Raw genomic sequence first — 112,658 nt, forward strand, 5'->3', positions numbered from 1 at the left:
CCCCCCCCCCCCCCCCCCCCCCCCCCCCCCCCCCCCCCCCCCCCCCCCCCCCCCCCCCCCCCCCCCCCCCCCCCCCCCCCCCCCCCCCCCCCCCCCCCCCCCCCCCCCCCCCCCCCCCCCCCCCAACAAAAAACCCCCCCCCATGTGTATAAGAGACAGCTACAACTCCTCCCTGGGGTTATCGGCCCTGGCCTTCGCCAGGGCGACAGTCACTCCATGTTCTCGCTGAACGTCGCGCGGAACGGATGTCCCGGGTACACGCCGACGATGCGGAATTCCCGCGAGAAGAACTTCAATTCCTCCAGCGCGAAGGCGAGCCCCTTGTCGTTGGGGTGGCCATCGACATCGGCATAAAACTGCGTGGCGAAGAAATTGCCGTCGACCATGTAGCTTTCGAGCTTGGTCATGTTGACGCCGTTGGTGGCAAAGCCGCCCAGCGCCTTGTAGAGCGCGGCGGGCAGGTTGCGCACCCGGAATACAAAAGAGGTGACGAGCGGGCCCGAACCCTGCTCGGCCCATTTCGCCTCGCGGGCGAGCACGACGAAACGCGTGGTGTTATGGGCCTCGTCCTCGATGTCCTCGGCCAGAATGTCGAGGCCGTAGATCTTTGCGGCAAGCCGCGAGGCGATCGCGGCGACGCTCTTGTCCTTGCGCTCGGAAATGTCGCGCGCGCTGCCCGCGGTGTCGGCGGCCACGATCGGTTTGACGCCGAGCTTGCGGATCACGCGCCGGCACTGGCCGAGCGCATGCACGTGGCTCTCCACGCTCTTGATGTCTTCGAGCCTGGTGCCCTTCACCGCCATCAATTGATGCCGGACCGGCAGAAACCACTCGCCGATGATGAAGAGGCCGGAGGCCGGCAGCAAATGATGGATGTCGGCGACGCGCCCTGCGACCGAGTTCTCGATCGGGATCATGCCGAGATCGGCCTCGCCCGAGGAGATCGCGGACAGCGCGTCCTCGAAGGTCGCGCACGGCAACGGCTCGGCGTCGGGAAATGCCTCGTCGATGGCGATGTGGGAATTGGCCCCAGGCTCGCCCTGGAATGCGATTTTCATCTTGCTCATGTCGGGCCTTGTAACAGCGGCTCAGGATTTGGAAAGGATGCTGCGGGCGGTTTCTAGATCGGGCGGCGTATCGACGCCGCGGGGCACGCTGTCGACGATGATGATGTCAATGCGCATGCCGGCTTCCACGGCTCGGAGCTGCTCCAGATTTTCCTGAACTTCCAGGGGGGAGCGTGGCAGCGAGACGTAGCGCTCCAGCGCCGCGCGGCGGTACGCGTAGAGGCCGATATGGTGGTAACGCGGTCCGTCACCGTAGGGGGCGGTGGCGCGAGTGAAATAAAGTGCCCGCATCCGTCGCGGGCCGATCGGCGAGCCGATGGCCTTCACGACGCTCGGGGCGAGGTCCTCTTCCTCGGTGTGGATCTGTGAGGCCAGCGTCACGATGTCGACGCCCGGATCGTCGAAGGGCGGTAGCACCTCGCGGATGGTCTGCGGCGTGATGGTCGGGAAGTCGCCCTGGAGGTTGATCACGATCTCGGCCTTGCCATCCGGGTCGAGCTTCTGCATGGCCTCGTGGATACGGTCCGACCCGGACGGATGCTCGGAGCGGGTCATCACGGCGACGCCGCCATGCGCGGTGACGACGTCGGCGATCTCCTGCGTGTCGGTTGCCACCGCAACCCGCCCGATGGCGGCAGCTTCGGCCCGCCGCAGCACATGCACGATCATCGGCTGCCCGGCGATATCGGCAAGCGGCTTGCCGGGCAGGCGGGTGGCCGCCATGCGGGCAGGGATCAGCACTAGAATGCGGGGATCGGTCATCGGGTCAAGGGCCTGGAAACGGGGCGTTTTCCGCACCGGGAAATCGGGTGGGGACGGGAGAAAAGCGGGGCCGTTTATACGGGTTGCCAGACCACGGGCAAACCGATATCTCAATGTCAAAACTCGGGGGAACGATAAGGAACATTTGATTCTCCCGAGGCACGTCCTGGCGGCCGCTTGGGCCGCTTTATCCTTCTTGCGGTGTGGGGCCTGGCCGGAAATGGACTCTTTCGAACTCAACAAGATCCTCGGTGCCATCCTCGGCACCTGCCTCATTGTCCTGGTGACGAGCTTCACCGCCCAGGCGCTGTTCGCTGCGAAGCCGCCGGAGAAGCCGGGCTTTGAGATCGCCGTGAAGGAAGAGGCTGGCGGCAAGGAAGGCGGCGCGGCTGCGGCTGCGCCCTCCGAGCCGATCGAGAAGCTCCTGCAAACCGCCTCCGTCGAGAAGGGCGCGGCTGCCGCCAAGAAGTGCCAGGCTTGCCATACCTTCGAGAAGGGCGGCCCGAATCGCGTCGGTCCGAACCTCTTCGGTATCGTCGGCGATCACCGGGGCGAAGGGCGCGGCGGATTCAATTTCTCGGCTGCGATGAAGGCCAAGGGCGGCACCTGGACGTTCGACGAGCTGAACAAGTTCATTGCCAATCCCAAGGCCGATATTCCCGGCACGGCGATGGGCTTTGCAGGTATCCCCAAGGACTCAGAGCGCGCCGACGTGATCGCTTATCTGAACAGCCTGTCGGATAGCCCGCAGCCGCTGCCCACGGCATCGAAGTAGCATTCGCGGACGTCAATACCGACGATGCGGCCAGGCTGAGCCTGGCCGTTTTCTTATTTGGATGCTCGCAGCGTTGTTATCGGGGCGTTTCGCCGCAGCGAACCGTCCTCTCCGGCTTCCAAGATGAGGAAAAAGCAACACAATCGGTCGAAACCTTGCCGTATATTGGGGCCTTAAAGGGGTAACCTCCTTCAAGACAGGGACGTTCATTTGGCCATTACCCGACGCGATCTTCTGCTAGCCGGCGCTGCGACTGCTGCGCTCCCCGCCCTTGGTTCCGCCGCAGGTGTTCCGATCATCGCTGCCGCGCAGGCGCAATCGGCCGGCGAGCTCCCCTGGCGCCATGGCTTGTCCCTGTTCGGCGACATCAAGTACCCCGCCGATTTCAAGCGCTTCGACTACGTCAATCCGGACGCGCCGAAGGGCGGCGTCGCGCGCATGATTTCGATCGGAACCTTCGACAATTTCAACATTGCGGTCGCCGGCATCAAAGGCGTGATCGCGCCGGCTGCCGGCCTGATCCACGAAACATTGATGACGCGCGCGCAGGATGAGGTGGCGACCCAGTACGGCGAGCTTGCCGAATCTGCCCAGCATCCGGACGATTTTTCCTGGGTGATCTATCGCCTTCGCAAGGAAGCCCGTTGGCATGACGGCAAGCCGGTGACGCCGGATGACGTCATCTTCTCGCTGGAGACGCTGAAGAAGCAGAGCCCGATGTACGGGTCTTACTACAGGCACGTGGTGAAGGCCGAGAAGGTCGGCGATCGCGACGTCAAGTTCACCTTCGACGGTCCCGGCAACCGGGAGCTGCCGACCATTGTCGGCGAGCTCACTGTGCTGCCAAAGCACTGGTGGGAAGGCACTGACGCGCAGGGGCGCAAGCGCGACATTGGCGCGACGACGCTTGAGATTCCGCTCGGCTCAGGTCCATACCGGATCAAGGAATTTGTCGCGGGACGTTCGGTCAAGCTCGAACGGGTGAAGGATCATTGGGGCGCCAATCTCCCGAGCCAGATCGGGCAGAATAATTTCGACGAGCTGCGCTTCGAGTTCTTCCGCGACAACATCGTTGCGCTTGAAGCGTTCAAGGCTGACCAGGCCGACTGGATCGCAGAGAATTCCGCCAAGCAATGGGCGACGGCTTACGACTTCCCAGCGGTGGCCGAGAAGAGGGTGATCAAGGAAGAATTTCCGATCAACGATTCCGGCCGCATGCAGGCCTTTGTGGTCAACAACAGGCGCGATCAGTTCAAAGACGCGCGGGTGCGGCGGGCCTTCAACTACGCCTTCGACTTCGAGGAGATGAACAAGCAACTCTTCTTCGGTCAGTACAAGCGGATCAACAGCTATTTCGAAGGCACGGAGCTCGCCGCGACCGGCCTGCCGCAGGGCGACGAATTGCAGATCCTCGAGACCGTGAAGGACAAGGTGCCGCCGGAAGTCTTCACCACGCCTTATCAAAATCCCGTCGGCGGCAATCCGGAAGCGGTGCGCGCCAATTTACGTGAAGCGGCAAAGCTCCTGAAGGAGGCGGGCTTCGAAGTGCGCGATCACAAGCTGGTCGACGCCGCGGGCAAGGTTCTGACCGTCGAGATCCTCGTGCAGGATCCCTCGTCCGAGCGCATCGCGCTGTTCTACAAGCCGTCGCTGGAGCGGATCGGGGTCAACACGTCGGTCCGCACGGTCGACGATGCTCAATATCAGAACCGGCTGCGCAGCTTCGACTTCGACATGATCATCGATCAGTGGGGCCAGTCGCTTTCGCCGGGTAACGAGCAGCGCGAGTATTGGGGATCGCAGACGGCCGACGTGCCCGGCGCGCGCAACACCATCGGCATCAAGAATCCGGCCGTGGATGCATTGATCGAGAAGGTGATCTTCGCCAAGGATCGCCCCGGTCTCGTCGCCGCAACGCGTGCGCTCGATCGCGTGTTGCTGTGGAATTTCTACGTCGTGCCCCAGTTTACCTATTCGTTCTCGCGCTACGCCCGGTGGGACCGCTTCAGCCATGCCGAGCCGCTGCCGAAATATGGCAGATCCGGCCTGCCGACGCTGTGGTGGTACGACGCCGAGAAGGCCGCCCGAATCGGAAAACGCTCTTGATGAAGCTTTCGCGCATGGCGCAGCTTTCACGCCGGCGGGTGCTGGCCATGGGCGCTGGCGGCGTTTTGAGCGCATCGCTGAGCCCGGCCTGGCTGTGCGGTGCGGCTGCATCCGAGATGCCGGAAGAGGCGCACGGCATCTCGGCGTTCGGCGATCTCAAATACGCTGCCGACTTCCACCATTTCGACTACGTCAATGTCGATGCACCGAAGGGCGGCACGTTTTCGCTGATCCCGTCGGCGCGCTCCTATAATCAATCCTTCTTCACGTTTAGCTCGCTCAACGCCTTCATCCTCAAGGGCGAGGGCGCGCAGGGCATGGATCTGACTTTCGTCTCGCTGATGGCGCATGCCGGCGATGAGCCCGATGCGATGTACGGCTATGCCGCCAGATCGGTGCGGATCTCCCCGGACAAGCTCGCCTACCGCTTCACGATTCGGCCCGAGGCGAGGTTTCACGACGGCTCGAAGCTGACCGCGCATGATGTCGCCTTCTCCATCAACACGCTCAAGGAGAAGGGCCATCCGCTGGTCCAGTTGCAGATGCGCGACGTCAGGGGCGCCGAAGCGCTCGATGACTCTACCGTGGTGGTGAATTTCGCCGAGAAGCGCGCGCGCGACGTGCCGCTCTATGCCGCAGGCTTGCCGATCTTCTCGAAAGCCTATTACGCGACGAGGCCGTTCGAGGAATCGACGACGGATATCCCGCTCGGTTCAGGCCCGTACAAGGTCGGGAAGTTCGAAATCAATCGCTACATCGAGTTCGAGCGGGTGAAGGACTGGTGGGCCGCCGACCTGCCGGTCTGCCGTGGCAGCAACAATTTCGACGTGATCCGCTACGAGTACTACCGTGATCGCGACGTCGCGTTCGAGGGTTTTACCGGCAAGAACTACCTCTATCGCGAAGAATTCACCTCGCGCATCTGGGCGACGCGCTACGATTTTCCGGCCATCAAGGACGGCCGCGTCAAGCGTGAATCGGTACCGGACCGAACGCCTTCAGGCGGGCAGGGCTGGTTCATCAACACCCGCCGCGACAAGTTCAAGGACGCCAGGGTTCGCGACGCCATGAACTGCGCGTTCGACTTCGAGTGGACCAACAAGACCATCATGTATGGCGCCTATGCGCGCACACTCTCTCCGTTCCAGAATTCGGACCTCGTTGCGCAAGGCCTGCCTTCGCCCGAGGAGTTGAAGCTGCTCGAGCCCTATCGCGGCCAGGTCCCCGACGAGGTGTTCGGCGAGCCCTATGTGCCGCCGGTGACGGACGGTTCGGGCCAGGACCGCACGCTGTTGCGCAAGGCGCAGCAGTTGCTCCAGGAGGCAAAGATTCCGGTCAAGGACGGCAAGCGTCTGCTGCCGAATGGCGACGTCTTCACCGTCGAATTCCTGATCGACGAGCCGTCGTTCCAGCCGCATCACGCCTCTTTCATCAAAAACCTGAACACGCTCGGGATCGAGGCCAGTCTGCGCGTCGTCGATGCCGTCCAGCATCGCGCGCGGGTCGAAGCGTTCGATTTCGACGTCGCGATCGAGCGCATCAGCATGACGCCGACACCCGGTGACAGCCTGCGGACCTATTTCACGTCGCAGGCCGCAGCCACAAAGGGATCCCATAATCTGGCCGGCGTCGCCAGTCCCGCGATCGACATGCTGGTCGAGAAGGCGATGGCGGCCAATACGCGCGATGAACTGACGGTCGCATGCCGTGCGATCGATCGCGTCTTTCGCGCCGGACGCTACTGGGTGCCGCAATGGAATAACACCAGCCACCGGCTGGCCTACTGGGACATGTTCGATCACCCGAAGGAGTTGCCGCGCTACCAGTTGAGCGACTATTCCAGCGACGTGGGAGAGCGGACCTTGTGGTGGTATGATGCCGCAAAGGCCGCCAGGCTCGATCAGGCGAAGTAGCTCATGAGCGCCTATATCGCCCGCCGTATTCTCCTGATGATCCCGACGCTGCTCGGGATCCTCTTCATTTCCTTCGTTGTGGTGCAATTCGCGCCGGGCGGCCCGGTCGAGCGCGTGATCGCGCAGCTCTCCGGCGCCGATACCGGCGGTTCCTCGCGCATCTCGGGCGGCGGTGATTTCGCGCAGCGTGCCCCGGGGCAGGTCGGCGCCGGGGCCGACGCCGTCAACTCGAAATACCGCGGCGCCCAGGGGCTCGATCCCGAGTTCATCAAGAAGCTGGAGCAGCAGTTCGGCTTCGACAAGCCGGCGCCCGAGCGCTTCCTGATGATGGTCTGGAATTTCGCGCGGTTCGATTTCGGCAACAGCTATTTCCGCACCGTCAGCGTCATTCAGCTCATCAAGGAGAAGCTGCCGGTCTCGATCTCGCTCGGCATCTGGCTGACGCTGATGACGTATCTGATCTCCATACCGCTGGGTATTCGCAAGGCGGTCAAGGACGGTGCCCGTTTCGATACCTGGACGTCGGCGGTGATCGTGCTCGGCTATGCGATCCCCGGCTTCCTCTTCGCAATCCTCCTGATCATCCTGTTCGCCGGCGGGTCGTTCTTCAACTGGTTCCCGCTACGCGGGCTGACTTCCGACGGCTGGTCGCAATTCCCCTGGTATTGGAAGATCATCGACTATTTCTGGCACCTGACCTTGCCCCTGATCTCGATGGCGCTCGGTGCATTCGCGACCATGACGTTTCTCACCAAGAACTCGTTCCTGGATGAGATCCGCAAGCAATACGTCATGACCGCGCGGGCCAAGGGCTGTAGCGAGCGTCAGGTGCTCTATGGCCACATCTTCCGCAACGCCATGCTGATCGTGATCGCGGGCTTCCCCGGCGCCTTCATCAGCGCCTTTTTCTCGGGCTCGCTTCTGATCGAGACCATCTTCTCGCTCGATGGGCTCGGGCTGCTCGGTTTCGAGAGCGTTCTCAACCGCGACTATCCCGTCGTGTTCGGCACCCTCTACATCTTTTCGCTGATGGGTCTCGTGGTCAATCTGATCTCCGATCTGACCTATATGTGGATCGATCCCCGGATCGATTTCGAGGCGCGGGAGGTCTGATGTCGGTCACCGCGCCCACCCCGATCGAGACCAAAACCCAGGTGCCGCTAGGCGAGGCGGTGCCGCCGACGCGCAAGGCATTCGCCCCGTCGCCGCTCAACCGGCGGCGCTGGCAGAACTTCAAGGCGAACAGGCGCGGCTACTGGTCGTTCTGGATCTTCATGGTCCTGTTCGTGGTCTCGCTGTTTGCCGAACTGATCGCCAACGACCGTCCTTTCATGATCAAGTTCGACGGCCGTCTCTACTGGCCCGCCTTCGTCACCTATTCGGAGACCACTTTCGGCGGCGATTTCGAGACCGCGGCCGACTATCGCGATCCCTATTTGCAGAAGCTGATCAAGGACAAGGGCGGCGTGATCGTCTGGCCGCTGATCCGCTACTCCTACGACACCCACAATCTCGACCTGCCGACGCCCGCGCCGTCGCCGCCGACCTGGATGCTGACGGAGGCGCAATGCAAGCCGGTGGTGGAGAAGAAGGGCCTGAAGAGCTGCCGCGATCTCGAATACAACTGGCTCGGCACCGACGATCAGGGCCGCGACGTGGTCGCGCGGTTGATCTATGGCTTCCGCATCTCGGTGCTGTTCGGCCTGATCCTGACCATCGTCTCGTCCGTCGTCGGCATCATTGCCGGCGGCGTGCAGGGCTATTTCGGCGGTTGGATCGATCTGTTGTTCCAGCGCTTCATCGAGATATGGAATGCGATTCCCTATCTCTATCTGCTGCTGATCATCTCGGCGGTGCTCCCGCCGGGCTTCTTCATCCTGCTCGGCATCATGGTGCTGTTTCACTGGGTGGCGCTGGTCGGTCTCGTGCGTGCGGAATTCCTGCGCGGGCGCAATTTCGAATACATCCAGGCCGCGCGGGCGCTCGGCGTCTCCAACGCCGTGATCATGTTCCGTCACCTGCTGCCGAACGCCATGGTCGCGACGATGACGTTCCTGCCCTTCATCGTCTCATCGTCGGTGATGACGTTGACGGCGCTCGACTTCCTGGGCTTCGGCCTGCCGCCCGGCTCGCCGTCGCTCGGTGAGATGTTGGCGCAGGCCAAGGCCAACGTGCAGGCGCCGTGGCTCGGATTCTCCGGATTCTTTGCCGTCGCGATCATGCTGTCGCTCCTGATCTTCACCGGCGAAGCGGTCCGCGACGCCTTCGATCCGCGCAAGACGTTCAGGTAAGCGATGGACGCGATCAACCAGCCCCTGCTCAGCGTGCGCGACCTCTCGGTGGCCTTCCACCAGGGCGCAGGCACGACGCTCGCCGTCGACAAGGTGTCGTTCCAGATCAAGCGCGGCGAATGCGTGGCGCTGGTCGGCGAATCCGGCTCCGGAAAGTCGGTCAGCGCGCTCTCGGTCATGAAACTGCTGCCCTATCCGAACGCCTCGCATCCCTCGGGAAGCATCCGCTTCAAGGGGCGTGAGATCCTCAACCTCTCGGAACAGGAGATGCGCGGAATCCGCGGCAGCGACATCTCCATCATCTTCCAGGAGCCGATGACCTCGCTCAATCCGCTGCACACGATCGAGGCGCAGATCGGCGAGATCATCCAGCTCCACAATCCAACCAGCAATGCGCTGGCGCGCAAGCGGACGCTGGAACTGCTCGCCCAGGTCGGCATCCCCGATCCCGAGACCCGGCTCGCGAGCTATCCGCATCAGCTTTCCGGCGGTCAGCGCCAGCGCGTGATGATTGCGATGGCGCTCGCCAACGAGCCCGACCTGTTGATTGCGGACGAGCCGACCACGGCTCTCGACGTCACGGTGCAGGCGCAGATCCTGGCGCTGCTCGCCGAGATCCGCTCGCGCCTCGGCATGAGCATGCTCTTCATCACGCACGACCTCGGCATCGTGCGCCGTATCGCCGACACCGTCTGCGTGATGAACGGCGGCAAGATCGTCGAGCAGGGGCCGGTCGAGCAGGTCTTCAACAGCCCCAGGCATCCCTATACGCGCGACCTGCTCGCGGCCGAGCCGAAGCCGGATCCGGCGCCGCCGCAGCCGAATGCGCCGGTCGTGATGTCGGCGGATGCGCTGAAGGTCTGGTTTCCGATCAAGCGCGGCTTCCTGCGCAAGACCGTCGGCCACATCAAGGCGGTCGATGGCGTCAGCATCGCCGTGCGCAAGGGCGAGACGCTCGGCGTCGTCGGCGAATCCGGCTCCGGCAAGACCACGCTCGGGCTCGCGCTGTTGCGGCTGATCTCTTCGAACGGCCGCATCGTTTTCCTGGGGAAAGACATCCAGGGCCTGCGCTTCAAGGAGATGCGCCCGTTTCGGCGCGACATGCAGGTCGTGTTCCAGGATCCGTTCGGCTCGCTCAGCCCGCGCATGTCGGTCGCCGATATCGTCGGCGAGGGGCTTTCGGTGCACCAACCGAACCTGTCGCGCGAGGACCGCGAGGCGCGCGTCATCAAGGCGCTGGAGGATGTCGGCCTCAATCCTGAGACGCGCTTCCGCTATCCGCATGAATTCTCCGGCGGCCAGCGCCAGCGCATCAGCATCGCGCGCGCGATCGTGCTCGAGCCGGATTTCGTCGTGCTGGACGAGCCGACGAGTGCGCTCGACATGCTGTTCCAGGCGCAGATGGTCGATCTCCTGCGCGAATTGCAGCGCAAGCGCAATCTCACCTACATGTTCATCTCGCACGATTTGCGCGTCGTGGCCTCGCTCGCCAGCCATCTCATCGTGATGCGCGGCGGCAAGGTCGTCGAGGAGGGGCAGGCGGCCGAGCTGTTCAAGAGTCCGAAGACGGACTACACGCGCGCGCTGTTCGCGGCCGCGTTCCGGCTGGAGACGGCGGGCAACGGGGCGGTGGCGACGTGACCGCCGTCAGAACCGCTTGATCGCGACGATCTCGCTTCCGGCCGTCTTGATCCGCGCAACCGCGTCCTTCGTGTTTTCGATCACAGTCGCCATGTGATGCGCATTGGCGTGCACTATCGTGTGGGCATCGCGGACGATGGCGACATGGCCGTTCCAGAAGATGAGGTCGCCGCGCCGTAATTGCTTCGCTTCAGCGGTGCTCAACGCGCGCCCGAGTCCTGCCTGCTGCATGTCACTGTCGCGCGGGCAGCCAGTGCCGGCGGCATCCAACGATACTTGGACGAGCCCGGAGCAGTCGATGCCAAGACTGCTCTTGCCGCCCCACAGATAGGGCGTGCCGACGAAGCGTTCGGCAATCGCAACAAAATCGGACTCATAATCATGCAGGTCAGCAAGGTGTTGCTTAGGCACGTATTGTTTGTCATGCGTGATGGCAAAGGCGCCATCTTCGCGCGTGATTTCGACCCACGAGCCCATCACCAGCGAATCCGAAGGTGGTAGTTTGATTGAGGGGCCGGGGAATGCGAGCGTCCGGATGGCAGTGACCTTGTGGGTCGGTGCGGTCGTTTCCCCCACGAGTGACGCATCGGGGAGCCAGCCCACATAGCCGTCGGTATTGAGTTGACCCCAGGCCCAGCCTTCACCGTTGCGGTCGTAGACGGTGACGCGCTCGCCTTTCAATGCCTGCGTCATCAATTCAGCATCCGCCGCTGGCGCTCGCCGCAGCGGTACGATCGTTTCCGTCACCTCGCAAATTTCGCCCTCGACGAAGCGCTCGGCTTGCACCTTGCCCTCGAGATATTTCGCGGCGATGTCGCCCCGCGCCGGCGTCAGCCGCGGGTCATGCATAGCGTTCGCTCAGCAGTTGGTAGAGTGCGCGTGCGGCCTGGCATTCGCCGCCCTCGGGGCGCGCTGGCTTTGCCGATGGCGTCCAGGCATAGATGTCGACATGCAGCCAGCTCTTCGCCTGCTCGACGAAACGCTGCAGGAACAGCGCGCAGGTGATCGAGCCGGCAAAGGTGCCCGATGGCGCGTTGGTGATATTGGCCGTCCTGGAGTCCAGCCAGGAATCGTAAGCCGGCCATAGCGGCATGCGCCACAACGGGTCGTTCTCCCTGACGGCGCAGCGCGCGACGTCGGCGGCAAGCGTTTCATCATTGGTGTAGAAGGGCGGTAGATCCGGCCCCAGCGCGACGCGTGCCGCGCCAGTCAGCGTGCCCAGATCGATCAAGAGATCGGGCTGCTCCTCGTCCGCCAGCGCCAGCGCGTCAGCGAGCACCAGCCGGCCTTCGGCATCGGTGTTGCCGATCTCGACCGTGATTCCCTTGCGCGAGGGGAAGATGTCGAGCGGCCGGAAGGCGTTGCCGGCGACCGCGTTCTCGACGGCGGGGATCAGCACGCGCAGCCGCACCTTGAGCTTGGCGCCCATCACCATGCGCGCGAGCGCCAGCACGTTGGCTGCTCCCCCCATGTCCTTCTTCATGATCAGCATGCCGCTCGACGGCTTGAGGTCGAGCCCACCGGTGTCGAAGCAGACGCCCTTGCCGACCAGCGTGACCTTGGGATGCGCCGGGTCGCCCCAGGTGATATCGATCAGGCGCGGCGCGCGGGTCGAAGCCATGCCGACGGCGTGGATCAGCGGAAAATTCTGCGCTCTTAGTTCTTCGCCGACGATGCAGCCGAAGTTCGCGCCGAATTCGGCGGCAAGCGCCTGCGCAGCCGCAGCAAGTTCCTCCGGCCCCATGTCGTTGGCAGGCGTGTTGACGAGATCGCGCGCCAGACACGCAGCTTCCGCAATTCGTGCAACTTCGACAATGTCGACGCCATCGGGCGGCACCAGTCTGACCTCGGGCGCATCCGTCTTGCGGTAGCGGGCAAAGCGATAGCTGCCGAGCGCGAAGGCGAGGGCGGCGAGGCGCGTATCGTGCGGGGCGTTGGCGAAGCGATAGGTGCCCGGCGGCAGCAGCCCCGGCAGGCTGCCTGGGCGGAACAGGTCCCGCGACCTTGCGGTCTCGTCCTCGAGGCCAAACAGCACCTGTGCGACCGTGCCATCCGGCGCCGGCAAGGCGAGATAGGCGCCCGGCTTTCCGGCAAAGCCGTTGGCCGTAGCGAATTGGCGTTGCGGCGGGGGCAGCGTCTCTGCGACTCGGTCCCAGTTCGACTTGGTCACGAAGGTGATGGCAATGGCGGCAGGCGACGTCTCGAATACGGAAGGCATTGGCGGATCCGGCCCAAGATGACTCAGATGGATGCCAAGAGACTTCGCAGAGTTTGGCTGCACCTGCAATCGGCTTCGCCGCCACCGGCGCGGGCGGGCCGCTACTCGCTTCCCCGCCACCATGCTAGGTTTCGGCAAAACTCGCCCGCGGCGTCAGAGCCCGCGGGGTCCAGGACTCTGCCGGGAGGGAACGCAATGGAATTTCTGTGGAGCGTGGTCGCGTTTTTCGGCCAGGCCATCGAGGCGGTCTTCACCTATGTCGAACATCATCACTGGATCTTCGCGTTCCTCGCCGGCGGCTACGTTTTCTATCTCCACGACCGCGCCGTCCATGCGCGCTTCGACGCGCTCGACAAGCGTATCGATGAAGTGAGGAAGCGCCTCGCCATGGAGTATTGAGCCGCGCCGCGTAAGCCGGCCGCGCGGCGCTCCGCCGAGGAGCGACGAGCCCGCGTTAACCGGGCGTTAGGGTTAACAGTCTATTGCTGACGCGTTCGGCTCGATCAATCGGCTCGAGAGTCAAAGCGTCATGCGTCAGCGGTTCAGTGTTGCCCGGCTTCTTGCATCCAGCTCGCTGGTGGCGGTCTTGGCTGCTGGCCTCGGCGGCTGTACGGCGATGTCCAAGATCTCCGACATCACAGGTTCGACCGGACCGCGCGCGGAAGGCGCTGCGCCCACCGATCCGGTCCGCGCCGCCGACGTCTATGGCGAGCGGTACCGCGCCAATCCCAAGGATCCCGACGCCGCGCTGGCCTATGGCCAGGCACTGCGAGCCAATGGCCAGCGCGCGCAGGCCGCCGCGGTGCTGGAGCAGGCAACCATCGCCCACCCCGGCAACAAGCCGCTTCTGGCGCTCTATGGCCGCGCGCTCGCCGACAACGGCAATTTCCAGTCGGCCTTCGACGTACTGTCGAAGGCGCACTCGCCGGACAACCCGGACTGGCGCCTGCTCTCCGTGCAGGGCACCTGCCTCGACCAGATGGGCAAGCACGAGGAGGCGCGCCGCTACTATGTCAGCGCCCTGAAGATCGCGCCCGGCGATCCCGGCGTGCTGTCCAATCTCGGCCTTTCCTACATGCTCACCAAGGAGCTGCCGCAGGCCGAAGAGACGCTCCGGCAGGCCTATGCCTCGCCACGCGCCAGCGCGCGGGTGCGGCAGAATCTTGCGCTGGTGGTCGGCCTGCAGGGACGCTTCGCGGAGGCCGAGACCATCGTCAAGGCCGACCTGCCGCCGGACGAAGCCGCGGCCAACGTCGCCTACCTCAAGGAAATGCTGAACCGCAACGACGCGCCGCGCAGCCCGACCAAGCGCATGTCGGTGCCGGTCGCTTCCCTCAGCCAATCCGAATAGCCGCTAGAACAGGACGAGTCTCCGGCTCGCGCTTGATCTCATCGCGCTCAACGCCTGTTCGGCGGCGCGAGCGATCAATGCAGCTCGGAGACCTTGATGCCGGTCGGCCCGAGAATGACGACGAACAGCACCGGCAGGAAGAACAGGATCATCGGCACGGTCAGCTTCGGCGGCAATGCGGCGGCCTTTTTCTCCGCCTCGTTCATGCGCATGTCGCGGTTTTCCTGCGCCATCACGCGCAGGGAGTGTCCGAGCGGCGTGCCGTAGCGCTCGGCCTGCTGGAGCGCGAGGCAGACCGATTTGACGCCCTCGAGGCCGGTACGCCGCGCGAGGTTCTCATAAGCGACCTTGCGGTCCTGCAGGTAGGACAGTTCGGCCGTGGTCAGCGTGAATTCCTCCGACAGCGCGATCGACTGGCCGACGATCTCGGTCGCGACCTTCCGGAACGCCATCTCGACCGACATGCCGGACTCGATGCAGATCAGCAGCAGGTCGAGCGCGTCGGGGAAGGCGCGCTTGATCGAGAGCTGGCGCTTCGAGATCGCGTTCTTCAGGAACAGCATCGGCGCTTGCAGGCCGAGATAGGCGGCGCCGACGCAAATGCCGATCTTGATCGGCAGCGACTGCTGCATATGCGCGATCAGGAACACGTAGAGTATGGCACCGACGAACAGCACGAGCGGCGTCACCATGCGGGCGAACAGGAATGTGATGTAGGGCGCCTGGCCGCGATAGCCCGCCATCACGAGCTTCTCGCGCGCGGCTTCCTGCGCCAGCCATTTGGTGAGATTGAAGTCCTCGACCACCTTGGAGACGAGCTGCTTCGGCGTCTGGCGCAGCGAAACCTTCTCGCTCTTGGCGAGCCGGTCTCGTTCGCGCTGCCGGATGCGCTCGCGCTCGCTTGCCACCGCCTTCATGCGCTTGGCGAGGCCTTCGCCGGCGAATAGCGGCATCACCAGCGTGTAAACGGTGGCGCTGGCGGCGATTGCCGCCAGCAACATCGTCATGAAGTGAACGTCGTGCAGTTTCGTGACGAGGAGATCGACCATACGCGCACCGTCAGAAATCGAAGTTGATCATTTTCTTCATCACCATGATGCCGATCGACATCCAGACGACGCAGCCGACCAGCATGAGCTGACCGGTGGGATGGGTCCACAGCAGCGAGATGTATTGCGGGGTCGTGAGATAGACCAGGAACATCACGATCGGCGGCAGCGAGCCGATGATGCCGGCCGAGGCTTTCGCCTCCATCGACATCGCCTGGATCTTCTCCTTCATCTTCTTGCGATCGCGCAGCACCTTTGAAAGGTTGCCGAGCGCCTCGGAGAGATTGCCGCCGGATTTCTGCTGGATCGAGACCACGATGCCGAAGAAGTTCGCCTCCGGCAACGGCATGCGATCATAGAGACGCGAGCAGGCTTCGCCGAGCGGCATGCCGATGGCCTGGGTCTCGATGATTGCCAGGAATTCGCTGCGCAGCGGCTCGGGCGAATCGGCTGCGACGACCTTGATCGATTCGAACAGCGGCAGGCCGGCCTTGATGCCGCGGACGATGACGTCGACAGCATCGGGCAGTGCGGCCAGAAACTTGTTTTCGCGGCGCTTCTTGAGAAAGCCAAGGGCCCAGCGCGGCAGGCCGAAACCGCCGGCAAAGCCAAGCCCGACCGCGCCGATCACGCCGCCGCCGACGAGCAGCGCGGTGAAAAAGAACACGGCGCCGACTACTGCGGAGACGATCCAGAATTTCTGCGTCGTCCAGTCGAGCCCCGCCTGGGACAGGCGAATGTGAAGCGGAACGCTCTTTTCCTCAAGGCGCCGCGCCTCGAGATCCTTGAGGGTGCTTTCGACCTGCTCGCGGCGCGAACGCTGGGTCTTCTCTGCCTGCCGTGCCGCGACCGGCTCGGCGCGCGCGACGGAGGCGCGGCGGCTCTCCGCCTTTCGCTCGCCTGACAACAGCGGGTAGAGGAAAACCCAGGCGATGCCGCCGACGGCGGCGGTGGCGAGAAAGGCGAGGGCGAGGACCTGCATCTTCATGGTACGCTACCGCTCACGTCGTTGCCGCCACTTCCGCCGCATCGAGCGCGGCGGCCAGGCGCTTCTCCTCGCCGTAGTAGCGGGCGCGTTCCCAGAAGCGAGGGCGGCCGATGCCGGTCGAGCGATGTCGTCCGATGATCTTGCCGTTGGCGTCCTCGCCCACGAGGTCATAGAGGAAGATGTCCTGGGTGATGATGGTGTCGCCTTCCATGCCCATCACCTCGGTGATGTGGGTGATGCGGCGCGAACCGTCGCGCAGGCGGGCGGCCTGGATGATGACGTCGATGGAGGCGCAGATCATCTCGCGGATGGTCCGCGAGGGCAGGGAAAAGCCGCCCATCGTGATCATGGATTCGCAGCGCGACAGTGCCTCGCGCGGGTTGTTGGCGTGCAGCGTGCCCATCGAGCCGTCATGGCCGGTATTCATGGCCTGCAACAGGTCGAAGGCTTCGGGTCCGCGGACCTCGCCGACGATGATGCGTTCGGGGCGCATACGCAGGCAGTTGCGCACCAATTCGCGCATCGTGACCTGGCCTTCGCCTTCGATGTTGGGCGGGCGGGTTTCCAGCCGCACCACGTGAGGCTGCTGGAGCTGGAGCTCGGCCGCATCCTCGCAAGTGATGACACGCTCGTCGTGCTCGATGTAGTTGGTCATGCAATTGAGCAGCGTCGTCTTGCCCGAGCCGGTACCGCCGGAGATCAGCACGTTGCAGCGGACCCGACCGATGATCTGGAGGATTTCGGCGCCCTCCGGCGAGATCGCGCCGAATTTGACGAGCTGATCCAGCGTCAGCTTGTCCTTCTTGAACTTGCGGATGGTGAGTGCGGGGCCGTCGATCGAGAGCGGCGGTACGATGGCGTTGACGCGGGAGCCATCGGCGAGGCGGGCGTCGCAGATCGGCGAGGATTCGTCGACGCGCCGGCCGACCTGGCTGACGATCCGCTGGCAGATGTTGAGAAGCTGCTGGTTGTCGCGGAAGCGGATGCCGGTGCGCTGGATCTTGCCGCCGACTTCGATGAACACGGTGTTGGCGCCGTTGACCATGATGTCGGCGATGTCGTCGCGCGACAGCAACGGCTCGAGCGGGCCGTAGCCGAGCACGTCGTTGCAGATGTCGTCGAGCAGCTCCTCCTGCTCGGCGATCGACATCACGATGTTCTTGATCGCGATGATCTCGTTGACGATGTCGCGGATTTCCTCGCGCGCGGATTCGGAATCGAGCTTGGCGAGCTGGGCGAGGTCGATCGCCTCGATAAGAGCGCCGAAGATCGTCGCCTTTACCTCGTAGTAATTGTCCGAGCGGCGGCTCTCCATCGGGGGAGGCGGCGGAGCCTTGATCGGCGCCAGCGGAGGCGAGGCGACGGCCGGGGGCGGCGGCGCGCGCGAAACACTCGGCGCCGGGGCCTGGGCAGGCTCTGGCGACACGGCACCGGGCTTGGGAGCCCGAAAGTCGGTGTCTGTTCCGCTACGCTTACCGAACACTTAACAACTCCATGCGGCGGCTATTTTCCGCGCAACTTCTCAATCAGGGGTGAAAGGAATGACGACTTTTGCTTCTTGGTCTCGCTGCGGCCGGTCAGGCGCTGGGCGATCTGGAGGAACATGTCGATCGACTTATGGTTGGCCGAGATTTCCGCGATCATCTGGCCGTTATTGGCGGCGGAGCCGAAAGTCTGGGGCTCGAACGGGATCGAGGCGATCGGCTGGCTCTCGATCGCCTTGGCGAACTCGGTGGCGGCGATTTCGGGCCGCTTGGGGACGCCGACCTGGTTCAGGCAGTACAGTGGCGGCCGGTCGTTCGGCCGGGCCGCTTTCAAGAGGTCGAACAGGTTCTTGGTATTGCGCAGGTTCGCAAGGTCGGGTGCGGCCACGATCAGGATGTCGTCCGCCCCGATCAGGGCGCGTTTGGTCCAGCCGGTCCACTGGTGCGGGATGTCGAGCACGATGCAGGGCATGGTCGAGCGCAGCGTGTCGAACACGGCGTCAAAGGCGTCGGTGCCGAAATCATAGACCCGGTCGAGCGTAGCCGGTGCGGCCAACAGGCTCAGATGGTCGGTGCATTTCGACAGCAGACGGTCGACGAAGGCGGTGTCGACGCGGTCCGGCGAGAACACGGCGTCCGCGATACCCTGTGGCGGGTCCTGGTTGTAGTCGAGCCCGGCGGTGCCGAAGGCGAGGTCGAGATCGGCGACCACCGCGTCCATGGCGAGGTCGCGCGCGATCGCCCAGGCGACGTTGTGGCTGATGGTGGAGGCGCCGACGCCGCCCTTGGCGCCGACGACCGCGATGATGCGGCCGACCGCCTTGGCTTCCGGCGCCGAGAACAGATTGCAGATCGATCGCACCACGTCGATCGCGCCGACCGGTGCCAGCACGTAGTCGCTGACGCCGCGGCGCACGAGCTCGCGATAGAGCATGACGTCATTGATGCGGCCGATCACGACGACGCGGGTGCCGGCATCGCACACGGTCGCGAGCTGATCGAGCCCGCCGAGCAGGTCGGTCCGCCCATCGCTCTCCAGGACGATCACGTTCGGTGTGGGGGCAGAGCGATAGGCTTCGGCCGCAGCCGTGATGCCGCCCATCTGGATCTTCAGATGAGCCTTGCCGAGGCGGCGGTCCTCGCCGGCCGACTGCACGGCGGCGGCGGTCTCCACGGTCTCGCAGAACGCCTGGACCGAGACGCGCGGGGCAGGTGCAATATGCTCCTCTGCCGGCGGCGTCGCACCCTGCGGCTGTTCTTCTTGAGTCTGGCGAGCGTAGCTGATCATTTGCCGGTGTCGCTGAGTTTGGCCTTCTCGGCCTCGGGATAAACGGTGGCCGTCGTCTGACCCTTGCCATATTTCTCGAAGGCTTGAGTGCGGCGCGTCGTGTAGGCCGGCGTTTCAGGCCTCGGCTGCTCGAGGTCCGACGGATTGTCGACCATCGCGGCCATATTGCGCTGATAGGCGCAGCCGAAATTGTAGTAGGACTTGTTCTCGAACCATCGCTGGTTCTTCATCGACGGTCCGATATCCTCCGGCCACAGCCCGCAGGGACCCGCGACGGCGGCGATCCTGGAATAGGTCAGGCGGATCGGCGGCAGGAAACGCGGGTCTTCGGGATGATAGCGGCGCACGATGACGCCGCGCGGCGGCACGCCGGCGGCGGCCAGCATTGCCTGGATTTCCCGCAACGATTCCGCAGCCGGCCGCGCATTGGGTGTGTCGCCTGGCACGTCGATATGGATCGCGCCGGTGCCCTCATGGGTCCAGGTCGACGCCAGACCCATGACGTCGGCGCGCTGGGCCGCGGTCAGGCCGCCGCGCGCGTGACCGACGAAGACGACGATGGAGCGGTTCTGCTCCTCGATCGCGATCGGGTGGCGCTGCTTGTAGTCATCGGGAATGGAGGCCGTGACGGCTTCGTCGGTATGGGTGCAGGCGCCGAGCGCGATCGCAATGCCGACGAGCGCGCAGCTGGCGCGAATGGCGCTCTTGCGATTCTGGGGTGATCTGGTGGTCATGCTCGAAGTCCCCGTTCCGCCTCAGTCCGTGATGAAGCCGTAGGTGCCGCGGTAATTCCGCGCGGGATCGATCCGGCCCGGCACGCCATAGATGCGGTTGATGTTGCCGAGCAGCTCGGCCTGCGGATCGGAGGGCGCGGCAAAGCCGTCATCCGGACGCGACAGGTCCTTCTGCGCGACGGCGCGCACGATATAGGGCGTCACCAGAACCATAAGCTCGGTCGTGTTGTTGACGTAGTCGCGGCTGCGGAACAGTGTGCCGAGCACCGGAAGCTGCATCAGCCCGGGCAATCCGCTGACCGCCTGCTTGGTCTGCTCCTGGATCAGGCCCGCCATCGCCATGGCGCCGCCGGAGGGAATTTCCAGCGTGGTCTCCGCCCGGCGAGTCCTGATCGAGGGCACCGTGAGCGAGTTCGTCGTGGTCGAGGAGACCGCCTGCGACAGCGTGATCGAATTGTCGTTGGAGAGTTCGGAAACCTCGGTCATGACGCGCAGGCTGATCTTGCCCTCGGTCAGCACCACAGGGGTGAAGTTGAGCGAGATGCCGAACTTCTTGAAGCTGATCTGGTTGGTACAGACGTGCGTTGTCGGATCGCAGGCATAGCCCGCCGGCACCGGAAATTCGCCGCCGGCGATGAAGGTCGCCGATTCGCCCGAGATCGCCGTCAGGTTCGGTTCGGCGAGCGTGCGGATCACGCCCGCTGTTTCCATCGCGCGGAGCGTCGCCTGCACGGAGGGGGTCGAGCCGAATGACGTGGTCAGGCTGTTGCCGGATACCAGGTTGCGGCCCAGGGCCGTGAACGGGTTGGCGTTGGTGAAGTTCACCACCGCGGTGCCGTACGCGAGATTGGCGGAGAGATCGATGCCGAGCTGCTTGACGATGTTGCGCGCGACTTCGGCGACCGTCACCTTCAGCATGACCTGGTCGCGACCGCGAACCACGATGGAGTTCACGACCTTGTCGGCGCCGCCGGCAAGGCGGGTGGCTAGATCGTTGGCCTGCTGCGCCTCGACCGGATTCGCCGCCGTGCCGGTCAGAATGACGCCGTCGCCGAGGCCGTCGATCTGGATGTCGGAGTTGGGGGCGACCTGCTTCAGCGCGGCGCGGATGCCGTTGAGGTCGCGCTTGACCGCGATGTCATAGGCCGCGATCTGCTGGCCGGCGGCATCGAAGAACACGATGTTGGTCTGGCCGACGGTGGCGCCGATGATGTAGGCGCGCTGCGCCGAGCGAACCACCGCGTTGGCGATCTTGGGATCGGCGACCAGCACATCCTTGATCTCGCGCGGCAGGTCGATCACGATCGACTTGCCGACGCCGAGCGACAGGAAGCGCGCGTTCATCTGGCCGTCGGCGGCGATCGGTGCCGCGTTGCGGTAGTCGGCGGCAATGACCGGGGTGAGCGCCGGATTGAGCGTCAGTGCCAGCGCGGCTGAAAACGACAGGGCGCGGACCATGCTGGTCCGCAACGCCGCCCGATTGCCCCTGCATTTCATATCGAAGGTCCCCATCGTCACTTCTATGCGGTCATCTGGCTCGGAATGCCGAAGCCAATGACCGGGACGCTCTCGCCGCGCCGGCGCGCCGGTCGTCCGCGTTCTCGTCTTCGTTCTTGGTGTTGAGGTCGGCGATGAATACGGCGCTGACCGTCGCGGCCGGCCGGGTCTGCCACTGCATGTCTTCGGATTGGGCGATTTGACCGAGGTCGCTGTCGGACCCGCTCGCAAGGTACGCGGCGATGCCGCCGGCACCGATAGCGACCGTCAGGACGACAATGCGTGCGGTATTCATTACGCTTCACTTTCCACAAGACGCCGCGACGCTGCCGCCGCCGTGATGGCAGTTGACCAGCTAAACGTCAAAGCATGGTTAATGAGGCGTATCTAAATCGCCTTAACGCCGGGTTTATCCGGTGCGTTCAGCGCAGCGCGAGGTGAGCGAGATCAATCGCTTTCACCCATTCCGTCTCCGGATAGACCATCAGCGCGCCGATCGCGAGCGCGATGCCGTAGGGGATGTCGCCTTCCTTGGCGTGCAGCCGCGCGAGCCAGGCCTGTCCGGCAAGTCCGTAAGGCAACGGCCATTGCCGGAACTGGAGCAGCAGCAACGTCAGCGCGCCACCGAACAGCGAGGCGTAGAGCAGGAAGTTCAACAGGTGGGTAAAGCCGAACCAAAGCGCGACGGAGGCTGCGACTTTCGCGTCGCCGCCGCCGATCCAGCCCATGGCGAAGCAGGCGAATGCGACGACCAGCATCAGGACACCGGCGCCGACGTGGGTCAGCAGGTCATAGGGCGCCATGCCGCCGACGAGGGCAAGAACGAAGAACCCGGCGATCAGCGCCAGCGACACCCGGTTCGAGATGGTCATCGTGAGCAGGTCGCTCGCGGCGGCGAAGGCCAGCAGGGCGGGGAAGAGCAGAAGGTGCGCAAGGTCGAGGATCATGATCTGCTTCTCAAGCGAGCGCTGGCCTGCGCGGGATCGGTCTCGCGGGATTCTAGCTGCCAGTGCTAAACAAACCTGAAACGGGATGCGGCGGAAATCACCAGATGCTGGCGATTCGGGCCGCGAGCGTGACCAGTGCGAGCATCAGCGCAAGGCAGACCCAATAGGTCGGCGCCTCGCGGTGCGCGGAGGCTGCCGTTTCGAACACGGCACCGGTTCTGGTCTTACGCAACGCCACTGGAACTCGAGGCTTTCCGGAAAGACAAAGCCCCGGACGTATCCGGGGCTTTTGCTGCAACTGGTCGGACGCTTACTTCAGCGAGCTGCTGATCGAGCCGAACTTGGAGTTCAGCGAGGTGCCGAGGTTGTTGACGACGGTGATGATCGCGAGCGCGATGCCCGCGGCGATCAGGCCGTATTCGATGGCGGTGGCGCCGGATTCATCCTTCACGAAACGCGCAATCAGGTTTTTCATGATCAAAACTCCATGTGGGTGTGGGGTCGCCTCGTTCGGCGCAATTCTCAAGCGTGACGAGGATGAGAGCGCAGCCGTTGCGGTACGGTTAACCCGATCACGGAAACTCGATCGTGGGGCGATGCTTTTCAGCAGAGTCAATTTCTTCTTAAGGCGCGAGCGCACAATTCGCGCCATTGGCGGCGCGCAGGAACAAACACCGCCAATATGCGGAGCGGCTTCACGCTCCCTTAAATTTCGAGGCGTAGGCGTAAGGCCGATAGAGATGAAAAGTGAGACGCTGATGTCGAGCCTGCCCATGGACGTCGCCTTGATGCTCGGCGAGACCATCGCAAAGGTCATTCCGGTTACCGCGGCGCTCGCGGTGGTGTTCACGGTGCTCGAGCATTTCTGGGCCTGCAATCCGGGTGTGCCGTGGTGGCGCAAGCGCGAGATCGTCACCGACATCTGCTATTGGTTCTTCGTGCCCGTGTTCGCCCGCACGATGCGGATCGGGCTCTTGATCGTCGCGGCCGGCGTCATCTTCAACATCCACGGTCCGGACGAGCTGATCGCCTTCTACGACAACGGCCACGGTCCGCTGTCGGAGCTGCCGCTGTGGGCGCAGGGGGCGCTGTTCCTCGTCCTTTCGGATTTCATGCTGTACTGGCTGCACCGGCTGTTTCACGGAGGCGGCTTCTGGAAGTACCACGCGATCCATCATTCCTCGGAAGAGCTGGGCTGGATCTCGGCGGCGCGCTTCCATCCGGTCAATCTGGTGCTCGGCACGATCGGCGTCGATGTCGCGCTGCTCACTGCCGGCATTTCGCCGAACGTGATGATCTGGCTCGGGCCGTTCACGACTTTCCATTCGGCGTTCGTGCACGCCAACCTCAACTGGACGCTCGGGCCGTTCAAATATGTGCTGGCGACGCCGGTATTCCACCGCTGGCACCACACCTCGCTCGAGCAGGGCGGTAATACCAATTTTGCGGGCACCTTCCCGCTCTGGGACATCCTGTTCGGAACCTTCCGGATGCCGGCGAACGAGCTGCCGCAGGACTATGGCAAGGACGAAGCGGAGATGCCGAGCGAGATCGGCGGCCAGCTCGCCTATCCGTTCCGGCACTAGGACGGACAGGCCGGAGTCATTCCCGACGGCCGCAAGACAAGGCTGAAACCGCCGTTCGCCGCGAGTTGGAGCAGGCTCATTAACGCCGTTTTGACGTATAGCTGGCTAACTTTTGGAGCGGCGGCGAGTCCGCTCGGGGTTGTGTGAGAGTAGAGTTATGAAGCCCGCGCGTTTTATTGTCCTGGCGATCGCCCTCATAGCCGGCGCCCTCGCTGCCTACCTCGCAAGCAGCTCGAGCGACACCGCTCCCCCGCCTCAGCCGGTTGCGCAGTTGCCGACCATCGATGTCCTTGTGGCCAAGGTCGACATCGGATTGGGACAGACGGTCGGCCCCAACGAGCTGCAGTGGCAGACGTGGACGCAATCCTCGGCCAGCAGCAGTTTCATTCGCCGCCCTGATCGTCCCGAAGCAATCACGCAGATTACGGGCTGGATTGCCCGTCAGCCATTCATCGCGGGCGAGCCGATCCGAGAGCAGAAGCTGGTCAAGGCCGATGGTTCGGGCTTCATGGCGGCCATCCTGCCTTCGGGCAAGCGCGCCATCTCGACCGAGATATCCGCGGAGACTGGCGCGGGCGGCTTCATATTGCCGAATGACCGCGTCGACGTGATCCTCACCAAACGCGAGAAACCGCCTGCCAACTCCGACGCGCCTCAGGCCGACACCATTTCGTCGCAAGCCATTCTGACGAACATACGTGTTCTGGCGATCGATCAAGCTCCCAAGGAAAAGGAGGGGCAGAATGCGGTCCTGGGCAAGACGGCTACGCTGGAGCTGACACCAAACGAAGTTGAATTGCTCTCTGCATCGCGTCAGAGCGGCACGCTGTCCCTCGCGCTGCGCAGCATCGCCGACAACGAGAAGAAGAATGTCGTTGCCGAGAACGACACCAGCAACCTCATTACGGTCTATCGGGGCGCCACCACTACGGAGGTGCTCAACTGCAAGCTCTCGTGTGGCAAAAAATAGCGTCCATTCGGCAGGCGTGCGCGGAAACTGGTTTGCGCACCGTTGACGCCCGTCGCCGCGATCCGCCGTTCCCGCAAAACATCTAAGCACTATCTGATCCTCTGCGAGGTCAGCTACGCCTACACGCCGACGATCGGCTTCGTGCTCAAGAACGCGATCACGCTGAGCGATGGCGCCTATACGCGCCGGCGCCAATCGACTTGCTCCGGTCTTCGGGCATGAAAAAAGGCCGTGCGCAACGCACGGCCTTTTCGCTTTGCTTCAGTCCGCTTGGAGCGGGCCAGCCTTAGCCGGCGGAGCGGAGGTTGTCGGCTGCCGACTTGCCGGAGCGACGATCGGCCACGATCTCGTAGGAGATCTTCTGGCCTTCGCGCAGCGTGCCGAGGCCGGCACGTTCCACGGCGCTGATGTGCACGAACACGTCCTTGCCGCCGTCGTCGGGCTGGATGAAGCCAAAACCCTTGGTCGCGTTAAACCACTTCACGGTTCCCATGCTCATGGGGGTAGTCCCTTCTCAGATACATAGTGTCGATGCCCGCTTTCGCGGACGGGTTAGATCGAATTTCTGGAAGGGTCGTCAGCGTGTCTGAACCGGCTGTACCGGTGGATGCTAATGTCGTCCGGCCGAAAATCGATTAATTCATTTTATTGGAAAGGGGTTTTCAAAACAATCCTGACGTGCACGATTTTTTGATCCGCCGCCCGGGCGGGCGGCAGATCGCATCAGACCAGAATCTTAATTCCGTATCGCGGCACTGCCGCGAGCCTTAGCGGCGACGGAACTGTCCGCCGCGTTGCGCTCCGCCCCGCGGCGGGCCGCCGGTCGGACCCGGACGCTCGTCCTTGTGGCGGAAAATCAGCCGTCCCTTCTCCAGATCGTAGGGCGACATCTCCACCGTCACGCGGTCGCCCGCGAGCGTCTTGATGCGGTTCTTCTTCATCTTGCCGGCAGTGTAGGCGACGATCTCGTGCCCGGCGTCGAGCTGCACGCGGTAGCGCGCGTCGGGGAGGATTTCGGTGACCAGTCCTTCGAACTGGATCAGCTCTTCCTTAGCCATGAATTTCTCCAGGTCGTGGGACGGCTAGTTACTGCGAAAAGGGTTTGCGGTTGGGCCGACCGTTCGGACGACTCTCGCGGCGTAAAAACGCAACGCCTTGTATCCCATCAGACTGGCCGGCGCCATGCGCAGGACGCTGTTCCGACCGATCGTTTGGTGACGAATTCATCTTACCACCGGAACGGCGGCGGCGAGACCCCTTTGAGGCCTTGTGGCCGTCGCCAAGCCTGCCATCAGGCCTGCCATCCACATGCCGGCCATCGCCATGGCCATGGCGCGCGCCCTGCGGACGCGGACCAGGGCGGCCTGGACGATGCTGCTTCGCGGGAGCAGACGGCGCATGCGCCGCTTCGCGGCCGGCGTCGGTACGATGATCCTCGCGCGGGAGCGCGACGCGGATCAGGCGCTCGATGTCACGGAGATAGCTGAGTTCCTCGCCGCCTGCGACCAGCGAGATCGCGGTGCCGTCGGCGCCGGCCCGCGCGGTGCGGCCGATCCGGTGGACGTAGGTCTCCGGCACGTTCGGCAGGTCGAAATTGATGACGTGGCTGATGCCGTCGACATCGATGCCGCGGGCGGCGATGTCGGTCGCCACCAGCGTGCGGATCTCGCCCGAGCGGAACTGGGCCAGCGTCCGTTCGCGGTGGTTCTGCGACTTGTTGCCGTGGATGGCATTGGAGGCGATGCCGGCCTTGGCCAGCGTCTTCACCACCTTGTCGGCGCCGTGCTTGGTGCGGGTGAAAACCAGCGCCCGATCGATCGGCTCGTCCTTGAGGAGCTTGGTCAGGAACGCGGGCTTGGCGGAGAAATCCACCTGGATGATGCGCTGGCGGATGCGCTCGGCGGTCGAGGACACCGGAGTGACGGCGACGCGCGCGGGGTCGCGCAGCATGGAGTCGGCGAGCTCAGCGATGTCCTTCGGCATGGTGGCCGAGAAGAACAGTGTCTGGCGCTTGATCGGCAGCTTGGCGACGATTTTGCGGATGTCGTTGATGAAGCCCATGTCGAGCATGCGGTCGGCTTCGTCGAGCACGAGGAACTCGACGCTCGAAAGCTTCAGCCCGTTGCTCTGCACGAGGTCGAGCAGGCGGCCAGGGGTCGCCACCAGCACCTCGATACCAGGCATCAGCGCGCGCACCTGGCGGCCCATCGGCACGCCGCCGATGGCGAGCGCCGAGGACAGGCGGATGTGACGGCCATAGGCGTTGAAGCTGTCGAGAATCTGGCCGGACAGTTCGCGGGTGGGCGACAGCACGAGCACGCGGCAGGTCTTGGGCTGCGGCCTGACGCGGTTGTCCAGCAGACGGTGCAGGATCGGCAGGGCGAAGGATGCGGTCTTGCCGGTGCCGGTCTGGGCAATGCCGACGACGTCGCGTCCGGTCAATGCCAGGGGGATGGTCTGAGCCTGAATGGGGGTCGGCGTGACGTAGTTTTCTTCTTTAAGGGCACGCGAAATGGGATCGGCCAAGCCGAAGTCCTGAAATGAAGTCAAAAGAGGGGTTCTTTCCATGTCAAAAGCGGGCGCCCACGCTGTTTCCGCGTGGCGCGCGCAAGGGTGTCGAGAAGACACCTGCGTGTTTGGGGTGTCGGATGGGCTTGATGAGAGGGGCAAGCCAGAGGCCCAAACGGGCTTAAGAACACGCGGCTCGCTACGACCCCTGGTCATTCGGATGATTCGCAGAGGTCTCGACACCCCATATGGAACATCCCGGAGGCGCTTTCAAGGCGGCGCGGCCGCAGCCTGGCGTTGCGGTGCAGGAATGGTTATGCCGGAAATTTAGTCAGCGGGTGCTTTTTGATCAAAAAATAGACTGAGTGCCGCTTAAGCATACATTTTTTCTGCCCAAAATTTGGGCCGGTCAAGTGTGTCAAATTCTTGGTTCAGGCTGAATTCTCGCGACAGACCAATGGCTTATCTGTCTCCAGGTCCATGGCACGGTTCTTGCGATTCCGTTAATCGCAGACGGCCGTGGGGCCGTCTCGCAGCGTTTTCACGTCTGCGTCAGGGAGATGATACCTCATGCTTACTAAATCCACTCACGATATAGCGGCGCCATTTAGCCGCCGCGGCCTGCTCGCCGCGACCGCCGGACTGATGCTCGGTCTGGCATCCTTTGGCGGCGCCAAGGCCGCGGACGACACCATTAAGGTCGGCGTGCTGCACTCGCTCTCGGGCACCATGGCCATCAGCGAGACCACGCTGAAGGACACCATCCTCTTCCTGATCGACGAGCAGAACAAGAAGGGCGGCGTGCTCGGCAAGAAGCTCGAGGCCGTCGTCGTGGACCCCGCCTCGAACTGGCCGCTGTTCGCCGAGAAGGCGCGCGAGCTGATCACCAAGGACAAGGTCGCCGTCGTGTTCGGCTGCTGGACCTCGGTGTCGCGCAAGTCGGTGCTCCCGGTCTTCAAGGAGCTCAACAACATCCTGTTCTACCCCGTGCAGTACGAGGGTGAGGAGAGCGAGCGCAACGTGTTCTACACGGGTGCTGCACCGAACCAGCAGGCGATCCCCGCCGTCGACTATCTGATGAAGGAAGAGAAGGTGAAGCGCTGGGTGCTCGCGGGCACCGACTACGTCTATCCGCGCACCACCAACAAGATCCTGGAGGCCTACCTGAAGTCGAAGGGTGTCGCCCAGGAAGACATCATGATCAACTATACGCCGTTCGGTCACTCCGACTGGCAGACGATCGTGGCCGATATCAAGAAGTTCGGCTCGGCCGGCAAGAAGACCGCAGTGGTCTCAACCATCAACGGCGACGCCAACGTTCCCTTCTACAAGGAGCTCGGCAACCAGGGCATCAAGGCCAAGGACATCCCGGTGGTCGCGTTCTCGGTGGGTGAGGAAGAGCTCGCCGGCATCGACACCAAGCCGCTGGTCGGCCATCTCGCCGCCTGGAACTACTTCGAGTCGATCAAGACTCCGGCGAACGAAAAGTTCATCAAGGAGTGGCAGGCCTATACCAAGAATCCGAAGCGCACCACCAACGACCCGATGGAAGCGCACGTGATCGGCTTCAACATGTGGGTGAAGGCGGTCGAGAAGGTGAAGTCGACCGATCCGGACAAGGTGATCGATGCGCTTCCCGGCATCGAGGCGCCGAACCTGACCGGTGGCACCTCCAAGATGCTGCCGAACCACCACATCACCAAGCCGGTGTTCATCGGCGAGATCAAGGGCAACGGCCAGTTCGACGTGGTCTGGAAGACGCCGAGCCTCGTGCCGGGCGACGCCTGGTCGAAGGAGCTCGATGGCTCCAAGGACCTGATCGGCGACTGGGTCGAGAAGAAGTGCGGCAACTACAACGTCAAGACCAACAAGTGCCTCGGTTCGGGCTCCTGATTCCGGTCTGATCGCACATTGCACGATCGGAGAAGGCGGCGATCCCGCCGCCTTCTCCACCCATTTCTGCCGGGGTAATTCACAGTGCTCGCAAAATTGCCAGCCCGTCTCTGCACGCTTGCGCTTTCGTTTTTCCTGATCGCGTTCGCGCTGCCGGCCTTGGCCGGTCCATTCGAGGATGCGGTCGCCAAGTTCGCCAACGACGATTTTTCCGACACCGAAGAAGCAATCGGCGTGGTCGCGAGCAGCGGCAATCCGCTCGCTTTTCCGATCATCAACGCGTTGCAGGACGGCCGTCTGATGGCCGATCCGGACAGCAAGAAGGTTTACGTCACAGGCACGGACGGCAAGTCGATCGATGCCGCGACCGGTCAGCCGGTCGCGAGCGTTCCCGACAGCGCCAGCGCCGTCCGCCTCAACAATCGCCTGCGGCGCAGCGTCGATGCCGCGCTCGGCAGCCTGACGCTGCAGTCGCCGGATCTGTCGACGCGCATCCAGGCCGCGCAATCCGTCTTCAAGTCGCATGAGGAGACGGCGCTTGAGGCCGTTGAAAGCGCGCTGTCGAAGGAAACCAACAGATCCGCCAGGACCGCGCTCGGTGAAGCGCGCGCAGCGATCCTGCTGTTCAAGTCCGATGCGACCGAAGTCCAGAAGCTCGAGGCCGTTGCGACGATCAAGGCGCGCGGCGACCAGGACGCGCTGGCCATCCTCTCCGACATCGGCAGCGACCAGCCGGCTTCCGTGACCAAGGCCGCGGCCAGCGCGATCGCCTCGATCCAAAGCTCGCTCGCGGTCTGGTCCACGGTGCAGAACGCCTGGTACGGCCTGTCGCTCGGCTCGGTGCTGCTGCTCGCCGCGATCGGGCTTGCCATCACCTTCGGCGTGATGGGCGTCATCAACATGGCCCATGGCGAGATGGTGATGCTGGGCGCCTACACTACCTTCGTGGTGCAGGAGGTGATCCGCACCCGCTATCCCGCCTTGTTCGACTATTCGCTGCTGATCGCCGTGCCGCTCGCCTTCCTGGTGTCGGGTGCGATCGGCGTCCTGATCGAGCGCAGCATCATCCGCTTCCTCTACGGCCGCCCGCTCGAAACGCTGCTTGCGACCTGGGGCCTGTCCCTGGTGCTCCAGCAGGCGGTGCGCACCGCATTCGGTCCGACCAACCGCGAGGTCGGCAACCCTTCCTGGATGAGCGGCGCGTTCGATCTCGGCCAGATTACCATCACCTATAACCGGCTCTGGATCCTCTGCTTCACGCTTGCGGTGTTTGCGATCCTGCTTGCGATGCTGCGCTACACCGCGCTCGGCCTCGAGATGCGCGCGGTGACGCAGAACCGCCGCATGGCGGCCTCGATGGGTATCGCCACCTCCCGCGTCGACGCGCTGACCTTCGGCCTCGGCTCCGGCATTGCCGGCATCGCCGGCGTCGCGCTGTCGCAGATCGACAATGTCAGCCCCAATCTCGGCCAGAGTTACATCATCGACAGTTTCATGGTCGTGGTGTTCGGCGGGGTCGGCAATCTCTGGGGCACGCTGGTCGGCGCCTTCACGCTCGGCATCGCCAACAAGTTCCTGGAGCCGGTCGCCGGCGCCGTGCTCGGCAAGATCGCGATCCTGGTCCTGATCATCCTGTTCATTCAAAAGCGCCCGCGCGGCCTGTTCGCGCTCAAGGGCCGTGCGGTGGAAGCATGACCCCTCACATGCTCACGCGATCGCTGGATCGCGGCGCGACGACGTTTCTCGCCATCGTCGCCGCCTGCGGCATCCTGATTCCGCTCTCCAATCTGCTGTTGCCCGCAGGCTCTTTCTTCCAGGTGCCGACCTATCTGGTCGCGCTTTGGGGCAAGTATGTCTGCTACGCCATCCTGGCGCTGTCGATCGATCTGATCTGGGGCTATTGCGGCATCCTCTCGCTCGGCCACGGCGCGTTCTTCGCGCTCGGCGGCTACGCCATGGGCATGTACCTGATGCGCCAGATCGGCACCCGCGGCGTCTACGGCAATCCGATCCTGCCTGACTTCATGGTGTTCCTGAACTGGCAGAAGCTGCCCTGGTACTGGTACGGCTTCGACATGTTCTGGTTCGCCGCGCTGATGGTGCTGTTCGTGCCGGGCCTGCTCGCCTTCTGCTTCGGCTGGCTCGCCTTCCGCTCACGCGTCACCGGTGTGTACCTGTCGATCATCACGCAGGCGATGACCTATGCGCTCTTGCTCGGCTTCTTCCGCAATGATTTCGGCTTCGGCGGCAACAACGGCCTGACCGACTTCAAGGACATCCTCGGCTTCAACGTGCAGGCGGAGGGCACGCGCGCCACGCTGTTCGCGCTGAGCTGTCTCGCCCTCATCGTCGGTTTCCTGATCTGCCGGGCCATCGTCACCTCCAAGCTCGGCAAGGTGCTGATCGCGATCCGCGACGCGGAATCGCGCACGCGCTTCCTCGGCTACCGCGTCGAGTCCTACAAGCTGTTCGTGTTCACGGTGTCGGCCTGCATGGCCGGCGTCGCCGGTGCGCTCTACGTGCCGCAGGTCGGTATCATCAACCCATCCGAATTCGCGCCGGGCAACTCGATCGAGGCTGTGATCTGGGTCGCTGTCGGTGGCCGCGGTACCCTCGTCGGCGCGGCGCTCGGCGCCGTCGTCGTCAACTATGCCAAGACGCTCTTCACCTCCGGCGTGCTCGCGCCGTACTGGCTGTTCATGCTGGGTGCGCTGTTCATCCTGGTGACGCTGCTCCTGCCCAAGGGCATCGTCGGCACCTTCAATTCCTGGTGGGAGCCGTTCAAGGCGAAGCGCCCGACGAAAGCCGCCGAGAGCGCGGCGCGTGAGGACGGCGTCAGCGAACCCAAGATGGCGGAGTAGGCGGCAATGAACGTCATGGATACCCGCGCGACTTCCGCGATGCTCTATCTGGACGGCGTGCACGTCTCGTTCGACGGCTTCCACGCCATCAACAATTTGTCGTTGACGCTCGCGCCCGGCGAGATGCGTGCCATCATCGGCCCGAACGGCGCCGGCAAGACCACGATGATGGACATCATCACAGGCAAGACCAAGCCGGACGAAGGCACCGTGCTGTTCGACGGCGTCACCGATCTCACGCGTCTCGACGAGACCCGCATCGCCGAGCTCGGCATCGGCCGCAAATTCCAGAAGCCGACGGTGTTCGAGAGCCAGACGGTCGAGGACAATCTCCTTCTCGCGCTCAATGTCGATCACTCGGTCCGCGGTACGCTGTTCTGGAGCGGCAGCAAGACGGAATCCGAGCGCATCGACAAGGTGCTCGAGACCATCCGTCTCACCGATGCGCGGGGCCGCCTTGCCGGCAGCCTCAGCCATGGCCAGAAGCAGTGGCTGGAGATCGGAATGCTGCTGGCGCAGGACCCAAAGCTCCTGCTGGTCGACGAGCCGGTCGCGGGCATGACCGACGTCGAGACGCATCTCACCGCCGAGCTGCTCAAGGAGATCAACAAGACCCACACCGTGATGGTGGTCGAGCACGACATGACCTTCGTTCGCGAATTGGGCGTGAAGGTCACCTGCCTGCACGAAGGCTCGGTGCTTGCCGAAGGCACCATCGACCAGGTCTCGTCCAACGAGCGGGTCATCGAAGTCTACCTGGGACGCTGAGCGATGCTTGAGGTCAAGGACATCAATCTCTTCTACGGCGCGGCCCAGGCGCTGCGCGGAGTCTCGATCGCAGCCGAGCCCGGCAAGGTTACTTGCGTGCTCGGGCGCAACGGCGTCGGCAAGACCTCGCTCTTGCGCGCCATGGTCGGCCAGTATCCGATCTCCTCGGGCGCGATCGTGTTCGACGGCAGCGATATCACTGCGCTCAAGCCCTACGAGCGGGCGCGCAAGGGCATCGGCTTCGTGCCGCAGGGCCGCGAGATCTTTCCGCTGCTGACGGTCGAGGAAAATCTCAAGACCGGCTTCGGCCCGCTCAAGCGCGACGAGCGCTTCATCCCCGATGACGTGTTCTCGCTGTTTCCGGTGCTGCAATCCATGCTGGGCCGGCGCGGTGGTGACCTCTCCGGCGGCCAGCAGCAGCAGCTCGCGATCGGCCGCGCGCTGGTGATGCGCCCGAAACTGCTTCTGCTCGACGAGCCGACCGAGGGCATCCAGCCGTCGATCATCAAGGACATCGGCCGCGCCATCTCCTATTTGCGCAATCTCGGCAATATCGCGATCGTGCTGGTCGAACAATATCTCGACTTTGCCTGCGAACTCGGCGACAGTTTTGCCGTGATGGATCGCGGTGCGGTGAAATTCACTTGCGATCGCACCAATCTCGACCCGGGCGAGATCAGCCGCCAGATGGCGCTGTAAGCCTTTCATTCTGCCGCGGCCGGCTGAGGAGGCGAATGCGCAGCGAGCTATCAGCCACGTCCATGGTATTCGACGCCAATCGGGCCCGCGGCGCCGTGCGCTTCGATGTGCATGCACGCGATGGAGTGACGCGGCGCGGCAGCTTGCACGAATCCGGCTCGTTGCGCGTGCGCTTTCCTTCGCCGGAAGGCGAGGGGCTCTCCGGCGTGTTCGTCAACACCGCAGGCGGCGTCGCCGGCGGAGATCGCTTCGATATCGAAATTTCCGCGAATGAGGCCTCGCGCCTGACGCTGACCACGGCGGCAGCCGAGAAGGTCTATCGTGCGCCCGGCGCGGCGGCGGAGCTCAATATTGCCCTGAAGGTCGCCGCGGGCGCGCATCTCGGCTGGCTGCCCCAGGAGACGATCCTGTTCGATCGCGCGCGGGTCCATCGCCGCTTCGACATCGAGCTGGATTACTCGGCCTCGCTCCTGCTCTGCGAGATAGTCGTGTTCGGCCGCACCGCGATGGGTGAGCGCATGGAGCAGGGCGAGTTCGTCGATCGCTGGCGGATGCGCCGCGGCGGCAAGCTGGTGTTCGCCGAGACCGTCAGGCTCGACGGCGATATCGGTGCCAGGCTGGCGCGCGCTGCGGTGGCCAAGGGCGGTGCCGCGATCGGTACCGCGCTGATCGTCCCCGGCGATGAGGCCCTGGTCGAGCGCATCAGGGAAGCCTCGGAATCTTTCGCCGGCGAGGTCGGGATATCCGCCTGGAATGGCTTTGCAATGGCGCGGTTCTGTGCCCAAGATGCGGCGCGCCTGCGCGCCGACATGATGGCGGTGCTGGCGCGCACCGGCGCCGCTCTGCCGCGGCTGTGGCTGAATTGACGAACTCACGAACAGAGATTTTGCATGAACCTGTCTCCCCGCGAAAAGGACAAGCTTCTGGTCTCGATGGCAGCCATCGTGGCGCGGCGCAGGCTCGAGCGCGGTGTCAAGCTCAACCATCCGGAGGCGATCGCGATCATCTCCGATTTCATTCTGGAAGGAGCGCGTGACGGCCGCACCGTCGCCGAGCTGATGCAATCCGGCGCTCAGGTCCTGACCCGCGACCAGGTGATGCCGGGCATCCCCGAGATGATCCACGACATCCAGGTTGAGGCGACCTTTCCGGACGGCACCAAGCTCGTCACCGTGCACGAGCCGATCAGGTAGGAGCAGACATGATCCCCGGCGAACTCTTCATCCAGGACGGCGAGATCGAGCTCAATGCGGGCCGCAAGACCGTTACGCTGACCGTCGCCAACACCGGCGACCGCCCGATCCAGGTCGGCTCGCACTATCATTTCTTCGAGACCAATCCAGCCTTGAAGTTCGATCGCAAGAAAGCCCGCGGCATGCGTCTCGATATCGCCGCCGGCACCGCCGTCCGCTTCGAGCCCGGCCAGACCCGCGACGTCCAGCTCGTCGCCCTTGCCGGCAAGAAGACCATCTACGGCTTTCGCGGCGACGTCATGGGGAAGCTGTAAGCGCGTAACGCGCATCGGGGATTGGCTGCCGTGATCGTTCGTGAGGTGAGCACATCTGTCTCGCTCCCTCCCCCCTTGCGGGGGAGGGCTGGGGAGGGGGGTAAGTCCCGGGTTCCGGCAGGAGTGATGTCGCGCGGCCGCGCGATCCAGATCCGCGACGCGATCGATGATGTCGAACGCGTGATCCTCACGATGCGTCGTTCAGCGGAGCAAGGTGCACCCCCCTCCCTGCCCCTCCCCCGCAAGGGGGGAGGGAACGGAGAGAGCGGTGCGTCCAATGGCGAGGAGGCTTAAGGCATGCTCTCCCCCATCCGCCTCATTTCCGAGGCTGCCGAGCTTGCTGCGCGTCGCCACAACGGTATGGCGCGCAAGGGGCGCGGCAATGAACCCTACATCAACCACCTCGCGGAAGTGGCCAGCCTGCTAGCCACCGCGACTGACGGTGCCGATGCGGAGCTGGTCGCCGCCGGCTGGCTGCACGATACGATCGAGGATACCGACACCACGCGCGAGGAGCTGGCGGAGAAATTCTCCGACCGCGTCGCCTCGCTTGTCGTCGAATGCACCGACGACATGAGTCTGCCAAAGGCCGAGCGGCGGCGCCGTCAGGTGATCGATGCGCCGAAGAAGTCGGCCGGCGCCAAGCTGATCAAGATCGCCGACAAGATCAGCAATATCGGCGCCCGCATTCATGCGGATCCATCCGCCGAGGAGCGCAACGATCTCGTCGACTACGCCGGCTGGGCCAAGCAGGTCGTCGCTGGTTGCCGTGGCGGCAATCCATGGCTCGACACGAAATTCGACGAAGTCGTGAAAGCAGCGAGAGCTTCGCTGTGAGCACTGACAAAGCATTCAAACGCAAACGGGGCTTGTGATGTCCGTCAAGATAAAACGTTCCGTCTATGCCGACATGTTCGGCCCGACCACCGGCGACAAGGTGCGGCTGGCCGACACCGATCTCATCATCGAGGTGGAGAAGGATTTCACCACCTATGGCGAGGAGGTGAAGTTCGGTGGCGGCAAGGTGATCCGCGACGGCATGGGGCAGTCGCAGGTCACCAACAAGCAGGGCGCGGCCGACACGGTCATCACCAATGCCGTGATCGTCGACCACTGGGGCATCGTGAAGGCCGACGTCGCGATCAAGGACGGTATGATCTCCGCGATCGGCAAGGCCGGTAATCCCGACATCCAGCCCGGCGTTACGATCGTCATCGGCCCCGGCACCGATGTGATCGCGGGCGAAGGCAAGATCCTCACCGCCGGCGGCTTCGACAGCCACATCCATTTCATCTGTCCGCAGCAGATCGATCACTCACTGATGTCGGGCGTCACCTCGATGCTGGGTGGCGGCACCGGTCCCTCGCACGGCACCTTCGCCACCACCTGCACGCCAGGGCCGTGGCACATGGGGCGGATGATCCAGTCGTTCGACGCCTTTCCAGTCAATCTCGGCATCTCCGGCAAGGGCAACGCTTCGAGGCCCGCCGCGCTGGTCGAGATGATCAAGGGCGGCGCCTGTGCGCTGAAGCTGCATGAAGACTGGGGCACGACGCCGGCGGCGATCGACAACTGCCTGTCGGTTGCCGACGACTACGACGTCCAGGTCATGCTGCATTCCGATACGCTGAACGAATCCGGCTTCGTCGAGGACACGATAAAGGCCTTCAAGGGCCGCACCATCCACGCCTTCCACACCGAAGGTGCCGGCGGCGGCCATGCCCCTGATATCATCAAGGTCGCAGGCCTGAAGAACGTGCTGCCGTCCTCGACCAATCCGACGCGCCCTTTTACCCGCAACACCATCGACGAGCATCTGGACATGCTGATGGTGTGCCACCACCTCGATCCCTCGATCGCCGAAGACCTCGCCTTTGCCGAGAGCCGCATCCGCAAGGAGACCATCGCGGCCGAAGACATCCTGCACGACCTCGGCGCGCTCTCGATGATGTCCTCGGACTCGCAGGCCATGGGCCGGTTAGGGGAGGTCATCATCCGCACCTGGCAGACCGCTGACAAGATGAAGAAGCAGCGCGGCTCGTTGCCGCAGGACAAGGGCAAGGACAACGACAACTTCCGCGTCAAACGCTACATTGCCAAGTATACGATCAATCCCGCGATCGCCCATGGCGTGTCAAAACTGATCGGTTCGGTGGAGAAGGGCAAGCTCGCTGATCTCGTGCTGTGGTCGCCCGCGTTCTTCGGCGTCAAGCCGGACTGCATCGTCAAGGGCGGCACGATCGTCGCGGCCCCCATGGGCGATCCCAACGCCTCGATCCCGACGCCGCAGCCGGTGCACTATCAGCCGATGTTCGGCGCGTTCGGCAAGGCGCGCACGGCGTCGTCCGTGGTGTTCACATCGAAGGCCGCGGTCACCGGCGGGCTGGCACGCAAGCTCGGCATCGAGAAGAAGCTCTATGCCGTCCAGAACACCCGCGGGAAGATCTCGAAGAAGAGCATGGTCCACAACGACGCCACGCCCCATATCGAGGTCGATCCGGAGACCTACGAGGTGCGCGCCGATGGCGAGCTTCTGACCTGCGCGCCGGCCGAGGTGCTGCCGATGGCGCAGCGGTATTTCATGTACTGAAATTACCATCCCACGTTGCGCCCTCGGCGTCTGTCCGAGGGCGGATTTTCCGATTTTGCGTCTCGTCGTGCTTGGTCTAATGTCGAGCCCGGCATCTTGAAGCCTTAAAGAAAAAGCCGGGAGGATTTGTCGTGATCTACGTCGTTGCCACCTTGACCATCAAGCCCGAAACGCGCGCCGAGTTCATTGCAGCCGCCACCGCCTGCATCAGGGAGACGCGCAAGGAGCCAGGCAATATCGCCTATGATCTGCACGAGAGCGTCACGGATCACACCAAGATGGTGTTCGTCGAGCAGTGGCAGAATGCCGAGGCACTGGTGCCGCATCGTGCGATGGATCACATGAAGACGTTCGGCCGCGTGGCAGTGAAGTGCTTCGCCGCACCACCGAAGGTCGAAGTGATCACGCCGGAAAAGGTCGAGACACGGTAACGGGACCATAGCAGCATGATCCGGGCGACACAGGTCAAGGGACAACACCGCTTCACGGAAGCCGCGGCGGATACCGTCGTGCTCGATTTCGACGACCGGCATCGCCGCCGCATGGCGATGACCGGCACCCGCGGCCTTCAATTCCTGCTCGATTTGGAAAACGCCATCGCGCTGCGCGGCGGCGATGCCCTGGTGCTGGAGGATGGCCGGCTGGTCGAGGTGGTCGCGGCTCCAGAGCCGCTGCTCGAGATCCGCGGCAACGATCCGCACCATCTCATCCGCGTCGCCTGGCATCTCGGCAACCGGCACCTGCCGACGCAGATCATGGCGAAAAGCCTGCGTATCCGAAAGGATCACGTCATCGAGGCGATGGTGAAGGGTCTCGGCGCGCGGGTGATCGAGATCGAGGCTCCTTTCGATCCCGAAGGCGGTGCCTATGCCGATGCCGGCCACGCGCATGCTGATGATCATGGGCATGAGGACCATGCGCATCACCACGATCATGACCATCATCGCCATGATCATCACGGTCATGAGCATCACGGTCATGAGCATCACCATCATCACCACGACGAGCATTGCGACCATCCCGACCATCATCAGGACCACGGCCATGCTCATGACCACAAATGAGCCGGTCGACGCCGGTCGCCTGACGGAACGCGAGGCGGCGGCGCTGTACCGGCTGATGACGTGGTTGTCGCCGGCATTCCCCGTCGGCGGCTTTTCCTACTCCAGCGGCATCGAATGGGCGGTGGAGGCGGGCGACATCACCGATACGGCGACGCTCGCGAACTGGCTCGACGCGATGCTCGGTGATGGCGCAGGCTTTTGCGACGCCACCTTCCTGGTGCAGGCGTTTCGCGCGGCGGAGGTGGGCGATGAGGCTCATTTGCGCGAAGTTGCGGAGCTTGCCGCGGCCTTCGTACCCTCGCGCGAGCGGCAGCTCGAGACCAGCGCGCAGGGGCGCGCCTTCATCGACATCGCGCGCGCGGCCTGGAATGCGGACGGGCTCGACGCGATGGTCACGGCCTGCGCGGGGCCGCTGGTCTATCCCGTCGCGGTCGGCGTGGTCGCAAGCGCCCATGGCGTCGGGCTCGAGCCGACGCTGCACGCCTTTTTGCATGCGCTGGTCTCGAACTGGATTTCGGCGGCGAGCCGGCTGATCCCGCTCGGCCAGACCGACAGCCAGCGCGTGCTCGCCGCCCTGGAGGGCGCCGTGGCCGTGACCGCCGCGCGCGCGTTGAGCGCGACCTTGGACGATCTCGGCAGCGCCACGTTCCGCGCCGATCTCGCAAGCCTGCGGCACGAGACCCAATATACGCGGCTGTTCAGGTCGTGAGAGCTGCGGCAGACTCCGTCGTCGTCCTGGCGAAAGCCAGGACCCGTAACCACAAATGCGCGTGGCTATGGCCGGAGGTGGCCTCAGTTTGCCGCAACGATACAATTCGGTGGTAATGGGTCCTGGCCTTCGCCAGGACGACGATACAAGGAAAGTGCAATCGATATGTCGAAGTCTCACGGCCCCCTGCGTGTCGGTGTCGGCGGTCCCGTCGGATCGGGCAAGACGGCGCTGATGGACCTGCTCTGCAAGTCCATGCGCGAGCGCTATGACATCGCGGCGATTACCAACGACATCTACACCAAGTGGGATGCGGAATATCTGGTGCGCTCGGGCTCGCTGACGCCGGACCGCATCGCCGGCGTCGAGACCGGCGGCTGCCCGCATACCGCGATCCGCGAGGACGCTTCGATGAATCTGGCGGCGGTTGCCGATATGCGCGCGAAATTTCCCGGACTCGACCTGGTGCTGATCGAATCCGGCGGTGACAATCTTGCTGCCACTTTTTCCCCGGAGCTCGCCGACATCACCATCTATGTCATCGACGTGGCCGCGGGTGACAAGATCCCCTCCAAGGGCGGACCGGGCATCACGCGCTCCGACCTCCTGGTCATCAACAAGATCGACCTTGCACCGCATGTGGGCGCCTCGCTGGAGAAGATGCAGACCGATGCCAAGCGGATGCGGGGCGAGCGGCCTTTCGTCATGACCAACCTGAAGAAGAGCGAGGGGCTCGACCGCATCATCGGCTTCATCGAGGCCAAGGGCGGGTTGAAAAGGGCGGGTTGAAGGGAGCCGTGCGCGCGGCGACAGGAAACGGTCTGACACGACCCGTTAATATCTGCGGCAAAATGCGTCTCGGCGGAACCAAACTTCGCCATGGTGATTAACTTACTTCGGTGCCCGGAGCGCTGAAGCCTCGGCTGGCGGGTTAAGCATTCCGGTCAACCCAAGTTGCGTCCCGATGGCTCCTCCTTCATTATCGCTTTCCGTGGGGTTTCACTCTCTTTCGGCAATTGGCCGTTCGAGCGGCGTTCAGATGCTCCGTGTTATTCGCCAGCCTCTCACCTTCTGAGTAAACGAGTGGTTCGGCTGGGATTCATCATCGGTTTTATCGCGCTGCTCGGGATACTGCTCTCCGGGCTCGCGGCCTATCGCGTCCACGATCAGGAGCTGGCGATCGATCGTATCGCGCTGGCCCGCGCGATCGACGTTCATGCGAGCCTGGTGCAGGACCGCCTGACCGAGCGCGAGCTTCTGGCGCGTGTCGCCTCCGGCCTGTTCCGCACGCCCGCCGTCATCAAGCCAAACATGCTGGAGCCGCTGCGCTCGGCCATCTACGCCTTCAAGACCGATTTCGTGGTCGCCTCCTGGATCGCCCGGCTCAAGCCGGCCGAACTGAGCGCGGCGCAGATGGCACTCAGCTCCGCCGGCTTTCCCAATTCGAGCATTCGCAACTACGACGATACGCCGCTCGACACCACGAAGGTCACCCAGCCGATCGACGTGCTGATGGATCTCGAGCCGCGCAGCGAGGAGACCAAGGCGCTGCCCGGCCGCAGCTACGATCAGGACGGCGTGCGCGGCGCGATGCTGGCGCGGGCCATGGCCGAGAAGAAGTCGGTCGCCTCCGATCCGGTGCCGCTGCTTCGTTCGAACGGCCCGATGGGCATCATCGTGGCCGCGCCCGTCATTCCGGAAGGGGCGACGGAGCCGGCCGGGTTCATCACGTTTTCCTACGAACTCGCCTCCTTGATGCTGACCAATGACGACATGTCGCTGTTCTCGGTCGCATTGCGCGACCCGCGCGCGACGGGTGGCGAGCTGATCGCCAACGATCAGGGCGTCGTCAGCGCGCGGGCCATTTCACAGGATGGTCCACAACCCTCCGCGACGCGCACGGTCAGCTTCGGCGGCCGCGACTGGCAGCTCAGCTACTTCGCCAAGACCAATTCGGCGCGGCGCGCCGAGCAGACCGCCGTCATCGTCGCGGCGATCGGCTTTGCCATCACGGCGATGGTATGCGGCCTGTTCGGTTACGTCGCTTACAACAACTTAAGGCTCAGCCGCGAAATCCAGGTTCGGATTGGTTTCGAGCGCCGGCTGACGGCTGTCATCGACGAGCTGAATCACCGCGTGAAGAACATTCTGGCGGTGATCCAGTCGATCGTGACGCGCACGCTGCGCCACGGTTCCGACATCGACGTCGCGCGTGAATTGTTGATCGGGCGCATTCATGCGATGTCCAACGTGGTTTCGCTGCTCAGCGAAAGCCAGTGGCAGGGCGTCAAGCTGAAAGGCCTGTTCGAAGCGCGAGCCATTCCGCATGCCGATCGCATCGCCATCAGCGGGCCCGACATCGCGGTCAGCGCGCGCGCCGCGCAGAGCCTGTCGTTGCTGTTCTTCGAGCTCGCCTCGCATTCCGACGAGGGCCTGTCGCTGGTCGGCAAGCATCCGCATATCACCGCGAACTGGACGGTGACGGGTGAGGAGCCCGACACGGTCTTCCATTTCCGCTGGGAGGAGTTCAACACCAGCGAGGCGACGCGGCGCACCGATTCGGATTTCGGCCTGATCCTGCTCGACCGCGTTGCGCCCGAAGCGCTCGGCGGCACCGCCAAGCGCTACTTCACCGATGCGTCCTACGTCTATGAACTGACCGCGCCGATGGAGACCGTCGTCGACATGACCGAGCGCGACCGTACGGAAAAATTTTCCGCGCCGGTCAGGCCGGTGCGCTGAAGTCGTGGTGCGCGCTGCTCTTTCCTTCTCCCCTTGCGGGAGAAGGTGGCGCAAAGCGCCGGATGAGGGGTTCTATCCGCGAATCCAAATCGACAGATTTGCGCGCTGAGAGAGACATCGCACTTCATTCGCGCGCGTCAAGGCGGCCACGGAAGTGGCCGCCTTTCCTTACTTCACCATTCCGGCCGAAGCTGTGTCCGTCAGCCGCCGCTGCCGCCGATCACGGCGCGTACGGTCTCATCGGGGCCGAAATCTTCGGCGCCGTCGACATACAGCAGTGCTGCGAGCTTCGAACGCGCGCGGTTGACGCGGCTCTTGATGGTGCCGACCGCGCAGCCGCAGATCGAGGCCGCGTCCTCGTAGGAGAAACCGGACGCACCGACGAGGATCAGCGCTTCGCGCTGGTCCTGCGGCAGCTTGTCGAGCGCTGCGCGAAACTCCTCGAACTCGAGATGCGCATTCTGCGACGGCTGGGTCTTCAGCGTCTTGGCATAGTTGCCTTCAGCATCCTCCACCTCCCGCCGCCGCTTGCGATAGTCGGAGCGGAACAGGTTGCGCAGGATGGTGAACAGCCAGGCCGGCAGGTTCGAACCGGGCTGGAACGAGTCGATGTTGGCGAGTGCACGCAACAACGTCTCCTGGACCAGATCGTCGGCACGGTCGGCATTGCCGCTCAGTGAGATGGCGAACGCGCGCAGGCTTGGAACTGCCGCCAGGATGTCGTCGCGCAGGGATTCCGTGAGAGGCATTAGTCCCTCCCATTGTTGTCGTTGGATCCCCCATTGGTTTGATCTTGGGGTGTCCCTCCCGGCGTATCAAGCTTCTTGATCAGCTCGGCGAACCGCTCGGGAACCCCCTGCCGCACGACGTCGTCGTACATGGCGCGCAATTGATGGCCGATCCGGGACTGGATTTCCGGTGTCAGCCCTCCCTTGCCGGGGGTCGTGTTTCTGCTGGCTTGAGATTTGAGATCTTTCATGACCTGTTCCACGTTTCCCCGAGTTAAGTCACTGTCAAATCGAGAAATTTTCTCAACCGGGAGCCGTTCCCTAGAATGGCCTAATGCGAAGTTGCACAAAAAGTTCCAGCCATTCCGGAACTTTTCTGTGGCTGAAGCGTAGTCACGCCAGCGGGGGAACCCGGGCCGCCCCTGACCGATGTCTGGCCCGAAGACGAATGGAGTGGGGATGTCCCGTTCACAGCTTGTTGCTGAACACTTGCCGTTGTTGCGCCGGTACGCGCGTGCCCTGACGGGCAGCCAGCCGTCCGGCGACGCCTATGTCGCAGCCATGTTGGAAGCCATGCTCGGGGATCCGGCGATGCTCGACGAGAGCCACGGACCGCGCGCCGGCCTGTTTCGGCTGTTCACCCAGATCTGGAATTCCGTCTCGCTCAATGATGATGCGGAGGTGACGACGCTGCCGATGCCGCCGGAGCGGCGGCTGTCGAACATCACGCCGCTGCCGCGCCAGGCCTTCCTGTTGCTGTCGCTCGAGGGATTTTCGGAGGAGGAAGTCGCCTTCATCCTCAGCACCGACGTTGGTGAGACGCGCAGGCTCGCGGACGCCGCGGGCCGCGAGATGGCGGCGGAGATCGCAACCGACGTGCTGATCATCGAGGACGAGACCTTCATCGCCATGGACCTCGAGAGCCTCGTGAAGAATCTCGGGCACAACGTGGTAGGCGTTGCCCGCACCCATGCGGATGCGGTGGCGCTCGCGAAGAACAAGCGGCCTGGCCTGATCCTCGCCGACATCCAGCTCGCCGACGGCTCCTCCGGTCTCGATGCAGTCAACGAGCTCCTGCGCAGCTTCGAAGTGCCGGTGGTGTTTATCACCGCTTACCCCGAGCGCTTCCTCACCGGCGAGCGGCCGGAGCCGGCATTCCTGATCTCAAAGCCGTTCCAGCCCGCGATGGTCTCGGCAGTGGCGAGCCAGGCGCTGTTCTTCCAGCGCAACTCGCGCAACCGCGCGCCGAAGGCGCCCGCGGCGTAGAGAAAGCGCCCGCGGCATAAGACACAGAACGTAGCGACGTACTGATCCGGCGCGCCGACCAGGGGCGCCGGATTTTTGTTGTTCGCCCGGCGCGCTTGACGGCCGCGGAATTCGTCCTCCATAGGTGATGGAAACGGTCGCGAGGGCGGCCGTGATCTGTCCGGAGAATTTGCCCATGCTCGATCAGGCGCAGCTCGATCGTCTCGCCATCCGCGATCTCCTCGAGAACTGGGTGGTCTGGCGCGACGCCGGGGACTGGGAGCGCTTTGCCACCGTCTGGCACGCGGAGGGGTGGATGTCGGCGACCTGGTTTCAGGGACCGGCGGCGGAGTTCATCCGGGTCAGCCGCGAAGGCTTTGCCAAGGGCGTGCGCATCCTGCACTTCCTCGGTGGCACCAGCATCGATCTCGCCGGCGATCGCGCCTTCGCGCAGACCAAGATGACGATTTCGCAGCGGGCGCCGGTCCACGACGTCGTCTGCGACGTGGTCTGCACCGGGCGCTTCTACGACTTCCTGGAGAAGCGGCAGGGCCAATGGGGCATCGTTCGTCGTCAGCCGATCTATGAAAAGGACCGGCTCGATCCGGTCGATCCCGCCGCGGTCCTCCGGCTCGACGCCGAGCGTCTGGCTGCGCTTCCCGAAGGCTACCGTCACCTCGGCTACATGCAGGAGTTGATTGGCTACAAGGTCAAGCGCGACATGCCGGGCCTGATCGGCGCCGAGGTCGAGAAGCTCTATGGGGAAGGGCGGGAGTGGCTCACCGGCAAGGCCGCGTGGGCCGTCACCTGAGAAGGGTGGCATAAGGCCAAGCAGCCGACAGAAGCCGCAGCAATTTCTGTCACCAAGCGTGGGCGGAGTGTGCGCGGACCTGCCGCAGAAAAAAGTAAGGCGCGACTGGCATCACCACAGTCGCGCCCTACGTCGCCGGTTTATGGGGCAGGGGGGAATAACCGGCTGCCATGATGACTCCGGCGCGCGAGAGTCGTTCCAGAGCGCTGCAAATTATTTTTCCAGAGCGCTGCAAATTATTTTTGATGCCGCGCTTCCGGCTGTCTCTTTTTCGCACACGGTTAAGTGATCGTAACGCCTGAGAACCCCGGACATTCCGACAGCGTTGTTCCAGCGATCGCCATGGGGCGAGGGACGAACAATCATGTCACAGATCAGCAGAGCGTTTTTGAGCGCGGTCGCCATCTCGCTGACGCTTGGTGCCGTGCAACTGGCGTCCGGCCATGATCTCGCCGATCGCTGGCAGGCCGTCGCCGACAAGCCGAGCCACGTCGTCAATCGCGCCGGTAAGGCGGACCGCATCGCCGATCCGCGGCCCGCGGCCGTTCCGACCCGCACCGTGTCGATGCGCCTCAACGATCTCGCCGATACGTCAGTGCTCCTGCGTGTTCCCGCGACGATCGAGACCGGCAGTGCCAAGTCGCCGGTGTTGCTGCAAAGGCAGGGGCGCAAGCCTACTGTCGCCTGCGAACCCGTCGTCAGCTCGCTGACCGAAGTCGCAAAGCTGCTCCAGCCCGGCCGCTGCGTAACCTGATCAGTTTGAATTTTACTCGATAATTACTCGGCCGGCTCAGGCGAGGCATCCTCTTCGGATGTCCCGGCCCGGCTTGCCATGATCCCGAGCGCCACGCCCCCGATCGCAAGGATGGGAAGCAGCCGTTTGACGCCGATGGCGCGGACGATCTGCAAGCCGGTGGCGATCAGCATCGGATCGGAAAGCATGCTCTGCGCTGCGGATCGCGCGGCTTTTTCCGCAGCCTGTCGCGCGCGCTTCTCGGTCTGTTTCTTGTAGGCGAGGTAGCTTCCCGCCGCAGCAAGCGTGAGCAGGAAGAAAACGCCGGCGCCGGCGAGGCAGGCCTGCACCGGGCCATAGTTCTGCAGCACCAGGATGAAGACTGCGGCGCAGAGAAACGCCGTGGTGATGAAGAGCGCAAGCGCTGCCGCTGCCGCCAGTGAGGTCAGTCGCAGGGTTGCCCCGGTCGAGGCGCTGATGCCGTCGATCATCCGCTGAAACATCGCCCTCGCTCCTCAATCCCCCTCCGCCAGCGTTTAGCGGCGCCAGGCAATGCCGATCAGGAAGCCGATACCGAGCGCCAGGCCCACGGTCGCGAGCGGACGCTGCGTGATGGCATCCTCGAGCGTTTCCTCCAGCGAGGACGCTGCGTCCTGCGCCGCATCCATCATCGCGCTGCCGCGCTCGGAGGCGTCATCCATCGCCGAATCCATCTGCTGGCGCGCCTGCTTGTAGCCGCGCCGGGCCTGCTTGCCCGCGGAGTTGGCAAAGGTGTTGAGGGCATCTGTGATCTGTTCGGTGAGGGCGGCGATATCATTTTTCACGGCTAGGACATCCTTTTCGAGGCGTTCGCGGGTGGCCTTGTCGGTCCAGTCTTTCATCCCTGTTTCGGCATTTGACATCGAAAGCTCCGGATCGTTGGCAGTGAGCTAGCCGGGAAACGTTCCGCCGTGACGGAAGTTCCCGTTTCGGAAACCGCTCAGTCGCCTGGCAGTTGAGGCGCATCGGGGGGAGCCAGATGCTCCTTCAGGATCAGTGCGACGATCAGAAGCGGCGACGACAGGAATGCGCCCATCGGGCCCCACAGCCAGGTCCAGAAAGCGAGCGCGAGAAATACGGCCAGCGCATTCAGTGCCAGCCGCCGGCCAATGATGGTGGGCGTGACGAAATGTCCCTCCAGGAAGGTGAGGCCGCCGAAGGCGAGTGCTGCCATCAATCCGCTACCGAGCGTCGGAAAGGCGATCAGGCCAACCACGACCAGCACGACGAACATGGCGATCGGTCCGATGATGGGGATGAAGTTCAGCGTCGCGGCCAGCGCACCGAGCCCGGCAGGATTGGGCATGCCGGTCAGCGCACAGACGACGCCGGTGGCGATGCCGACGCCGACATTGATGACCGTGACCGTCAAGAGATAGTTGCCGAGATGGACTTCGATCTCGTTGAGGATTCGCAGCGTGCGCAGTCGCGCGTCGCGATCGCCGAAGGTCATGATCAGGGCGCGCCTCAGTTCGCGCCAACTCGCGATGAACAGGATCAGGGTCGCGAAGAACAGCAGGAATTCGGTGAAGGTCGGCGACAGGAATTCAAGGGTCGGCTGCACCCATTCGAATTTCGGCATCTGAAAGCTCGGCAGGCCTTCCGAGCCGCCGACCATCACTTGCAGCTCCTGCCACAGCGCGAGCGGCCGGTCGAAGAAATGCAGCTTGTCCTTGAGCCGCGCGCCGAGCTCCGGCAGGCGCATGCTCCATTCCATGACCGGCGAAGCGATCAGAGCGACGACGAAGGTGACCATCGCAGTGACCGTGACCACGATCAGCACCGCCGCCAGCGCGCGTGGCACCCCTCGTCGCTCGAGAAATGTTGCCGCCGGCGACAGCATCGTGCCGGTGACGAAGGCCATTATCACGGGAAGGAAGAACGGCCTGCCGACATAAAGCACTGCGACGACCGCGATCAGAAGCATACAAGCGAGCGAGAAGGCAACGAATTCGGTGCGCCGGATCACCGGCGGCAGGTCGCTCTTGCTGTCGGGAAGTGGTGTGCCTTCGCTGTCTTTGGAGAGTAGACGTTCACTGGGAAGGACGCGCACAGCCATTCTCCCGCACGGAGCTCACGCTTCGCGCGCGTAAGACTGCTGAAGAACGTGGCTCGGATGGGAAAAGTTCCATCGCGGATTCGTGAAGTTGCCTTCGCTTGACTGTGAACCGCCGGCGGCAACAACGCGCGGAACTTGAGTCGTTGCAACCGCGTTTGTTTCACACTGCGCATCACCCAGATGCGTTTCGATTCAAACGGGGCAGCACATGACACAGTTATCTGCATCCCACCGCCGGCGTTTGCCGCGCGCCTTCACCACGTTTGCCTTTGCGACAGCATTGCTGACGATGCCGCTCGGCGCTGCAAGCGCGCAGACGTTCGGCTTTGCGCCGATGCAACAGCAGGCCTTTCCGCAAGGCTATGCGCAAGGCCAAGGTTATGTGCAAGGTTATGCGCCCGAGCAGCCGCAGGCCTCGGACGATGCGGTTACCTCGGACGATTCCGTGCTGCCCGAGCGGCTGCGCCGGCAGATCGTCGGCTTCGACGGCAGCCAGCCGGCGGGCACCATCGTGATCGACACCGGTAATACCGTGCTCTACTACGTGCTCGGCCAGGGGCGTGCGATCCGCTACGGCGTCGGCGTCGGGCGCGACGGCTTCACCTGGTCAGGCGTGCAGTCGATCAGCCGCAAGGCGGAATGGCCGGACTGGCATCCGCCGACGGAGATGATCGCGCGCCAGCCCTACCTGCCACGCTTCGTCGCCGGCGGTCCCGGCAATCCGCTCGGCGCGCGTGCGATGTATCTCGGAGCAAGCGAGTATCGCATCCATGGCACCAATGACCCGACCACGATCGGAAAGTTCGTGTCCTCCGGCTGCATCCGCATGACCAATGAGGACGTCGTCGACCTCTTCAACCGGGTCAATATCGGTACCAGGGTCGTGGTGCTCCCGAAGAACGCGCCGCTGCTGGCGCGCGGCGGCGATCAGTCGCGCAAGCCCGCGCATCCGGTCGCGCCGACGCTGACCTCCGGACGCCAGGCGCTCAATCTTTCGCCCGTCTCCCTGAACAGTTCGGCGCCGAGGTAGCATGATCGGGCATTCGACAGGCAAACTAACGGGCGGAGCGGTCATCTTTCTGTTCGCTTCGCTCAGCCTCGAGCTGACGTCGTCTGCACGCGCGGAAGATTTTCTCTCGGCGCTGTTCGGCGCGTTCGGTGCCCGGCCGCCGCCACAGATCAGGATGCCGTTCCCCACCGACGACATGCCGCGCTACGAGGCGCCGCGGCCGCGCTCCTACGGCGGCGGACAGGCTTGGTGCGTGCGCACATGCGACGGACGCCACTTCCCCGCACAGGGCAACGACAGCGAAAGCAAGGCGCAGAGCTGCAACAGCTTCTGCCCCACAGCCGAGACCACGCTGGTCTATGGCAGCGAGATCGACGACGCGGTCACGGAGAGCGGACAGGACTATGCCGACCTGCCGAATGCCTACCGCTATCGCAACGAGCTGGTCGCGGGCTGTACCTGCAACGGCAAGGATTCCGTCGGCCTTGCCGCGGTCAAGGTCACGGACGATCCGACCTTGCGCAAGGGCGATATCGTCGCCAGCCCCGGTGGATTGGTGGTCGCCAATCGCAATGCCAACGACCGGCACGGCGTCGCCATGAACTTCTCGCCACTGCCGGAGTCCATGCGGGCGAAATTCCGCCACTTGCCGGTGGTCGCGCGGGAGTGAGGCTGCTTCCACATCGCGAGCGGCCTTTTGCAAATGCATATTTGCGAGAGGTTTTAACGGGTTGCCTGATTGGAACAGCGGCGAGGGGTGCTGCGTTGGGAGTTCGTTAGCAAAACAGGGGGCCTTCCGATGCTCGTCGGCGTACTCGTCACCTTTCTGGTCGTCATCCTCGTTCTTTATCTGATCAATATGCTGCCGATCGACGGTCGCGCCAAGCAGATCGCGCGCGTCATCGTCATCATCATCGGCATCGTCTCGCTGCTGAAATATCTCGCGGTGTTTTAGGCCGGAGCCCTAGCGGCTGCAGGCCAAACAAAAACAAAAAGCCCCGGCGAGTGCCGGGGCTTTCGGTGCTTCGAATGCTGTGGCTATCAGCCTGCGGCCTTGGCCTCGCGGCGGCGCGCGGTCAGGATGTACTCGGTATAGCCGTTGGGCTGCGTGCGGCCCTTGAACACGAGGTCGCAGGCGGCCTTGAAGGCGACGCCATCGAATGACGGCGCCATCGGCTTGTAGATTGCGTCACCGGCATTCTGCTTGTCGACGACGACGGCCATGCGCTTGAGCGACTCCATCACCTGCGCTTCGGTGATGACGCCCTGGTGTAGCCAGTTGGCGAGATGCTGGCTGGAGATGCGCAAGGTGGCGCGGTCTTCCATCAGGCCGACATCGTGGATGTCAGGCACCTTGGAGCAGCCGACGCCCTGATCGATCCAGCGCACGACATAACCGAGGATACCCTGGCAGTTGTTGTCGATCTCCTGCTTGACGTCATCGGGCGCCCAGTTCGACTTCGATACCGGAATGGTGAGGATGTCGGACAGCTTTGCGCGCGGCCCGCCCTTGGTCAGCTCCTGCTGGCGCGCGATGACATTGACCTGATGGTAGTGCAGCGCGTGCAGCGTCGCTGCCGTGGGCGAGGGCACCCAGGCGGTGGTGGCGCCGGCCTGCGGATGCGCGAGCTTCTGTTGCAGCATGTCCGCCATCTTGTCGGGCGCGGCCCACATGCCCTTGCCGATCTGGGCGTGGCCGGGCAGGCCGTCGATCAGGCCCATGTCGACGTTCCAGTCCTCATAGGCCTTGATCCACGCTTGCGCCTTCATCTCGTTCTTGCGGATCATCGGGCCCGCTTCCATCGAGGTATGGATCTCGTCGCCGGTACGGTCGAGGAAACCGGTATTGATGAAGACGATGCGCTTGGAGGCCTGCTGGATGCAGGCCTTGAGGTTGACGGTGGTGCGCCGCTCCTCATCCATGATGCCGACCTTGAGCGTGTTCTCCGGCAGTGCCAGCATTTTCTCGACACGGCCGAAGATCTCGCAGGTCAGCGCCACCTCGTCGGGGCCGTGCATCTTCGGCTTGACGATGTAGACCGAGCCGGTGCGGCTGTTCTTGCTGTTGGACAGACCCTTGAGGTCATGGATCGCAAGCAGGCCGGTGACGGCGGCATCGAGCAGGCCTTCCGGAATCTCCTCGCCCGCCTCGTCGAGCACCGCGTCGGTGAACATGTGGTGACCGCAATTGCGGATCAGCAGCAGGCTGCGGCCGTGCAGCTTCACGTCGCCCTTGCCGTCCGGCGTCTTGTAGCTGCGGTCGGTGTTGAGCGCGCGGGTCAGCGTCTTGCCGCCCTTCTCGAAATCCGCCGACAGCGTGCCGTTCATCAGCCCGAGCGTATTGCGGTAGATGAGCACCTTGTCCTCGGCATCGACCGCGGCGACGGAGTCTTCCATGTCGAGAATGGTGGAGACGGCTGCCTCCATGATCATGTCGGCAACCCCGGCTGGATCGTCCTTGCCGATCGTGTTGCTGCGGTCGATCTTCACCTCGACATGCAGGCCGTTGTTGACGAGCAGCACCGCGGACGGCGCCGCTGCATCACCCACGTAGCCCGCGAACTGCGCGGCGTTCTTCAGCGCGGTGGCGTTGCCGCTCTTCAGCTTCACCGCGAGTTGGCCAGCGACCACGCTATACGCGGTGACGTCGGTGTGGCTGCCGGTCGCGAGCGGCACGGCGGCATCGAGGAAGGCTTTTGCTTTCGCAATCACCTTGTCGCCGCGCGCCTTGCTGTAGCCCTTGGCCGTATCGCTCGCATCATGGGCAATGGCATCGGTGCCGTAGAAGGCATCATAGAGCGACCCCCAGCGCGCATTCGCCGCGTTCAGCGCATAGCGCGCATTGGTGAGGGGCACGACGAGCTGCGGGCCGCAGATCTTGCCGATCTCCTCGTCGACATTGGTCGTCTCGACCTTCTGCGTCGCGGGCTCGGGCAGCAGATAGCCGATCTCCTTCAGGAAGGCGGTGTAGGCGTTGATGTCGATCGGCTTGCCTTTGTTCGCGCGATGCCAGTCGTCGATCTTGGCCTGAAGTGCATCGCGGACCGCGAGCAGCGCGCGGTTCTTGGGACCCAGCTCCTTCACGATCGCGGCAAGCCCGGCCCAGAACGCGTCCGGCGCGATCCCGGTCTTCGGGGCCGCTTCCTTCGCGACGAAGTCGAAGAGAACAGGGGCGATCTTCAAACCATGGGCGTCGTGGCGTTTCATGAGGGGCTTTCTCGTTGGAAATGGCGTTTTTTGGCTGGTTTCAGGCTCGAAAGCAGCAAAATGCGTCCGCCAGAGGCGGTTTTCGGGCCCCTATTAGCCTCAAAACCAGGGCCGTGAGAAGGCCCCTAAAGGTCTGTCAAAATGTCAAGAAGAGGTGGGGAGGCAACCCCAGGAGTCGTCCCGGCGAAAGCCAGGACCCCTGCGCGCGCTCGTCGCGATTACCCCAGGGAGCAGTTTGGCGAACACTCGTTGTTCGGTACGGCCACCGAGCTCCAAGGATAGATCACGCGGTATCGGTCCTGGCTTTCGCCAGGACCGATACCGAGGATGTGGCGCAGTAATCGACCGCTCAAATATTCGCGGCGAGGTCGACGACCTCGTCGAACAGCACGCCGCTTGCCTTCAGCATCTGTTCGATCGCGTCGGTCGCGTCCGCAACCGAACGCGTCGAGGTGTCGATGGTCAGCTCGGCACCTTGCGGCGGCTGATAGTCGTTGCCGATGCCGGTGAAGGATTGAAGCGCGCCGGAGCGGGCCTTGGCATAGTGGCCCTTGGGATCGCGGCTCTCACAGACTTCAGCGGGCGTCGCGACGTAGATCTCGCGGAACGTCGTGTCGGCGATGCGGCGTGCCGTGGCGCGGTCCTCGCGCGCGGGCGAGACCGCTGCGACGATCGCGATATGGCCATTGCGGGCCAGATGCGTCGCGACTTCCGCAAGCCGCCGGATGTTCTCGCTGCGATCGGCGGCGGAGAAGCCGAGATCGCTGTTCAAGCCGGCGCGCAGCGTGTCGCCGTCGAGCAGGATCGGCGAACCGCCAATGGTGAAGAGGCGCCGTTCCAGTGCTCTTGCCAGCGTCGACTTGCCGGAGGCGGGAAGGCCGGTGAGCCAGACCACCGCGCCGTTGTGCTGGTAGCGCGCGGAGCGCTCGTCAGGACGGAGTGCAGATTCCACCGGCACGATGTCGACGGGCACGGCGCGCTGGCCGGCGTCGACCGACAGCACGAGGCCGCCGCCGGCGATGCGCCCGGACACCTCGATCACGAGGCGCCCGGTGCGCGGGTTCTCGGTATAGGGATCGGTGGCAATCGGATTCGAAAGCGAGATGTCGATCTCGCCGACATGGTTGCGGCCGATCGCCTTGTTCTCGCTGCTTTCGAGCTCGCCGGGATCGACTGCCTTCTCGATCGCAACCACCGTTGCGCGGCTTTCCTTCGGTCCGCAGCGCACCAGCAGCTGGTCGCCCTTGGCGAGCGGCTTGTCGTGCAGCCAGAAGATGCGCGCGCGCAGGCGGCGTGTCTCGCGTGGAGCTGTACCCGCATGCGCGATGATGTCGCCACGCTCGATGAACAGCTCGCGGTCGAGCGTGATGCCGACCGAGCGGCCCGCGCCTTGCCGAGCGGCGACGGGCGTCACCGGCCAGCTCTCGACGGTCTTGATCTTGGCGATCTTGCCGGCCGGCATGATCACGATCTCGTCGCCGGCAACCAGGCTGCCGGACTCGATGCGGCCTGCAACGATGCGGCGGTCGTCGAACTTGTAGATCGCCTGCACGGGCAGCCGCAGCGCGAGCGCCTCCAGCGGCCGCGCCGGCTCGAGCCGGTCCAGCGCCTCGACCACGGTCGGGCCCTTGTACCAGCCGATGCGATCGGTACGTTCCGCGACGCCGTCGCCATCGCGCGCCGAAATCGGGATCACGGCCGTCGGCGTCACACCGAGGCCCTTCAGATGCGCCGAAATCTCGTCGCTGATCTCCTTGAAGCGGTCGGCGCTGAAATCGACGCGGTCCATCTTGTTGACGACGATCGCGACCTGCTTCACGCCGAGCAGATGCAGGAGATAGCCGTGCCGGCGGGTCTGGTCGCGCACGCCTTCGAGCGCATCGATGATCAGCACCGCGCCGTCGGCCTGCGAGGCGCCGGTGATCATGTTGCGCAGGAATTCGGCATGGCCCGGCGCGTCGATCAGGACGATGTCGCGCGAATTGGTCCGGAAGCGGATCTGCGTGGTGTCGATGGTGATGCCCTGATCGCGCTCGGTCTGCAGCGCGTCGAGCAGGAACGACCATTCGAAGGGCATGCCGCGCCGCGCGCTGACGGCCTTCAGCATCTCGAGCTTGCCCTCGGGCAGGCTGCCGGTCTCATGCAGCAGGCGGCCGACCAGCGTCGACTTGCCGTGATCGACATGGCCGACGATGACGATGCGGACCTGGGGGCGCGTCGTGCCGTTCGGAGTGGCTGGCGTAGCAGAAGTGACGAGCATGTTCATAGCCGCGTTGCGTCCTCAGGGATCAGAGATAGCCGGCGACGCGCAGGCGCTCGAAGGCGTCCTCGGTCTCGTGGTCGAGCGCACGGCCCGCGCGCTCCGGCACCTTGGTCTGTTCGAGCTCGATCAGGATCTCGTCGATGCTGGATGCCGTCGAAGCGACCGGATTGGTGATGTCCTGATCACCCAGCGAGCGATAGCGCTTGCCGTCCTTGGCGAGATAGAGCGGGATGATCGGGATGTTCTCGCGCTTGGTGTAGGCCCAGATGTCGGCCTCGGTCCAATGCAGGATCGGGTGGATGCGCAAGTGCGCGCCCTGCGGCGGCGATGCGTTGAAATGATCCCAGAACTCCGGCGGCTGGTCGCGCACGTCCCAATTGCCTTCTAGGCCGCGCGGTGAGAACACGCGCTCCTTGGCGCGGGTGGCTTCCTCGTCGCGGCGGATGCCAGCGATCAGGCCGTCAAAACCGTATTTGGCCAGCGCCATCTTGAGCCCTTCGGTCTTGCGCGCGGCCGAGCGCGCGGCGGGCGGCAGCGTCGGATCGACGGCATCGATGGGCGGGCAGGGTTCGACACGCAGGTCGAGCTCCCATTCCTTTCCGTAATGATCGCGGAAGCGATACATCTCCGGAAACTTCTTGCCGGTGTCGACATGCAGGGCGGGGAACGGCATCCGGCCGAAGAAGGCCTTCCGCGCCAGCCAGATCATGACGTTGGAGTCCTTGCCGAGCGACCACAGCAGGGCGATCTTCTTCAACCGGGCGAAGGCCTCGCGGAAGATATAGATGCTCTGTGCTTCGAGCTGGTCGAGATGGTCCATGCTGGGCGAAAGATCCGCAGAAAATTCTTGCGTGCCCACGCGCTTGATGAGGGCCGGGCTGCTCACTCCGACAGCTGCGGAATCGTCCTTGAGAAGATGCATCTCTGCCACTTTGCGTTTGGAGGCGAAAATTCTATAGTTGCGGTGCAGAAGAGAAGAAAAAATTTTCTCTTTGCGCGCTCGAAACGAGACATATATAGAAAATAATTCCAGTCAACCCCGTAATTGGGGAAGCGAGTACCGTATGCGCTTCTTGCCGGTGTTCCTCGATATCAAGACCGGTCCGGTGGTCCTCATCGGCGCTGGCGAGCTGCTGCGCGCCAAGTTGCGGGTGCTCGCGGCTGCCGGCGCGCGCATCCGCGTGCATGCGACGGACGGCAATGATGATCTGAGCGGCGTGAGTGCCGATGACGCGCAGCGCATTACCTTCGTCGACGGCGATCCGCTCGCTGCGGATCTTGCCGGCGTCATCGCCATAATCTGTGCGGGCGCAGGTGACATTGGTGTGGCGATGGCGGCGCGCGCGAAATCGCTCGGACTGCCCGTCAACGTCATGGACGATCTCGAGCATTCGAGCTTCATCTTCCCGGCGATCGTCGATCGCGGCGACGTCGTTGTCGCCGTCGGCACCGGCGGGGCCTCGCCGGTGGTGGCGCGACGTGTGCGCGAGAAGATCGAGGCGCTGCTGCCCGCCAGAATCGGCGAACTCGCCGAATTCATCGGCGGTTTCCGTAAGTCGATCCACGCGCGCATCGCCGAGTTTCCTCTGCGCCGCCGCTTCTGGGAGCGCGTGATCGACGGCCCGATCGGCGCCTTGGTGCTCGCGGGCCGCAGAAACGAGGCGGCCGCCGCGCTCGAGAAAATTTCGGACCCCACGGCGTTCGCGCTGGCCGACAAGCCTGCGGGCCATGTGGCGCTGGTCGGTGCCGGTCCCGGCGATCCCGATCTCCTCACCATCAAGGCGCTGCGCGCGCTGCAGGATGCCGACGTCGTTTTCTATGACGAGCTGGTGTCACCTGAAATTCTCGATCGCATCCGCCGCGACACGGCGCGCATTCCGGTCGGCCGCCGCGTCGGCAAGCCCGGCGTCGGCCAGGACGCGATCAACAAGCTGATGATCGAAGCGGCGCAATCCGGTCAGCGCGTGGTGCGCCTGAAGGGTGGTGATCCCTTCGTGTTCGGCCGCGGCGGCGAGGAGGTCGAAGCGTTGCGCGCGGCCGGCGTCGCCTATTCGATCGTGCCCGGTATCACTGCCGGCCTCGGGGCCGCTGCGGACTTCGAGGTGCCACTGACCTATCGTCACGAGGCGCTGCGCATCACCTTCCTCACCGCGCACAAGGCGCGCGACGCCGAAACCGTCGACTGGTCGACATTGACCGACACCAGGATGACCGTCGTCGTCTATATGGGCATGACCGCGGCGCCTTCGGTGCGCGAGGGGCTTCTGGCAGCCGGCCGTTCGCCGGAGACGCCGGTCGGCGTGTTCGCCCGTGTCACGCGCCCCGATGCGCAAGGCGCGATCGGCACGCTTGCCGAGCTGCCCGAGCTCGTCAAACGCCTCGACGGCGGTCCCGCCATTCTCGTCATCGGCGATGTGGTCCGGCATGCCGGGGCCTTTCGCCATCAATCCCCCAGGCAAATCATCTCTGAGCTATTGGAAGCTGCCCAATGACCTCTCCGCTTGAACAAAAGAAACTGAAGATCGCCGGCCCCTCGATCGTGACCGCCAACCGTACCTGGGACGGCATCGTGGTCTATCGTACCGCCGCCAAGAGCTGGTCTGAGGACCTGTCGGAAGCCGCGATCGTGCGCAACTCGGATGAGGCGAGGGCGTTGCTTGCAGAGTCGGTGGCTGATGACGTCGGCGCAGTCGGCGCGTATATCGCGCCTGTGCAGGTCGACGAGGAGGGCAAGATCCTCCCCGGAAACCTGCGCGAGCAGATCCGCCGCACCGGTGTGACCATCGGATCGCAGGCCCAGGTTTAAGGCATTCTCTGATGTACGCTTACGACGAAATCGACCGCACGCTGGTCAACGAGCGGGTCTCGGAATTTCGCGACCAGGTGAAGCGCCGCCTCTCCGGCGAGCTCACCGAGGACGAGTTCAAGATCCTTCGCCTGCAGAACGGCGTCTATCTGCAGCTGCACGCCTACATGTTCCGCGTCGCGATCCCCTACGGGACGCTGTCCTCGGAACAGTTGCGTCGGCTCGCCCATGTCGCGCGCAAATACGATCGCGGCTACGGCCATTTTACCACGCGCCAGAACATCCAGTTCAACTGGATCAAGCTGGCCGAGCTGCCGGATGCGCTGGCCGATCTTGCCGAAGTCGGCATCCATGCGATGCAGACCTCCGGCAACAACATGCGCAACGTCACCTCGGATCAGTGGGCCGGCGTCGCCCCGGGTGAGATCGAGGATCCCCGTATCTGGTCGGAGCTGATCCGCCAGCACACGACGCTGCATCCGGAATTCTCGTTCCTGCCGCGCAAGTTCAAGATCGCGATCACTGCGTCGGATCACGATCGCGCCGCGATCAAGATCCACGACATCGGCCTGCGCCTCGTCAAGAACGAGAAGGGCGAGACCGGCTTCGAGGTGCTGGTCGGCGGCGGGCTCGGCCGCACGCCGTTCATTGCCAAGACCATCAAGCACTTCGTGCACGGTCGCGATATCCTCAGCTACATCGAGGCGATCCTGCGCGTCTACAACCAGTACGGCCGCCGCGACAACATCTACAAGGCGCGCATCAAGATCCTCGTACACGAGCTCGGCATCGAGAAGTTTTCGCGCGAGGTCGAGGACGAGTGGCAGCACATCCGCAACTCCTCGCTCCAGATCGACGACAGCGTCATCGAGGACATCCGCTCCCGCTTCACTTATCCGGCTTACGAGAAACTGCCGCATATGCCGGACGAACTCCGTCAGGCCGCGGCCGATCCGGAGTTCGAGGCGTGGCGGAAGAACTCGGTCGCTCCGCACAAGGTCCAGGGCTACTCGATCGTCACGATCTCGCTGAAGCCGACGGGCGGACCTCCGGGCGATGCCACGGCCGAACAGATGGACGCGCTTGCCGATCTCGCCGATAAATATTCCTTCGGAGAGATCCGCGTCGGCCATGAGCAGAACCTGGCGCTGCCGCATGTCGCCAAGCGCGACCTGCCGGCGCTGTGGAAGGCGCTCGACAAGCTCGGGCTCGCCACGCCGAACGTCAACCTCATCACTGACATCATCGCCTGCCCGGGCCTTGATTATTGCTCGCTGGCGAACGCGCGCTCGATCCCGATCGCGCAGGAGTTGACGCGGCGCTTCGCCAATCACGAGCTCGCCAATTTGATCGGGCGGCTCCACATCAACATCTCCGGCTGCATCAATGCCTGCGGCCATCACCATGTCGGCCATATCGGCATTCTCGGCGTCGAGAAGAACGGCGAGGAGGTCTATCAGATCACCATCGGCGGCCGCGCCGACGAGAGCGCGGCGCTGGGGACCCTGATCGGGCCCGGCGTGAAGTTCGACGAGGTCGCCGACGTCATCGAGGATGTCGTCGAGGCTTATCTGGCGCTGCGCGAGCGGCCGGAAGAACTCTTTATCGATACCGTCAAGCGCCTCGGCGTCGAACCATTCAAGGAGCGGGTTTATGCCACTCGTTAAGGGCGGAAAGATCGTCGAGGATAGTTTCACCAAGCTCGACGTCGATGCGCCGCTGCCCGCCGCCGGCGACATCCTGGTGCCCGGCGATCGCTTCCTGAAGGATGCGGACGCCCTGCTCGCGCATCCCGGCAAGGTCGGCGTGCTCTGGCCGAACAATCGCGACATCGACGCGCTGGTGCCGTATCTCGGCAAGCTTGCCGCGGTCGCACTGGTGTTCCCGACCTTCCGCGACGGCCGCGCCTACAGCCAGTCGCGGCTGCTGCGCGAACGCCACGATTATCGCGGCGAGCTGCGCGCCACCGGTCAGGTGCTGCGCGACCAGTTCGTGTTCATGCTGCGCGCCGGCTTCGACAGCTTCGAGGTCAAGAAGCAGGCCGATGCGGAAGCCTTTACACAGACCGTGAAGCGCTATTCGGTGTTCTACCAGCCGACCGGCGATGGCCGTATCACGGCGCTGCATCGGCGCATGCAGCTGCGCCATTCGGAAGGTGTCGGCACATGAACGCGATCGCGCCCGGGGATTCATCGTCAGACGCGCTGGTGCTGCCATCGGTCGAGGAGCTCGATCGAGCGTTGCGCGATGCCTCCCCCGGAGAGGTCGTTGCTGCGGCGTTGAAGGTTGTGGGGCGCGAACGATTGGCGGTCGTGTCGTCGTTCGGCACGGAGTCGGCCGCGCTGCTCAAGGTGGTGGCCGACGTCGATCCGTCGATCCCGGTGGTCTTCCTCGATACCGGCTGGCTGTTCGAGGAGACGCTCGCCTATCGCGACGCGCTGATTGCGGCGCTCGGCCTGAAGGATGTGCGCTCGATCAAGCCTCTGGACGAGACGTTGACGCGCGAGGACCCTGACCGCGATCTCTGGTTTTCCGATCCCGACGCCTGCTGCCGCATTCGCAAGGTCGAGCCGCTGGCGCGGGCACTGAAACCTTTCGCCGCATGGATCAACGGCCGCAAGCGTTTTCAGGGCGGCGTGCGTGCCGAGATCCCGGTCGTCGAGGATGACGGCGCGCGATTGAAGTTCAATCCGTTCGCCAATGTCTCGCGCGATGACATCACGGCGATCTTCGCGCGTGCCAAATTGCCGCAGCATCCGCTTCAGGCCTCAGGTTTTCTTTCGGTTGGGTGTATGCCTTGCACCAGCCGTGCTGCCGAAGGCGAGGATGAGCGGGCCGGTCGCTGGCGCGGTCGCGCGAAGACAGAATGCGGCATCCACACGATGAAGATTTCGTAGCACAGCCGCGCTACATCGCCGCAAACAAGAAAATCCGGTTCCGTTGACTTAAGAGCGTTTCGACCCGAGTTATGCCCGCATGCCATCGATGACGCCGATGTCGTCGAGGTCAATGGAGATGGACATGATCCGCCGTATTGTTCCGCTCGCGGCAGGCCTCCTCTGGGCAAGCTCGGCTTTCGCTGCTGACATCAACCTGTTGAACGTATCGTATGATCCGACGCGCGAGCTCTATGTCGAGTTCAACAAGGCGTTCGCGAACGCCTATCAGAAGGAGACAGGCAAGAGCGTCGAGATCAAGCAGTCGCATGGCGGCAGCGGATCGCAGGCGCGTGCGGTGATCGACGGATTGCAGGCCGACGTGGTGACGCTCGCGCTCGCCTACGACATCGACGCGATCGCGACAAAGGGTCTCACCGCGGCCGACTGGCAGAAGCGCCTGCCGCAGAATTCCTCGCCCTATACCTCGACCATCGTGTTCCTGGTACGCAAGGGCAATCCCAAGGGCATCAAGGACTGGGACGATCTGGTCAAGCCCGGCGTTGCCGTCATCACGCCGAACCCGAAAACCTCGGGTGGTGCGCGCTGGAACTATCTTGCCGCCTGGGGCTATGCGCTGAAGAAGTACGGCTCCGTCGACAAGACGAAGGAGTTCATCGGCAAGCTCTACCAGCAGGTGCCGGTGCTCGATACCGGCGCCCGCGGATCGACCGTGACTTTCGTGGAGCGTGGCGTCGGCGACGTGCTGCTCGCCTGGGAGAACGAGGCATATCTGGCACTGAAGGAGTTCGGCCCCGAGAAGTTCGAAATCGTGGCGCCGCCGCTCTCGATCCTCGCCGAGCCGCCGGTCACGATCGTCGACAAGGTCGCCGACAAGAAAGGCACGCGCAGCGTGGCCGATGCCTACCTGCAATATTGGTACACCAAGGAAGGTCAGGAAATCGCCGCGCGCAATTTCTACCGACCGCGCGATCCGGAGATCGCGAAGAAATACGAGAATTCTTTCGCAAAAGTCGAGCTGTTCACGATCGACGACGTGTTCGGCGGCTGGACCAAGGCGCAGAAGGAACATTTTGCCGACGGCGGTGTCTTTGATCAGATCTACAAGAACTGATCGGGCACTGTCCTAGAGCATGATCCGGATCCGGAGGGCCGCGTTAGCGCAAAATGCGAGGCGGTTTTCCGAGAAGATGATGCTCAAACAATAACGTAGAGCGCGATGACGATTCATTCCGATCTCATCGCGCTTTAGGAGGCTTTAGCAGGGGGCCCGGTGAGCGCAATCGCTTTACGACGACGGACATTGCCGGGCTTCGGTCTCACGATGGGACTGACGCTGTCCTGGCTGTCGATCATCATCCTGATTCCGCTCGCAGGCCTGTTCCTGCGCACGCTCGAGCTCAGCCCCGAGCAGTTCTGGGCCATCCTCTCCAGCCGCCGCACGCTGAATGCGCTGCGCGTGTCTTTCGGCCTCGCTTTCGCTGCGGCCTGCGTCAACCTCGTCATGGGCAGCATCATCGTCTGGGCGCTGGTACGTTACCGCTTCCCGGGCCGGCGGCTGTTCGATGCCATCGTCGACGTACCCTTTGCGCTGCCGACCGCCGTTGCCGGCGTCGCGCTGACCTCGCTGTTTGCCGAGAAGGGCTGGCTGGGCGCGCCGCTGGCGGCGCTGGGCATCAAGGTGGCATTCACGCCGCTCGGCATCTTCATCGCCATGATCTTCATCGGCATCCCCTTCGTCGTGCGCACCGTTCAGCCGGTGCTGCAGGATCTCGATCCCGAGATCGAGGAGGCCGCGGGCAGTCTGGGGGCCAGTCGCTGGCAGACCATCATCCGCGTGATCCTGCCCTCGCTCGGGCCGGCATTGCTGACGGGCCTGGCGCTCGCCTTCGCGCGCGCCGTGGGTGAATACGGCTCGGTGATCTTCATTGCCGGCAACCTGCCCAACGTCTCGGAAATCGCGCCGCTTTTGATCGTGATCCGGCTTTCCGAGTTCCGCTATGCCGATGCGACCGCGATCGCGGTCGTCATGCTCGTCGTGTCCTTCGTCATCATCTTCGCGGTCAACCGGTTGCAGCGCTGGGCGCAGGACCGGATACCGGCACGTTGAGGGCTGATACGATGACGATGCAGATCGCAGACTCGGTTTCGCTCTCCAGGCCCGACGCGAAAGCGCGCCTGCATGCGGTCGCGGCGCGCAAGAACCTTCGTACCGAACCGAAGGCAGTGCGCATCGCGATCATTTCCGCAGCGGTCCTCTTCCTCACCGTCTTCGTCGTGCTGCCGTTGGTCGTCGTGTTCGCGCAGGCCTTCTCCAAGGGCATCATGGCCTATCTCGCGGCGTTGTCGGAGCCGGAGGCGCTGGCTGCGATCCGGCTGACGCTGCTGGTGGCGGCGATCTCGGTCGGCCTCAATCTCGTATTCGGTCTGGTCGCGGCCTGGGCGATCGCGAAATTCGAGTTCAAGGGCAAGACCTTCCTGATCACGCTGATCGACCTGCCGTTCTCGGTCAGCCCCGTGATCTCGGGTCTCGTGTTCGTGCTCTTGTTCGGCGCGCAGGGCTATTTCGGCGGCTGGCTGCGCGACCACAACATCCAGATCCTGTTCGCGGTGCCCGGCATCGCGCTCGCCACCACGTTCGTGACCTTCCCCTTCGTGGCGCGCGCGCTGATCCCCTTGATGCAGGAACAGGGCACGCAGGAGGAGGAAGCGGCGATCTCGCTCGGTGCTTCGGGCCTGCAAACGTTTTTCCGCGTGACCTTGCCGAACATCAAATGGGGCGTGCTCTATGGCGTGCTGCTCTGCAATGCGCGCGCGATGGGCGAGTTCGGCGCGGTCTCCGTCGTCTCCGGCCATATCCGCGGCGAGACCAACACCATGCCGCTCTTGGTCGAGATCCTCTACAACGAATACCAGTTCGTCGCCGCGTTTGCGATCGCCTCGCTGCTCGCGATGCTGGCGCTGATCACGCTGATCGCCAAGACCATTCTCGAACGTCACCTGGACGAAGGACACGACGCCCGTGACCATTGAAGTCAAGAATCTCGTCAAGAAGTTCGGGAGCTTCGCGGCGCTCGACGGCGTCGACCTCAAGGTCGACAATGGCGAGCTGCTCGCACTGCTCGGGCCGTCCGGCTCCGGCAAGACGACGCTGCTTCGGATCATCGCCGGCCTGGACTGGCCGGATTCCGGTGAAGTCTCTTTCAACGGCGAGGATGCGCTTGCGCAGGGCGCGCGCGAGCGCCATGTCGGTTTCGTGTTCCAGCACTACGCGCTGTTCCGACACATGACGGTGTTCGAGAACGTCGCCTTCGGCCTGCGCGTGCAGCCGCGCGCGGTGCGGAAAGAGGAAGCGGTGATCCGCGCGCGGGTGAAGGAGCTGCTCGATCTCGTGCAGCTCGACTGGCTTGCCGACCGCTATCCGAGCCAGCTCTCGGGCGGCCAGCGCCAGCGTATCGCGCTGGCGCGCGCGCTCGCGATCGAGCCGCGAATCCTGTTGCTTGACGAGCCCTTTGGTGCGCTGGATGCGAAGGTGCGCAAGGAGCTGCGCAAATGGCTGCGCTCGCTGCACAACGAGATCAACGTCACCTCGATCTTCGTCACGCATGACCAGGAGGAGGCGCTCGAGGTCGCCAATCGGGTCGTGGTGATGGACAAGGGCAAGATCGAGCAGATCGGCTCGCCCGCTGATGTTTATGAGAGCCCGGCAACTGCCTTCGTGCATGGTTTCATCGGAGAATCCATCGAGCTGCCGGTTCAGGTTGCTGATGGCGTGGTCCGGCTTGACGGCCGGCCGCTCGGGCTCACGGCCGACGGGCTCGCGTCTGGCGCGTCACGACTGTTCGTGCGGCGACACGATATGCTGGTCGGTCCGCCCGGCAGCGGCGCCTTCGAGGGCGCCGTGCAGCATGTGCGGAACTTCGGTCCCGTGCAGCGGGCCGAAGTCGCGCTGTTTGGCGGCGAAACCATCGAGATCGACGCCCCTCGCGACAAGGAGCTACGGTCCGGCGACAAGATCGGACTCGAGCCCCGCCGCTACCGGATATTTGCGAGTTCTTGACGCTCGTCGTTCCGGGGCGATGTCAACGGGGCCGCACAAAGCGCGGCCCGCTGACAGGCTCCGCGTCGAACCCGGAATGACGAGCCAAATTTCCGTAAAATTCACCTTTCAGCCACGGTTGGTATGCAACAACGGCCCGTCTTTTTCTGGGGGCCCTGATTCATGCGTGCTGCGGCCGCAATTCTCATCGCTTTGCTTCTCGCCGGCTGCGCGGGCAACGAAGCACCGGTCGAACAGCCGTCGATGTATGCCGACATGGCGGTGGCAGGCGCGCGGCTCGATGCGCAGGCTGCCGCCGTGATGATCTCGCAGTACCGCCAGAACAACGGTCTCGGCACCGTCATCATCGATCCCGACCTGATGCGACTGGCCGAATCCCAGTCCCAGGCCATGGCGGCCGCCAACAAGATGGACCACGACGTCCGTGCGCCGCTCGCCAAGCGGCTCGCCGCGGGCGGCTATCCGGCGACCGTCGCGGTCGAAAACATCTCGGCTGGCTATCATACGCTGGCAGAAGCATTTTCCGGTTGGCGCGACTCGCCTCCGCACCGTGCCAACATGCTCAAAAACGGTGTCACAAAATTGGGCATAGCGGCGAGCTATGCTCCGAACACCAAATACAAGGTGTTCTGGACGATGATTATGGCGGCAACCGAGCCCCGATAAGCCAGTCTTGATCCCCAAAACATTGACGCCGCCGTGAACTGGGATCACGGTGGGCCGCCCTCAGTTCATTGATCCCCTCATGACCGATCATCAAGGCCCGGCATCGAACAGAATCCCCGCCAATGCGCAGCGCGTCCTGGTACTCCAGGGTGGTGGTGCGCTCGGCTCCTATCAAGCGGGCGCCTATCAGTCGCTGTGCCATTTCGGCTTCGAGCCGGAATGGGTTGCCGGTATCTCGATCGGCGCCGTCAACGCCGCGATCATTGCCGGCAATGAAGGCCAGACCCGCGTCAAGCGGCTGAAGGAATTCTGGGAGATGGTGTCGGCGCCGGTGCCGTGGAAGCCGGTCGGCAAGAGTGACCACAGCCGCGAACTGTTCAATTCCACGAGCGCCGCGCTGATCGCAACCTTCGGCGTGCCCGGCTTCTTCGTCCCGCGCGTCCCGCCCGCACCGCTCTGGCCGCCCGGCCATCCGGAAGCAGAGAGTTATTACGACACTGCGCCGCTCAAGAAGACACTGGAGCGGCTGGTGGACTTCGATCGCATCAATGATTTGAAGACGCGCCTGTCGGTCGGTGCGGTTGGCGTCACCTCGGGCAACTTCAAGTATTTCGACAATTATGAATTCAAGAAGCTCGGCAAGACGATCGGCCCCGAGCACATCATGGCCTCCGGTGCGCTACCGCCGGGCTTCCCGTCGATCATCATCGACGGCGAGCATTATTGGGACGGCGGCATCGCCTCCAATACGCCGCTCGACTACGTGCTCGACGCCGAGGTCGAACGCGACATGCTGATCTTCCAGGTCGACCTGTTCAGCGCGCGTGGCGACTTGCCGAACTCGCTGCTCGAGGCCGCCGAGCGCGAGAAGGACATCCGTTTTTCCAGCCGCACCCGGATGAACACCGACAAGAACAAGCAATTGCACAATGCCCGCAGGGCGGTGCGCGACCTGATCGGCAAATTGCCCGATTATCTGAAGAACGATCCTTCCGTCGAGTTCCTCGCCAAGGCGTCGCGCGAAAGCACCGTCACGGTGGTGCACTTGATCTATCGCAGCAAGAACTACGAATCCTCTTCCAAGGATTACGACTTCTCGCATGTCGCCATGGTCGAGCATTGGGAGGCCGGCGTGCGCGACGTGCACCTGTCGATGCGCCACAAGGATTGGCTCGAAAAGCCGCAATCCGGCGAAACCATGGTGACCTACGATCTCACGGGGGATGTCACCGCGCCCCCGGCCGCAACCAGGAGTGAATGATATGGGTAGCTTGTCAGGCAAGAACGCCGTCGTGACCGGATCGACCAGCGGCATCGGGCTCGCTTATGCGCGTGCCTTCGCGGGGGCCGGCGCCAACGTCGTCATCAACGGTTTCGGCTCGCCCGAGGACATCGAGAAGGAGCGCGCCAAGATCGAGGCCGATTTCAAGGTGAAGGCGGTCTATTCGCCCGCCGACATGACCAAGCCTGCCGAGATTGCGGAGATGATCGCGCTCGGCGAGAAGACCTTCGGCTCGGTCGACGTCCTCGTCAACAATGCCGGCATCCAGTTCGTCTCGCCGATCGAGGAATTCCCGATCGAGAAGTGGGATCAGATCATCGCGATCAACCTGTCCTCGGCCTTCCACGCCATCCGCGCCGCGGTGCCCGGCATGAAGAAGAAGGGCTGGGGCCGCATCATCAACACGGCTTCCGCGCACTCGCTGGTCGCCTCGCCCTTCAAGTCGGCCTATGTCTCGGCCAAGCACGGCATCGCAGGCCTCACCAAGACCGTGGCGCTCGAAGTTGCGACCCACAAGATCACCTGCAACTGCATCAGCCCCGGCTATGTCTGGACGCCGCTGGTCGAGAAGCAGATCCCCGACACGATGAAGGCACGCAACCTGACGCGCGAGCAGGTCATTCATGACGTGCTGCTCGATGCGCAGCCGACGAAGGAGTTCGTCACCTCCGAGCAGGTGGCGTCACTGGCGCTGTTCCTGTGCAGCGACGACGCCGCGCAGATCACCGGAACCAATCTCTCGATCGACGGTGGCTGGACGGCGGAGTAGGTGTCAGGTTCGCGGCATGGCGGGGCATTGCCCCGCCATTTTTTAGTGAGTCCAGGCCAGCGCGGTGACGATCGCCGACGACAAATTGAGTTCGGCAAACATGATCTTGCCGGCAACCACGAAGAGGACGCTCGCAAGCGTCAGGCGCAGCACCGTCTCCGGCACGCGCGTGGCACTGTAGCTGCCGAGCACGATACCGGGCAGCGAGCCCATCAGCAGCACACCCATCAGCCCCCAATCGACGTCACCAAGCGCCCAGTGTCCGGTGCCGGCCACCAGCGTCAGCGGAACAGCGTGCGCAATGTCGGAGCCGACGATGGTCGCCATCGGCAGGCGCGGGTAGAGCAGGAGCAGCACGGTCACGCCGACCGCGCCGGCGCCGACCGATGAGATCGAGACCAGCACGCCCAGCACCGCACCGGTGACCACGGTCGCGATGGCCGTGGTGCGGTCGTCGATGCCTTCGAGCGTCCTGCGATATCGCTCCATGATCGCCTTGCGGAAGATCAGCGAGGTCGCGGTCAGCATGAGCGCGAAGCACAACACCAGATTGACCAGGCCGCGCTCGGCGTCGCTCTTGAGATCGAGCTTCCACAGCACCAGCAACGTCAGCGCGCTCGCCGGAATGCTGCCGCAGGCCAGCCGCAGCACGGCGGGCCAATGCACGCTGCGCGACCAGCCATGCACCACGCTGCCGCCAGTCTTGGTGCCGGCCGCGTAGAGCAGGTCGGTCCCGACCGCGGTCGAGGGATGAACGCCGAACAACAGGATCAGCAGCGGGGTCATCAGCGAGCCGCCGCCAACGCCGGTCATCCCGACAAGCAGGCCGACGCCGAATCCTGAAGCGACGTAGAGCGGGTCAATCATGTTTGGGCGAGTCTAGGTTTATCTCGTTGGTCACGCAATACGCGTAGAATAAAGTCACTGCCGACGGCAATGGACCGCGGAAAAATAAGAAAAAATTGTGCGCCGATTGGCGATTGGTGGTGATTTTTGCTCAAATGCCCCCTCCCCACGAAATGACCGTTTTGCGGCGCAGGGCGAAGTCAAACGACGAAGGGGCCGAAAAGGTTCCGTGCGGGAGAGGTGTTTTTTGCTACCTATTGGCCAAACGCCAGCACGTGCAGGCCGAGCCGCTGCCGCACGATCCAGAACAACAGCACGGTTTCGAAGGTAAGCGAGATTGACGTTGCGGCGGCCGCGCCGTGGCCGCCGAAGCGCGGCACCAGTGCGATGCAGAGGATGACGTTCATCACGAAGGCCAGCGCGTAGGCGAGCGCGCAGATCTTCTGGTGGCCGAGCATGTTGAGGAGGCGCTCGACCGGCCCGATCGCGGCGCGCACCACGAGCCCGACAGCGGCGATGAACATGATGTCGTAACCGATCACGAATTGCGGCCCGAAAAGCCAGAGCAGCGGCCTGCCGAGCGCCAGCAGCACGGCGGTCGCGGCGAGCGAGGGCCAGAACGTCCAGTTGATGGCATGCGCCACATAGGCCGACAGGCGGCGCTGGTCGCCGAGCGCGTTGTATTCGGCAAAGCGATGCGCCGTCGTCGCCGACATCGCGTAGTGGATGAAGGACACCAGGGCCAGCGTTTTCACCACGGCGAAATAGACGCCGACCTCGTCGGAGGGGCGGAACTGCTGGAGCACCAGCACGTCGGTGTAGGACAACAGCAGGTAAAAGCTCTCGACCAGCAGGATCGGCAGCGAGATCGCAAGCCAGCCGCTGATGTCGTAGGCCTTGGGGCCGTCCTTGACGTGATCAGCGAGTTTGCGATTGAGCACGACCATCTGGCCGGTCATCGCGATCCACACTGCGCCGGCGCTTGCGACCATCGCGGCGGTCGCGCCAAGATGAAAGCCGAGCAGGAAGGCGGACGCGGTGATGCCGATGATCAGCCCCTGGCGGATGACGAATTGCGGCATCAGGCCGAGCTGCATCCAGTCGTGCGCGCGGGCGATGCCGTCCTGGGTGTTGGCGACGACGAAGGCCGGCAGCGTCATGCAGCCGATATAGAGCGGGAGCCGTGCGGCCGGATCGATCCAAGGCGAGAGCAGGAGGACGAGGCCTGCCAGCGCAAGCGAAACGGCGGTCGAGACGGCAAAGGTCAGCCAGCGGCTGCCGGAGAGAAAGCCGCGCAGCAGCGCCTGCTCGCCGCTGGTGCGGTATTCCGGAATGATCTTCTGTGCGGAAGCCGAGATGCCGAAGTCCATCATGCTGCCGAGCAGCAGGACCCAGGTCCAGACGTAGACGTAGACGCCGTAGTCGGACGTGCCCATCCAGCGCGCCAGCAGGATCTGCGACAGATAGGCAAGACCTGCGCTGATCACGCGGATGAGGAAGATGGTACCCGCGAGCCGCCGCGTCAGCGAGGCCTCGCTCGTGCCGCCGGTCAGCCTGGCACGCAGCCGCGCGATGAGGCCGACAGGCTCACTCGTTGCGGGTTGTGTGTCCATCACGGCCACGTGGAAGATCCCTGCGCTCCCGCATGATGCGGCAGGCTGGACGTAGCAACCATTCGTTAAGAAACGGTTGGGTGGGAGCACACCCTTACCAATGTCGTCCTGGCGAAAGCCAGGACCCATTGCTCCAGGGGGGAGCTATTAGAAGGGAGATATGGGTCCTGAATCTGCGCTTCGCTTGTCCAGGACGACACGGTGGGTCAATCCAGATTCACATTGAACTCGTATGACTTCTCCGGCCCCACCAGCGTGAACTTCAACGCGGCGCCGTCGGGCTTGGCGCCGGGCGGCAGACCGTCGAGTTCGAAGGTGAAGCGCTTCACGCCTGCAGGGCTGTGCTCGACGGGCGAGGGGATCGGCAGCGCCCAGTCGGGCGTAGGTCCCTCCACGAACAGGTTGACGTCGCGCCCGTCGGGCGCGGCCACGTCGACCAGCACCTTGGTCGCGCCCTCGCGCTTGACGTCGCGGATGGTCAACGGCGTGGGATCGCCGATATTGGCGGGCTTGGGCACGGTGTCGAGCGCCGCGAACAGCGCGCCGTCCTCGGTCGAGGCGACGCTGTTGAAGCCGAGCTCTGCGCTGGCTTCAACGGGGATGCAGAGCTTTTCGCAAACCGCATAGTTGATTTCCGCGCGCAGGGTCACCGGCTTGTCCGGGACCTTGGCGACGATGCGCAATGGCAGCACGATCTGGTCGTGATAGCCGATCGAATGACCGCCGGCCCCGTCGTCGAATTTCAGAGGCGCCGGCCACAGCACGGTCACAGCTTCGACATTTTCGGACTTGGAGAAGTCGAAACGCGGCGGAACGCCGGAATCGCCGGGCGTGCGCCAATAGGTCTTCCAGCCGTGCTGAAGTTGGAATGCGATACCGCCGAGCAGCACCGGGCCGCTGCGCGATCCCGCCAGGAGGCGCACGGCGGAATGGCCGTCGCGCTGCCAGGGCGAGGCATCGTCGGCGCGGACGCTCGAAGGTTGCACCGACACGAGCAAGGTTGCGGCGACGATGGTCGCGGCGTGCTTGGGAACTATGGTGAGCATGGCACGTCTTTACAGGGTCGATCCGGCGCAAACCATTGAATTGCTTGTGATGGATGCATTGGAATCAGGCTTGGGAATTTGGCCTGCAAATTAGGCTTTGGGAATTCGGTCCACGCAAGCCTTGATTTGACAGCGAGCAAGCCCGACATCAGGATATGAACCGAGAGGGGAGTGCTTCACCGATGGGTTCTGCAGGCAAGCGAACGGGAGACAGCACACCGGCGGCCGGCCCCGCCGTCCCCAATTCGGCGGGCTATCTCGACGGGCGGCTCCTGATTGCCATGCCGGTCATGGGCGACCCTCGCTTCGAGCGCTCGGTGATCTATCTCTGCGCCCATTCGGCCGAGGGGGCGATGGGCATCATCGTCAATCATCCCGCCGGCAGCATCGATTTTCCGGAGTTGCTGGAGCAACTCGGTATCATCAAGAAGGGCGCGCAGATCGAGCTGCCGGAGAACGCCGAAAGCATGAAGGTATTGCGCGGCGGCCCGGTCGATACGGGGCGCGGCTTCGTGCTGCATTCGAGCGACTTCTACATCGAGAACGCGACGCTGCGGATCGACGACGGCGTCTGCCTCACCGCGACCGTCGACATCCTGCGCGCGATCGCCAACGGCTCCGGCCCGAAGCGTGCGATCCTCGCTCTCGGCTATGCCGGCTGGGCGCCGGGTCAGCTCGAGACCGAGATCCAGAGCAACGGCTGGCTGCATTGCGATGCCGACGCGGATCTGATCTTCGGCGACGACGTCGAGGACAAGTACGCGCGGGCCTTGCGCAAGATCGGCATCGATCCCGGCATGCTCTCGAACGAGGCCGGGCACGCGTAGCTGCTGCAACACTCTTCGCCGGGACGACAGCGGGGCACGTCGCTACTCCGCCGCCTGCTGCTGCACCGTCGGCTCGGTGCCCGCCACCGTCGCCCGGCGCATGTCGCGGGGTTGCGACTGGTCGTAGCGGCGGACGCGGTGCATGGTCTGGCGGTTGTCCCACATCACGAGATCATGCAGCTTCCATTTGTGCACGTAGACGAATTCTCCTTGCGTCGCGTGCTCGTTGAGATCGCGCAGCAAGAGCCGACCCTCGGGCACGCTCATGCCGACGATCTTGCCGGCATGTGAGGACAGGTACAGCGACTTGCGGCGATGTACGGGGTGCGTGCGCACCAGGCGCTGCAACACCGGCTTGAACATCGCCTTTTCCTCGTCGCTGTATTCGGTGAAGCCGAGCGAGCCGCGCGAATACATCAGCGAATGCTCGCAGATCATTTCCTCGATCTCCGCCTTGGTCTCCTCGTCGAGTGCGTCGTAGGCCGCACGCATGTCGGCAAATTCGGTGTTGCCGCCCTTCGGGTTCACCACGCGCGCCGACAGCAGCGAGAACTTTGCAGGGATCGGCCGGAACGAGCTGTCGGAATGCCAAAGGCAATTGCCGAGGTTGAACAGATGCGTGCGGCTGTCCTTCGCCAGCGGCTTGCCGTCCTTGCCGAGATTGCTGACATCATTCAGGCCCGAGGAGAGGCGGTAGTCCTTGTCCTTGGTGACGGTGCCGCCGCGCGCATCCTCGCGCTGGCCGAAATTCAGCGCGAAAGCCATCTGCTGCTCGTCGGTGATGTCCTGGTCGTGAAAAACCAGCACCGCGTATTTGTCCATCGCAGCCTCGATCTGCTGCGCCTCATCCCTTGTGAGCGGCTGGCGCAGATCGAGTCCCGAAACCTCGCCGACAAAATGCTTCTGAAGCTGCCGGATGGCGATCGTCATTGCGATTCTCCTGGCGTTCTCCCGGGGCCCGCGAGCGGTTGGCCCGCTCTGTCGGTGAAAAGGCTATCCCCGCGTCTGCCGATGTCAACGCTCTGCGCGCACATGGCTCTCACGCGTTCCGCGCCATCAAGCCGCCATCGACCGGGATCACGGCGCCGGTCAGGAACGATGCCGCTGGCAGGCACAGGCTCAGGGTCATGTGCGCGACCTCCTCGGGGTCGCCATAGCGGCCAAGCGCGGTGCGGCGCTTGGCGTAGATCGTCTTGTGATCTTCCGGAATGCGGTCGGTGATCGCGGTGCGGATCGGCCCGGGACAGATGCAGTTCACGGTGATGCCTTCGCGCCCAAGCTCGACGGCGAGCGAGCGCGTCAGGCTCGCAACGCCGCCTTTGGCAGCGGAATAGGGGCTGTGCAGCGCGGTAGCGCCGAGCGCCTCGGTGGAGGCGATGTTGACGATGCGCGGGCTTTTCGATTTGCGCAGGTGCGGGAGAGCGGCGCGGATGATGCGCGGATGCGCCGTCAGCATCACCGCGATACCCTTGGCCCAGGCGTCTTCGTAACTTTCGTCGTCGATCGCGACGCGCACGGAAATTCCGGCATTGTTGACGACGATGTCGAGCCCGCCGAAATGCGCGGCGGCGTCGCCGACCACGTGGCCGATCTCCCTCGCGTCGGCAACGTCGAGCTTCCACGCATGGGCAGAGCCGCCGCTCGCAGTGATCTCCCTGGCAACCGCTTGCGCGCCTTCCGGATCATAGTCGGTCACGGCGACATTGGCGCCTTCAGCGGCGAACACGCGTGCCGTGGCGCGTCCCATGCCGCTTGCTGCGCCGGTAATGAGAACGGTCATTCCTCTGACGGATCGGCTGAGTTGCTTGAACTCCGGCATGCTGTTTCCTCGAGGTCTGCTTGATTATTGTTATGCAGTCGACGAGGCTGGCATCGATCTGAATACAGGTCAAACAAACCAAGAAAAGCAAAGGGAGGCCCGCGATGAACGAGCTCGATTTCTCAAGCAGGCAGGTGCTGGTCGTCGGCGGTTCCAGCGGCATCGGCAATGGCATCGCGCAGGCCTTTCGCGCCAAGGGTGGGCAGGTTGCCGTCTGCGGCACCCGCGCCCATGCGAACGACTATTCGGCGGAAGAAGGCTCGGATCTCACGGATCTCACTTACGCCCAGCTCGACGTCAGCGACGCCAGGGCGATCGACGCGTTCAAGCCGTCGTTCGAACGTCTCGACGTGCTGGTGCTGGCACAGGGCGCAGTGATCTATCGCCGCGGTGAATTCGAGATGGCCGGCTTCCGCAGGGTGCTCGAAGTCAATCTCATGAGCCTGATGGCCTGTGCCACGCGCTTTCATCCCATGCTGCGGGATTCGCGCGGAGTGCTGATCATCGTCTCGTCGACTGCGGCCTATCACTCCACCATGGGCAATCCGGCCTACAATGCCTCGAAGACCGGCGCGGTTGGATTGACGCGCACGCTCGGCGAAGCCTGGGCCGGGGAAGGCATCCGCGTCAACGGCATCGCGCCGGGGCTCGTCGATACCAAGATGACGAAGGTCACGACCTCCAATCCCCAGCGGCTCGAGAGCGCACTGTCACGCATTCCGCTGCGGCGATTAGGCACGCCGGCCGACATGGCCGGCGCGGCCTTGTTCCTGGCTTCACCGTTGTCGTCCTACATCGTTGGCCAGACCATCGTCGTCGACGGCGGGCTCATTCTCTGAGCGACGATACGGAACTGCGCTGCGGCTGATCGGTTACTTCGGCTGACCCCCGAGGAGGACCAACATGGACAACGATCGGATTGCCGGATCAGCCAAGGAGTTTGCCGGACGCGTCGAAGGTGCGGTCGGCGAGATGACGGGAGACGCGAAGACGCAGGCCTCGGCCAAGGCGCGCGAGGCGGCCGGCACCGTGCAGAACCTGTACGGCCAGGCGAAGGATGCCGCGCGCGATGCCACGGATACCGCTGCCGGCTATGCGAAGGACGCTTATGACGCCGGCCAGGATACATTGCGCGACGGTACGCAGGCACTTGCAAAGAGAGTGCAGGACAACCCGCTCGGTGCGCTGCTGGTCGCCGGCGGTATCGGCTTCGCGCTCGCGCTGTTGATGTCGCGGCCAGCTCGCCGCCCGCCGTCGCGTTGGCGTTACTACAGCTAGCCTACGGGTTATCGCGGCGGATTGAATTCCGCCGATCGCCCCACGTTGGCAGGCGGACGCGGGATGGCGGGATTGGGAGTAGGATTGCGCGGCGGCTGCGGCGCCAGTTGACGCGGAGCCGGCGGCGAACCGAAGCCGAAGAAATCGCGCAACGACGGCGTCGCCTGCGCCGGTTGCTGTGCCGGCGGTTGCACGGGCGGCTGCGAAGATGGCTTCTTGGGCGCGAGCTTTGGCGGCGCGATCGCGGCGGCTGCACTCGGCGTTGCCGCATTTGGATTGGGGGCGCTGCCCTCAGGCGTCGTCGCCGCGACCGGCGTATCGCCCTTGGCCTGCTCGCGACCGACCTCGCGCCGTGGCCAGGCATAATCGTCGGCGCGGCCTGCCGGCGGCGTTAGCGGCTCGCCCTTCACCAGCGTCTTGGCCGCGAGTGCATCGACGGCGGCCGGACGCGATCCCGGTCCGCCCAACAACTGATCGGTCGCGATCGAGGCCGCAACCAGCGGCACGATCGGTCCCGCCAGCGGCCGCGGCGCGGGCTTGCCGGGCTCGGCGCTGGTGTCGGGCGTTGCCGGCTCGCTGGGCAAGGCGATCGGGCCTGAGCGCCCTGCCAGCAGACGCGTAATCTCGCGCTCGGCATAATGGGCGAGCTTGCGTGCGCCAGCCTTGGTGAAATAGACGCCATCAGAGGTGCGGAGCTGACGGATCTGGCCTTCGAAGTCGGGACCCTTCTGGAGGAAGCGGCCCGCTTCGTCGACAAAGCCGTCCCAGACGTCCACATAGGTGATGCCGCCCTTGGCCGCGCCTTCGCGATAGAGCGAATCCAGGAACAGCATGTCCGCCGTGCCCTTCGGACCGCGGATCGCGGGCAGGCCGACCCAGAGCACCGGAACGCCCTTGGCCTTGAGCACGCCGATCAGCTCCTCGATCTTCTTGCCGTAGAGCTCGACCCAGCGGTCGTCGCGGAATTCATAAAGCCCGTTCGGCGAGCGCGCGGTCTTTTCCGGCGCCGCGGTCTGCGGCGCATCGGCATTGTCGGCGTCGTCCTGCGGCAGGTCGGTGTCCGCAGCCTTGTCGTCGGATTTGGCAGCGGCATCCGTGCCGGGCTTGGCGTCGGTCTTGGCGTCGCCCGGCTTGCCCTGCGGCTTGGCGCGCGCGCCCTTGTCATTCTTCTTGTCCGCGGGCTTGTCGGACTTGTCTGCAGCGGGCTCACGGATCGCCAGGCGGTCGTTCAGGCCGAGCATGACGACGATGACGTCGGGCTTCTCGGTTTCGAGAATGCCCTTCGCCGCGGCAGCCCAGTCCGAGGGCTCGCCCTTCGGCTGGTACTTGATCAGGCCGGACGTGGTCTTGTGCTTGCGGATCACGCCCATGTCGGGCTGCTCGGTGTAGGCATCCTCAAGGCCATAAGCGAGCCAGTCGGCCATGGAATCGCCGATCACGAGCACATTGCGCTCGGGGATCGTGTCGCGCTTGGCAGGCGCGGGCGCGCGCGAAAAATCCTGGCGCGGTGCCTGCGGCTGTTGCTGCTGGAAGGGCGCGAAGAAGTCGCCGCCGAACCAGCCGCCGCCGCTGCGGGGCGGGGCGGGTCGCGATGGTCCGCCGAAGCCGGGGAAGTTGAAGAACTGCGCCGACGCGGGGCCGGCAACCGACACCATGATCGCAAGCGCCGTCCCCAGCGCGATCAACGGGCCGGTCTCGGTCAACGCCTTGAAGAATGATTTCGGCTTCGACATGGGTTCGGAAGGCGCGCCACGGTTTCGGAATTGGACTGATATAATAACGGAATCGGGCCGCAAACGGGCAGATTTGATTACGTCATACACCGGGGAACCGCTGCCCTCGTCAAGGGCGGAGCCCGGATTTCGTGCTCAGGGTTACTTTCGGGACGGAATTACCGCCCGCGCAGCCGTTCCAGCATGTCGGAGGAGGCAAATCCGTCCGCGGGAGCCCCGATCGAGGCCTGGAAGTTGCGAAGGGCGTCCCGGGTCTGGCCGCCGAACTGGCCGTCGGGCGTGCCCTTGTAAAAGCCGCGCTGGACCAGAAGCTGTTGCAATTCCAGGCGCTCGGCGCGGGACAGCTCCCGCTCCTGCCGCGGCCAGGCCTGCACGAAGGGCTGGCCGCCCCGCAGCCGGTCGGCGAAATGGCCGATCGCCAGCGCATAGGCCTCGGCCGGATTGTACTTCATGATCACGCGGAAATTCTGCAGCATCAGAAAGCCCGGCCCGGCGGCGCCGGCGGGCGTCAGCAGATAGGCCTTGTCGGTCGGGTGCGGGAAGGGCTGGCGCGTGGCGCGCGCGATGCCGAGATGCTCCCACTGCGCGATCGTCATCGCCTTGGCGCGGTCGGCCAGCATGTAGTTGAAGCCTTGGGGCACCACGACCTCGTAGCCCCAGCTCGCGCCGCTCTGCCAGCCGTCCTTCTTCAGATTGTTGGCGGTGGAAGCGATCAGGTCGGCCGGATTGTCGACCACATCGCGTCTTCCGTCGCCATCGGCATCCACCGCGAAGCGCTTGAAAGCGGTCGGCATGAATTGTGTCGGGCCGAACGCGCCGGCCCAGGAGCCGCGCATTTGTTCAGGATTCAGATCGCCACGGTTGAGGATTTCCAGCGCGGAGAGGAACTCATCCCTGAAATAGGCCTGGCGACGGCCGATGCAGGCCAGCGTCGCGGTCGATTGCAGCACGCTGCGGTCGCCCATCTGGGTCGAGTAGTTGGATTCGATACCCCAGATCGCCGCGATGATATAGCGATCGACGCCGTAGGCTTTCTCGGTGGCGTCGAACTGCGCCTTGTACCTGGCAAGGATCTCCTTGCCCTTGGCGAGGCGGTTGTCGTTCACGAGGATGTCGAGATAATCCCAGATCGACTTGGTGAACTCCGGCTGCGAATCCAGGAGATCCATGATGCGCAGGTCCGGCGTGAGCCCCGCGGTGAAGCGCTGAAAATTCTCCTGGGTGATGTTGCGGCGTGCGGCATCGGGCCACATCGATGCAACGCAATTGTCAAAATTGGCGGCCGCCTCGCGGATCGCGGCTGCGGTCATCAGTGGATGGCCGGAGGCGCCGTCCTCGCCGCTCCAGGATTGACTTCCCGTCTGCGTGCCGCCTGGACCGGGTGCAGGTTGCGCGGGCGACGAGCCGGAGAAGATGCCGCCGAACAGGTTGGACAGGCCGTTTGATCCCTGCGCGCGCGCTTGAGCTGGGAACAGGAGGGCGGCCGCAACCAGGGTTGCGCCGGTCATTCCTGCAAGTCCTGCCATCGATCGCATCATGTCCCACCTGTGCGGCCAAAATCCGGCTGGAGGAGGCCCTTGTTACGGTTGCCAACACCTTAACAAAGGTGAAATTTTGTAGACGGCCTTTTCCTTTGAATCCCGCGGCAGGGGGCCCAACATCCGCCTTTGTTACCGGCTGCAAACCGGCTAGCAAGATGTCATTGCTCCACGCCCGCACGTCGCAAGGTATTCGATCAATCCCATGAAAATCCGCAAAGCCGTATTCCCCGTCGCCGGCCTCGGCACCCGCGTGCTGCCCGCCACCAAGGCGATGCCCAAGGAAATGCTCACCATCGTCGACAAGCCGCTGATCCAGTACGTCTATGATGAGGCCAGGGAGGCTGGGATCGAGCATTTCGTGTTCGTCACCGGGCGTAACAAGAACGTCATAGAAGACCATTTCGACCGCATGTTCGAGCTCGACTCTACGCTTGCGGCGCGCGGCAAGAAGGCGGAGCAGGAGGTCCTCGCGCAGAACCAGCCCGAGGCTGGCGCAGTCAGCTTCACCCGCCAGCAGGCGCCGCTTGGCCTCGGACACGCGGTCTGGTGCGCGCGTGACATCGTCGGCAACGAGCCATTCGCGGTCGTGCTGCCCGACGAACTCGTGCTCAACACGCCGGGCTGCCTGAAGCAGATGATCGAGGCCGCAAGCCAGCTCGGCGAGAAGTCCAACGTGCTCGCGGTCGAGGCCGTGCCGGACCATCTCACGCATCAATACGGCATCTGCGGCGTGGGAAAACGCACCGGCAAGATCTTCGAGGTCGACGGCATGGTGGAAAAGCCGCCGAAGGGCACCGCGCCCTCCAACCTGTCGATCACCGGGCGCTACATTCTCCAGCCCGAGATCTTCAAGATCCTGGAGACCCAGGAACGCGGCGCCGGCGGCGAGATCCAGCTCACCGACGCCATGATCGGGCTCGCCAAGTCGCAGAAGTTCTATGGCGTCGAGTTCGAGGGCGAGCGCCATGATTGCGGCTCCAAGGCCGGCTTCCTGCGCGCCAACATCGCCTACGGCCTGAAGCGCCCCGAGCTGCGCGACGGCCTGCTCGCCGAGATGAAGAAGTATCTGGGCGGATAGCGAGCTGCCCCTCAGGCGTCATAGCGAGCGAAGCGAAGCAATCCAGGCTGTCACCGCGGCGAGAGTCTGGATTGCTTCGTCGCTTCGCTCCTCGCAATGACGGTGTGGTGCGATCACGCCACCAGCGACAATTTCGGAATGTTCGCGACCACCGACTGGTTGCGGCCGCCGGCCTTGGCGGCGTAGAGCGCCTTGTCGGCGGCGGTCACCAGGATGGACCAGTCCATGCCGGCCGCGGGGACGAGGCTCGCGATGCCGCAGGAGACCGTCGTGCTCGCCTGGTCGTCGGACCAGCCCCGCACCTTGCTGCGGATCGTCTCGGCGATCTTGAATGCATCGCCTTCCGAGGTGCCCGGCAGCAGAACGGCGAATTCCTCACCGCCATAGCGCGCGGCGCAATCGCCGGCGCGGCGCACCGAATCGGAGATGCAGATGGCGATGCCGACCAGCACCTGATCGCCGGCCTGGTGGCCGAACGTGTCATTATAGGCCTTGAAGTGATCGGCATCGATCATCAGAAGCGCGACCGGCGTCTTCTGGCGCATCGCGCGCCGCCATTCGACGTCGATGACGGAATCGAACTTGCGGCGATTGCGAAGGCCCGTGAGCGCGTCGGTGGTCGCCATCTCCTCGAGCTTGTTCTCAGCCTTGGCGCGCCGGCCGATCTCGCGCGCCAGCACCGCCGTCGAGCCCAGCACGAACAATACGAGCACCAGCACCACGGCGCCGATGCGCAAGGCCTCCTTCTGCCAGAGCTCGAACACGGTGCTGAGCGGCTTGCCCGCGACCACGAACAGGGGGGTAGTGGCACTGCCGCTGCGGACATAGAGGCGCGGCGTTATGTCCACCGGGCCCTGTCCGGCATAGGAGCCGCCCTCCTTCAGATTGTCCGCCTTCCAGTTCTGCCGGTCGTTCAGATTCCTGCCGATCACGTCGAGATCGAACGGCCGCCGCATCATGATGGTGCGGTCGCGCTTGAGCACGGTGATGGTGTCCTGCGGATCGAGGCTCAGCCGCTCGAACAGTTCGTGGAAGTAGCTGAAGCGGATCGAGCCGGCGACGACACCCATGAAGCCGCCGTCCTGATCGTTGACCCGCCGGCTCAGCACGATGGCATAGGCGCCGCGAAACAGCATCGGACGGCTGATGAACAGCCCCGCATTGGGGTTGTCGCGATGAACCCTGAAATACTCCTCGTCGGCGCGATTCTCTGCGATCGGGTCGAGCGTGGATGCATCGATGGTCAGCTTGCCGTCGGCGTCGAACACCTGAATGGCGCCAAAGTGCTTGGCAGTCGTGGCGTGGTCGAACAGGATGAGCTGCCGGATCGATTTGCTGACCGTCCCGATCTCCGGCAGCAGCATGTTGCTGGCCACCGCCCTCAGGGACAGGTCGTAGATCTCGATGTTGCGGCTGATGTCGGCCTCGATGGTCGTGGCCAGGTTTTCCAGGGTCTGGCGGGCCAGCGCCTCCTCGCCTCGGCGCATGTCCAGCATCACGTTGACGCAAATGGCGGAAAAGCCGATCACCGTCACGACCGACGAAATGATCAGCAACTTCGCCGAGATCCGCCACGGCCGTCGAGCCGTGCCTTCGCGCCATCCAGCCAGCATCGCTTGCTCCCGACACTAGTGGATGCGCCTGAAATCTTGAGTAGTCTTTAAACCGGGACGCCGGCGTTGCAATCAGTTAAGAAACGGTTTCCGGGACTGCCGCTTTTCGGCAAGGGCAGGGCTCCGATGAACGATCGAGGACGACGGTGAACGACTACGACGCGTTGCGCGATTATCTGAAGCGGCAGAAGCAGATGGAGCTCGTGTTGAGCTTTGACCAGATCGAGGAGATCATCGGCGCAGCCCTGCCGCGTGCGGCGCAGCGCGCCTCCTGGTGGGACAGCCTGCGCAGCCCCGACATCCAGATGCCGCAGCGCGAAGCCTGCCTCGCCGCAGGCTTCGCGGCGACGCGGATGCCGGACGGCAAGAGCGTGAGGTTCAGGCGGATGCCGAGCGAGAAGCGGCGCTAGTCAAGCAGCGTACTGTCTTCCCTTCTCCCCTTGCGGGAGAAGGTGGCGCAAAGCGCCGGATGAGGGGTCTCTCTCTGCGAAAAAAACCGCGTGAGGTTCTCTCGCGGAGAGAGACCCTCACCCCCACTCGCTTCGCGAGCGGACCCTCTCCCGCAAGGGTAGAGGGAAAGACAGACTAGCTCGCCGCTTCCAGCCGCACTTCTGTGAGCAGCCGCATCGCGGCGTCGGCATCCATCGGCTCGCCGAAGGCGAAGCCCTGGGCGTATTCGCAGCCGAGCTGGTAGAGCTCGACCGCATCCGAGTCGGTCTCGGCTCCCTCGGCCACCACGTCCATGCCGAGATCGTGCGCCAGCGCGATGATCGATTTCAGGATCACCGGGCGGGTGCCGCGGTTCGTGGTGCGCACGAAGGACTGGTCGATCTTGATGGTGTCGAACGGGAAGCGCTGGAGATAGGAAAGCGAGGAATGGCCGGTGCCGAAATCGTCGAGCGACAGTCCGGTGCCGAGCTCGCGTATCCGCGTCAGCATTTGCGCGGCATGCTCCGGATTCTCCATCACCAGCGACTCCGTCAATTCCAGCTTCAGCGTGCCGCGTGCCACCGAGGAGCGCGACAGCACGGTGCGGATGTCGTGAATGAGGTCGTGGCGCAAGAGCTGCCGCGAGGAGACGTTGACGGATGCGAAGATCGGCTCGCGCGCGCGCATCGCGCGCTGCCAGATCGAAAGCTGTTTTGCGGTCTGGTCGAGCACGAACATGCCGAGGTCGACGATCAGCCCGGTCTCTTCCGCAATCGTGATGAATTCCGACGGCGACATCCGCCCGAGCTTTGGATGATCCCAGCGCGATAGCGCCTCGAAGCCGGCGATCGAGCGGTCTTCCAATCGCACGATCGGCTGGTAGAGGATCGTGATCTCCTGCCGCTCGATGGCGCGGCGAAGCTCGCTCTCCAGCGTCAGGCGGTCGGTCTTTCGCGCGCGCATCGCCGGCTTATAGACGTCGATGCGGTCGCCGCCGATGCGCTTGGAATGATACATCGCAAGCTCGGCGTCCTTGATGATCTCGTCCGTAAGCTGGACCTGCGGATCAGAAAGCGCGAGGCCAATCGAGGCGGTGAGGAAGATCTCACGGTCGTTGAAGGCGATCGGCGCGCGGATGGTCTTGCGGATGGTCTCGGCGAAGGCGGTGATGCGGGCGGGATCCTGTTCCGACAGCAGGATCAGGCCGAACTGGTCGCCGGCAAGCCGTGCCAGCGTATCCTGCGGCTTGAGGATTCGGGTGAGGCGGCGGGCGAGCGTGAGCAGGATGGAATCGCCGACCGCGATGCCGACGGAATCGTTGACCTGCTTGAAACGATCGAGATCGATCACCATCAGCGTCGGCCGCAGCGTCGGCATGGTCTTGGCGAAATTGGCGACGGCGCCGAGACGGTCCATGAACAGCTTGCGGTTGGGCAGGCCGGTCAGGTTGTCATGCACGGAATCGTGCAGCAGGCGTTCTTCGGCATTGCGCAGCTCGGTGACGTCGGTGAGCGTGCCGACAACGCGCGAGACCTCGCCGTCGGAGCCGACCACGGGCCGTGCCTTCAGCGCGAACCACATGAAATGACCGTCCGGCGTGCGCAGGCGGAAATCCTGCACCAGGCGGCCGCGGCGCTGGTCGAGCACGCTGTCCAGCGCGGCGCGGAAGCGATCCTGATCCAGCGGATGCAGCACCTCCAGCCAGGTCGCGGCTGGCCCTTCCAATGTGCCGCGTTTCAGGCCGAGCAGTGCTTCGGTCTCGGGGCTGGTGAAGACCTTGTCGGCGGAAACGTCCCAGTCCCAGATCAGATCGCCGGAACCGGCAAGTGCGAGCGCCCGCCGCTCGATGTCGGACACGACGCCGGTGGTGGCGCCGCCGCCGGCGAAGGCGTGCTGCATGACCGTGAAGCCGATCAGCATCACGATCAGCACGAGGCCGCCGAGCAGCGCGGGTCCGACGATGTCGTTGGTCACGGAGCCGGCGACCGTCATGCCGGCCGCGACCACCCAGATTACGAGCAGGAACCAGGTCGGGATCAGCAGCACCGCGCGGTCGAAGCCGTGGGTCGAGAGATAGACGATCAGCGCGAAGCCGGCGAAGGCGATCAGCACCAGCGAGATGCGGGCGATGCCGGAAGCGACAGCCGGGTCGAACAGGGCGAGCGCCACGAGGGAGCCGAGGAAGGCGAGCCAGCCCACCGTGATGTGCGAATAGCGCACGTGCCATCGGCTGAGGTTGAGATAGGCGAACAGGAACACCAGCAGCGTCGCCGCCAAGATCGCTTCACCCGCCGCGCGCCAGATGCGCTCGGCGTTGTTCGACATGTCGAGCACCTTGCCCCAGAAGCCGAAATCGACGCCGATATAGACGAGCACCGCCCAGGCGAGCGCTGCGGCCGCCGGGAACATGATGCTGCCTTTCACCACGAACAGGATGGTGAGCACGAGCGCAAGCAGGCCGGAGATGCCGATCACGATGCCCTGGTAGAGCGTGAACGAGTTGACCTTGTCCTTGTAGGCTTCCGGCTCCCACAGATAGAGCTGCGGCAGCTTGTCGGTGCGCAGCTCCGCGACGAAGGTGACGACGGAGCCGGGGTCGAGCGTGACGCGGAAGACGTCTGCGGTCGCGCTCTCCTGGCGCTCGGGCCGGTCGCCGATCGAGGGCGTGATGGTCGCGATGCGCGACAGCCCGAGGTCGGGCCACAAGAGACCCGACGAGACGATGCGGTAATGCGGCGCGACGATCAGGCGGTCGAGCTGGTCGTCGGTATTGTTGGCGAGCGCGAATACCACCCAGTTCTGGCCGCCCTCACGGGCGCGCACCTCGATGCGGCGGACGATGCCGTCGGTGCCGGGCGCGGTGGATACCTGGATCCGGTCAGCGTCGCTGCGCTGGTGCTCGAGCACAGCGGTGAGGTCGATCGCGGGCGCGTCGCTGCGGACGCTGACGGCGTCAAGCGCGCGTGCTGGGGACGCGGCGACAAGAATCATGAGGCCCAGCGCAATGGGCGCGAGGCACCTGATCAGACGCAAGGTCAGTTCTCCGCGTTCGACGCAAACTCTTCAGCGCTAAGCTCATTTCCGAACGGAACGAGATGGTTCGGCGCTTCGCGATAGATGCCACGAAAGCGAGGAAAATCAAAGGGTTTCCGCCTCGCTTGCGGATCGTGCGGGCTAGACCTCCAACACAATTTTGCCAATATGTGCGCTCGTCTCCATCCGTCGATGCGCATCCACCGCCTTTTCCAGCGGGAAAGTGCTGTCCATCAGCGGTTTGATGCGGCCTTCGCTTAAGAGCGGCATCACCTTGGCCTCGATTGCCGCCACCATCGCTGCCTTGTCCGCATTACTACGGGGGCGCAGCGTCGAGCCGGTATGGGTCAGGCGCTTCACCATGACTTTGGCGATGTTGACGTTGACCTTGGGGCCGTTGAGGGTTGCGATCTGCACGATGCGGCCGTCGACCGCGGCGGCATCATAGTTGCGGTCGACATAGTCGCCGGCGACCATGTCGAGGATCAGGTTGGCGCCGGCATTGCCGGTCTCCGCCTTGACCACAGCGACGAAGTCCTCGTTCTTGTAATTGACGGCCCGGTCGGCCCCGAGCTTGAGGCAGGCATCGATCTTGTCCTGCGAGCCGACGGTGACGATCACTTTCGCGCCGAACGCTTTGGCAAGCTGGATCGCCATGGTGCCGATGCCTGAGGATCCGCCATGGACCAGAAGCGTCTCGCCAGCCTTCAGCCCGCCGCGCTCGAACACGTTGTGCCAGACTGTCATCAGTGTTTCCGGCAGCGCGCCGGCTTCCTTGATCGACAGCGCTGGCGGCACGCTCATGGCCTGGGCGTCCTGGGCGATGCAGTACTGCGCGTAGCCGCCGCCTGCGACCAGCGACATCACCTTGTCGCCGATCTTGTGTCGCTTTGCGTTGCTGCCGACAGCCACGACTTCGCCCGCGACCTCCAGTCCCGGCAAATCGCTGGCGCCGGGCGGCGGCGGGTAGGCGCCGGAGCGCTGAGCCACGTCGGGCCGGTTCACGCCGGCAGCCATCACCTTGATCAGGATCTCGTCGGGACCCGGCTGCGGCACTGCACGCTGCTCCGGCACGAGCACCTCCGGCCCGCCGGGCTTGGAGATCGCGACCACGGTCATTTGCGCAGGCAGCTTTTCCATGATTTGTCCTTGATTGTCCCTGGGCCGCAGGAATGAACGAGGCAATTGATTAGCCAGCGGGCCACGCGCTGGCAACCGCTTCAGCCTCGGTTGTGATGGAGGAGCGACGATGGCGATGGACGACGACGACCGGCCGCGCAAGAAGGTCACTCACGAGATCGGACAGGACCTCTCACTGTTATCGGTCGAGGAATTGACCGAGCGCATTTCACTGCTGAAATCCGAGGTTGCAAGGCTCGAGGAAGCGGCAACCAGGAAGCGCGCCTCGCGCGACGCCGCGAACAGCATTTTCAAGTCGTAGAATCTCTCGTGCCGGTCCAAACGCTGGCCGTGGCCCAGAGGTGCAGCACTTCGTGCCGGACCGCGTCCGGGCATGGGAGCACCCGTCGGCCAATGGCCGACATGGCTAACGAACTCTCAAAAAAATCGCTCGTTTACGGTCGATTAAGCTTTCGCCTTTATGACTGGAACCGTCCTCGTTTGGACACCGAGTGGCTCCTGTCCACTCTGTTTGACGCCTCCCTGTTATCAACTTTCAAAGCCGCCGGTCTCCGGCGGCTCTTTTTTTGCCCTTGTTTTCCCTCTTGCGTGTCCCGCCTTGGTGCAACGAGGTGCGGAAACCATAAACGCGGTTGCTGCTGGACTCCGCGAGGCGCACGCGCAATGATTTGTTCATCATAAGCCGGCGCCAAAGCCGGATGGTAAGCAGTTGCGTAAGGGGCGTTAACCATGGAACGTTTGCAAGCTGACGGCGCTCTCGTTCAACTCAGCGAACGGTTCACCAATTCGGCGGCGTTCAGCGCATTGTTCCGCGAAGGCATGGACCTGGTCGAGGAGACCGCCGCCTATCTCGACGGCGCCGGCCGGACCGAGGCCAAGGCGCTCGACCGCGCCGTCAGCCTGACCTACGCGACCGAAAGCATGCGCCTCACCACCCGCCTGATGCAGCTCGCATCCTGGCTGCTGCTGCACCGTGCGGTGAAGGAAGGCGAGATGACGCTGGTCCAGGCCAACCGCGAGAAGACCAAGGTCAAGCTGACCGCGGCCGATCCCGGCCCCACCGATACGATCGAGAAGCTGCCGCAGCAATTGCAGGACCTGATCACCCGCTCGATGAACCTGCAAACGCGGGTGCGTCGCCTCGACACCAGCATCCACACACCGCCAGCGGACCGCATGCCGATCGGCAATCCCCTGGTGCCCCAGCTCAACGCGCTCAAGGCCGCGTTCGAGGGGTAAGCTGAACTCTAACCGTCACCCTGAGGTGCCCGCGAAGCGGGCCTCGAAGGGCGACGGCCCGGCTGCATCCGTGGCCGTTCATCCTTCGAGGCCTTCGCTTCGCTCCGGCGCCTCAGGATGACGGGTCAGAGAGCTGCGAAGCGCGGCCCAAAACAAAAACGCCCCTGGTTTCCCAGGGGCGTTTTTCGTCGCGGCCTGATCGGCCGGATCAATCCTTCTTGAGGAAGCCCGAGAACTTCTTCTGGAACCGCGAGACGCGGCCGCCGCGGTCCATGATCTGGGCGGAGCCACCGGTCCAGGCCGGGTGCGACTTCGGGTCGATGTCGAGCTGGAGCTTGTCGCCTTCCTTGCCCCAGGTGGAGCGGGTCTGGTACTCGGTGCCGTCGGTCATCACGACGGTAATCGTATGATAATTCGGGTGAATCTCGGCTTTCATGGCAATTCCTCGGCGCCCCGGCGCCTCATTGAGTGGCTAGCGAATGACGGATTTGGGCGGCTCTATACCCCACGAAACCTCGCAAAACAAGCCATTGCGGGATGACCGAACCGGGCTTGCCCCTAGGGGACATCCCGGATTTGCCACTCCCCGTGCACCAGCCTATTGGAGGCGGACCAATCCAATGGGTCGGATCTCATGAGTGCAGTGGAACGGCTTGATGACCGGTATGCCGATCAGGGCGAGATGAACGCCGCGGACACTCCATCGATCGAAGTCGAGCTGATCGAGCAGCCGGCCAAGAGCCGGGCAAAGCTGCGCCCGCTGATGGCGCTCGCACCCTATGTGAACCGCTATCGCGGACGGGCCGCGCTCGCCTTTGTCGCGCTGACGATTGCCGCGCTGACCACGCTGCTGGTTCCGGTCGCAGTGCGGCGGATGATCGATTTCGGCTTCACGCCGGAAGGCATCGCGCTGATCAACAGCTACTTCTCGGTGATGATCGCCGTCGTCGCGGTGCTCGCGCTGGCAAGCGCTGCGCGCTACTATCTCGTGATGACGATCGGCGAACGCATCGTCGCCGATCTTCGCCGCGACGTGTTCGGCCATCTGCTCTCGCTCTCGCCGACCTTTTTCGACAGCGCACGCAGCGGCGAGCTGGTCTCGCGGCTCACCGCCGACACCACCCAGATCAAGTCTGCGGTTGGCGCCTCGGTGTCGATCGCGCTGCGCAACATGATGATGTTTCTGGGCGCCGTCGCGATGATGGTGATCACGAGCCCGCGCCTTTCCGGCTTCGTTCTGCTCGCTATTCCCCTGATCGTGCTGCCGCTGGTCGCCTTCGGGCGCTGGGTGCGGCGGCTGTCGCGCAACGCACAGGATACGCTCGCCGATGCCTCGGCCTATGCTTCCGAGCTGGTCGGCGCCATCCGCACCGTGCAGGCCTATACCAGCGAGCAGCTCGCCGGAAAGCGTTTCGGCAGCGAGGTCGAGCAGGCCTATGAGGCGGCACGCACCTCGACGCAGGCGCGCGCGGTGCTGACCGCCATCATCATCTTCATCGTGTTCACGAGCGTGGTCGCGATTCTCTGGATCGGCTCGCATGACGTGCTGATCGGATCCATCACGCCGGGCCGTCTCGGCCAGTTCGTGCTCTATGCGGCATTTGCAGCGGCCGGCCTTGGCCAGCTCAGCGAGGTCTGGGGCGAGGTCGCCGCAGCCTCCGGCGCCGCCGAGCGCCTGTTCGAGATCCTGCACGTGCAGCCGGAGATCACGGCACCGGCGATGCCGCGTGCGCTGCCGTCTCCCGCGCGCGGCGAGGTCGGCTTTGACAGAGTGAGCTTTGCCTATCCGGCGCGGCCCGACGTCAAGGTGCTCGACAGCGTCTCGCTCAACGTGCGCCCCGGCGAGAAGGTCGCGATCGTCGGCCCCTCCGGCGCCGGCAAGAGCACGCTGTTTCATCTCCTGCTGCGGTTCTACGATCCGGTGCTGGGCGCGATCGCGCTCGACGGCGTACCGGTAAAATCGGCCGATCCGCGCGAGCTGCGCGCCCGCATCGCGCTGGTGCCGCAGGAATCGGTGGTGTTCGCCGCCACCGCCCGCGAGAACATCCGCTTCGGCCGGCCAGATGCGACCGATGCCGAGGTCGAGCGTGCCGCCGAGCTCGCGCATGCCGCCGAGTTCATCCGCCGCCTGCCGGAGGGTTTCGAGACCCCGCTCGGCGAGCGCGGCGTGACGCTGTCCGGCGGCCAGCGCCAGCGCATCGCGATCGCGCGCGCGATCCTGCGCGATGCGCCGCTGCTTCTGCTCGATGAGGCGACATCGTCGCTGGATGCGGAAAGCGAGACGCTGGTCCAGACAGCGCTCGAAGAACTGATGAGCCATCGCACCACGATCGTGATCGCCCATCGCCTCGCAACGGTGCTGTCGTGCGACCGCATCCTGGTGATGGACCAGGGCCGGATCGTCGAGCAGGGCACGCATGCCGAGCTTGTGGCCGTGAACGGGCTTTATGCCAGGCTGGCGAGGTTGCAGTTCGAGGGGGCGTGAGGGGCTCCCGACTAAAGATGTCGAAAACAACCCCATGCAAAGTAGAAACGGCTGTCGCCGGCGGCGAGCCGTAAGTGCCTCAACTTCCTGTCATTGCGAGCGTAGCGAAGCAATCCAGGCTGTCGCCGCGGTGGGACTCTGGATTGCTTCGCTACGTCCGCAATGACGGCTGAGCGTGGGTTGGCCGCGGCGCCTACGGCTTCCACTCCATCCGCAGCACCGGCCGGCCCGAGGTCGGGTTCACATCGTCACCCGCGTGCGCAAATCCGCTGCGCTCGTAGAAGCGGATGGCGCGGGTGTTGTCCTTGTTGACGAGCAGCGTGACGCCGGTGGGTGAGAGACGCTTGGCGTCATCCACGAGAAGCCGCGCGGCATCCGAACCCCATTGTCCGGGATCGACCACGAGCTGGTCGAGATAGCCTGCGCCGTCGATAGTGACGAAGCCGATCAGCGCACCATCATCCTGCTCGGCGACGACGATCGCCGCCTTCGGCACGAGGTCCTTGCGCCAGCGCTCGCGCCACCAGTCCAGCCGCGCCGCGAAGTCGATCTGCGGATAGGCCTGCTGCCAGGTGCGATGCCACAGCGCGATCGCCGCCGCTTCGTCCTCGGCGCGATAGGGGCGGAGGTGGAGGGGGCGAGTCATCGCAATTCACTCGTCATGCCCGGACTTGATCCGGGCATCCATCCGCTTCGCAAGACTCGTTGTCGATGGATTGCCGGGTCAAGCCCGGCAATGACGACCTGTGACGTATTCGGCACCACTACCGCTCCGTCAGCTTCAGCTCGATGCGGCGGTTGCGCTTGAAGGCGTCCTCGGTGTTGCCGGTGTCGAGCGGCTGGAATTCGGCGAAGCCGGCGGCGACCAGTCGGTCGGCGGGCACGCCGAGCGAGATCAGGTATTGCACCACCGAGATGGCGCGGGCCGAGGACAATTCCCAGTTGGACTTGAAGTTGGCACCGGTGACCGGCCGCACGTCGGTGTGGCCGTCGACGCGCAGCACCCAGGGGATCTCGCTCGGGATCTTGCCGTTGAGCTCGTTGAGTGCGTTCGCGACCGTGTCGAGCTCGGTGCGACCCTCGGGCAGGAGCGTCGCCTGTCCGGTGTCGAAGAACACTTCGGACTGGAACACGAAGCGGTCGCCGACGATTCGAATGTCGGGTCGGTTGCCGAGGATGGCGCGCAGGCGGCCGAAGAATTCCGAGCGGTAGCGCGACAATTCCTGCACCCGCTGGGCCAGCGCGACGTTGAGGCGTGAGCCGAGATCGGCAATCCGGGTCTGCGATTCCTTGTCGCGCTTCTCGGACGCGTCGAGGGCTTCCTCCAGCGCAGCCAGTTGCCGCCGCAGTGCGCTGATCTGCTGGTTCAGCACCTCGATCTGCGCGAGCGCGCGCGCGGATACCTGCTTCTCGGAGTCCAGCGCCTTGCTGAGCTCGGTCGTCTTGCCCTGCGCGTCGTTGCCGGCATTCGCGAGCCCCTCATAAAGCCCCTTCAGGCGGTCGCGCTCGGTCTCGGCCGAGGCGAGGCCGGCCTTGAGCTGTGAGACCTGGTCATCGAGGCTGAGCTTGCCGAGCTTTTCCAGCGACAACAGCTCGTTGAGTTGCGCGATCTTGGCATTGAGCTGCTCCAGCGCCTTGTCCTTGCCGGTGACCTCCTGCGACAGGAAGAACTGCACGACCAGGAAGACCGAAAGCAGGAACACGATCGACAGCACCAGCGTCGACAGCGCGTCGACGAAACCGGGCCAGTAATTGAAGGGGCCGTCGCTGCGACGGGCGCGGGCAAGAGCCATGGTCGCCTCTCAAATGCTAGAGATGTTTGATGCCTTCAGGTCAGCTCGACCGAGCCGCAAACTCGCTGCACCTCTCCCGCTTGCGGGAGAGGTCGGCGCGAAGCGCCGGGTGAGGGCTCTCTCCTCTTGGGGGTTCACGATTGCGGAGACACCCTTTCCCCAACCCTCCCCCGCAAGCGGGGGAGGGAGCGCGCCTCCTTCGCGGTTTGCGACCCGATCTAATTTCATCCAGCTACTAGATCCTCAACTCTTCTCCGGCTGGCGCGCGAGGCGCTCGAGCAGGCGGCGGATCTCGCGGTTCTGCTCGCCCTGGCCGTCGGCCCATTCGCGAATCATCTGCTGCTCGGTGCGCATATGCGAGACGAGGGCCTGGATGGCCTCGGCGAGGCTTGCCATCGCCGCGGTCGTGCCGCGGCTGCCGCTGCCTTCCTCGAGCACCGAGCGCAGCCGTTCCACCGCGGCCTGGAGTTCGCCGGATGCCACACCGCCACCGCCACCGCCGCTGGCGACGGCTACGGCCTCGCCGCTGCCATATTCGCGCACGGTGGTGGCGAGCCAGTCTTCGAGGTCGGTGTAGAAGCGGTTCTGCGCCTGGCTCGATTGCAGGTCGAGGAAGCCGAGGATCAGCGAGCCGGCAAGGCCGAACAGCGAGCTGGAGAACGAGATGCCCATGCCGCCGAGCGGCGCGGCGAGGCCTTCCTTCAAGGTGTCGAACAGAGCGCCGGCATCGCCGCCGACCTTCAGCCCGTCGATCACCTTGCCGACCGAGCCGACCGTCTCGATCAGGCCCCAGAAGGTGCCGAGCAGGCCGAGGAAGACTAATAGCCCGGTCATGTAGCGGGAGATGTCGCGGGCCTCGTCCAGGCGGGTCGCGATCGAATCGAGCAGGTGCCGCATGGTCTGCTGGGTGATGCTCATCCGTCCGGACCGCTCGCCGCCGAGGATCGCCGCCATCGGGGCCAGCAGGCGCGGATGGCGCGACGGCGCCAGGCCGGGATCCGCGATACGGAAATTGTTGACCCAGGAGACCTCGGGATAGAGCCGGATCACCTGGCGGAAGGCCAGGATGATGCCGATGAACAGCACGCCGCCGATCAGGGCGTTCAGCCCGGGATTGGCGAAGAAGGCGGTGATGATCTGCTTGTAGAGCACGACCCCGACCAGCGCGCAGAGCACCAGAAACACCAGCATCCGCACCAGGAACACGCTGGGGGAGGACAGTTTGATGTAGTCGATGTCCATGGGGGAGCGGGGCGAACTGCCAGGCTTCATGGCCGATGTCATCCGTTGCGAAACTTCAAATTGCGGCTCGCACTATGGCACAGAGCCAGCCCAAAAAAAGCGGGAAGGGGCCGATTTCGGTACTAAGCGGGGAACCTAAAGCTGAAACCGGGCTTTGAAGCTTTGGTATTTTGTAAAACTCCGGCGTTCCCGAAGACTCAAAGTCGGATTTTTTGCATGACGACCTGTCTCAGGGCGTTTCACGCGCTCTCGCCTGTGATTCCAGTAACGTTCGGGTGTGTGGGAGCGGACCGGCAATTCCGGTCCGGTCGCTATCATCCGGGTCTTTTCGGCCAGTATGGTCGGCGCCGGCAGCCTTCGCTGGCCGGCCTCGGGCCCCGCGCCCGGCGATCGCTACCAGGCCTGTCAGGTGCGAATCGGCGCCTGTTCCCCCTGCTGCTCAGAGCCACGGTCAAGGGAGCGACCTCATGAGCTTCGTCTCCACCATCATCGACACCGCCGAGCGCGTGCCGCTGCCTGACATCGTGGTCCGCGCCGCGATCCAGCGCCTGTGCTCACGCACCGCGACGCGCCTTGCCAGCCGCACTGCGGCGGATGACACGGTGTTCGCCGGCCAAATGATGCTGCGACCGATCGCCGAGCATGCCGATCCCGCCAGCACCCAGCACCACGAAGTGCCGTCCGCCTTCTTCGCGGCGGTGCTCGGCCCCAACCGCAAATATTCGTCCTGCTTCTACAAGACCGCCGAAACCACCTTGCAGGAGGCGGAAGAGGAGGCCTTGCGCCAGACCGTGGCGCATGCCGACGTTGCCGACGGGCAGTCGATCCTCGAACTCGGCTGCGGCTGGGGCTCGCTGTCGCTGTGGATGGCGCGGCAGTTTCCGCATGCCAAGGTGACGGCGGTGTCGAACTCGCATTCGCGGCGCGACTATATCGAGGCGGAGGCGCGGCTGCGCGGCCTCAAGAATATTCGCGTCGTCACGTCCGACATGAACGTGTTCACGCCCGACCGCCGCTTCGACCGCATCGTCTCGGTCGAGATGTTCGAGCACATGATGAACTGGCGCAAGCTCCTGACCAACGTCCGCTCCTGGCTCGATGCCGACGGACGCTTCTTCATGCATATCTTCACCCATCGCGCCGGTTCGTATTTGTTCGATCGCACCGACCGTGACGACTGGATTGCGCAGCATTTCCCCACCGGCGGCGTGATGCCGAGCCATCATCTCGTCAGGCAATATGCCGACCTGTTCGAGGTCGAGAAGGAATGGTGCTGGAGCGGCACGCATTATCAGCGCACCGCAAACGACTGGCTGATGAATTTCGATTCGCATCGTGATGCGATCGAAGCGATCTTGCGCCCGGTCTACGGCAACGAGACCGGGCTGTGGATGCGGCGCTGGCGCTGGTTCTTCCTCGCCACCGCAGGCCTGTTCGGTTACGCCGACGGCAGCGAATGGGGCGTCAGCCATTACCGGATGAAGGCAGCGGGCGAGGGCGCGTCCGAATAACGCCCCCGCGGCAGATCCGGGTCGGCTGAACCCGGTCGGCTCGCTTTGGAAACTGCCCGCGCCCCTACACACCCGGCGATGCCGCCGATGTGACCAATCGTGAAGCCGCTATTCGTTGGGATGATGCAACCCGAGCCTTACCTTGGGATGCGCGGCGGTGGATTGGAGAAAAAGCAATGCGTTCCATTTTGGCCCTGGGCCTTTTGATCACCCTGCGTGGCTCCGCGAACGCGGCTACGGTGCATCACGCGCACCGCGCTGTTGTCCGTCCCAATCAGGGCACGATCGCCTCAGATCCTGCTTCGGGTTTTGCCTACGTGCCACCCGGGCCGTCGATCCACTACCCGCCGGCACCATACGATGAACCGTATTCGGGAGCTTCCCAGGGATACGCGCCTGGAGAACGCGAGCAATTTCTCGATAGCGTGAGACGAGGCGGCTAGGCCGCCGAAACATCAGGTGATCTTGCCGAGTGCGATTGCCGCCCGCGAAATCGGGCGCCGCGAGTCTGGATTCATTCGATAGTTGGGATAAGCTGGCTTCGCCAGTTTGCAGAAGGATTGAAATCGACCCCGCCGGGAGGAAGTCATGCTCGACACTACGCTCAACGCGCGCGTCCAGGTCTTTCTCGACAAATTCGAAGCGGCTCTTGCGGCAAATGATCTCGACGCCGCCGTAGCGATGTTCGCTTCGGAATGCTACTGGCGCGACCTCGTTACCTTCACATGGAACATAAAGACCATGGAAGGCCGCGATCAGGTCCGGGAGATGCTCAGCTCCTGCCTTGCGCGCACAAAGCCGCGCAACTGGAAAATCGCCGATGGGGAAAATGCGACTGAAGCCGGCGGCGTAACCGAGTGCTGGATCTCGTTCGAGACCGAAGTCGCGCGCGGCTACGGCTTGGTCCGCCTCCAGAACGGCGAGATCTGGACGCTTCTGACGACGATGGTCGAGCTGAAAGGTCATGAGGAAAAGGCAGGCTTCACCCGGCCGCTCGGCGCCCGGCACGGCTTCAATCCCGGCGCCAAGAGCTGGAAGGAGCTGCGCGACGAAGAAGCCGAGCAGCTCGGCATCAAGACCCAGCCCTATGTGCTCATCATAGGCGGCGGCCAGGGCGGCATCGCGCTCGGCGCACGGTTGCGCCAGCTCGGCGTGCCGACCATCATCGTCGAGAAGAACGAACGTGCCGGCGATTCCTGGCGCAATCGCTATAAGTCGCTCTGCCTGCATGATCCGGTCTGGTACGACCACTTGCCCTACATCGACTTCCCGAAGAACTGGCCGGTATTTTCGCCGAAGGACAAGATCGGCGACTGGCTGGAGATGTACACCAAGGTCATGGAGCTGAACTACTGGACCGGTACCACGGTCAAGCACGCCGACTGGGACGACGCCCGCAAAGAATGGACCGTGGCCGTCGAGCGCAATGGCAAGGAAATCACGCTGAAGCCGAAGCAGCTGGTGTTTGCGACCGGCATGTCGGCCAAGCCGAACATGCCGCAATTCAGGGGCATGGACACTTTCAAGGGCGAGCAACATCATTCCTCGCGCCATCCAGGTGCCGACCGCTACAAGGGCAAGAAGGTCGTCGTCATCGGCTCGAACAATTCCGCGCATGACATCTGCGCGGCCCTGCACGAGGCCGGCGTCGACGTGACGATGGTGCAGCGCTCGACCACCCATGTCGTGCGCTCGGATTCGTTGATGGCATCGATAGCGGATCTCTATTCCGAGCGCGCCGTCCGCGGCGGCATGACCACGGCAAAGGCTGATCTGATTTTCGCCTCGCTGCCCTACAAGATCCTGGCTGGGCTCCAGAAGCCGGTCTACGACAAGATCCGCGAGGACGACGCCGGATTCTATGCGGGCCTGACGAAAGCCGGTTTCCGGCTCGATTTCGGCGACGATGAGTCCGGACTGTTCATGAAATATCTGCGGCGCGGCTCGGGCTATTACATCGATGTCGGCGCCTCGCAGCTCATCATCGACGGCAAGGTCAAGCTGGTCGCAGGTCAGGTCGAGGAAATTACGCCAAATGGCGTCGGGCTCGACGATGGCAAGGAACTGCCCGCCGATGTCATCGTCTACGCCACCGGCTACAGCTCGATGAACGGCTTTGTTGCGGATCTCATCAGCCGGGAAATGGCCGACAAGGTCGGCAAGGTCTGGGGACTAGGCTCGAACACGACCAAGGACCCCGGCCCGTGGGAGGGCGAACAGCGCAACATGTGGAAGCCGACGCAGCAGGACGGCCTGTGGTTCCACGGCGGCAATCTGCATCAGTCGCGCCATTACTCGCAATTCCTCTCCCTGCAGTTGAAAGCACGCTACGAGGGCATCCCGACGCCGGTCTATGGCCTGCAGACCGTCCATCACAGGGGCTGAACCCTCACGGCACGCAGGTGCTCAGGGGCGCCCTTGGAGAAGGGATTCTCGCCTCGACATCAGCGGCACGAGAAGCATGGCTGAGTCACACACGCCGGCGTTGATGGAGCTCGAGCGCCGCTCGCGTTGTTTGCGAAACGGACCTGTTCGTCCCGCAATGTGGGCAATGAAGACGCCTTTCTATACGTAAGTATAGTCGTCACAAGGCATATTCCTGTTCGATCATTGCCGCTATGAGGCCAGGTTTCGACCCGCCGTGCATCCTTGGCGATCGCGGGGGCAACTGCCGCTCCGGGGCGAGGGACAGCCCCGCTATCCGGTGCGAGAAATGCGTTGATTTGATCCATCGCTCCTGGGCAAGAGTCGATTATGCATGATCCGATTCACGTGCCGTCAGACGTGCTCGATTCGAATGAGCGCAAGCGCCACGAGGAGGCGCTGCGCGACAGCGAGGAGCGCTTTCGCACCCTGGTGCAATTCTCCTTCGACGTGTACTGGGAAACCGACTCGCAGCATCGCTTCATCCGCCAGGAGTTCGCCGAGACGCTCGCCGAGCCGCCGGTCGCCGAGATCGGCAGAACGCGCTGGGAGGTACCTTACCTGGAGCCTGACGCAGAAGGCTGGCGCAGGCACCGGGCGATGCTGGACGCCCACCTCCCGTTCCGCGATTTCGAGCATGCGCGGCCGACGCCCGATGGCGGCAAGCGCTACGTGTCCGTCTCCGGGCTACCCGTCTTTGACGAGACCGGGCGCTTCGTCGGCTATCGCGGTGTGGGGCGCCACATCACGGAGCGCAAGCGCGCCGAGCAGGCGCTGATCGAGAGCGAGGCCCGCTTCCGTACCTTCGTGGACCATGCGACCGATACGTTCATGCTCCACTGCGAAGACGGGAGCGTGCTCGACGTGAACCGAAATGCCTGCGAGAGCCTGGGCTACAGCCGCTGCGAACTGGTTGGGACGACTGCGTCTTTCTTCGATCTGGAGATGGATGAAGCGGCCTGGCGGATCAACCGCGAGCGCCTCAGGGCCGGCGGCATCGCTACGCTCGAGAGCCGCTATCGCCGAAAGGACGGCTCCGTGTTTCCCGTCGAAGTCCGCATGCGGGAATTCTGCGAAGGCGGCCGGCGACGGATCATTTGTCTGAGCCGCGATATCACCGAACGCAAGCGAACCGCCGAGACGCTCCGCGAGATGCAGGCGGAACTGACACACGCCAGTCGCGCAGCGGCAATGGGCCAGGTCACGGCTTCGGTGACGCACGAATTGAGTCAGCCGATCACCGCGATGCTCTGCAACGCAGAAGCCGCGCTGAACTGGCTGGGATCTCAATCCCCGAATTTCGAAAGGGCTCGGCAGGCGCTCGCGTCCATAGTCGCGGACGCCAGGCGGAGCGGTGAGATCATCGGTTGGATCCGTTCCCTGATCAAGAAAACTCCAGCGCCGAAGGAGAGCGTCGACGTCAATGGTGCGATCCTGGACATGATCACCATAGCCCGGAGCGAACTGCTCAAGCATGGTGTCTTGATCCAGACAGACCTCGCTTCGGGTTTGCCTCTCGTTGGGGGCTATCGTGTCCAGCTGCAACAGGTCGTTCTGAACTTGATCCTCAATGCGATCGAGGCAATGAACTGCATCGATGTGGGGGGACGGGAGTTGCGGGTCAGCACGGCCGCAGACGCATCGGGTCTCGTCATCGTCACCGTGCGGGACAGCGGTCCCGGACTTGACGCGGCAATGGTCGATCGCCTGTTCGAGCCCTTCTACACCACCAAGCCGGGCGGAACCGGCATGGGCCTGTCGATCTGCCAATCGATCATCGAGGCGCACGGCGGGCGACTCTGGACCAGTGCGAACGAACCGCGTGGCGCGGTGTTTCAGTTCAGCCTGCCTTCCGAACAGATGTGATCCAATTCGCTTTTCTCGAGCGATGCGCCCGCAATAGCGGGAGCCGTTGGCGCGAAGCGCCAATCCAAATCGTTGGGACTGCAATCCTCAGGGCTAAACCGACGTCTGGTCGAGCTATACCGATGCAGTAGTCCGAGCGTACCTCAGTGTGCTCGCTTCATACCTGCGCGCAATGGCTTCAACCAGGTGCCCGGTGCTACCTGGCGCATACAGAGCGAAAAGCAACGGAACCGGTTGCGGAGAGTGCGCCATGAGAAACATCGCCGATCTCTTCGTGCGGCTTTGGCAAGGGAGCCGGCCCACGTCCAATACTCAGGTTGCGGCTATGGCCGATAATCAGGATCGATCCAGCATGGCGGATTTCGTCCGCATCCTGCAGGCCTATGATCACGCGGAGTACGGCGGGAGCTAAGCTCGACCGCGTCGGACCGTATCGCGTCTCTTTTCTGCATCTGCCGCGTCCTCAACAATTGTATGAGCGCGGATTCGTGACGATAGCTTGCGATGTTCTGTCGCAGTCGGCCGCCATCGAGCCGGACTCACAATCCAGTGAGATGCGAAAACGACCACGAACTCAGCGCTCTAGCGCGTGTGACATTGAGCCGCCTGCCGCATGCGTTGCGTCGCAGCACGCGCATTCTATTTTGACCGGGTCAGCCGCGCGGAATTGCTCCGTGCGTGCTGCTTTGTTCAACAACACCGGGCACCCCACTTCATGTCAGGACTTCGAGCGCGATCGGCATGCGTTGCAATGATGCTCGCGGCCCTTGCGCCGCTGCTCGCGGGCTGTGACGAATCCAGCTCCGCGGTTTCCGCTACCCAACCTTCCGAACCCGACGTCAGCATCGTCGTCGTCAAGCAGCAAGCGCGCGCCGTGGTACGCGAGCTGCCGGGCCGCATCGCGCCGACACGCGTTGCGGAGGTTCGGCCGCGCGTGTCCGGCATCGTGGTCGAGCGCTTGTTCCGTCAGGGCAGCGAGGTGAAGGCGGGAGAAGCGCTCTATCGCATCGATCCGCGTCCGTTCGAGGTCGAGGTGATGGCGAGCGAGGCCGGACTCGCGAAGGCCGAGGCCGCGCTGATGCAGGCGCAACAGCAGGCGCGCCGCATCGCCATGCTCACCAGCCAGCGCGCCGCGCCCGAAGCCGAGAACGAGAAGACGATTGCCGCCGAGCGCCAGGCCCAGGCCGAGGTCGAGGGCCGCAAGGCGGAACTCGCACGGGCCAGGCTCAACCTCGATTATGCCACCGTGCGTGCGCCGATCGATGGTGTCGTTGGCGCTGCGATCGTCAGCGAAGGTGCGCTCGTGGTGCAAAACGAAACCAATCTCGCCACCGTCCAGCAACTCGATCCGATCTATGCCGACTTCACCCAGTCGGTGACCGAGATGAACCAGCTTCGCCGCGCCTTCGAGAACGGCGATCTCGACCGCATCGCGGCCGATGCCGCAAAAGTCCGCCTCGTGCTCGACGACAACACGCTCTATTCGCTCGACGGCAAGCTCCTGTTCTCCGACGCCAAGGTCGACGCCCATACCGGTCAGGTGACGCTACGCGGCGAGTTCCGCAATCCCAAGCGCGAATTGCTGCCCGGCATGTATGTCCGCGTCCGCATCGACCAGGGCATCGATTCCGATGCGATCGCCGTGCCGCAGCAGGCGATCCAGCGCAACGGTGGTGGCGGCAGCGAGGTGTTCGTCGTCAAGGACGACAACCGCATCGCGGTGCAGCCGGTGCGCACCGGCTCGGTGCAGGACGGCGTCTGGTTCGTCACCGACGGACTGAAGGCCGGCGACAAGGTCGTGGTCGAAGGTTTCCAGAAATTCGCCGCCGGCGACAAGGTCAAGCCGCAGTCCTGGGCCGAGGCCGACGCGACGGCGGATGCCCAGCACGCCAGGGCCTTGCGGTAACGCGCCATGCCGAGCTTCTTCATCGACAGGCCGATCTTCGCCTGGGTGGTCGCGCTGTTCATCTGCTTGATCGGCGCGATCTCGATCCCGCTATTGCCCGTCGCGCAATATCCGATCATCGCGCCGCCCTCGATCTCGATCTCGACCAGCTATCCCGGCGCCTCGCCGGAAAACCTCTACAACAGCGTCACGCGGCTGATCGAGGAGGAGCTCAACGGCGCCTCCGGCATCCTGAATTTCGAGTCGACCAGCGACTCGCTCGGCCAGGTCGAGATCATCGCCAATTTCGTGCCGGGCACCGACACCGGTGCGGCCTCGGTCGAGGTGCAGAACCGCATCAAGCGCGTCGAGGCGCGCCTGCCGCGCGCGGTGATCCAGCAGGGCATCCTGATCGAGGAAGCATCCAGCGCGGTGCTCCAGATCATCACGCTGAACTCGACCGACGGCAGCCTCGATGAGGTCGGGCTCGGCGACTTCATGATCCGCAACGTGCTCGGCGAGATCCGCCGCATCCCCGGCGTCGGCCGCGCCACGCTCTATTCGACCGAGCGCAGCTTGCGCGTCTGGGTCGATCCGGCAAAACTCGTCGGCTATGGGCTGACGGCTGACGACGTCAACAAGGCGATCAGCGCGCAGAACGCGCAGGTGGCTTCCGGCAGCATCGGCGCCGAGCCGTCGACGGCCGACCAGCGCATCTCCGCGCTGGTGCTGGTCAAGGGCCAGCTCTCCTCCCCGGATGAGTTCGGCGCCATCATCCTGCGCGCCAATCCCGATGGCTCGACCGTGCGGCTGCGCGACGTCGCGCGGGTCGAGGTCGGCGGCCTCAGCTACCAGTTCAACACCCGCCTCAACGGCAAGCCGACTGCGGGCCTTTCGGTGCTGCTGTCGCCGTCCGGCAATGCGCTGGCGACCGCGAGCGCTGTCGAGGCCAAGATGAAGGAGCTGTCGCGCTTCTTCCCGGCCAATATCAGTTACGAGATTCCCTACAACATCACGCCGGTCGTCGAGGCTTCGATCAAGAAGGTCCTGTCGACGCTGGTCGAGGCCGTGGTGCTGGTGTTCGTGGTGATGTTCCTGTTCCTGCAGAACATCCGCTACACCATCATTCCGACCATCGTCGTGCCGGTGGCGCTGCTCGGCGCGTGTACCACGCTGCTGCTTGCCGGCTACTCGATCAATATGCTCTCGATGTTCGGCATGGTGCTGGCGGTCGGCATCCTCGTCGACGACGCCATCGTCGTGGTCGAGAACGTCGAGCGCATCATGGCCGAGGAAGGCCTGCCGCCGAAGGAGGCGACGCGCAAGGCGATGTCACAGATCACCGGTGCCATCATCGGCATCACGCTGGTGCTGATGGCCGTGTTCGTGCCGATGGCCTTCTTCCCAGGCTCGGTCGGCATCATCTACCGCCAGTTCTCGGTCACCATGGTTGCTGCGATCGGCTTCTCCGCCTTCCTCGCGCTGTCGCTGACGCCTGCGCTGTGCGCGACGTTGCTCAAGCCCGTCGCGGCCGGCCACGGCCATGCGAAGAAGGGTGTATTCGGCTGGTTCAACCGGATGCTCGAAGGCGGCAAGGAGGGTTATTCCCGCACCGTCGGCTTCTCGCTGAAGCGCACGGGACGGCTGATGCTGGTCTATGCCGCGCTGCTCGCCGGCCTGTCCTGGGCCTTCGTCAATTTGCCCGGCGGCTTCCTGCCCGTCGACGACCAGGGCTTTGTCACCACCGACGTGCAGGCGCCGTCGGACTCGTCCTATGCCCGCACCGAGGCCGTGATCGAGAAGGTCGAGAAATATCTCGCGATGCGTCCCGGCGTGAAGGACGTTACGTTCCTCACCGGCTTCAGCTTCTCCGGTCAGGGCATGAACACTGCGCAGGCCTTCATCACGCTGAAGGACTGGTCGGAGCGCGGCGAGAAGGATTCGGCGGCCGCGATCGTGTCCGACATCAATCGCGACCTGTCGTCGATTCGCGACGCAAAGATCTCTGCGCTGCAGCCGCCGCCGATCGACAATCTCGGCAACTCCTCGGGCTTCTCGTTCCGCCTTCAGGATCGCGGCCAGAAGGGCTATCCGGCCCTGATGCGCGCCGCCGACCAGCTCATCGCGGAGGCCAATGCGAGCCCCGTGCTGCAAAAGGTCTATATCGAAGGCCTGCCCGAGGCAGGCGTGGTCAATCTCGTGATCGACCGCGAGAAGGCCGGCGCGTTCGGCGTCACGTTTGAAGACATCAACAACACGATCTCGACCAATCTCGGCTCGAACTACATCAACGACTTCCCGAACCGCGGCCGCATGCAGCGCGTCGTGGTGCAGGCCGACGCGCGGGATCGCATGAAGACCGAGGACATCCTCAACTACAACGTCAAGAACAGCCGCGGCCAGCTCGTGCCGTTCTCCTCCTTCGCGACGGTCGAATGGTCGCGCGGGCCGACACAGATCGCCGGCTTCAACTACTATCCGGCCGTGCGCATCTCGGGCGAGGCAAAAGCCGGCTTCACCTCGGGCGATGCGATCGCCGAGATGGAAAAGCTTGCCGGCAGGCTGCCGCGCGGCTTTGGCTATGAATGGACCGGGCAGTCGCTTCAGGAAAAACTGTCGGGATCGCAGGCGCCGTTCCTGCTGGCGCTGTCGGTGTTCGTGGTGTTCCTGTGTCTGGCCGCGCTCTATGAGAGCTGGACCATTCCGCTCGCGGTGCTCCTGACCGTGCCGCTCGGCGTCACCGGCGCCGTGATCGCGGCGATGCTCCGCGGCTTGCCCAACGACGTCTATTTCACGGTCGGCCTGATCACCATCATCGGCCTTGCGGCGAAGGATGCGATCCTGATCATTGAGTTCGCCAAGGATCTGCGGAAAGAGGGTAAGCCGCTTGTGGAAGCCACCATCGAAGCCTGCCGCCTGCGCTTCCGCCCGATCCTGATGACCGGCCTTGCTTTCATCTGCGGCGTGCTGCCGATGGCCATCGCCCATGGTGCCGGCGGCGCCAGCCAGCAATCGCTCGGCACGGTCGTGATGGGCGGCATGATCGCGGTGGTGATCCTGGCGCTCTTGATGGTGCCGGTGTTCTTCGTCAGCGTGCAGCGCGTGCTGGCGGGAGATCGGGAGAAGGTGGCGGAGGGGAAAGCCGAAGTGTACGGGCCGCCGGCGCCAGTGAAGCCATAAAGTACGGTGTCATGCCCCGCGAAAGCGAGGCATCCAGTACGCTGTAGCCTATCCGTATTATATGGCTGACGCCTCTGGAATACTGGATCACCGCCTTCGCGGGTGATGACGGCGGTGCGTGGCGTGGCTTTCGGCTTACGCCGACTTCCGCAAGATCTTCACCAGCTCACCGTGCACGAATTCGTTGCCGCACACGACGTGACCGGTCACGAGCGCATCGCCGGGCGTTTCGATGTCGCTGACAGTGCCGCCAGCTTCGCGGACCATGATCATGCCGGCCGCGATGTCCCAGGATTGCAGGTTGCGCTCCCAGTAGCCGTCGAGGCGGCCGGCGGCGACGAAGGCGAGGTCGAGGGAGGCGGCGCCGAAGCGGCGCAGGCCCGCCACGCGGTCCTGGATCGCGGTCATCTCGCGGCGGAAGGATTCGTGGTCGCCGCGACCGATATGGGGCAGGCCGCATGCCACCACGCATTCGTTGAGCTGGCGGCGGCCGGCCACCCGCAGGCGCTGGTCGTTGAGAAAGGCGCCCTTGCCGCGCTCGGCGATGTAGAGCTCGTCATTGGCGGGGTTGTAGATCACGCCCGCGATCACCATGCCTTCGCGCGCCAGCGCGATCGAGATTGCGAATTGCGGGATGCCGTGCAGGAAGTTGGTGGTGCCGTCGAGGGGATCGACGATCCAGGTGTGGCTCTTGTCGGTGCCTTCGCGCTGTCCCCCTTCCTCGCCGATGAAGCCGTAGCCGGGGCGGGCCTTGGCGAGGTCCTGGTAGAGGATCTCCTCGGCGCGCTTGTCGGCGAGCGAGACGAAATTGGCGGGCCCCTTCAGCGAGACCTGCAAATGCTCGATCTCGCCGAGATCGCGCTTGAGGCTGCGGCCGGCGCGGCGCGCGGCTTTGACCATGACGTTGATAGTTGCGGAATACAGCATGAGATCAGTCTTGATTGGGGGGAGCGGCGTGCGGCCGTCAAATTAAGGGGATTGGGTGCCCTGCGCTCGGGCCCGCGTCAAGTCATTTGGTCCCGAGCCATTTCTTGGCGGCGGCCTCGGCCTTGGCCCGGTCCTCGGGTGGCAGATCGGCCAATTGCTTGTCGAGATCGGGATCCCCCTTGCCGGCGGTCTTCGCAACCAGGTGCCATTTGAAGCCCTCGACCTTGTCGGCCGGCGTGCCGATACCGTTGATCAGCACCCAGGCCAGGCGGTTCTGCGCGATCGGGCTGTTTTGCCGGGCGGCCTTGCGAAGCAACGCCACCGCGGCCGGCTGGTTCTTCGGCGTGCCGGTGCCGTTGAACAGCGCGATCGCATACTCGACCTCGGCATCGACATTGTCGCCGAGCGAGGCGGCCTGGAGTAGCCGCACCGCCCGCTCGATATCCTTCGGCACGCCGGTGCCTTCCTTGTAGAAGGTTGCGAGCGCGTATTGCGCCTCGGGCAGCCCGGCATCCGCGGCCTGGCGCAGCAGCTCGGCCGAGCGGTTGACGTCCTGCGGCAGCGTCTGCCCGTCGAGATAAAGCAGCGCGAGATTATACGCGGCCTTGGGCTCGCCGAGCTTGGCGGCGGAGGCGAGCAGCTTTACCGCATCGCCCTTGTCGATCGGACCGCCGCGGCCGGCGATGCGCATCATCGCGAGCTCGAACATCGCCTCGCGGTCTCCGGCATCCGAGGCGCGCTTGTACCATTCGCTCGCCTTGACATAGTCGCGCTTGATGCCGAGGGCGTTGGAGTAAAGCTGGCCCAGCATGGTCATCGCCTTGGGATCGCCGGCTTGCGCGCGCGGGGTGGCCAGATCGAAGGCGGTCTTGTACTGGCCGCGCTGATAGGCGCCGTACACGAGGTCAACGTTGGAATTGTCGGTCGGCGGCGCCGGGATCACGGTCGCGGCCGGCGGCGGGTTCGGCGAGGCCGACGGCTTTGGCGCGGGCGCCGCCTCCTTTTTCTTGGTGATCGCGTGCGGCTTGACCGCAGATTTTTCCTTGAGATTTTCTTTGGGCTTCTCGGGCGCCGGGGTCGGCGTTGCCGCCGGCGGCGTCAGCGAGAGTTGTGCGGATGCAGGCGCGGCGAGGAACAGGAGCGCCAGGAACGATGTGGAGAGCAGGAGCTTCATGGTCGGCTGCTAGCCATGCTCCCGGCCCGCTGGCGCATCCGCATAGGCCTTCCTGATCGCGGCTTCCGCATCGACGAGCGCAGCCTTCGGCCCGCGGGAATCGGCCCAGATGAAATCGCCGACCAGCACGAAATCCGCACCCGCGGCGGCGAATTCGAAGGCTTCCGCCAATGAGGTGGCAAAGCCGACGCAGGGCGGCTCGAACAGCTCGGCCCACCAGTCCAGCCGTTCCGCAATCGCCTGCACCGAGGGCCGCTGGCCGTTCGCGTCCGGCTCGCCGAACAGTACGTAATCCGCGCCCATCTCGCCTGCGCTCATGGAATCATGGCGCGTTGCGAGGGAGCCGACGCCGGCGATGCGATCAGGCTTCAGCGACGGCATGGCTTCTTCGAGCGCAGCGATGCCGGTCAGGTGCGCGCCGTCAGCCCCGCCGCGCGCGACCAGCTCGACATGGCCGTCGAGCAGCAGCGCCGCGCCGGCCTTCTGCACGACCGGCGCCAGTGCCTTTACCCGAGAGATCATCGTGCGCTGGTCGGTCTCCTTCAGCCTCACCAGCACGGCCGCGACGTCGGCGGCGGCGAGCAGCGCGGGCAGCTCGCCGAGAAGCGGGGCGGGATCGTCGACGAGCGGCGTCGCAAGATAAAGCCGCGGCGCCGGGCGCGCGGGAGCGGAATTGTTCGACAAGTCTAGGCCGCCTTCTTTTCGAGCCCGCTGTCCCATTCGCCGCGGCTGGCTAGTGCGTTCATCCGCGCGCGATGGGCGAAGGCTCTTTGGCCAGCGGTGACATTTTCCGCCTTGCCCGACCAGGCCTTCTGCGGCGCGGCCTGGAGCGCACGGCCATAGGAGAAGGTCAGCCGCCATGGCAGCGGCCCGAGCCTATTCATGGCATCGAGATGCGCGGTTGCCTCCTCGTCCGACTGGCCGCCGGAAAGGAAGGCGATACCAGGCACTGCGGCCGGCACGCACTCCTTCAGCAGACGCACGGTCTTCTCCGCGACCTCCGCAACGGAGGCCTGCTTGGAGCATTTCTTGCCTGAGACCGCCATGTTGGGCTTGAGAACCATGCCTTCGAGCGCGACGCGCTGCACGCGCAGCTCCTGGAACGTCTTGTTGAGTACGCGCTGCGTGACGTCATAGCAGCGGTCGATGTCGTGGTCGCCGTCCATCAGCACCTCCGGCTCGACGATCGGCACGATCTGAGCTGCCTGGCACAGCGCCGCGTAGCGCGCCAGCGCATGCGCGTTGACGCGGATCGCAGTCATTGAGGGAATGCCCCGACCATCAGTGCCGCTGCCAATGTCGATCACCGCGCGCCATTTGGCGAAGCGGGCGCCGCGCTCATAGTATTTCTTCAGGCGCTCGGCGAGCTTGTCGAGGCCGACGGTGACGAACTCGCCCGGGCACATCGGCAGGGCTTGCGTGCCTTCATCGACCTTGATGCCGGGAATGGCGCCGCTTTGCTCGATCAGCTTCACCAGCGCCGTGCCGTCCTTGGCGTTCTGCCAGATGGTCTCGTCATAGAGGATGACGCCGGAGATGTGTTGGCTCATGGCGTCCTTGGAGCGAAACAGCATCTCGCGATAGTCGCGGCGGTTGTCTTCGGTGGATTCGACGCCGATTGCATCAAAACGCTTCTTGATGGTGCCGGAGGATTCGTCGGCGGCGAGGATGCCCTTGCCGGGCGTAACCATGGCCTGTGCGACCTTGTTGAGCTCAGTCAGATTCATCGAGAGGTCCTCCCAAAACGATTCTGCCTTGCCCGCGAAAATAGACCGTTCTCGGGCAATTGCCGAGTTAACGTTGGTCGCAGGGTAAAGGGGGATCGGTTGGACATGCTTGGGTCGGGCTTGCGACCGTTCACCTCGCCCCGCCTGCGGGGAGAGGTCGGAATGCGCGCGAAGCGCGGATTCCGGGTGAGGGGGACTCTCCGCGAGTCCGTCTGGTACCGTGAATGTTGAAGCAGCCCCTCACCCCGACCCTCTCCCCGCGAAGGGCGGGGAGAGGGAGGGATAGATCAGGCGATCTTCGGGTTGAGCTCGCCCTTGGCGTAACGCTTGGCCATTTCGGCGGTGGTCAGGACGCGCTTGATCTTGGAGGCCTGGCCTGCGGTGTTGAACTCCTGGAGCCGCTGCTTGCACAGCTTGGTCATGGCTTCCATGGCCGGCTTCAGGTACTTGCGCGGATCGAACTCTTCCGGATTGTCCTTCAGGACCTTGCGGATCTGGCCGGTCATCGCCATGCGGTTGTCGGTGTCGATATTGATCTTGCGCACGCCGTTCTTGATGCCGCGCTGGATCTCGGCGACCGGCACGCCCCAGGTCGGCTTCATCTTGCCGCCGTTGGCGTTGATGATCTCCTGAAGCTCCTGCGGCACCGACGAGGAGCCGTGCATCACAAGATGCGTATTCGGCAGCTTGCGGTGGATCTCCTCGATCACGTTCATGGCGAGAATGTCGCCGTCCGGCTTGCGGGTGAACTTGTAGGCGCCGTGCGAGGTGCCCATCGCGATCGCGAGCGCGTCGACCTGGGTCTCCTTGACGAACTTCACCGCCTCGTCCGGATTGGTCAGGAGCTGGTCGTGGCTCAGCTTGCCCTCGGCGCCGTGGCCGTCTTCCTTGTCGCCCATGCCGGTCTCGAGCGAGCCGAGCACGCCGAGTTCGCCTTCAACCGAGATGCCGCCGAGATGGGCCATGTCGGTCACCGTCTTGGTGACGCCGACATTGTAGCCCCAGTCGCCCGGCGTCTTGCCGTCGGCCTTCAGCGAGCCGTCCATCATGACGGAGGTGAAGCCGGCCTGAATCGCGGTCATGCAGGTCGCGGGCTCATTGCCGTGGTCGAGATGCACGCAGACCGGGATGTGCGGATAGATCTCCGTCACTGCATCCATCATGTGCTTGAGCATGACGTCGTTGGCGTAGGAGCGCGCACCGCGCGAGGCCTGGATGATGACGGGAGCGTCGACCTGGTTGGCCGCGTCCATGATCGCCAGCGCCTGCTCCATATTGTTGATGTTGAAGGCCGGTACGCCGTAGTCGTTCTCCGCAGCATGGTCGAGCAATTGGCGCAACGTGATCCGAGCCATCTGTGTTTTTCTCCCGTTTGGGCCTTCCGGCCGACTAAATTACTTGGTGCGCAATACCTGGACGCCGGGCAGAGGCTTGCCCTCCATCCATTCAAGAAATGCGCCACCGGCGGTCGAGACATAGGTGAAGTCGGAGCCGACGCCGGCCTGGTTGAGCGCCGCGACGGTGTCGCCGCCGCCCGCGATCGAGATCAGCTTCTTGGCCTTGGTGCGTTCGGCAGCGTGCTTGGCGGCCGCCACGGTGCCGCGGTCGAATGGTTGCAGCTCGAAGGCGCCCAACGGACCGTTCCAGACCAGCGTTGCCGCATCGTCGATCGCCGCGTGAATGCGCGCGATCGATTGCGGGCCGACGTCGAGGATCATGCCGTCGGCCGGGATCGCATCAAGCCCATAGGCATGCGAGGGCGCGTTGGCGGCGAAATGATAGGCGACGGTGGCATCGACCGGCAGAATGATGGCGCAGTTTGCGGCCTCGGCCTTCTCCATGATGCGCACCGCTGTTGCGGCGAGATCCTTCTCGGCCAGCGACTTGCCGACCGCAACGCCCTGGGCGTGCAGGAATGTATTCGCCATGCCGCCGCCGATCACCAGCGCGTCGACCTTGCTGACGAGATTTTCGAGAAGGTCGATCTTGGTCGAGACCTTGGCGCCGCCGATGATCGCGATGACCGGTTTGGTCGGCGCTTCCAGCGCCTTCTCCAATGCATCGAGCTCGGCCTGCATGGTGCGGCCGGCATAGGCCGGCAGCTTGTGGCCGAGGCCCTCGGTCGAGGCATGGGCGCGGTGCGCAGCAGAGAAGGCGTCATTGACCCAGATGTCGCCGAGCTTGGCCAGCTCCGCGACGAAGGCGGGATCGTTCTTCTCTTCCTCTTTGTGGAAGCGGGTGTTTTCCAGGCACAGGATGTCGCCGTCGTTCAGCGCCGCCACGGCCTTGGCCGCAGGCTCGCCGATGCAGTCGTCGGCAAACGCAACCGGTTTCTTGAGGACCTTCGAAAGAGCTTCGGCAACCGGTTTCAGCGAGTCCTTGGCGTCGCGTCCCTTCGGCCGGCCGAAATGCGCGAGCAGGATGACCTTGCCGCCCTTGTCGGAAATTTCGGTGATGGTCGGCGCAACGCGCTCGAGCCGCGTTGCGTCGGTGACGCGCCCGTTATCCATGGGCACGTTGAGATCGACGCGCAGCAGCACGCGCTTGCCCTTCACGTCGACGTCGTCGAGGGTGCGGAACTTAGCGGACATCATTCACCATCCGTGGTGCGTGGAGCTATCGGAATCGGAGGGAGGGTCGATGCTCGCATCGCTGCTACTACCCTCGCCTCGCGACTGGACCTTGGTCCCCTGCCGCCACGCATACGCGATGAACGCGATCAGCAAGATGACGCCGGGGATGCCGATCCAGTGGGGAAGCATTGCGCCTCCGTTACAGCACCTTGCTCATCGCAACGGCGGTGTCCGCCATGCGATTCGAGAAACCCCACTCGTTGTCGTACCAGGACATCACGCGCACCAGCGTGCCGTTCTGCACCTTGGTCTGGTCCTCGTGGAACGTCGAGGAGTGCGGGTCGTGGTTGAAGTCGATCGAGACGTTCGGCGCTGTGGTGTAGCCGAGGATGCCCTTGAGCTGCTGCTCGGAGGCACGCTTCATCGCCGCATTGATTTCCTTCGCGTCGGTGGCGCGCTTGGCGACGATCTTGAGGTCGACGACCGAGACGTTCGGGGTCGGCACGCGGATCGCGACGCCGTCGAGCTTGCCCTTGAGCTCGGGCAGCACCAGGCCGATCGCCTTCGCAGCACCCGTCGATGTCGGGATCATCGACATCGCCGCGGCGCGGCCGCGGTAGAGATCCTTGTGCAGCGTGTCCAGCGTCGGCTGGTCGCCGGTGTAGGCATGGATGGTGGTCATGAAGCCGGTCTCGATGCCGACGAGGTCGTTCAGCACCTTGGCGACCGGCGCGAGGCAGTTCGTGGTGCAGGAGCCGTTCGAGACGACAAGATGATCCTTGGTCAGCGTCTCGTGGTTGACGCCGTAGACGATGGTCGCGTCGGCGCCGTCAGCGGGCGCGGAGACCAGCACGCGCTTGGCGCCGGCGGTCAGATGCGCGGAGGCCTTTTCCTTGGCGGTGAAAATGCCGGTGCACTCCATCGCGATGTCGATACCGAGATCCTTCCAGGGCAGCTTCGAGGGATCGCGCTCCGCGGTCACCTTGATCTTGCCGCCGCCGAGATTGATCGTGTCACCGTCGACGGTCACGGTTCCCGGGAAGCGGCCGTGCACGGAGTCGAAGCGGAGCAGATGCGCATTGGTCTCGACCGGTCCGAGATCGTTGATGGCGACCACCTCGACGTCCTTGCGGCCGGACTCGGCGATGGCCCGCAGGATGTTGCGGCCGATGCGACCAAAACCGTTAATTGCAACGCGGACTGCCATCTTTCGTCTCCTTCAATGACCGTTGTCGTCCCGCAGAACGCAGCTAGCGCGCATGCGAGGGTTTTTTAGGGCGGACGCCCGGTTCGGCCGGGCGGTACTTGATCATATGGGGAGCTTGGTAGTCCTTTTTTCCGGCAAGCTCAACTCTCAGGAAACGCGCTTCAGGACAGCGTTAACCGCAGCCTCGGCGGTAATTCCAAAGTGCTTGAAAAGGTCCTTCGCCGGCGCGCTCGCGCCGAAGGAATGCATGCCGATAAATTCACCATCCTGGCCGATCACGGCATCCCAGCCCCAGCGTACTGCAGCTTCGATTGCGACCTTGACCGGCGCATTGCCGATGATGGCGGCACGCTTGGCCTCTGGTTGCGCTAACAAGAGTTCGAGCGAGGGCACTGAGACCACCCGCGTCGCGATGCCGCGCTCGGCGAGCTGCTTCTGGGCGGCGACTGCGATTTCAACCTCGGAGCCCGAGGCGAACAGCGTCACCTTGGCTTCACCCTGGGCGGCGACCAGCTCATAGGCGCCGTACTGGCAGGGGTTCTCGTTGGCGGAGGTTCGGAGCTGCGGCAGGTTCTGGCGCGTCAACGCCAGCACGGTGGGGCCGTCGATGCGATTCAGCGCCAGCTCCCAGCACTCGGCGACCTCGATGGAGTCGCAGGGACGGAACACGCGCATGTTCGGAATCGCGCGCAACGCGGCAAGATGCTCGACCGGCTGATGGGTCGGCCCGTCTTCGCCAAGCCCGATGGAATCGTGGGTCATCACATAGACGACGCCCGCGCCCATCAGCGCGGCAATGCGCATCGCGGGCCGCGCGTAATCGGTGAATACCAGGAAGGTCGCGCCGTTCGGCGCGAAGCCGCCGTGCAGGAAGATGCCGTTCATCGCGGCACACATGCCGTGCTCGCGGATGCCGTAATGGATGAAGCGGCCCTTCGGCGTCTTGGCGGAGAAGGCCACGGCCGACTTCGCCTTGTTGTTGTTGGAGCCGGTGAGATCCGCCGAACCCGCCAAAAATTCCATCGGCATCGCCGCGGCGATCGCCTCGATCGCTGCTTCCGAGGATTTGCGCGTCGCGACGTTGAGGGGATTTTCCAGCAGGCCCTTCTTGTGTGCCTTCAGCGCCTTCGCAAGCGATGCAGGGCGCTCATGGCGCAGGCGCCGCTCGAACTCGGCGCGCTTGCGGCTGCCGAGTTCGCCAAGTCGCGCTTCCCACTCCTGCCGTGCGGCCGCGCCGCGGCTGCCAGCCGCGCGCCAGGCCTTGAGCACGTCATCTGGCACCGAGAACGGCTCGAGCGAAATGCCGAGATTTTCCTTTGCGGCCTTCAGCTCGTCGGCGCCGAGCGCCTCGCCATGCACCTTCGCGGTACCGGCCTTATGCGGCGCGCCATAGCCGATGGTGGTGCGGCAGGCGATCAGCGTCGGCTTGTTGGATTTCTTGGCGCGCGTGATCGCGGCTGCTATCGCGGCCTGGTCCTGGCCGTCGATCTTTTCGGCGGCCCAGCCCGCCGACTTGAAGCGCTTCACCTGGTCGACCGAGTCCGCGATCGAGGTCGGGCCGTCGATCGAGATGCCGTTGTCGTCGTAGAGCACGATCAGCTTGCCCAGCTTCCAGTGCCCGGCCATGGCGATCGCCTCCTGCGACACGCCTTCCATCAGGTCGCCGTCGGAGGCGAGCACGTAGGTGTGGTGGTCGACGATCTTCTTGCCGAACTCGGCCGCCAGCATCTTCTCGGCGAGCGCCATGCCGACCGCGGTGGAAATGCCCTGGCCGAGCGGGCCGGTGGTGGTCTCGATGCCCTTGGTGTGGAAGTTCTCGGGGTGACCGGGGGTCAGCGATCCCAGCTGGCGGAAGTGCTTGAGCTGGTCCAGCGTCATGTCCTGATTGCCGGTCAGGAACAGCAGCGAATAGAGCAGCATCGAGCCGTGACCGGCCGACAGCACGAAGCGGTCGCGGTCGGGCCAGGCGGGTGCCTGGGCGTCGAATTTCAGGAACTGCGTGAACAGGACGGTCGCAACGTCGGCGGCTCCCATCGGCAGTCCGGGATGGCCGGACTTGGCCTTCTCGACCGCGTCCATCGAAAGCCCGCGGATCGCGTTGGCCATACGGGTGGGATCGACCTGCGTCATGTCTGAAATCCGTCTGAATTGAGGCGCTTGGTGGCGGTGTACGCCCGCGCGGGGAAGGAGCCTTTCGGCCGCTGAAGGTCGGGCGCTGGATAGCATCTCGGTTCCGGGAGTCCAAGGCAATCGAACGTCGTCCCCGGCCGAAAAGTTGCGCCAGGCGGGGTGGTCCGGAAGGCCCGCAGCACCAATCGCGCGCGACAGGAACCGGTCGGGGCGGGATGCCCGATCCCGATCTATCGGTGCATAGTTTCGCGGCGACGTTGCGCTTGGCTTCCCTGCCACGTAAATTTCTGCTTCTAAGCGCTTGCCGAACCGAGTCTTTTGCCGGACGGCAAGTCCTGATGAAAAGGCCAACACAGAGGTCCGTCGCTGACTGCATGAGCGATCGCGCTGCCAACAGTTCCGCCATGACGGAGTCCGCCGCCGTCGAGATCGAGATCGCGACACGCAGACTCACGGCGGCGCTCGACGCGCTGGAGAGCGCGGTCGAGCGACGGCGCGATGCCGATCGCGACGAGAACGAACTCGCCACGCGCATTCAGGCTCTGGGCACGGATCGCTCGCGGCTCGCCGACGAGCTCGACGGTGCGTTGATGAAGGCGCGCAAGCTCGAGCGCACCAATCGCGAAATCTCCGATCGGCTGGATGCTGCGATCGTCACGATACGTTCGGTGCTGGATACCGGAGAGGACGGATGAGCCACATCAACGTCACCATCAA

The 112,658-nt window shown here is 64.1% G+C and carries 106 protein-coding genes and 1 pseudogene (1 of these 107 running past the window's edge); 60 read left to right on the forward strand and 47 right to left on the reverse strand.

From position 1 onward, the window contains the following. Nucleotides 1-209 precede the first annotated feature (209 nt). Together ACV1FX_RS14275 and ACV1FX_RS14280 are read right to left on the reverse strand one after the other, a co-directional pair. Nucleotides 210-1,067, reverse strand: coding sequence for a prephenate dehydratase (locus ACV1FX_RS14275; RefSeq protein ID WP_473118201.1), 858 nt, complete (start codon nt 1,065-1,067; stop codon nt 210-212). Between the two features lie 21 nt (nt 1,068-1,088). Then, the gene (locus tag ACV1FX_RS14280; protein ID WP_473118202.1) at nt 1,089-1,829 is read right to left on the reverse strand and encodes a 3-deoxy-manno-octulosonate cytidylyltransferase; all 741 of its coding nucleotides are present in this window, start codon (nt 1,827-1,829) and stop codon (nt 1,089-1,091) included. 220 nt (nt 1,830-2,049) lie between these two features. Between ACV1FX_RS14280 and ACV1FX_RS14285 the strand changes: the two genes are divergently transcribed. The 6 genes from ACV1FX_RS14285 to ACV1FX_RS14310 all read left to right on the forward strand — a co-directional run bounded on the left by ACV1FX_RS14285 (nt 2,050) and on the right by ACV1FX_RS14310 (nt 10,555). After that, nucleotides 2,050-2,604 (forward strand): c-type cytochrome, encoded by a 555-nt coding sequence (locus tag ACV1FX_RS14285; protein ID WP_473118203.1) that lies wholly within the window; start codon nt 2,050-2,052, stop codon nt 2,602-2,604. 210 nt (nt 2,605-2,814) lie between these two features. Further along, nucleotides 2,815-4,710 carry an extracellular solute-binding protein gene (locus ACV1FX_RS14290; RefSeq protein ID WP_473118204.1) on the forward strand — a complete coding sequence of 632 codons (1,896 nt, stop codon included), beginning with the start codon at nt 2,815-2,817 and terminating at the stop codon, nt 4,708-4,710. Between the two features lie 14 nt (nt 4,711-4,724). Further along, the gene (locus tag ACV1FX_RS14295; RefSeq protein ID WP_473118449.1) at nt 4,725-6,623 is read left to right on the forward strand and encodes an extracellular solute-binding protein; all 1,899 of its coding nucleotides are present in this window, start codon (nt 4,725-4,727) and stop codon (nt 6,621-6,623) included. Between the two features lie 3 nt (nt 6,624-6,626). After that, on the forward strand, nt 6,627-7,736 hold the full coding sequence (locus ACV1FX_RS14300; RefSeq protein WP_473118205.1) for a microcin C ABC transporter permease YejB: 1,110 nt from the start codon (nt 6,627-6,629) through the stop codon (nt 7,734-7,736). Next, entirely contained in the window at nt 7,736-8,914 is a 1,179-nt protein-coding gene (locus tag ACV1FX_RS14305; protein WP_473118206.1) for an ABC transporter permease, read from the forward strand. The genes ACV1FX_RS14300 and ACV1FX_RS14305 overlap by 1 nt, the downstream gene beginning before the upstream one ends. 3 nt (nt 8,915-8,917) lie before the next feature. Then, nucleotides 8,918-10,555: an ABC transporter ATP-binding protein gene (locus ACV1FX_RS14310; RefSeq protein WP_473118207.1), complete on the forward strand. Its 1,638-nt coding sequence runs from the start codon at nt 8,918-8,920 to the stop codon at nt 10,553-10,555. Between the two features lie 6 nt (nt 10,556-10,561). Here ACV1FX_RS14310 and ACV1FX_RS14315 read toward each other — a convergent pair whose 3' ends face one another. Beyond that, complete coding sequence (locus tag ACV1FX_RS14315) at nt 10,562-11,404, reverse strand: C40 family peptidase (RefSeq protein WP_473118208.1); 843 nt, start codon at nt 11,402-11,404, stop codon at nt 10,562-10,564. Continuing rightward, nucleotides 11,397-12,773, reverse strand: coding sequence for a leucyl aminopeptidase family protein (locus tag ACV1FX_RS14320; protein WP_473118209.1), 1,377 nt, complete (start codon nt 12,771-12,773; stop codon nt 11,397-11,399). The genes ACV1FX_RS14315 and ACV1FX_RS14320 overlap by 8 nt, the downstream gene beginning before the upstream one ends. Nucleotides 12,774-12,968: 195 nt before the next feature. Here ACV1FX_RS14320 and ACV1FX_RS14325 point away from each other — a divergent pair, with 195 nt between their 5' ends. Both ACV1FX_RS14325 and ACV1FX_RS14330 read left to right on the forward strand, forming a co-directional pair. Further along, nucleotides 12,969-13,172 (forward strand): hypothetical protein, encoded by a 204-nt coding sequence (locus ACV1FX_RS14325; RefSeq protein ID WP_473118210.1) that lies wholly within the window; start codon nt 12,969-12,971, stop codon nt 13,170-13,172. Between the two features lie 130 nt (nt 13,173-13,302). After that, complete coding sequence (locus ACV1FX_RS14330; protein WP_473118211.1) at nt 13,303-14,124, forward strand: tetratricopeptide repeat protein; 822 nt, start codon at nt 13,303-13,305, stop codon at nt 14,122-14,124. Nucleotides 14,125-14,198: 74 nt separating this feature from the next. Here the strand turns inward: ACV1FX_RS14330 and ACV1FX_RS14335 are convergent, their stop codons facing one another. The 10 genes and pseudogenes from ACV1FX_RS14335 to ACV1FX_RS14380 all read right to left on the reverse strand — a co-directional run bounded on the left by ACV1FX_RS14335 (nt 14,199) and on the right by ACV1FX_RS14380 (nt 22,586). Next, a complete protein-coding gene (locus ACV1FX_RS14335) occupies nt 14,199-15,173 on the reverse strand; it encodes a type II secretion system F family protein (protein WP_473118212.1) in 975 nt (324 codons plus the stop codon). A gap of 10 nt (nt 15,174-15,183) precedes the next feature. Continuing rightward, nucleotides 15,184-16,161, reverse strand: coding sequence for a type II secretion system F family protein (locus ACV1FX_RS14340; protein ID WP_473118213.1), 978 nt, complete (start codon nt 16,159-16,161; stop codon nt 15,184-15,186). Between the two features lie 13 nt (nt 16,162-16,174). After that, on the reverse strand, nt 16,175-17,644 hold the full coding sequence (locus ACV1FX_RS14345; RefSeq protein ID WP_473118214.1) for a CpaF family protein: 1,470 nt from the start codon (nt 17,642-17,644) through the stop codon (nt 16,175-16,177). A 20-nt stretch (nt 17,645-17,664) separates the two neighbouring features. Further along, a complete protein-coding gene (locus tag ACV1FX_RS14350) occupies nt 17,665-18,933 on the reverse strand; it encodes a CpaE/TadZ family protein (RefSeq protein ID WP_473118215.1) in 1,269 nt (422 codons plus the stop codon). Beyond that, on the reverse strand, nt 18,930-19,667 hold the full coding sequence (locus ACV1FX_RS14355; protein ID WP_473118216.1) for a CpaD family pilus assembly protein: 738 nt from the start codon (nt 19,665-19,667) through the stop codon (nt 18,930-18,932). The genes ACV1FX_RS14350 and ACV1FX_RS14355 overlap by 4 nt, the downstream gene beginning before the upstream one ends. Before the next feature lie 21 nt (nt 19,668-19,688). Further along, on the reverse strand, nt 19,689-21,179 hold the full coding sequence (locus ACV1FX_RS14360; RefSeq protein ID WP_473118217.1) for a type II and III secretion system protein family protein: 1,491 nt from the start codon (nt 21,177-21,179) through the stop codon (nt 19,689-19,691). Nucleotides 21,180-21,297: 118 nt separating this feature from the next. Next, nucleotides 21,298-21,459: pseudogene (locus tag ACV1FX_RS14365) on the reverse strand (Flp pilus assembly protein CpaB); the annotation flags it as partial. 127 nt (nt 21,460-21,586) lie between these two features. Further along, on the reverse strand, nt 21,587-22,111 hold the full coding sequence (locus tag ACV1FX_RS14370) for an A24 family peptidase (RefSeq protein ID WP_473118218.1): 525 nt from the start codon (nt 22,109-22,111) through the stop codon (nt 21,587-21,589). A gap of 97 nt (nt 22,112-22,208) precedes the next feature. Next, entirely contained in the window at nt 22,209-22,343 is a 135-nt protein-coding gene (locus ACV1FX_RS14375; RefSeq protein ID WP_473118458.1) for a hypothetical protein, read from the reverse strand. 78 nt (nt 22,344-22,421) lie between these two features. Beyond that, entirely contained in the window at nt 22,422-22,586 is a 165-nt protein-coding gene (locus ACV1FX_RS14380) for a Flp family type IVb pilin (RefSeq protein ID WP_027521689.1), read from the reverse strand. A gap of 283 nt (nt 22,587-22,869) precedes the next feature. On the opposite strand from ACV1FX_RS14380, the gene ACV1FX_RS14385 reads away from it, so the two are divergent. The 3 genes from ACV1FX_RS14385 (at nt 22,870) to ACV1FX_RS14395 (ending at nt 24,889) form a co-directional block, all read left to right on the forward strand. Further along, nucleotides 22,870-23,697: a sterol desaturase family protein gene (locus tag ACV1FX_RS14385; protein WP_473118219.1), complete on the forward strand. Its 828-nt coding sequence runs from the start codon at nt 22,870-22,872 to the stop codon at nt 23,695-23,697. Nucleotides 23,698-23,854: 157 nt separating this feature from the next. Further along, a complete protein-coding gene (cpaB, locus tag ACV1FX_RS14390; protein WP_473118220.1) occupies nt 23,855-24,667 on the forward strand; it encodes a Flp pilus assembly protein CpaB in 813 nt (270 codons plus the stop codon). A 42-nt stretch (nt 24,668-24,709) separates the two neighbouring features. Further along, nucleotides 24,710-24,889 carry a hypothetical protein gene (locus ACV1FX_RS14395; protein WP_473118221.1) on the forward strand — a complete coding sequence of 60 codons (180 nt, stop codon included), beginning with the start codon at nt 24,710-24,712 and terminating at the stop codon, nt 24,887-24,889. 64 nt (nt 24,890-24,953) lie between these two features. Here the strand turns inward: ACV1FX_RS14395 and ACV1FX_RS14400 are convergent, their stop codons facing one another. From ACV1FX_RS14400 to ACV1FX_RS14410, 3 genes are all read right to left on the reverse strand, one after another. Next, nucleotides 24,954-25,166, reverse strand: a complete 213-nt coding sequence (locus tag ACV1FX_RS14400) for a cold-shock protein (RefSeq protein ID WP_011084262.1) — start codon at nt 25,164-25,166, stop codon at nt 24,954-24,956. Between the two features lie 268 nt (nt 25,167-25,434). After that, nucleotides 25,435-25,725 (reverse strand): translation initiation factor IF-1, encoded by a 291-nt coding sequence (infA, locus tag ACV1FX_RS14405; RefSeq protein ID WP_027521693.1) that lies wholly within the window; start codon nt 25,723-25,725, stop codon nt 25,435-25,437. Nucleotides 25,726-25,753: 28 nt separating this feature from the next. Further along, nucleotides 25,754-27,235 carry a DEAD/DEAH box helicase gene (locus tag ACV1FX_RS14410; protein WP_473118222.1) on the reverse strand — a complete coding sequence of 494 codons (1,482 nt, stop codon included), beginning with the start codon at nt 27,233-27,235 and terminating at the stop codon, nt 25,754-25,756. Between the two features lie 510 nt (nt 27,236-27,745). Here ACV1FX_RS14410 and urtA point away from each other — a divergent pair. From urtA to ACV1FX_RS14485, 15 genes are all read left to right on the forward strand, one after another. Next, nucleotides 27,746-29,068, forward strand: a complete 1,323-nt coding sequence (urtA, locus tag ACV1FX_RS14415; RefSeq protein WP_473118223.1) for an urea ABC transporter substrate-binding protein — start codon at nt 27,746-27,748, stop codon at nt 29,066-29,068. Nucleotides 29,069-29,152: 84 nt separating this feature from the next. Beyond that, complete coding sequence (urtB, locus tag ACV1FX_RS14420; RefSeq protein WP_473118224.1) at nt 29,153-30,763, forward strand: urea ABC transporter permease subunit UrtB; 1,611 nt, start codon at nt 29,153-29,155, stop codon at nt 30,761-30,763. Continuing rightward, entirely contained in the window at nt 30,760-31,929 is a 1,170-nt protein-coding gene (gene urtC, locus ACV1FX_RS14425; RefSeq protein ID WP_473118225.1) for an urea ABC transporter permease subunit UrtC, read from the forward strand. The genes urtB and urtC overlap by 4 nt, the downstream gene beginning before the upstream one ends. A gap of 6 nt (nt 31,930-31,935) precedes the next feature. Next, nucleotides 31,936-32,697 carry an urea ABC transporter ATP-binding protein UrtD gene (gene urtD, locus ACV1FX_RS14430; protein WP_473118226.1) on the forward strand — a complete coding sequence of 254 codons (762 nt, stop codon included), beginning with the start codon at nt 31,936-31,938 and terminating at the stop codon, nt 32,695-32,697. A gap of 3 nt (nt 32,698-32,700) precedes the next feature. Then, nucleotides 32,701-33,396, forward strand: coding sequence for an urea ABC transporter ATP-binding subunit UrtE (gene urtE, locus ACV1FX_RS14435; protein WP_473118227.1), 696 nt, complete (start codon nt 32,701-32,703; stop codon nt 33,394-33,396). Nucleotides 33,397-33,431: 35 nt separating this feature from the next. After that, a complete protein-coding gene (locus tag ACV1FX_RS14440; protein ID WP_473118228.1) occupies nt 33,432-34,262 on the forward strand; it encodes an urease accessory protein UreD in 831 nt (276 codons plus the stop codon). A 24-nt stretch (nt 34,263-34,286) separates the two neighbouring features. Further along, nucleotides 34,287-34,589 (forward strand): urease subunit gamma, encoded by a 303-nt coding sequence (locus ACV1FX_RS14445; RefSeq protein ID WP_473118229.1) that lies wholly within the window; start codon nt 34,287-34,289, stop codon nt 34,587-34,589. A gap of 8 nt (nt 34,590-34,597) precedes the next feature. Continuing rightward, nucleotides 34,598-34,903 carry an urease subunit beta gene (locus ACV1FX_RS14450; RefSeq protein ID WP_025576653.1) on the forward strand — a complete coding sequence of 102 codons (306 nt, stop codon included), beginning with the start codon at nt 34,598-34,600 and terminating at the stop codon, nt 34,901-34,903. A 297-nt stretch (nt 34,904-35,200) separates the two neighbouring features. Continuing rightward, entirely contained in the window at nt 35,201-35,740 is a 540-nt protein-coding gene (locus ACV1FX_RS14455) for an HD domain-containing protein (RefSeq protein ID WP_473118230.1), read from the forward strand. Between the two features lie 37 nt (nt 35,741-35,777). Then, entirely contained in the window at nt 35,778-37,493 is a 1,716-nt protein-coding gene (ureC, locus tag ACV1FX_RS14460; protein ID WP_473118231.1) for an urease subunit alpha, read from the forward strand. 131 nt (nt 37,494-37,624) lie between these two features. Beyond that, nucleotides 37,625-37,924, forward strand: a complete 300-nt coding sequence (locus tag ACV1FX_RS14465; RefSeq protein ID WP_473118232.1) for a putative quinol monooxygenase — start codon at nt 37,625-37,627, stop codon at nt 37,922-37,924. Between the two features lie 15 nt (nt 37,925-37,939). After that, nucleotides 37,940-38,557 (forward strand): urease accessory protein UreE, encoded by a 618-nt coding sequence (locus ACV1FX_RS14470; RefSeq protein WP_473118233.1) that lies wholly within the window; start codon nt 37,940-37,942, stop codon nt 38,555-38,557. Further along, nucleotides 38,538-39,266, forward strand: a complete 729-nt coding sequence (locus ACV1FX_RS14475; protein ID WP_473118450.1) for an urease accessory protein UreF — start codon at nt 38,538-38,540, stop codon at nt 39,264-39,266. Before ACV1FX_RS14470 ends, ACV1FX_RS14475 begins: the two co-directional genes overlap by 20 nt. 165 nt (nt 39,267-39,431) lie before the next feature. Next, complete coding sequence (ureG, locus tag ACV1FX_RS14480) at nt 39,432-40,055, forward strand: urease accessory protein UreG (RefSeq protein ID WP_473118234.1); 624 nt, start codon at nt 39,432-39,434, stop codon at nt 40,053-40,055. A gap of 294 nt (nt 40,056-40,349) precedes the next feature. Further along, on the forward strand, nt 40,350-42,008 hold the full coding sequence (locus tag ACV1FX_RS14485) for a CHASE domain-containing protein (RefSeq protein ID WP_473118235.1): 1,659 nt from the start codon (nt 40,350-40,352) through the stop codon (nt 42,006-42,008). A gap of 200 nt (nt 42,009-42,208) precedes the next feature. Here the strand turns inward: ACV1FX_RS14485 and ACV1FX_RS14490 are convergent, their stop codons facing one another. Further along, on the reverse strand, nt 42,209-42,757 hold the full coding sequence (locus ACV1FX_RS14490) for a sigma-70 family RNA polymerase sigma factor (protein WP_027521710.1): 549 nt from the start codon (nt 42,755-42,757) through the stop codon (nt 42,209-42,211). Further along, nucleotides 42,757-42,987, reverse strand: coding sequence for a NepR family anti-sigma factor (locus ACV1FX_RS14495; RefSeq protein ID WP_473118236.1), 231 nt, complete (start codon nt 42,985-42,987; stop codon nt 42,757-42,759). The genes ACV1FX_RS14490 and ACV1FX_RS14495 overlap by 1 nt, the downstream gene beginning before the upstream one ends. A 208-nt stretch (nt 42,988-43,195) precedes the next feature. Between ACV1FX_RS14495 and ACV1FX_RS14500 the strand changes: the two genes are divergently transcribed. The 3 genes from ACV1FX_RS14500 (at nt 43,196) to ACV1FX_RS14510 (ending at nt 45,546) form a co-directional block, all read left to right on the forward strand. After that, nucleotides 43,196-44,002: a response regulator gene (locus ACV1FX_RS14500; protein ID WP_473118237.1), complete on the forward strand. Its 807-nt coding sequence runs from the start codon at nt 43,196-43,198 to the stop codon at nt 44,000-44,002. Nucleotides 44,003-44,177: 175 nt separating this feature from the next. Beyond that, entirely contained in the window at nt 44,178-44,792 is a 615-nt protein-coding gene (locus ACV1FX_RS14505) for a nuclear transport factor 2 family protein (RefSeq protein ID WP_473118238.1), read from the forward strand. Between the two features lie 364 nt (nt 44,793-45,156). Then, on the forward strand, nt 45,157-45,546 hold the full coding sequence (locus ACV1FX_RS14510) for a hypothetical protein (RefSeq protein WP_473118239.1): 390 nt from the start codon (nt 45,157-45,159) through the stop codon (nt 45,544-45,546). 23 nt (nt 45,547-45,569) lie between these two features. On the opposite strand, the gene ACV1FX_RS14515 is transcribed toward ACV1FX_RS14510, so the two are convergent. The 3 genes from ACV1FX_RS14515 to ACV1FX_RS14525 all read right to left on the reverse strand — a co-directional run bounded on the left by ACV1FX_RS14515 (nt 45,570) and on the right by ACV1FX_RS14525 (nt 47,617). Then, on the reverse strand, nt 45,570-46,028 hold the full coding sequence (locus tag ACV1FX_RS14515; RefSeq protein ID WP_473118240.1) for a hypothetical protein: 459 nt from the start codon (nt 46,026-46,028) through the stop codon (nt 45,570-45,572). A gap of 33 nt (nt 46,029-46,061) precedes the next feature. Next, complete coding sequence (locus tag ACV1FX_RS14520; protein WP_473118241.1) at nt 46,062-46,427, reverse strand: ElaB/YgaM/YqjD family protein; 366 nt, start codon at nt 46,425-46,427, stop codon at nt 46,062-46,064. Between the two features lie 77 nt (nt 46,428-46,504). After that, the gene (locus ACV1FX_RS14525) at nt 46,505-47,617 is read right to left on the reverse strand and encodes an AI-2E family transporter (RefSeq protein ID WP_473118242.1); all 1,113 of its coding nucleotides are present in this window, start codon (nt 47,615-47,617) and stop codon (nt 46,505-46,507) included. A 214-nt stretch (nt 47,618-47,831) separates the two neighbouring features. Between ACV1FX_RS14525 and ACV1FX_RS14530 the strand changes: the two genes are divergently transcribed. The 3 genes from ACV1FX_RS14530 to ACV1FX_RS14540 all read left to right on the forward strand — a co-directional run bounded on the left by ACV1FX_RS14530 (nt 47,832) and on the right by ACV1FX_RS14540 (nt 49,587). Continuing rightward, nucleotides 47,832-48,653: a L,D-transpeptidase gene (locus ACV1FX_RS14530; RefSeq protein ID WP_473118243.1), complete on the forward strand. Its 822-nt coding sequence runs from the start codon at nt 47,832-47,834 to the stop codon at nt 48,651-48,653. 1 nt (nt 48,654) lies between these two features. Continuing rightward, nucleotides 48,655-49,302: a DUF2865 domain-containing protein gene (locus ACV1FX_RS14535; RefSeq protein WP_473118244.1), complete on the forward strand. Its 648-nt coding sequence runs from the start codon at nt 48,655-48,657 to the stop codon at nt 49,300-49,302. A gap of 129 nt (nt 49,303-49,431) precedes the next feature. Then, on the forward strand, nt 49,432-49,587 hold the full coding sequence (locus tag ACV1FX_RS14540) for a Thivi_2564 family membrane protein (protein WP_275510615.1): 156 nt from the start codon (nt 49,432-49,434) through the stop codon (nt 49,585-49,587). An 86-nt stretch (nt 49,588-49,673) separates the two neighbouring features. Here the strand turns inward: ACV1FX_RS14540 and ACV1FX_RS14545 are convergent, their stop codons facing one another. The 3 genes from ACV1FX_RS14545 to cysD form a co-directional block, all read right to left on the reverse strand. Then, on the reverse strand, nt 49,674-51,839 hold the full coding sequence (locus ACV1FX_RS14545; protein WP_473118245.1) for a malate synthase G: 2,166 nt from the start codon (nt 51,837-51,839) through the stop codon (nt 49,674-49,676). A gap of 349 nt (nt 51,840-52,188) precedes the next feature. After that, nucleotides 52,189-54,105, reverse strand: coding sequence for an adenylyl-sulfate kinase (cysC, locus tag ACV1FX_RS14550; RefSeq protein WP_473118246.1), 1,917 nt, complete (start codon nt 54,103-54,105; stop codon nt 52,189-52,191). 22 nt (nt 54,106-54,127) lie between these two features. Continuing rightward, entirely contained in the window at nt 54,128-54,922 is a 795-nt protein-coding gene (gene cysD / locus ACV1FX_RS14555) for a sulfate adenylyltransferase subunit CysD (protein WP_473118247.1), read from the reverse strand. A gap of 244 nt (nt 54,923-55,166) precedes the next feature. On the opposite strand from cysD, the gene cysG reads away from it, so the two are divergent. The 12 genes from cysG (at nt 55,167) to ACV1FX_RS14615 (ending at nt 66,582) form a co-directional block, all read left to right on the forward strand. Then, nucleotides 55,167-56,594, forward strand: a complete 1,428-nt coding sequence (cysG, locus tag ACV1FX_RS14560; protein WP_473118248.1) for a siroheme synthase CysG — start codon at nt 55,167-55,169, stop codon at nt 56,592-56,594. Then, nucleotides 56,591-56,908: a DUF2849 domain-containing protein gene (locus ACV1FX_RS14565; protein ID WP_473118249.1), complete on the forward strand. Its 318-nt coding sequence runs from the start codon at nt 56,591-56,593 to the stop codon at nt 56,906-56,908. Before cysG ends, ACV1FX_RS14565 begins: the two co-directional genes overlap by 4 nt. Nucleotides 56,909-56,919: 11 nt before the next feature. Then, a complete protein-coding gene (locus ACV1FX_RS14570) occupies nt 56,920-58,575 on the forward strand; it encodes a nitrite/sulfite reductase (protein ID WP_473118250.1) in 1,656 nt (551 codons plus the stop codon). Beyond that, nucleotides 58,562-59,077, forward strand: coding sequence for a DUF934 domain-containing protein (locus ACV1FX_RS14575; protein ID WP_473118251.1), 516 nt, complete (start codon nt 58,562-58,564; stop codon nt 59,075-59,077). Before ACV1FX_RS14570 ends, ACV1FX_RS14575 begins: the two co-directional genes overlap by 14 nt. After that, the gene (locus ACV1FX_RS14580) at nt 59,074-59,805 is read left to right on the forward strand and encodes a phosphoadenylyl-sulfate reductase (RefSeq protein ID WP_473118252.1); all 732 of its coding nucleotides are present in this window, start codon (nt 59,074-59,076) and stop codon (nt 59,803-59,805) included. The genes ACV1FX_RS14575 and ACV1FX_RS14580 overlap by 4 nt, the downstream gene beginning before the upstream one ends. Before the next feature lie 112 nt (nt 59,806-59,917). Next, entirely contained in the window at nt 59,918-60,919 is a 1,002-nt protein-coding gene (locus ACV1FX_RS14585) for a sulfate ABC transporter substrate-binding protein (protein ID WP_473118451.1), read from the forward strand. A gap of 159 nt (nt 60,920-61,078) precedes the next feature. Next, complete coding sequence (cysT, locus tag ACV1FX_RS14590) at nt 61,079-61,915, forward strand: sulfate ABC transporter permease subunit CysT (RefSeq protein ID WP_473118253.1); 837 nt, start codon at nt 61,079-61,081, stop codon at nt 61,913-61,915. A gap of 11 nt (nt 61,916-61,926) precedes the next feature. Further along, a complete protein-coding gene (cysW, locus tag ACV1FX_RS14595) occupies nt 61,927-62,838 on the forward strand; it encodes a sulfate ABC transporter permease subunit CysW (protein ID WP_473118254.1) in 912 nt (303 codons plus the stop codon). Continuing rightward, nucleotides 62,828-63,865, forward strand: coding sequence for a sulfate/molybdate ABC transporter ATP-binding protein (locus tag ACV1FX_RS14600; protein WP_473118255.1), 1,038 nt, complete (start codon nt 62,828-62,830; stop codon nt 63,863-63,865). The genes cysW and ACV1FX_RS14600 overlap by 11 nt, the downstream gene beginning before the upstream one ends. Before the next feature lie 162 nt (nt 63,866-64,027). Further along, entirely contained in the window at nt 64,028-64,531 is a 504-nt protein-coding gene (locus ACV1FX_RS14605; RefSeq protein WP_473118256.1) for a CAP domain-containing protein, read from the forward strand. A gap of 79 nt (nt 64,532-64,610) precedes the next feature. Continuing rightward, complete coding sequence (locus tag ACV1FX_RS14610; RefSeq protein WP_473118257.1) at nt 64,611-65,792, forward strand: DUF3734 domain-containing protein; 1,182 nt, start codon at nt 64,611-64,613, stop codon at nt 65,790-65,792. A gap of 1 nt (nt 65,793) precedes the next feature. After that, a complete protein-coding gene (locus ACV1FX_RS14615) occupies nt 65,794-66,582 on the forward strand; it encodes a 3-hydroxybutyrate dehydrogenase (RefSeq protein WP_473118258.1) in 789 nt (262 codons plus the stop codon). Between the two features lie 42 nt (nt 66,583-66,624). On the opposite strand, the gene ACV1FX_RS14620 is transcribed toward ACV1FX_RS14615, so the two are convergent. From ACV1FX_RS14620 to ACV1FX_RS14630, 3 genes are all read right to left on the reverse strand, one after another. Next, on the reverse strand, nt 66,625-67,449 hold the full coding sequence (locus tag ACV1FX_RS14620) for a sulfite exporter TauE/SafE family protein (protein WP_473118259.1): 825 nt from the start codon (nt 67,447-67,449) through the stop codon (nt 66,625-66,627). Nucleotides 67,450-67,682: 233 nt separating this feature from the next. After that, nucleotides 67,683-69,050, reverse strand: coding sequence for an oligosaccharide flippase family protein (locus ACV1FX_RS14625; protein ID WP_473118260.1), 1,368 nt, complete (start codon nt 69,048-69,050; stop codon nt 67,683-67,685). A gap of 197 nt (nt 69,051-69,247) precedes the next feature. Further along, the gene (locus ACV1FX_RS14630; protein WP_473118261.1) at nt 69,248-70,087 is read right to left on the reverse strand and encodes a protein-disulfide reductase DsbD domain-containing protein; all 840 of its coding nucleotides are present in this window, start codon (nt 70,085-70,087) and stop codon (nt 69,248-69,250) included. A gap of 182 nt (nt 70,088-70,269) precedes the next feature. Here ACV1FX_RS14630 and ACV1FX_RS14635 point away from each other — a divergent pair, with 182 nt between their 5' ends. After that, a complete protein-coding gene (locus tag ACV1FX_RS14635) occupies nt 70,270-70,914 on the forward strand; it encodes a YqgE/AlgH family protein (RefSeq protein ID WP_473118262.1) in 645 nt (214 codons plus the stop codon). Between the two features lie 42 nt (nt 70,915-70,956). Here the strand turns inward: ACV1FX_RS14635 and ACV1FX_RS14640 are convergent, their stop codons facing one another. Then, complete coding sequence (locus ACV1FX_RS14640; RefSeq protein ID WP_473118263.1) at nt 70,957-71,844, reverse strand: TauD/TfdA dioxygenase family protein; 888 nt, start codon at nt 71,842-71,844, stop codon at nt 70,957-70,959. A 109-nt stretch (nt 71,845-71,953) separates the two neighbouring features. Continuing rightward, nucleotides 71,954-72,733 carry an SDR family NAD(P)-dependent oxidoreductase gene (locus ACV1FX_RS14645; RefSeq protein WP_473118264.1) on the reverse strand — a complete coding sequence of 260 codons (780 nt, stop codon included), beginning with the start codon at nt 72,731-72,733 and terminating at the stop codon, nt 71,954-71,956. A gap of 104 nt (nt 72,734-72,837) precedes the next feature. Here ACV1FX_RS14645 and ACV1FX_RS14650 point away from each other — a divergent pair, with 104 nt between their 5' ends. Together ACV1FX_RS14650 and ACV1FX_RS14655 are read left to right on the forward strand one after the other, a co-directional pair. After that, nucleotides 72,838-73,572, forward strand: a complete 735-nt coding sequence (locus ACV1FX_RS14650; RefSeq protein ID WP_473118265.1) for an SDR family NAD(P)-dependent oxidoreductase — start codon at nt 72,838-72,840, stop codon at nt 73,570-73,572. A 64-nt stretch (nt 73,573-73,636) separates the two neighbouring features. Continuing rightward, entirely contained in the window at nt 73,637-74,011 is a 375-nt protein-coding gene (locus tag ACV1FX_RS14655; RefSeq protein ID WP_473118266.1) for a CsbD family protein, read from the forward strand. A gap of 8 nt (nt 74,012-74,019) precedes the next feature. Here the strand turns inward: ACV1FX_RS14655 and ACV1FX_RS14660 are convergent, their stop codons facing one another. Together ACV1FX_RS14660 and ACV1FX_RS14665 are read right to left on the reverse strand one after the other, a co-directional pair. Then, the gene (locus tag ACV1FX_RS14660; protein WP_473118267.1) at nt 74,020-75,744 is read right to left on the reverse strand and encodes an SGNH/GDSL hydrolase family protein; all 1,725 of its coding nucleotides are present in this window, start codon (nt 75,742-75,744) and stop codon (nt 74,020-74,022) included. A 158-nt stretch (nt 75,745-75,902) separates the two neighbouring features. Then, the gene (locus ACV1FX_RS14665; RefSeq protein ID WP_473118268.1) at nt 75,903-77,252 is read right to left on the reverse strand and encodes a lytic murein transglycosylase; all 1,350 of its coding nucleotides are present in this window, start codon (nt 77,250-77,252) and stop codon (nt 75,903-75,905) included. A gap of 235 nt (nt 77,253-77,487) precedes the next feature. Here ACV1FX_RS14665 and ACV1FX_RS14670 point away from each other — a divergent pair, with 235 nt between their 5' ends. Beyond that, nucleotides 77,488-78,363, forward strand: a complete 876-nt coding sequence (locus ACV1FX_RS14670) for a UTP--glucose-1-phosphate uridylyltransferase (RefSeq protein ID WP_473118269.1) — start codon at nt 77,488-77,490, stop codon at nt 78,361-78,363. A 113-nt stretch (nt 78,364-78,476) separates the two neighbouring features. Here ACV1FX_RS14670 and ACV1FX_RS14675 read toward each other — a convergent pair whose 3' ends face one another. Then, nucleotides 78,477-79,976, reverse strand: coding sequence for a GGDEF domain-containing protein (locus ACV1FX_RS14675; protein WP_473118270.1), 1,500 nt, complete (start codon nt 79,974-79,976; stop codon nt 78,477-78,479). Between the two features lie 146 nt (nt 79,977-80,122). On the opposite strand from ACV1FX_RS14675, the gene ACV1FX_RS14680 reads away from it, so the two are divergent. Further along, entirely contained in the window at nt 80,123-80,386 is a 264-nt protein-coding gene (locus ACV1FX_RS14680) for a DUF7662 domain-containing protein (RefSeq protein ID WP_473118271.1), read from the forward strand. Between the two features lie 175 nt (nt 80,387-80,561). On the opposite strand, the gene ACV1FX_RS14685 is transcribed toward ACV1FX_RS14680, so the two are convergent. Next, entirely contained in the window at nt 80,562-83,438 is a 2,877-nt protein-coding gene (locus ACV1FX_RS14685) for an EAL domain-containing protein (protein ID WP_473118272.1), read from the reverse strand. A gap of 141 nt (nt 83,439-83,579) precedes the next feature. Beyond that, nucleotides 83,580-84,578 carry an NAD(P)H-quinone oxidoreductase gene (locus tag ACV1FX_RS14690; RefSeq protein ID WP_473118273.1) on the reverse strand — a complete coding sequence of 333 codons (999 nt, stop codon included), beginning with the start codon at nt 84,576-84,578 and terminating at the stop codon, nt 83,580-83,582. 109 nt (nt 84,579-84,687) lie between these two features. Between ACV1FX_RS14690 and ACV1FX_RS14695 the strand changes: the two genes are divergently transcribed. Continuing rightward, entirely contained in the window at nt 84,688-84,879 is a 192-nt protein-coding gene (locus tag ACV1FX_RS14695) for a DUF1192 domain-containing protein (RefSeq protein WP_473118274.1), read from the forward strand. A gap of 428 nt (nt 84,880-85,307) precedes the next feature. After that, a complete protein-coding gene (rcdA, locus tag ACV1FX_RS14700; RefSeq protein ID WP_473118275.1) occupies nt 85,308-85,817 on the forward strand; it encodes a protease adaptor protein RcdA in 510 nt (169 codons plus the stop codon). Nucleotides 85,818-86,025: 208 nt separating this feature from the next. On the opposite strand, the gene rpmE is transcribed toward rcdA, so the two are convergent. Then, a complete protein-coding gene (gene rpmE / locus ACV1FX_RS14705) occupies nt 86,026-86,253 on the reverse strand; it encodes a 50S ribosomal protein L31 (RefSeq protein ID WP_027521816.1) in 228 nt (75 codons plus the stop codon). Nucleotides 86,254-86,451: 198 nt separating this feature from the next. Between rpmE and ACV1FX_RS14710 the strand changes: the two genes are divergently transcribed. Next, a complete protein-coding gene (locus ACV1FX_RS14710; protein WP_473118276.1) occupies nt 86,452-88,302 on the forward strand; it encodes an ABC transporter ATP-binding protein/permease in 1,851 nt (616 codons plus the stop codon). 193 nt (nt 88,303-88,495) lie between these two features. On the opposite strand, the gene ACV1FX_RS14715 is transcribed toward ACV1FX_RS14710, so the two are convergent. The 3 genes from ACV1FX_RS14715 to ACV1FX_RS14725 form a co-directional block, all read right to left on the reverse strand. Then, nucleotides 88,496-88,948: a GNAT family N-acetyltransferase gene (locus ACV1FX_RS14715; protein ID WP_473118277.1), complete on the reverse strand. Its 453-nt coding sequence runs from the start codon at nt 88,946-88,948 to the stop codon at nt 88,496-88,498. Nucleotides 88,949-89,066: 118 nt separating this feature from the next. Further along, nucleotides 89,067-90,095 carry a peptidoglycan -binding protein gene (locus tag ACV1FX_RS14720; protein WP_473118278.1) on the reverse strand — a complete coding sequence of 343 codons (1,029 nt, stop codon included), beginning with the start codon at nt 90,093-90,095 and terminating at the stop codon, nt 89,067-89,069. Nucleotides 90,096-90,338: 243 nt separating this feature from the next. Then, complete coding sequence (locus ACV1FX_RS14725) at nt 90,339-91,367, reverse strand: flagellar motor protein MotA (RefSeq protein ID WP_473118279.1); 1,029 nt, start codon at nt 91,365-91,367, stop codon at nt 90,339-90,341. 437 nt (nt 91,368-91,804) lie between these two features. Between ACV1FX_RS14725 and ACV1FX_RS14730 the strand changes: the two genes are divergently transcribed. The 6 genes from ACV1FX_RS14730 to ACV1FX_RS14755 all read left to right on the forward strand — a co-directional run bounded on the left by ACV1FX_RS14730 (nt 91,805) and on the right by ACV1FX_RS14755 (nt 102,203). Then, nucleotides 91,805-92,848, forward strand: coding sequence for an SAM-dependent methyltransferase (locus ACV1FX_RS14730; protein ID WP_473118280.1), 1,044 nt, complete (start codon nt 91,805-91,807; stop codon nt 92,846-92,848). 588 nt (nt 92,849-93,436) lie between these two features. Further along, nucleotides 93,437-95,233, forward strand: a complete 1,797-nt coding sequence (locus tag ACV1FX_RS14735; protein ID WP_473118281.1) for a flavin-containing monooxygenase — start codon at nt 93,437-93,439, stop codon at nt 95,231-95,233. Between the two features lie 369 nt (nt 95,234-95,602). Continuing rightward, nucleotides 95,603-97,138, forward strand: a complete 1,536-nt coding sequence (locus ACV1FX_RS14740; protein ID WP_473118282.1) for a PAS domain-containing sensor histidine kinase — start codon at nt 95,603-95,605, stop codon at nt 97,136-97,138. 250 nt (nt 97,139-97,388) lie between these two features. Beyond that, complete coding sequence (locus ACV1FX_RS14745) at nt 97,389-97,550, forward strand: hypothetical protein (protein WP_473118283.1); 162 nt, start codon at nt 97,389-97,391, stop codon at nt 97,548-97,550. 303 nt (nt 97,551-97,853) lie between these two features. Next, the gene (locus ACV1FX_RS14750; protein ID WP_473118284.1) at nt 97,854-99,044 is read left to right on the forward strand and encodes an efflux RND transporter periplasmic adaptor subunit; all 1,191 of its coding nucleotides are present in this window, start codon (nt 97,854-97,856) and stop codon (nt 99,042-99,044) included. Between the two features lie 6 nt (nt 99,045-99,050). Next, complete coding sequence (locus tag ACV1FX_RS14755; protein WP_473118285.1) at nt 99,051-102,203, forward strand: multidrug efflux RND transporter permease subunit; 3,153 nt, start codon at nt 99,051-99,053, stop codon at nt 102,201-102,203. 135 nt (nt 102,204-102,338) lie between these two features. Here ACV1FX_RS14755 and ACV1FX_RS14760 read toward each other — a convergent pair whose 3' ends face one another. From ACV1FX_RS14760 to tkt, 8 genes are all read right to left on the reverse strand, one after another. Beyond that, entirely contained in the window at nt 102,339-103,130 is a 792-nt protein-coding gene (locus tag ACV1FX_RS14760) for an inositol monophosphatase family protein (protein ID WP_473118286.1), read from the reverse strand. Between the two features lie 82 nt (nt 103,131-103,212). Then, nucleotides 103,213-104,304: a tetratricopeptide repeat protein gene (locus ACV1FX_RS14765; RefSeq protein ID WP_473118287.1), complete on the reverse strand. Its 1,092-nt coding sequence runs from the start codon at nt 104,302-104,304 to the stop codon at nt 103,213-103,215. A gap of 9 nt (nt 104,305-104,313) precedes the next feature. Continuing rightward, nucleotides 104,314-104,988, reverse strand: a complete 675-nt coding sequence (locus tag ACV1FX_RS14770) for a thiamine phosphate synthase (RefSeq protein ID WP_473118288.1) — start codon at nt 104,986-104,988, stop codon at nt 104,314-104,316. Between the two features lie 2 nt (nt 104,989-104,990). Then, nucleotides 104,991-106,031: a class I fructose-bisphosphate aldolase gene (locus tag ACV1FX_RS14775; RefSeq protein ID WP_473118289.1), complete on the reverse strand. Its 1,041-nt coding sequence runs from the start codon at nt 106,029-106,031 to the stop codon at nt 104,991-104,993. 287 nt (nt 106,032-106,318) lie between these two features. After that, nucleotides 106,319-107,386 carry a class II fructose-bisphosphate aldolase gene (gene fba, locus ACV1FX_RS14780; RefSeq protein WP_027521838.1) on the reverse strand — a complete coding sequence of 356 codons (1,068 nt, stop codon included), beginning with the start codon at nt 107,384-107,386 and terminating at the stop codon, nt 106,319-106,321. 39 nt (nt 107,387-107,425) lie between these two features. Next, complete coding sequence (locus tag ACV1FX_RS14785; RefSeq protein ID WP_473118290.1) at nt 107,426-108,622, reverse strand: phosphoglycerate kinase; 1,197 nt, start codon at nt 108,620-108,622, stop codon at nt 107,426-107,428. A gap of 181 nt (nt 108,623-108,803) precedes the next feature. Continuing rightward, the gene (gene gap, locus ACV1FX_RS14790) at nt 108,804-109,811 is read right to left on the reverse strand and encodes a type I glyceraldehyde-3-phosphate dehydrogenase (protein ID WP_473118291.1); all 1,008 of its coding nucleotides are present in this window, start codon (nt 109,809-109,811) and stop codon (nt 108,804-108,806) included. A gap of 147 nt (nt 109,812-109,958) precedes the next feature. After that, nucleotides 109,959-111,941 carry a transketolase gene (gene tkt / locus ACV1FX_RS14795; protein WP_473118292.1) on the reverse strand — a complete coding sequence of 661 codons (1,983 nt, stop codon included), beginning with the start codon at nt 111,939-111,941 and terminating at the stop codon, nt 109,959-109,961. Between the two features lie 374 nt (nt 111,942-112,315). Between tkt and ACV1FX_RS14800 the strand changes: the two genes are divergently transcribed. Together ACV1FX_RS14800 and ACV1FX_RS14805 are read left to right on the forward strand one after the other, a co-directional pair. After that, a complete protein-coding gene (locus ACV1FX_RS14800; RefSeq protein WP_473118293.1) occupies nt 112,316-112,636 on the forward strand; it encodes a DUF4164 domain-containing protein in 321 nt (106 codons plus the stop codon). Further along, on the forward strand, nt 112,633-112,658 hold the 5' end (the start) of the coding sequence (locus ACV1FX_RS14805; protein ID WP_473118294.1) for a cell division protein ZapA. It continues 358 nt past the right edge of the window; only the first 26 of its 384 coding nucleotides appear in the window; it begins with the start codon at nt 112,633-112,635; its stop codon lies beyond the right edge, outside the window. Before ACV1FX_RS14800 ends, ACV1FX_RS14805 begins: the two co-directional genes overlap by 4 nt.

The sequence above is a fragment of the Bradyrhizobium ingae genome (assembly GCF_055791185.1).

Coding starts and splice junctions, on each gene's coding strand:
- ACV1FX_RS14515 (WP_473118240.1), bottom strand. CDS start 46,028: ATGTTTCAGCGGATGATCGACGGCATCAGCGCCTCGACCGGGGCAACC.
- ACV1FX_RS14535 (WP_473118244.1), top strand. CDS start 48,655: ATGATCGGGCATTCGACAGGCAAACTAACGGGCGGAGCGGTCATCTTT.
- ACV1FX_RS14285 (WP_473118203.1), top strand. CDS start 2,050: ATGGACTCTTTCGAACTCAACAAGATCCTCGGTGCCATCCTCGGCACC.
- ACV1FX_RS14335 (WP_473118212.1), bottom strand. CDS start 15,173: ATGGTCGATCTCCTCGTCACGAAACTGCACGACGTTCACTTCATGACG.
- ACV1FX_RS14745 (WP_473118283.1), top strand. CDS start 97,389: ATGAGAAACATCGCCGATCTCTTCGTGCGGCTTTGGCAAGGGAGCCGG.
- ACV1FX_RS14400 (WP_011084262.1), bottom strand. CDS start 25,166: ATGAGCATGGGAACCGTGAAGTGGTTTAACGCGACCAAGGGTTTTGGC.
- ACV1FX_RS14455 (WP_473118230.1), top strand. CDS start 35,201: ATGCTCTCCCCCATCCGCCTCATTTCCGAGGCTGCCGAGCTTGCTGCG.
- ACV1FX_RS14645 (WP_473118264.1), bottom strand. CDS start 72,733: ATGCCGGAGTTCAAGCAACTCAGCCGATCCGTCAGAGGAATGACCGTT.
- ACV1FX_RS14530 (WP_473118243.1), top strand. CDS start 47,832: ATGACACAGTTATCTGCATCCCACCGCCGGCGTTTGCCGCGCGCCTTC.
- ACV1FX_RS14735 (WP_473118281.1), top strand. CDS start 93,437: ATGCTCGACACTACGCTCAACGCGCGCGTCCAGGTCTTTCTCGACAAA.
- ACV1FX_RS14570 (WP_473118250.1), top strand. CDS start 56,920: ATGTACGCTTACGACGAAATCGACCGCACGCTGGTCAACGAGCGGGTC.
- ACV1FX_RS14340 (WP_473118213.1), bottom strand. CDS start 16,161: ATGAAGATGCAGGTCCTCGCCCTCGCCTTTCTCGCCACCGCCGCCGTC.
- ACV1FX_RS14295 (WP_473118449.1), top strand. CDS start 4,725: ATGGCGCAGCTTTCACGCCGGCGGGTGCTGGCCATGGGCGCTGGCGGC.
- ACV1FX_RS14670 (WP_473118269.1), top strand. CDS start 77,488: ATGAAAATCCGCAAAGCCGTATTCCCCGTCGCCGGCCTCGGCACCCGC.
- ureC (WP_473118231.1), top strand. CDS start 35,778: ATGTCCGTCAAGATAAAACGTTCCGTCTATGCCGACATGTTCGGCCCG.
- fba (WP_027521838.1), bottom strand. CDS start 107,386: ATGGCTCGGATCACGTTGCGCCAATTGCTCGACCATGCTGCGGAGAAC.
- ACV1FX_RS14495 (WP_473118236.1), bottom strand. CDS start 42,987: ATGAAAGATCTCAAATCTCAAGCCAGCAGAAACACGACCCCCGGCAAG.
- ACV1FX_RS14610 (WP_473118257.1), top strand. CDS start 64,611: ATGACCGATCATCAAGGCCCGGCATCGAACAGAATCCCCGCCAATGCG.
- ACV1FX_RS14765 (WP_473118287.1), bottom strand. CDS start 104,304: ATGAAGCTCCTGCTCTCCACATCGTTCCTGGCGCTCCTGTTCCTCGCC.
- ACV1FX_RS14575 (WP_473118251.1), top strand. CDS start 58,562: ATGCCACTCGTTAAGGGCGGAAAGATCGTCGAGGATAGTTTCACCAAG.
- ACV1FX_RS14520 (WP_473118241.1), bottom strand. CDS start 46,427: ATGTCAAATGCCGAAACAGGGATGAAAGACTGGACCGACAAGGCCACC.
- ACV1FX_RS14565 (WP_473118249.1), top strand. CDS start 56,591: ATGACCTCTCCGCTTGAACAAAAGAAACTGAAGATCGCCGGCCCCTCG.
- ACV1FX_RS14330 (WP_473118211.1), top strand. CDS start 13,303: ATGCGTCAGCGGTTCAGTGTTGCCCGGCTTCTTGCATCCAGCTCGCTG.
- ACV1FX_RS14445 (WP_473118229.1), top strand. CDS start 34,287: ATGAACCTGTCTCCCCGCGAAAAGGACAAGCTTCTGGTCTCGATGGCA.
- ACV1FX_RS14320 (WP_473118209.1), bottom strand. CDS start 12,773: ATGCCTTCCGTATTCGAGACGTCGCCTGCCGCCATTGCCATCACCTTC.
- tkt (WP_473118292.1), bottom strand. CDS start 111,941: ATGACGCAGGTCGATCCCACCCGTATGGCCAACGCGATCCGCGGGCTT.
- cysD (WP_473118247.1), bottom strand. CDS start 54,922: ATGGACCATCTCGACCAGCTCGAAGCACAGAGCATCTATATCTTCCGC.
- cpaB (WP_473118220.1), top strand. CDS start 23,855: ATGAAGCCCGCGCGTTTTATTGTCCTGGCGATCGCCCTCATAGCCGGC.
- ACV1FX_RS14450 (WP_025576653.1), top strand. CDS start 34,598: ATGATCCCCGGCGAACTCTTCATCCAGGACGGCGAGATCGAGCTCAAT.
- ACV1FX_RS14755 (WP_473118285.1), top strand. CDS start 99,051: ATGCCGAGCTTCTTCATCGACAGGCCGATCTTCGCCTGGGTGGTCGCG.
- ACV1FX_RS14280 (WP_473118202.1), bottom strand. CDS start 1,829: ATGACCGATCCCCGCATTCTAGTGCTGATCCCTGCCCGCATGGCGGCC.
- ACV1FX_RS14665 (WP_473118268.1), bottom strand. CDS start 77,252: ATGACCGGCGCAACCCTGGTTGCGGCCGCCCTCCTGTTCCCAGCTCAA.
- ACV1FX_RS14310 (WP_473118207.1), top strand. CDS start 8,918: ATGGACGCGATCAACCAGCCCCTGCTCAGCGTGCGCGACCTCTCGGTG.
- ACV1FX_RS14580 (WP_473118252.1), top strand. CDS start 59,074: ATGAACGCGATCGCGCCCGGGGATTCATCGTCAGACGCGCTGGTGCTG.
- rpmE (WP_027521816.1), bottom strand. CDS start 86,253: ATGAAAGCCGAGATTCACCCGAATTATCATACGATTACCGTCGTGATG.
- ACV1FX_RS14690 (WP_473118273.1), bottom strand. CDS start 84,578: ATGGAAAAGCTGCCTGCGCAAATGACCGTGGTCGCGATCTCCAAGCCC.
- ACV1FX_RS14300 (WP_473118205.1), top strand. CDS start 6,627: ATGAGCGCCTATATCGCCCGCCGTATTCTCCTGATGATCCCGACGCTG.
- ACV1FX_RS14655 (WP_473118266.1), top strand. CDS start 73,637: ATGGACAACGATCGGATTGCCGGATCAGCCAAGGAGTTTGCCGGACGC.
- urtA (WP_473118223.1), top strand. CDS start 27,746: ATGCTTACTAAATCCACTCACGATATAGCGGCGCCATTTAGCCGCCGC.
- ACV1FX_RS14325 (WP_473118210.1), top strand. CDS start 12,969: ATGGAATTTCTGTGGAGCGTGGTCGCGTTTTTCGGCCAGGCCATCGAG.
- ACV1FX_RS14540 (WP_275510615.1), top strand. CDS start 49,432: ATGCTCGTCGGCGTACTCGTCACCTTTCTGGTCGTCATCCTCGTTCTT.
- ACV1FX_RS14350 (WP_473118215.1), bottom strand. CDS start 18,933: ATGATCAGCTACGCTCGCCAGACTCAAGAAGAACAGCCGCAGGGTGCG.
- ACV1FX_RS14750 (WP_473118284.1), top strand. CDS start 97,854: ATGTCAGGACTTCGAGCGCGATCGGCATGCGTTGCAATGATGCTCGCG.
- ureG (WP_473118234.1), top strand. CDS start 39,432: ATGTCGAAGTCTCACGGCCCCCTGCGTGTCGGTGTCGGCGGTCCCGTC.
- ACV1FX_RS14605 (WP_473118256.1), top strand. CDS start 64,028: ATGCGTGCTGCGGCCGCAATTCTCATCGCTTTGCTTCTCGCCGGCTGC.
- ACV1FX_RS14715 (WP_473118277.1), bottom strand. CDS start 88,948: ATGACTCGCCCCCTCCACCTCCGCCCCTATCGCGCCGAGGACGAAGCG.
- ACV1FX_RS14585 (WP_473118451.1), top strand. CDS start 59,918: ATGGAGATGGACATGATCCGCCGTATTGTTCCGCTCGCGGCAGGCCTC.
- ACV1FX_RS14410 (WP_473118222.1), bottom strand. CDS start 27,235: ATGGAAAGAACCCCTCTTTTGACTTCATTTCAGGACTTCGGCTTGGCC.
- ACV1FX_RS14615 (WP_473118258.1), top strand. CDS start 65,794: ATGGGTAGCTTGTCAGGCAAGAACGCCGTCGTGACCGGATCGACCAGC.
- ACV1FX_RS14710 (WP_473118276.1), top strand. CDS start 86,452: ATGAGTGCAGTGGAACGGCTTGATGACCGGTATGCCGATCAGGGCGAG.
- ACV1FX_RS14740 (WP_473118282.1), top strand. CDS start 95,603: ATGCATGATCCGATTCACGTGCCGTCAGACGTGCTCGATTCGAATGAG.
- ACV1FX_RS14355 (WP_473118216.1), bottom strand. CDS start 19,667: ATGACCACCAGATCACCCCAGAATCGCAAGAGCGCCATTCGCGCCAGC.
- ACV1FX_RS14620 (WP_473118259.1), bottom strand. CDS start 67,449: ATGATTGACCCGCTCTACGTCGCTTCAGGATTCGGCGTCGGCCTGCTT.
- ACV1FX_RS14650 (WP_473118265.1), top strand. CDS start 72,838: ATGAACGAGCTCGATTTCTCAAGCAGGCAGGTGCTGGTCGTCGGCGGT.
- ACV1FX_RS14630 (WP_473118261.1), bottom strand. CDS start 70,087: ATGCTCACCATAGTTCCCAAGCACGCCGCGACCATCGTCGCCGCAACC.
- ACV1FX_RS14785 (WP_473118290.1), bottom strand. CDS start 108,622: ATGTCCGCTAAGTTCCGCACCCTCGACGACGTCGACGTGAAGGGCAAG.
- gap (WP_473118291.1), bottom strand. CDS start 109,811: ATGGCAGTCCGCGTTGCAATTAACGGTTTTGGTCGCATCGGCCGCAAC.
- ACV1FX_RS14440 (WP_473118228.1), top strand. CDS start 33,432: ATGCGCAGCGAGCTATCAGCCACGTCCATGGTATTCGACGCCAATCGG.
- ACV1FX_RS14305 (WP_473118206.1), top strand. CDS start 7,736: ATGTCGGTCACCGCGCCCACCCCGATCGAGACCAAAACCCAGGTGCCG.
- ACV1FX_RS14545 (WP_473118245.1), bottom strand. CDS start 51,839: ATGAAACGCCACGACGCCCATGGTTTGAAGATCGCCCCTGTTCTCTTC.
- ACV1FX_RS14360 (WP_473118217.1), bottom strand. CDS start 21,179: ATGGGGACCTTCGATATGAAATGCAGGGGCAATCGGGCGGCGTTGCGG.
- urtE (WP_473118227.1), top strand. CDS start 32,701: ATGCTTGAGGTCAAGGACATCAATCTCTTCTACGGCGCGGCCCAGGCG.
- cysG (WP_473118248.1), top strand. CDS start 55,167: ATGCGCTTCTTGCCGGTGTTCCTCGATATCAAGACCGGTCCGGTGGTC.
- ACV1FX_RS14500 (WP_473118237.1), top strand. CDS start 43,196: ATGTCCCGTTCACAGCTTGTTGCTGAACACTTGCCGTTGTTGCGCCGG.
- ACV1FX_RS14660 (WP_473118267.1), bottom strand. CDS start 75,744: ATGTCGAAGCCGAAATCATTCTTCAAGGCGTTGACCGAGACCGGCCCG.
- ACV1FX_RS14385 (WP_473118219.1), top strand. CDS start 22,870: ATGTCGAGCCTGCCCATGGACGTCGCCTTGATGCTCGGCGAGACCATC.
- ACV1FX_RS14720 (WP_473118278.1), bottom strand. CDS start 90,095: ATGGCTCTTGCCCGCGCCCGTCGCAGCGACGGCCCCTTCAATTACTGG.
- ACV1FX_RS14370 (WP_473118218.1), bottom strand. CDS start 22,111: ATGATCCTCGACCTTGCGCACCTTCTGCTCTTCCCCGCCCTGCTGGCC.
- ACV1FX_RS14640 (WP_473118263.1), bottom strand. CDS start 71,844: ATGACGATCGCCATCCGGCAGCTTCAGAAGCATTTTGTCGGCGAGGTT.
- urtC (WP_473118225.1), top strand. CDS start 30,760: ATGACCCCTCACATGCTCACGCGATCGCTGGATCGCGGCGCGACGACG.
- infA (WP_027521693.1), bottom strand. CDS start 25,725: ATGGCTAAGGAAGAGCTGATCCAGTTCGAAGGACTGGTCACCGAAATC.
- cysC (WP_473118246.1), bottom strand. CDS start 54,105: ATGAACATGCTCGTCACTTCTGCTACGCCAGCCACTCCGAACGGCACG.
- ACV1FX_RS14730 (WP_473118280.1), top strand. CDS start 91,805: ATGAGCTTCGTCTCCACCATCATCGACACCGCCGAGCGCGTGCCGCTG.
- ACV1FX_RS14695 (WP_473118274.1), top strand. CDS start 84,688: ATGGCGATGGACGACGACGACCGGCCGCGCAAGAAGGTCACTCACGAG.
- ACV1FX_RS14505 (WP_473118238.1), top strand. CDS start 44,178: ATGCTCGATCAGGCGCAGCTCGATCGTCTCGCCATCCGCGATCTCCTC.
- ACV1FX_RS14275 (WP_473118201.1), bottom strand. CDS start 1,067: ATGAGCAAGATGAAAATCGCATTCCAGGGCGAGCCTGGGGCCAATTCC.
- ACV1FX_RS14470 (WP_473118233.1), top strand. CDS start 37,940: ATGATCCGGGCGACACAGGTCAAGGGACAACACCGCTTCACGGAAGCC.
- ACV1FX_RS14760 (WP_473118286.1), bottom strand. CDS start 103,130: ATGCTGTATTCCGCAACTATCAACGTCATGGTCAAAGCCGCGCGCCGC.
- ACV1FX_RS14475 (WP_473118450.1), top strand. CDS start 38,538: ATGCTCATGACCACAAATGAGCCGGTCGACGCCGGTCGCCTGACGGAA.
- ACV1FX_RS14490 (WP_027521710.1), bottom strand. CDS start 42,757: ATGCCTCTCACGGAATCCCTGCGCGACGACATCCTGGCGGCAGTTCCA.
- rcdA (WP_473118275.1), top strand. CDS start 85,308: ATGGAACGTTTGCAAGCTGACGGCGCTCTCGTTCAACTCAGCGAACGG.
- ACV1FX_RS14380 (WP_027521689.1), bottom strand. CDS start 22,586: ATGAAAAACCTGATTGCGCGTTTCGTGAAGGATGAATCCGGCGCCACC.
- ACV1FX_RS14775 (WP_473118289.1), bottom strand. CDS start 106,031: ATGAATCTGACTGAGCTCAACAAGGTCGCACAGGCCATGGTTACGCCC.
- ACV1FX_RS14800 (WP_473118293.1), top strand. CDS start 112,316: ATGAGCGATCGCGCTGCCAACAGTTCCGCCATGACGGAGTCCGCCGCC.
- ACV1FX_RS14315 (WP_473118208.1), bottom strand. CDS start 11,404: ATGCATGACCCGCGGCTGACGCCGGCGCGGGGCGACATCGCCGCGAAA.
- cysW (WP_473118254.1), top strand. CDS start 61,927: ATGACGATGCAGATCGCAGACTCGGTTTCGCTCTCCAGGCCCGACGCG.
- ACV1FX_RS14675 (WP_473118270.1), bottom strand. CDS start 79,976: ATGCTGGCTGGATGGCGCGAAGGCACGGCTCGACGGCCGTGGCGGATC.
- ACV1FX_RS14510 (WP_473118239.1), top strand. CDS start 45,157: ATGTCACAGATCAGCAGAGCGTTTTTGAGCGCGGTCGCCATCTCGCTG.
- ACV1FX_RS14635 (WP_473118262.1), top strand. CDS start 70,270: ATGGGTTCTGCAGGCAAGCGAACGGGAGACAGCACACCGGCGGCCGGC.
- ACV1FX_RS14725 (WP_473118279.1), bottom strand. CDS start 91,367: ATGAAGCCTGGCAGTTCGCCCCGCTCCCCCATGGACATCGACTACATC.
- urtD (WP_473118226.1), top strand. CDS start 31,936: ATGAACGTCATGGATACCCGCGCGACTTCCGCGATGCTCTATCTGGAC.